Source organism: Ruegeria sp. YTSC003 (assembly GCF_059609785.1).
Genome location: NZ_JBXWMK010000009.1, coordinates 1 through 113273 on the forward strand (window position 1 = coordinate 1; position 113273 = coordinate 113273).

Genomic DNA, 113273 nt, shown 5'->3' on the forward strand with positions numbered 1-113273 from the left:
GCTTCTGCTTCTGCTTCTGCTTCTGCTTCTGCTTCTGCTTCTGCTTCTGCTTCTGCTTCTGCTTCTGCTTCTGCTTCTGCTTCTGCTTCGGAAAGGGTCTCTTCTAGCGGCTCATCCGCGTCAACGACTGTCTCATCACGCTGCGAGGTGAATTCAACCGTTTCGTCCGACTTGGGGTCTTCCACCGGCTTTTGATCGGTCTTTTTCTTACGAGCCACCGCGACGTTCCCCTTATCGAATCCAATTTCATATGAATAACAGGCCACTCTAAGTTAATCAGTGGTCTCTCCACGCTCAACCCGCATCGCGTGTTTGACAAGCTTTTTCACGGCTTTCCGCATTTTCTTGGGTGTCGGCTCTTTGGCGATCTTTAGGCGCTCATAGTCCAAAGAATAAAGGGGCTCGGCCGTGGCTTCGCTGATGGAAATCAGCCACAAAGGTGCTGTTCCGGTCCAGATTTCGGCAAATTGTCGCGCCGTTCGGGGCGAAAACAGCGGCGCGAGCACAGGTCTGTCACCGGATGCAGCCGCAGCCGCTTCGGATGTCAGCGGTAACAGGCGCTGTTGATAGACAATCTGATCGCGAACTGTCAGCCCCGATTCGGTCAGGCGTCTGGCAACATTTCCCCGCGTATGTTCACCCCTGAGATGCAGCAACGGGCTTTCAGGCCGCTGCTTCAAAAGGTAGGCCACCAGTTCTTCGGCGGTATTGCCCACCATCATTGCATCCCATCCGGCCCCTTTGGCGGTTCCAGTGGTCGCCGGACCAACACAATAGGCGGGCAGATTGGGTTTGACGCCAAGCGAAGCGGCGGCATTGACCGAGTTGGCCGAAGTAAAGATCAATCCGCGAATTCCGTCCGTTTCGACCGCAACCCTCAGGGGTCGGATTTCCAGGATTGGAGAATAGATGACGTCTATCCGTGACCTGACGCGGTCCGAAAGCTGTGCCACAAACCTTTCAGAGGCGGCGCGAGGGCGGGTCATCAACAAATACAATGGCGGGGCCTTCGGCCTTGGGATTGTTTGCGTCCGCGCAGGGTGATACCCCGCTTGAGTGTCATGATGCAACGGATCAGGCCTATGGTGCAAACACTTACCGTTCTTGGATTGGAAAGCAGCTGTGATGACACGGCCGCCGCTGTTGTGCGCCAATCCGATGGTGCGGGTGCCGAGGTTCTGTCGTCTATCGTTCACGGTCAAACCGAGCTGCACAGCGCATTTGGCGGGGTCGTACCCGAAATCGCAGCGCGGGCCCATGCCGAAAAGCTGGACATTTGCGTGGTGCAGGCATTGGAGGTCGCAGGACTGACACTGGCAGATATGGATGCGATCGCCGTCACTGCGGGTCCCGGCCTGATCGGCGGGGTCATGTCTGGCGTCATGTGCGCCAAGGGGCTGAGTGCCGCGACCGGGCTTCCCCTGATCGGCGTAAACCATCTGGCGGGTCATGCGCTGACGCCGCGCCTGACGGATAGTATCGCGTTTCCCTATCTGATGTTGTTGGTTTCAGGCGGGCACTGTCAGTATCTGATCGCGCACGGGCCGGAACAATTTACGCGACTGGGCGGAACAATAGACGATGCCCCCGGCGAGGCGTTCGACAAAACCGCCCGCCTGCTAGGCCTGTCGCAACCCGGCGGTCCTTCTGTAGAGACTGAAGCACGTTCTGGCGATCCCAAGCGTTTCCGGTTTCCCCGACCTCTGCTGGATCGGCCGGGATGTGACCTCTCCTTTTCGGGGCTGAAAACCGCGTTGATGCGGATGCGGGATCAGATTGTCGCCGAAAAGGGCGGCCTGACCCGTCAGGACCGCGCCGATCTATGTGCCGGATTTCAGCAAGCCATCGTGGATACGCTGGCCGAGAAGACCCGCCGAGCGATTGACAGGTATCTTGAGGAAAACCCAATTGATCCAGTCATTGCCGTCGCTGGCGGCGTTGCAGCCAATTCTGCCATTCGGTCTGCGTTAGAGACTGTTTGTGCCGAAAAGGACGCCCGGTTTACTGCACCGCCGCTCAACCTGTGTACCGACAATGCCGCCATGATTGCCTATGCCGGCATGGAACGGTTTCGCCTGGGTGCGCGGGATGGTCTGGACCTTACGGCGCGCCCTCGCTGGCCTTTGGACAAGACCAGTCCTGCTATGCTGGGCGGTGGCAAGAAAGGCGCCAAGGCATGAGCGTTTCCGTTCTGGGATCCGGCGCATTCGGCACAAGCCTGGCCATTTCACTGGCCGGGAACGGGCCGGTCACGCTGTGGTCTCGGGATCAGGATCAGGCCCAGCATATGCAAACAGCGCGTGAAAACACCCAGCGTTTGCCTGGCGTGGCTTTGCCTGCTGATATCACGGTGACATCGAACATCGATCAGGCGACCAAGGCTGATGTTCTGCTGATAGCTGTCCCTATGCAAAAGTTGCGCGATGCCTTGCAAGCGCAGGCCTCTGATCTGGCCGGAAAAACCTTGGTGGCGTGCTGCAAGGGTATCGAGCTATCGTCCGGGCTTGGGCCGATTTCAGTGATCCAGCAAACGATCCCGGATGCGCGACCCGCCCTGCTGACCGGGCCCAGCTTTGCCGACGACATTGCACGCGGACTGCCAACGGCGCTAACCTTGGCCTGCGCAGATGACTCGCTGAGTCTGACGCTGCAACACGACCTGACCACTGCCAACCTGCGCCTTTATCGAACCACCGACATGATTGGGGCGGAACTTGGCGGCGCGTTGAAGAACGTAATGGCCATCGGATGCGGCGCTGCAATCGGGGCCGGGTTGGGCGACAGCGCACGCGCCGCTTTAATGACACGCGGGTTTGCAGAAATGCAGCGCTTTGCGCTGATGCGCGGGGCGCGACCTGACACTCTGATGGGATTGTCTGGATTGGGGGATCTGGTCCTGACTTGTTCGTCCGAACTGTCCCGAAACTATCGCTTTGGCCTATCATTGGGTCGGAAGATCCAGTTCGACACCCACACCACTGTTGAAGGGGTCGCCACAGCGCGGGCCATGACGGAAATTGCCGCCGCCGAAGGGCTGGACATGCCAATCAGTACAACGGTGGCAGACCTTAGCAGTGGCGCCTACAGTGTGACCGAAGCTATCCGAGCCCTGCTCAACCGACCCCTGAAGGAGGAATAATATGCTGATCGCTCTCATCGCCCGTGACAAGGACGGCGCGCTGCAAACCCGGCTGGACAATCGCGCTGCCCACCTGGCCTATATTGAGGAAACGGGTGTCGTTGCGCAGGCGGGTCCCTTGCTGAACGGCGACGCAATGATCGGCTCGTTGATCATTCTGGAGGTCGAAGACATGGCCGCCGCGCAAAATTGGGCGGACAACGATCCTTATGCAAAAGCCGGGTTGTTCCAATCGGTTGACCTGATTGCGTGGAAAAAGGTCATAGGCTGATGGCGTACTGGCTGTTCAAATCCGAACCATCGACCTGGGGTTGGGACCAGCAGGTTGCAAAAGGGGATGCGGGCGAAGAATGGGACGGCGTGCGCAACTATCAGGCGCGCAATTTCATGCGCCAGATGGCGGTCGGCGACCGCGGGTTCTTCTACCACTCGCAAAAGGACAAGGCGATTGTCGGAATTGTCGAGGTCTGCGCCGAGGCGCATCCCGATAGCACCACGGATGATGAGCGTTGGGAATGCGTGGACATCAAGGCCGTGCGCCCGTTTGCAACCCCCGTCACGCTGGATCAGATCAAGGCCGACGAACGTTTGGCGGAAATGGTGCTGGTCAAAAACTCTCGCCTGTCCGTTCAGCCGGTCAGCGATGCGGAATGGCAGGTGATCTGCGATCTGGGCGGCACGCAGGCTGATTAATAACAGATTAAAGGGAAGGCCCTGACAGATGCAGAACCTTCCCTACCCCGCGTGCTCCCGACTCACCACACGCGTATGGAAATTTTGGCTCTGACCGTCCTGGTCACATGCTGACAATAGCCGATCCTTGCGGCGCAGTTCAAACGGCAAGTACCTAAAATTGGAACCGCCCGCCAAGGATCTGACGGGCGCTGCAAAAAAAGTATAGCGGGATCAGCCGTAAACAGCCTCTTTGCCGAAATGCTTTGTCAGCATGTAATACACGACGGCGCGGTATTTGTTGCGCTCGGACATACCATAGGTCTCAAGGGCCTTGTTGATCGCTTCCATCAGTTCCGGTCCGTCCGACAGGCCCAGCTTTTTGATGAGGAAGTTGTTCTTGACCGTTTCCAACTCACCTTCCTGAGTTGCCGCGACTGTCGATGCGTCGGCGTCATAAATTGCAGGGCCACAGCCGATTGTGACTTTGGTCAGCAGATCCATATCTGCGTCCATACCGCATTTGGACTTCAGGTCCTCGGCATATTTAGCGATCAGGTCGTCGCGTTTTCCCATGGTTATCTCCCGGTTGAAACTCGTTTTTGGCCTTACCAGCGCCGCAGACACGGTAACGGGAGCGGGAATTTGCACAAAGGGAAAAATTAGCGGCATTCCCCCTAAACCCTGCCGGTTTGATCTGAGGCTTGATTTTGATGGCCCTTTATTTAACAATAAAGTTAAATACAATGCTCGTTCCGGAACCAGGAGGTAACAATGCCCGTGTCGCTACCCAACGAAACTTCGCAATACAGAACCGCACGAAACACCTTGCTGTCGGCTGAGGCTGAATTGCGGGCTCAGATTGAAAATGTTGCAAAGCTGCGTCGTAGTTTGCCCAAAGGCGGGGCAATTCCGCGGGACTATGCCTTTCGATCAGACCGGGGTGCGCCGACACCGTTGTCGTCCCTGTTCGGATCACATGACACCTTGGCTATATACTCGCTTATGTACGGGCCGGATGCAGAGGCACCTTGCCCGATGTGTTCTGCCTTCCTGGACGGGTTGAATGGGCAGATCGCCCATATATCGCAGAAAATCGCCTTTGCGGTCGTGGCGCAAAACACCTGTGAAAGGCTGGCAGCGCTGAAAGCGGATATGTCGTGGGATGATCTACCGCTTTATTCTGCATTGGGCACAGACTATCAGCGCGACTATCTGGCTGAGGCCGAGGATGGAAGCCAACTGCCGATCCTGAACATCTTTCAGCGCGATGCGGACGGCATAAGCCATTTCTGGAGTTCTGAGCTGTTCTTCGAGCCCAGTGACTGGCATCCGCGGCACGTGGATGCGGCGTGGCCGCTGTGGAACATTCTGGACTTCACACCACAAGGACGCGGAGATTTCTTTCCGTCCCTGCGTTAAATACCCGCCAAGATAACCTATCGGCAATAACCCCATCCGGGACCCTGTAGATGAAAGTGGTCCGCGTGCAAGCGATTGAAATCAGGACCCAATACCACACGAAACCAATCACATGCGCCGCGCCAGATCTGGTGCAGAAATTGACCTTCAGGTCCTTCGTCGCCCCAATCGGATAGCAATGTCAGACTGCGCCCATCCGCGAATTGCAAACCAACAATATCAATGGAATCCGCCTTGGCATGGCTACTCCAACCACTGCTCTGACCCTGAGCGGTACGCATCTGGCGGCAATTGTAACTGCCCACATGCCGCAAGCGACTGACCTGCGTGCCCAAAAGATCTCTCGCAGCGGGTTGAATTATATGATGTTCCCACATGGCCAGCCGCAGAGTGGTCGCGCAACTGGTTTCGACCGCATTTACATCCGCTGTCACCAGCGCAGACAACAGGCCGCGCCCGGTGATGCCGCAATTCTCATCCACGACCAGATCATCCATCGCCTCAAAGTTCGCGCCGGCGTCGGCCAAGGCGGCGCGGCACTGTACTTCGTTCGCTAGCGCGCGATTAAGCTGAAACCGGGTGATTGGCGTGACTGGCGCGGTGACTTTCAGCTCTCGCAGGGGGTTCCAATGCGTTGGCACGGGTGTTTCCGGGTGCGCCAGCAACCACCATCCGCCCCCTCCGAACAGGATGGCGACAACGGCGATACTGAAAACAAAAGACGCCGCCGATAACAGGAATCGGCGGCGTCCGGAGTGTTTGCTCATGCGTTTTTTCGCACTCAATAACGGTAATGTTCCGGCTTGTAGGGGCCTTCGGGCTTCACGCCAATGTAAGACGCCTGCTCGTTGTCCATCTGGGTCAGCTTGACGCCGATGCGATCCAGATGCAAACGCGCGACCTTCTCATCCAGATGCTTGGGCAGGATGTAGACGTCGTTGTTATACTGGTCGCCCTTGGTGAACAGCTCGATCTGCGCCAGAACCTGGTTGGTGAACGAGGCCGACATCACGAAAGATGGGTGACCGGTCGCATTACCAAGGTTCAGCAGACGGCCTTCGGACAGAAGGATGATGCGATTGCCCGAGGGCAGTTCGATCATGTCCACCTGTTCCTTGATGTTGGTCCATTTGTGGTTCTTCAGGCTGGCCACCTGAATTTCGTTGTCAAAGTGGCCGATGTTGCCGACGATGGCCATGTCCTTCATCTCGCGCATATGCTCGATGCGGATCACGTCCTTATTGCCGGTTGTGGTGATGAAGATGTCGGCCGATGCGACTTCGTCTTCCAGCAGCGTGACTTCGAAACCGTCCATCGCGGCCTGCAGGGCACAGATCGGGTCAACTTCGGTCACTTTCACACGGGCACCAGCACCGCGCAGCGACGCGGCTGAGCCTTTGCCAACGTCACCGTAACCGCAAACCACGGCAACCTTGCCGGCCATCATAGTGTCAGTGGCGCGGCGGATGCCGTCAACCAGCGATTCCTTGCAGCCGTATTTGTTGTCAAACTTCGACTTGGTGACGCTATCGTTCACATTGATCGCCGGGAACGGCAGTTGGCCGTCTTTCACCAGTTGATACAGGCGGTTCACACCGGTGGTGGTTTCCTCAGACACGCCCTGAATCTGGTCGCGCATCTTGGTGAACCAGCCCGGGGATGCTGCCATGCGTTTGGCGATCTGCGCTTTGATGACTTCTTCTTCTTCGGACGTCGGAACAGCAATGATGTCCTCACCCGCTTCGGCACGTGCGCCCAGCAGAATGTACAATGTCGCGTCGCCGCCATCGTCCAGGATCATGTTTGGGCCTTCGTCGAACAGGAAGGATTTGTCCAGATAATCCCAGTGCTCTTCAAGCGTCTGGCCTTTGATAGCGAATACAGGAATGCCAGCCTCTGCAATTGCAGCCGCCGCATGGTCCTGGGTCGAGAAGATGTTGCACGATGCCCAGCGCACGTCCGCGCCCAGCGCGACCAGAGTTTCGATCAGAACAGCCGTCTGGATGGTCATGTGCAGCGAACCGACGATACGGGCACCCGCCAGAGGTTTGCTTTCGCCATATTCTGAACGCAGGGACATCAGGCCCGGCATCTCGGTTTCGGCAATGTCCAGCTCTTTGCGGCCAAACCCAGCCAATGAAATGTCTTTAACGATATAGTCCCCGGCCATCAGGTGCTCCATTTCCGGTAAATCATAGTCCGGGCAGCCCCTAGCATTCCTTGGGGCAGGTGGCAACGCAAATGGCCGGAAAGGGGATAAACCGTCCGTCTAAATCAACTTGGTTCACCCTTTAGTTCTATCTTTGGTATCGCTTCAAAAAAATCTGTGCCAACGGCGACAATACAACTAATGCCGTTCGCCTGGGTCACCAGAACCGTATAGCTTCCGGTTGTCTTCGAGGTCCAAACCTCCATAACTGCCCGCGCGCCGCGTGTTTTCTGCAGTCCGCCAAAGACCAGCTCTTCTGAATAGCTGCTTTGCAGTTTGGCGATCACATCCGCGCGTTGTGCGCAGCTTTTGGCGAAAGCAGGCGGCGCTGTGGCGGCCATGCCGAAGGTCAGGGTTATTGCGAATAAACGTTTGAACATAACATGCTCCTTTCGATACGCGTTTCGGTTCGAGAGGGGCACAACTGAAAGGAGTACGCCCCCCTCAGTCCATATGTCGGGATCAATACGTGCAGGTTCAAAGCACGAAAGCTCAAGAATTTGTTGGCAGCCTGTGATCCAGACAGGTACATCATAGCACAAAAGCGCGAAGTTAACGTGTCCTAGTTCACAAGGCATGGCAGAATGGCAACACAACCCAGAGCATGGCAGCGAATGCTTTCCGGCCGCAGGCTGGATTTGCTGGATCCGACGCCCGTGGATATCGAGATCGAAGATATCGCGCACGGTCTGGCCTTTGTGGCCCGTTGGAACGGCCAAACCGCAGGGGATTATGCCTATTCCGTAGCCGAGCATTCCCTTCTGGTTGAAGAGCTTTTCGGCCGAATTGCCCCCAAAGCGCCCGTGAAATGGCGGCTTGCAGCGTTGTTACACGACGCGCCGGAATATGTGATCGGAGATATGATCTCTCCGGTCAAATCCGCTGTCGGACCGGGCTATGGCGCACTGGACGATCGTTTGGCCGCGGCGATCCACATCCGGTTCGGATTACCCGCCGAGGTCCCGAAAACGGTGAAACGGCAGATCAAGAAGGCCGACAAGATCAGCGCATGGATGGAAGCGACCCAGATTTCCGGGTTTTCCGAGGATGAGGCGACAAAGTTCTTTGGTCGGCCCGATCAGACCGTGATGGAGGGCTTGCAAATAACGCTCAGACCTCCGGTTGAGGTTCGAGAAGCGTTTATGGCGCGGCATGAGGCGTTGATATCCTCGCTATAAAATACCGGTCTCATCCACTGTCGGTTCTCATCCCAAGGGAAAAGCCTGCGCAAGCCTGTACTCAACCTGCAGGATATGGGTACAGTTAAAAGCTCAACCAGTGTTTCAATCATGTAACAGAGAACCGGCAAAATCTTGCCGCGTATTGGCAGGCCTCTTTTCACAACCCATCGGATCACCCTAAAACATGCTTGTCTTCGAACGGGCAGTGAAGCTTCTTGAACAACGACATGCGCAATACGAATACGACCTGGCCGCGCTTGTCCGGCAAAACCCGAACCGCGCTTGCGGTTGGGCTCTTTAGTCTGATTTCTGCCTGCTCGCACAACCCAACCGATGTGGAACTTGATCCGGAACGTCAGTCAATGGCGTTGCGAGAGGTCTCTCAAAAACAGGCGCGGGGGCAAAGAGTATGGTGTGTTCCCTACGCACGCAGCCTCAGCGGTATCGAAATTCGCGGCAACGCAAAGGATTGGTGGGGCAAGGCGCGCAGTTCTTTTGGCCGCGGCAATGAGCCGGTCGTGGGTGCGGTGATGTCGTTTCGGGCAACCCGCGGGATGCCGCTTGGCCATGTGGCTGTCGTGTCAGATGTTGTTACCGATCGGGAAGTCATCGTGAACCACGCCAACTGGCATCGCAACAAGGTGTCCCTGAAAATGGGCGTCAAAGACGTATCCAAGCACAATGACTGGACCTTGGTTCGGGTCGAAAGCCTTCCGGGTCAATATGGCAGTTTGTACCCCGTGAACGGGTTCATTTATCCGGACTCTGGCAATCCACCTAAATGAGAGTCCTCTGAACGGTTTACCGCTCAGATCCACCCAAGTTCATTGCGTGCTATCGCGGTTTGCGGTTCGCCAAATTCCGCGTCAGGGTCATAAGGAAAAGGTGCCAATCGAGTACGCCCGCCTGTTCAGGTAAGGCGGGCGCTTATGGATCGGCATGAGGTTCTGCTGAACCAGCTTTAACCGAAGACGTAGAAACACAGCTTGTTGCCGTCCAGATCGCGAGCATAAGCACCGTAGAACCGATCAGGGACGCGCTGGCCGGGTTCTCCTTCATCTGTAGCTCCCAAGCTTATTGCCTTCTCGTAAAGCGCTTTGGCCTCATCCTTGGAGTCCGCTGCAAAAGCAACCATTCCACCGTTGCCGGTCGCGCAGGCTTCGCCATCGTAGGGTGTGCAAACGGCCAGCATCGGAGCCGACGGGTCATTTCCGATGAAGGCGATGCGACCCGCGTCGATCACAACTTTTGCGCCCTTGTCGGCAAAAAGTGTCGTGTAAAAACTCTTGGCGCGTTCCAAATCTGAAACGCCGATAGTCACATAGCCGATCATTGATTTACTCCATTGTGACGAAAGATGAATTCCCTGCCCGAACCTCGGGCAAAGTGGAACTGGTATCAAGTCACTAAACCGTCAGGACCGGCGCAATATTGCAGACTTTTCCTAGGCCATGGCATTCAAGGTATTTGGGCGGCCGGACAAGGCGGTGATGAAGGGCTTGGGGATCACGTTGCGCCCACCGACAGAGGTGCGGCGGGCGTATACGAAGCGATATGGGGAGTTGTTAGCGCTTCTTTAGGGGACATTATTATGTTTAAATCAGTCTAGATAGCTACCAATTTCATTTTGCAGATCGGCAACTCTACGAACCGTCATACGCCCCAAGCAATTAACGACCGCAGTATCGTATCCCCTGTAAATCGCACCATACAGAACATTTAACTCACAGGTCGTGTCCCGGACCTCCAACCACGCACGCTGGGAGTTTCGCAGCAATTCTTCTTGGCCGGTATACGCAGTATCATCAAGTTCACGCTCAATGATCTTCGTCTTTAACAGAACCAATTGGTAGAATTCATTCAGCACCAAGTCAGCTTGCTCGGAAAGGGCGCGAGCGCAACTTGCTCGGTGAGCTTGAAAGTGAAGGTCATAACCCTCGGCAGCGTACATGCATTCATCGAACTGGGCTTCCGCACATTGTTCAAGTTCTTCGTAAGAACACGAACCCAAGTGTATGTAGTCTTCAGCTTCGAATGCTTGCGCTGCGCCAAAACCGCCTAAAGAAAAGACCACCGATAGCATCAACTTTTTCATTAAATCGCCTTTTGCCTGTTTTGCAGACGCAATTGAAGAACCAATGCGGCAAAAGAGAGGCAAAGCCCATTTGGTCCGTATCAAACACCCGGAGTGAAACTAAGCTTTTACCGCGGACTGCGCTTCGCCAATATCCGCTGCAATGTCCGACGGTGCATGTTCAGGCGCCGTGCGGTCTCGGAAACGTTCCGGTCGCACAGCTCATAGACCCGCTGGATATGCTCCCAACGGACGCGGTCCGCACTCATGGGATTTTCTGGTGGTGGGGGCAGTTCGTCGCCCTTGGCCAGCAGCGCATTGGTGATGTCGGTGGCGTCGGCGGGTTTCGACAGGTAATCCGTGGCGCCGATCTTGACCGCAGCAACGGCGGTGGCAATCGCACCGTATCCGGTCAGGACCACAACCCGGCTGTCGGGGCGCTTTTCGCGCAAAACTTCGACCACATCCAGACCGTTGCCATCTTCGAGACGCAGGTCAACGACCGCGTAGGCGGGCGGGCGGGCGGTGGAAATGGCGCGGCCTGCGGCGACGGAACCTGCGGTTTCAACCTCGAACCCGCGTTTTTCCATCGCTTTTGCCAGACGTCTCAGAAACGGTTCGTCATCGTCCACCAAAAGCAGCGTTTTATCGGGGCCGATGTCGAGGTCAGAGCTGTCCGCCATATTCTGTTCTTTCCGCTATTTCACGCCTTTGGCTTAACCATGAGTAATAGCAGCGCCATCCCAAAGGTCAAACAACCCGTCGTTTTCTAGATTTTGTCGAGGAAACAGCCAACCTTGTGGGCCATCTGCTCGGCGGTGTCGTCCCGGTTGAAGAATTCGATGAACCCATCCTCGGGTGTGACAAGATAGGTAAAGGTCGAGTGGTCTACCAGATAGTACTCATCGCTTTTGTCATGGGCCTTGTAATAAGTTTTGTAGGCCTTGCTGGCAGCCTTAACCTGCTCAGGCGTGCCGGTCAGCGCGATGGTCTTGCCGCCCAGGTTAAAGGCATAATCGGCCATCACTTCGGCCGTATCGCGATCCGGGTCAATTGAAATGAACAAGGGTGTCACGGACTGGCCACGCTCGGCCAGAATGTCCACAGCCTCGGCATTGCGGGACATATCGAACGGGCAGACGTCGGGGCAGAAGGTATAGCCGAAATACACCAGCGTCGGCTCGGTGATCACATCGGTGTCGGTGACTGTTTCGCCCTTGCCGTTGAGCAGTTCAAAAGGCCCGCCGATGGCCGCCGTCCCGCCAGCAATCTGACTGGTCCGGCATTGTGCGAACTTGTCATCTGATCCGGCACCGCGCGTCAACAGCCACATGGCCCCCAGGCCCACGGCAAGAACAACGGTTGCGAGGATGGCGTAAAGACGGACCATGACATCAATCCTGACATAAGAGGGGTTGTTGATCGTTTCGGCCGGGACACCTATCAAGAAGTTCAGCCGATGCAACAGGACATAATCGACCGATGGCAAATTCCAACATCACATTATGGCGCGGTCAGGAACGCAGCAGCTGGATTCGGCTACGCACACTGATCTTGTTGCGCTGGGTGGCCATTTTCGGCCAGATCACGGCGATCACCGTCGCGCAGCAAACTTATGACATCCAGCTGGACGCAACGCTTTGCTATCTGGCGATTGGCGTCTCGGTCATGGGGAATCTGACTGCAATTCTGCTGTTTCCCCGCAACAAGCGCCTGTCCGAGTTCGAAAACTTCCTGATGGTACTGTTCGACCTGCTGCAGCTGACCATTTTGCTTTACCTTACAGGCGGGCTGAACAACCCGTTTGCGCTGTTGCTGGTGGGGCCTGTCACGATTTCCGCGAGCGTCATGAGCACCCGGTCAACCCTGATAATCGGCGGCGTTGCCATTGCCTTGACAACACTTCTGGCCGAATTCCACATGCCTTTGCGCACCGCATTGGGGGCAGAACTGGACATCCCAGATATTCTACTGTTCGGAAACTGGGCCGCAATCGTCATCGCAATTGTCTTTCTGGGCGCGTATTCGCATCGCGTCAGCTCAGAGGTACAATCTATGTCCGAAGCGCTGGCCGCCACCCATATGGCGCTTGCACGCGAACAGAAGCTGACCGATCTAGGCGGCGTGGTCGCCGCCGCCGCGCATGAGCTGGGCACGCCACTGGCAACGATCAAACTGGCGAGCTCCGAGTTGATTGACGAATTGGATGACCGGCCCGACCTTATCGAGGACGCCGCCCTGATCCGCGAACAGGCGAACCGTTGCCGCGATATCCTGCGAGACATGGGCCGGGCGGGCAAAGACGACCTGCATCTGCGTCAAGCCCCGCTTTCTACCGTGGTGCATGAAGCTGCCGAGCCGCATATCAACCGAGGCAAGACCGTTCATTTCTTCGAAGGCCCGGCCGAGGATGGCGATGTGCAGCAGCCCTCGATCCTGCGCAAGCCCGAGATCATTCACGGCCTGCGCAACCTGATCCAGAACGCGGTGGATTTTTCGCGCGGAAATGTCTGGGTCGAGGCGGAATGGTCCACCAAACAGATCACCGTCAGCATCATGGATGACGGTCGTGGATATCCGTCGCAGATGATCGGCCGGATCGGCGATCCCTTCATGCGCCGCCGCCGCAGTGAGACCGATAAAAGGACCCGTCCGGAATATGAAGGCATGGGTCTGGGTCTTTTCATTGCCAAAACGCTGCTTGAACGCAGCGGAGCAGAGCTGGATTTCGCCAACGGATCGGACCCTTACCAAACCCTGTCGGATAACCCCGAACGTCGGGGCGCGATCGTCAAAGTGAGCTGGCCGCGTAACCTTGTGGATGCGCAAACCGGTGATACGCCTGTGCCTTCAGGTGTAAACCAACGGTTCCAAACCTGACCTGATACTGGCGAACATTGGTTAAGACCCCGTTAACCATTAAGGCGCATAGTACCGCTTCTTGGTTTCGCGCACCGGAGGGCGCATGGTCGACTGGATCATTCTGGCCATCATCGGCATTGTTTCAGCAAGTCTTGCCGTTCAGTGGCTGTTGCCCCGCAGGCGGGAACGGGGGGACAATTTTGGGCTGTCCTCACCTGCCTCCTTGTTTGATGCGGCATTCCTGTTTGATGGTGACCGGCTTATCAGTCACTCGGACATCGCGTTGGAAGGGTTCGAGCAGGTCCGTGATTGGGCCGATCTGTGCCGGCTGCTGCACAGGGATTTTCCAACATTCCCCGAAACACCTGATCAGGTCCGGCGTGAAGGCAACCTGGTCATCCCGGCCATCGATTGCACCGTTGAACGCGATGTTCTGTGCGAATGGATAGACGGAATTGTACGCGTTCAGCTGCGCGACCGCACCGATTGTCCCTCGATAACTCAAATCGCATCAAATGATCCAAACCGCCTTGCCATGGAAAAAGCGCCCTACCCTGTCTGGCTGTTGGATCATCAGGGCGATGTGCGCTGGTGCAATGCTGCTTATGTTTCGCTGGTGCGCAAAGTACGGGATCAGGACACGGACCTGACCGCACCATTGTTTCCGGTCCCCGATGCCGACCAACGGCTAAGCGCAAAGGCGCGGGTCTCAATTTCCTCCGAGTTCAGTGAAAACAAGCTGTGGTTCGATCTGACGTTGGTAGATCACCCCGAAGGGCACTTGTCTTATGCCGTGGACATCAACGCGATCGTCGAGGCGGAGGTGGCGCAGCGCAAATTCGTTCAGACCATGACCAAGACCTTTGCGCAATTGCCCATCGGGCTGGCTATTTTTGACCGCAACCGCCAGCTGGCGTTGTTCAACCCAGCCCTGATCGACCTGACCACCCTGCCTCCGGATTTCCTAAGCTGCCGCCCCAGCCTGTCCAGCTTTTTCGATCGCCTGCGGGATCAGCACATGATGCCCGAGCCCAAGAATTACCGCAGCTGGCGCAGTCAGATGAACGACCTTCTCGAAGCGGCGGAGGACGGGAACTACCAAGAGACTTGGTCCCTGCCCTCCGGCTCGGTTTATTCGGTCAGTGGACGTCCGCACCCGGATGGAGCGGTTGCCTTTTTGTTTGAGGACATCACTGCCGAGATCACTCTGACCCGTCGATTCCGGTCAGAAATGGATTTGATGCAATCCATTCTGGACAAACTGGCCGACGCCATCGCGGTCTTCAGTGACGATGGTACACTGGCTTTCACCAATTTCGCCTACCAACAGCTTTGGGGTGATACAGGCGACACAGGCTTTGACGCGGACTCCGTTCTTGAAGTGACCAAAAGCTGGCAGGAGAATTGCACTGCAACGCCGATCCTTGGCGAAATTCGCGATTTTGTGGAGGCGCGGGAAAATCGCGCGGAATGGTCAGGCGTGATCTATCTGCGAAACGGTATTCAAGTGTTGTGCACGGTCAGCCCGATGCAGAACGGGGCCACCATTGTTCGTTTCTCGGTGGATCGGGATGCGCTGATGCGGCAAGAGGCGCAGCAAATCAGCGCCTGAACCGGGTTGCAGCCAACCGGGCGCAAGGCCATTGTGGCGCCATGACCAATTCGCCCTGCACGATCACTTTGAATTCGCCCGAGGATACAGCGGAATTCGCGGCCCGTGTCGGCGCAGAACTGAGACCCGGGGACATCTTGTTGCTTGAGGGCGAGATCGGCAGCGGTAAGACCCATTTTGCCCGCAGCCTGATCCAATCGCTGATGATCGAGCCCGAAGATGTGCCTTCGCCGACTTTCACGTTGGTTCAAGCTTATGACACGCCGGCCGGGGAAATCTGGCACTGTGACCTGTACCGCCTGAGCGCGGTTGAAGAGGTTGAGGAACTGGGCCTGACCGAGGCTTTTGAAAGCGCAATCTGCCTGATTGAATGGCCGGATAAATTGGGCCCGCTGACACCGGAGTCTGCGGTGAAGATATCCTTCGAAACAGACCCTAACATGACAGAAGCACGCCATCTGACTCTTTCCTGGTCAGCCCCGAAATGGCCCGTGAAACTAAGGATTCCTGCATGACAAACCGCGCAGTATTGGCCGAAGCGTTGATCGCGCAGACCAAATGGTCAAATGCAAAGCACGCGCCGCTTGCTGGGGATGCCTCGAACCGGCGGTACGAGCGGCTGACCGATCCGGAAACCGGCAAGACGGCCGTGTTGATGGATTCACCTCCGGGCAAAGCGGAAAATGTCAAAGACTTTGCCCGCATGGCCGAATACCTGCGGTCCCTTGGCCTGAGCGCGCCTGAGATCTATGCCGAAGACACGCATTACGGATTCCTGCTGCTCGAAGACCTTGGCGACGACCTCTTCGCGCGCGTGCTCGTGCAGACCCCCAGCATGGAGCGTGCGCTTTATAAGGTTGCAACGGATGTTCTGATCGACCTGCACAACGCGCCAAGCCTGTCTTTGCCATCCTATGATCCGAGTTTGATGACCGAGCTGGCCGCGTTGTCCTTTACCAAATACGCGCAGGCCGTGCAGGGCATGCACGACACCGATGCGCGTAACCGTTTCGAAAACCGGTTCTCGGACATTCTGCACCGGGAAACTTCGGGATCCAAAGTTGTTGTGCTGCGCGATTACCACGCCGAAAACCTGATCTGGTTGCCGGATCGCGACGGGGTTCAGCGCGCCGGTCTGTTGGACTTTCAAACCGCCATGCTGGGCCATCCGGCTTATGACCTGGTATCGTTGTTGCAGGACGTGCGTCGCGATGTGTCACTTGGAACCGAGATGCAAATGCTGAATCGCTATATCGCCGCGACCGGAGTAAATGATCATGACTTCCGCACTGCCTACGCCGTTTTGGGTGCACAGCGAAACCTGCGCATACTTGGCGTATTTGCCCGGCTGGCAACCGAATATGGCAAGCCCAGCTATGTCGATCTGATTCCGGCGACTTGGGCCCATCTGATGCGAGATCTGGAACATCCCGCGCTGGTAACCATCGCCGATCTGCTGCGCGACACCCTGCCCGCGCCCACCCCTGAAAATCTGGACAGGCTTCGACAGAAATGACCCAAGACCCCGAAGCCGTCATGCTGTTTGCAGCCGGGTTTGGCACCCGTATGGGCGCGTTGACCGAAAATCGGCCCAAACCACTGATCAAGGTCGCTGGCCGGCCTCTGATTGATCACGCGTTGGATTTGGTGAATGCCCTGCAACCCAAGCGTATCGTGGCCAACCTACATTATCTGCCAGATCAGCTTGAAGCTCATCTCGTCCCAAAAGGTGTTCTGCTTTCCCATGAAACGCCGGAAATTCTTGAGACTGGCGGCGGAATACGCGCCGCTTTGCCCCTGCTTGGATCGCACCCGGTTTACACCCTGAACCCAGACGCGATCTGGTCAGGACCGAACCCTTTGACGATGCTCCGCGAGGCGTGGAATCCCGATCACATGGACGCGCTGTTGATGTGTGTACCGGTGGATCAGACTGTCGGGCACACCGGCAAAGGCGATTTCACAGCAGATGAGAACGGACGGATCGTGCGCGGCGGCAGTTTGATCTATGGCGGTGCGCAGATCATGAAATCCGAAGGGTTGATGGATATCCCTGAGAAAGCGTTCTCACTTAACGTGCTATGGGACCAGTTGCAGCGGCAGGATCGTCTGTTTGCCCTCACCTATCCCGGTCGCTGGTGCGATGTCGGCCACCCCGAAGGGATTGCACTAGCCGAGGGGTTGATTGCCGATGTTTGAACCCAGCCCAGCTCCGCGCGTTTTTGCCGTTTCGCCCGGTTCGGACTTCCCAAAAATGCTGGTTCAGGGGCTGCAAGATCGTAGTGCAGCGCATCCGCCCGAGATGCTGGCGCGCGTTCAACTGGTCGTCAATACAAGGCGTATGGCCCGGCGCGTCCGCGACCTGTTTGACCAAGGCCCGGCGTGCCTATTGCCGCATCTTTCACTGGTTACCGATCTGGGGGAAAGCGTCGATCTTGCGCAGATACCTCCGGCGATTCCACCGCTGCGGCGCAGGTTAGAGTTGACGCAGTTGATCGCTAAGCTGTTGGAACAACAGCCTGATCTGGCCGCACGGTCTTCACTTTTTGACTTGTCCGACAGCCTAGCCGCGTTGATTGATGAGATGCAGGGCGAAGGTGTTTCGCCCGACGCGATCCGGAATTTGGATGTCAGTGACATGTCCGGGCATTGGGAAAGGGCGCAAAAGTTCATCGGAATTGCCGATCAAATCATAGATTCAGGCCCAGATGCGCTGGATGTTCAGGCCCGGCAGCGGCTTGTGGTGGAAAACCTGATAGAACGTTGGCAAGTCGCTCCGCCGCAGCATCCGGTTATCCTTGCCGGGTCAACCGGGTCTCGCGGAACCACTCTGATGCTGATGGAGGCGGTCGCGCGCCTGCCGCAAGGCGCGTTGATCCTGCCGGGTTACGATTTCGACCAGCCCGACCGCGTTTGGCGAGGACTGGACGATGCGCTGACATCGGAAGATCACCCGCAGTACCGGTTCCGCAAGCTGATGTCACGGCTTGGTTTGGAGCCAGATCAAATCATGCCTTGGACGGGTGATCAACCACCCTCGCCTGCTCGCAACCGCTTGGTTTCGCTGGCTTTACGCCCGGCGCCAATCACTGATGCATGGATGTCCGAAGGCCCGCAACTGACCGATCTGGATGGCGCCACAAAGGACGTGACACTGGTCGAGGCGCAATCGCCCAGATCCGAGGCCCTGGCCATCGCACTGCGCCTTCGCCAGTCAGCCGAAACCGGCCAAACTGCCGCGCTGATCACACCTGACAGGATGCTGACCCGCCAAGTCAGCGCTGCTTTAGATCGCTGGAACATCCTTCCCGATGACAGCGCTGGTCTACCGCTGCAACTATCGCCGCCCGGCCGGTTTCTGCGTCACGTGGCGGGGCTTTTCGCACGGCGTCTGGATGGCGAGGCATTGTTGACCCTTCTGAAACACCCGCTGTGTCATGATGGTGACGAGCGCGGCGCGCATTTGCTGCACACGCGGGACCTTGAACTAGATTTGCGCCGACATGGCCCGCCTTTCCCGGACAGCGCCAGCCTGACCGCTTTTGCAATCCGCAAAGAAGTTCCCGAGGATTGGGTACGTTGGCTAAACTCCCATTTCTGCGATCAACAGATCGCGGGCCAACTCCCATTGACGGATTGGGTTGCCAAGCTGCGCATCTTGGCCGAGACGATTTCGGCGGGCGCGTCAGGGGAAACAGGCACGCTCTGGGACAAGAACGCAGGCCAAAAGGCGCAAGGCGTCCTGAGCGCACTGGAAAAAGAGGTGCAACACGGCGGCCCGATGACCGCCCATGATTTCGCCGACCTGTTGGGTGCTTTGCTCGCGGGCGAGGAAGTCCGGGATCGCGACGCCCCGCATCCACACATCATGATCTGGGGCACGCTCGAGGCGCGCGTGCAAGGCGCAGATTTGCTTATCTTGGGCGGCTTAAATGAAGGCAGTTGGCCCGAGGCCGCTGCGCCAGACCCCTGGCTGAACCGCCAGATGCGCGACAAGGCCGGACTTTTGCTGCCCGAACGGCGGATCGGCCTGTCGGCACATGACTTTCAACAAGCCATCGGCGCGCCCGAGGTCTGGCTGACCCGTGCCAAGCGGTCCGATGACGCAGAAACCGTTCCGTCACGCTGGCTAAACCGCCTTACGAACCTGCTGCATGGCTTGCCGGGGCAGGGCGGGCCTGAGGCACTGTCAGAAATGCGCAACAAAGGCCGGCAATGGTTGCAATGGGCGGAACAGCTTGAAATCGCGCCGCATATCGAACCGGCAACGCGCCCGTCTCCGCGGCCACCAGTGGCATCGCGCCCAAATCGGCTGAGCGTGACGGAAATCAAACGGCTGATCCGCGATCCTTATGCGATTTACGCCAAACATGTGCTGCGCCTGAAGCCGCTGGACCCTTTGGTGCAGGCGCCGGATGCCTTGTTGCGCGGGATCGTGATCCACGAAATTCTGGAACATTTCGTCAAAGACAGTGTTCTGGACACCGCCTTGTTGACCCGCGAAAACTTTTTGAAACGCGCGGAAACGTTATTAGATCAACATGTTGCGTGGCCCACGGCGCGTAAGCTGTGGCTGGCGCGGTTGGAACGCATCGCGGATGATTTTCTGGCCGCCGAAATCGCGCGGCGAGGGGACGGGGGGCCGGTCGCCTTCGAAGCGGCGGTGAAACTTGTACTGTCGCCCCTGGATTTCACCATCGCGGGCCGTGCTGACAGGATAGATCGCAACAAACGCGGCGCGTTGCGGATTGTCGATTACAAGACAGGAACGCCCCCGACGGAAAGCCAGCAATCCAAGTTCGACAAACAGTTACTGATCGAAGCCGCGATGGCCGAAGAGGGCGGTATCGACGGTTTCGACCCTTCTCCCGTGGCCGAGGCGATTTTCATCGGCATGGGCGGCACCTACAAAGAAGTACCCGCACCGCTGGCGAAAGAGCCGCCAGACAAGGTACTGGCCGAGCTCAAAGAGTTGGTTTCTGCCTATTTAGAGCCTGATCAGGGGTTTTCTTCCCGTCGGATGTTGCACAAGGATTCGGATGTGGGTGACTACGATCAACTGGCCCGGTTCGGGGAATGGGACCGCACTGATGACACTACGCCCGAGGACCTGACATGAGCGCTCGCAACGACGCAACCGAGCGGCAGGTACAGGCCGCGCGGCCCGACGCCTCGACCTGGTTGGCGGCCAATGCAGGCTCAGGAAAAACGCGGGTGCTGACTGATCGGGTGGCCCGATTGCTGTTGGGCGGCGTCCAGCCACAGCATATCCTTTGCCTGACCTACACCAAGGCCGCCGCCAGTGAGATGCAAAACCGGTTGTTTGATCGCCTCGGACAATGGGCAATGAAGGATGATGCCGGTCTGATGTCCCAACTGACCGATCTGGGCGTACCCGGCGAGATCGACTCGGAACGGCTGGCACAGGCCAGAACCTTGTTTGCGCGCGCTATTGAAACGCCTGGTGGCTTGAAGATCCAGACGATCCACTCGTTTTGCGCCTCGTTGCTGCGGCGCTTCCCTCTTGAGGCCGGGGTCAGCCCGCAATTTTCCGAGATGGAGGACCGTGCGGCGGCCCTATTGCGTGAAGAGGTTGTCGAGGATTTTGCCGCAGGTCCGCAGGCGAATCTGATCGAAGACGTCGCCCGGTTTGTCACCGATACAGGGTTCGACAAACTCACCGCGGCCATCACCCAGAAACGCAACCTGTTTGCGCAGCCGCTGGAATGGGCCGATGTGCTGCAGCGGTTTGAACTGTCCGACGGATTCAATGAAGACGCTTTGATAGCACGTGTGTTTCTGGGTGGCGAAGTGGAATTGATCCGGTCGATCCTGCCGGCGCTTTCCGAAAGCGGCGGCAACAACGCCAAGGCGGCCGACAAGCTGGCAGCATTTTCCGAGGCTCGGGTCAGCAGCTTGCCAATACTGGAAAGTGTATTTCTGACCGGAAAATCCGCCAAAGAACCCTTTACGGCCAAAATCAACAGTTTCCCCACCAAAACTCTGCGAGAAGACGTGCTGGTGGACCAGATGCCCCAACTCGAAGCGTTGATGCTGCGGGTCGAGGCAGCGCGTGAGCAACGGCTGGCCCTGGTTGCCGCGCGCAAGACAATGGTGCTGCACCGCTTCGCTGCGGCGTTTTTGCCGGAATATGAGCGGCGCAAGCAACTGCGCGGGTGGTTGGACTTTGACGACTTGATCCTACGCGCGCGGCGGGTGCTGAATGATCCCGCAGTTGCCGAATGGGTGTTGTACCGACTGGATGGCGGCATCGACCACATTCTGGTGGACGAAGCGCAGGATACCAGTCCCGATCAGTGGGATGTGGTCGAAAAACTAGCGCAGGAATTTACCAGCGGGGAAGGGGCCCGGTCCGGGGTTGAACGCACGATTTTCGTGGTCGGTGACAAAAAGCAGTCGATCTATTCCTTCCAAGGCGCCGATCCGCAGGCATTCGATCTGATGCAGGCTGAGTTTGGGCGGAAGCTCTCTGAATCAGGCTCTAAATTGTGGGATTCCACGTTAGAATACTCATTCCGATCCTCCAGCGCGATCTTGTCCTTGGTCGACATCCTGTTTGAAAACCGCGCTGAGGCCGGGTTTCACAAGGAAAGCCAGCACCGCGCGTTCAAGGCGGATCTGCCGGGCCGAGTTGATCTGTGGCCCGTGGTCGAAAAGATCGAAGACGATGACGATACCGACTGGACCGATCCGGTAGATCGGCCCAGCGCGCGGCATCACACCGTCATTCTGGCCGAGAAGGTGGCGCAGTCGATCAAGGCAATGATCGAACAGGGTGAGACGATCCCTGAGGATGGCGAAACGCCCGGCACATTTGTACGGCGGAAGGTTCAACCGGGGGATTTCCTGATCCTCGTTCAGCGCCGCTCGGACCTGTTTGCCGAGATCATCCGCGCCTGCAAAGCCGCTTATCTGCCGATAGCCGGGGCAGACCGGCTTAAGGTCGGTGCGGAATTGGCGGTCAAAGACCTAGCTGCGCTGCTGAGCTTTCTGGCCACGCCCGAGGATAGCCTGTCGCTTGCCACAGTTCTGAAATCGCCGCTGTTCGGGTGGGGCGAACAACAATTGTTCGACTTGGCACATCGGCGCAAAGAACAGTTCCTTTGGGCGGCTCTGCGTCAACGCGCCGAAGAGTACCCTGAAACACTGGCCGTTCTGCACGACTTGCGCGGGCAGATCGACTTTCTGCGCCCCTACGACCTGATAGAACGCATCCTGACCCGCCATGATGGCCGTCGTAAACTGCTGGGCAGGCTGGGAGCCGAGGCGGAAGACGGGATCAACGCGCTGTTGTCGCAGGCATTGGCGTACGAGCGCACGGATATCCCAAGCCTGACTGGGTTTCTGGTGTGGATGCAGACCGATGATCTGGAAATCAAACGGCAGATGAGCGGCGTCGGAAACATGATCAGGGTGATGACGGTGCATGGTTCCAAGGGGTTGGAGGCTCCGATTGTGATCCTGCCGGATACGGGCAAACGGCAAGCTCCGCGCGATGCCGAGATCATGGTGGCCGAAGGCACACCGCTTTGGAAAGTTCCGGCAGATGCTTCTCCGGCATTGATTGCGTGCGCGCGCGACGAAGCCCGAGCGCGGGAAGAAAATGAGCGGCTTCGCTTGCTTTATGTGGCTCTAACACGAGCTGAAAAGTGGTTAATCGTGGCGGCTGCCGGCGATGTCGGTAAGGATGGGACCAGCTGGTATCAGATGGTTCAAACCGCGATGGAACGGGCAGGGGCGGTGGCGCTGCCCAGTTCAGAAACGCTGCGATTGTCACATGGTGATTGGAACGCATCGTCGATTATTGAATCCGCAGAGACCTCAACTGCCGTGACGGACCTGCCAGCCCCGTTCCTGTCTCCCGCCACACAACCAGAGCCTGAAGCGGAAACGCTCAGCCCTTCCGATTTGGGCGGCGCCAAGGCTTTGCCCGGCGATGCAGGTCAGGACGAAGAGGTGGCAAAGTTACGCGGCACGCGGTTGCACCTACTGCTGGAACACTTGCCTTCGATTGCGCGGGAAGACTGGCCGCAGCTTTGCGCACGGGTTCTGCCCGATATGCAGGACGCGGAACGGCAAGAGTTGCTGGACGAGGCATGCGACGTTTTGACTGCGGCGCATCTTCGGCCTGTCTTTGCCGCCGACGCCTTGGCTGAGGTGCCCGTGACAGCCGACCTGAACGGACGTCGCATGCATGGGGTGATCGACCGACTGATCGTCACCGATACCGAGGTTCAGGTCATTGATTTCAAAACAAATGCAACGGTTCCCAACAGTGCTGAGACATGTCCTGAGGGGCTTTTGCGGCAAATGGGGGCGTATGCCAACGCCTTGTCACAGGTCTATCCGAACCACGAAATCCGAACTGCGATCCTATGGACCAGAACAGCAGATCTTATGTGGCTGCCACACGATCTTGTGACGCATGCATTGTCGCGCACCCAGATATCTTGACCTTGGATTAACGGGCCCCTACGTTCAGTTCCCGAGTTTACCCCATTCAGGAGACAGAATATGTCGACCGTTGCCGTTACCGACGATACCTTTGACGCCGAAGTCAAAAACTCCGATGTCCCCGTTGTGGTGGATTTCTGGGCCGAATGGTGCGGCCCCTGTAAACAGATCGGCCCCGCTCTGGAAGAGCTGGCCAACGAATACGGCGGCAAGGTGAAAATTGCCAAGGTGGACGTGGACAGCAACCCGAATTCGGCAGCTGCCATGGGCGTGCGCGGCATTCCGGCGCTGTTCATCTTCAAGGACGGTCAGGTTGTGTCGAACCGCGCCGGTGCAGCACCCAAGGCCGCACTGCAAAACTGGATCGACGAATCAATCTGATCCGATGTGATCGGTTTTGATCAAGGGCGTCCGAATTTGGGCGCCCTTTTTTGTGACTGGCTCAATTGGGCCATCAAACAGGGAAAGCAAATGGCAAAAACACGGGTACTGGTGGAATTCGGGATGGGCACATCCCTGCGGCGCGAGGATTATACCGAGGCTGCGCTGCGGGCGATCAAGGATGCGCTGTGGCATAACTCGGTGAACATGGCCGAGCTGTTCGACTTTCCGAAAGAGGCGATGATCATTGACGCCGAAGTGGGTGTGCAACAGCCCGACAAGGTCGACACCGAGGCGCTGAAGGCGATCTTTCCCTATGGCCAGCCCAACATCACGGTAACGCAGGGTGGTCTGGATATCGATAAGCCCCATACTGATGGCCGCACCGTGATCGCCAACGCGGCGGTCATCGTCTCATTCGACATGGAGCCCGCCCAATGACCGAAAAACGCATCATTCTGGAAATGGGTACCGACAACGATCTTTATGGTCAGGACTACACCAAAGCCGCCTGCCGCGCCGTCCAGGACGCACTGCATCATTCATCGATCACTTTGTTTTCCAAACTTGGCATCGAACACAAGGAAATGCGGGTGCAGGTAACGATTGCTGTACAAAACCCTGATCAGGTCGACTGCGACAGGGTCGCCGCCGATCTGCCAAGGGGCCGCGCCGAAGTGCGGGCCGTCAAGGGTGGGTTGGATGTTGTGGATGACGCCGCGGGCACGCACCATGTCATCGCCACAGCCGCGATCGAGGCGTTTTTGCCGGATCAGGCTGGTAAATACGTGCAAAGCTGACAAAGAAAAAGCCGCTCGGATACCCGGGCGGCTGCTTCAAATTCTGGTTCTGATTGCGGGATCAGATTTTTGCGATGTCCGCGCGCGCCAGGCCGATGTCTTCCAGCTGTGCGTTGGTCAGACCCGACAGAATCTTGCGCGTCTTGCGGTTTTCGTACCGCTCAACAGCGGAGTCGAAGACATTGATGAATGCATCCACTACGTGCAGGATGGTAGCTGCTCCGAGTGGGGCATGGATGTTTGCAGTTGTTGCCATGTTCCCAGTCCTTATATCTGAAACAGCCGACCCGTTGTCGGTTGTGAGCCTCATGTAGTCCCACGGGCGGGGACTCACAATTGCTGGTCTGGTAACCCCGGTTTGCGTTTTGTGCATATCTTTTGGGCAGTTGTGCAACGGGTTGCGCCGATCCCGCGCCCGGCCCATATATAGCGACTGAGAACACGGAGGCTTTCATGGCGGACAGCGATTTTCCCGGATGGCACGGGACCACGATCATTGGTGTCAAAAAAGGCGGGCAAGTCGTTATTGCCGGGGACGGACAGGTCAGCCTGGGCCAGACAGTGATCAAAGGCACTGCGCGCAAAGTGCGTCGTCTATCGCCGGGCGGATTTGAAGTTGTCGCCGGGTTTGCGGGATCAACCGCAGATGCGTTTACCCTGCTGGAACGGCTTGAGGCAAAACTGGAAGCAACACCCGGTCAACTGGCCCGTGCCTCGGTCGAGCTGGCCAAGGACTGGCGCACTGACAAGTATCTGCAAAAGCTTGAGGCGATGTTGATCGTCACCGACGGCAAAGACCTGTTGGTTATCACCGGGGCGGGGGATGTGCTTGAACCGGAACACAACGTGGCCGCTATTGGGTCAGGCGGGAACTTTGCCCTGGCCGCTGCGCGGGCAATGATGGGCAGCGATAAGCCCGCCGAAGAGGTCGCGCGCGAAGCCATGGCGATCGCCGCAGACATCTGCGTCTATACCAATGGCAATCTGACGGTTGAGACGATCTAGGCCAACAGCGCCGAGATTTCTTTCCCCTTCCAGCGCCGGTACATGCCGACCAGCCCAAGTAGGGCGGTTGCGATGACGATGTAATAAGGCAGGCGAATGTCGATGCTCATCAATCCGCCGCCGACCAGGGACATGACACCGCCGGCAAGACAGAAGACCGCCGTCGTAACGCCCATGACCCAACCCTGATCCGCTTCGCCAACGCTGGACGAAAACAGACCTAGCAGGGTCGGGTAGGCGACGCCAAAGAAGAAATAGAAGAAGAAGACCGGGACGTAGCTCAGAACACCGCTGGGGCTGAAGGCGAAGCCAAAGCCGCAGATCACCATCACCACCAATGAGGTGTGGATGATGGAGTGTTTGCTGAATCTTTCTTGCGCTGGTTTCACGAGGAATGTGCTGGAAAACGCCAAGGCAAAACCGATGACCACCATTGCCATGCTGCCACCGATCACGCCGTAGCCCCATGCACTGGTCAGGAAATTATCGACGAAGACGTAGAACGTGACATTGGCAATCATGAACAGCGCATAGACGGGCAGGATTTTCAGAACCAACGGGTGTTCACGTACCGCGATCAGACTGTCGGTGATATCGCGTGGGCGAAAGACAAATGCCGCGCGCTCGGTGCGGGTGTCCTTGAAGAAAAAGCTCACCAGGAAGATGGCGATCATCACCAGAACAAACGCGCCATAGAACGGCATCTTGAGCGTGGCATAGCTGCCCAGTATCGCCGCGTCGGACAGAACAGCCCCGATAATCGGGCCGCCGACCAGACCAAAGCTGACGCCGGTGATGATATACCCCATGTTTCGGTCGCGGTCGGCGGCATCGGTGCTGCCGTCAATCATCGCCGCTTGTGCAATGGGCTGATTACCCGCCGTAAAGCCGGTGACCGACCGACCAACGATCAGCAGAAGCAAACTGTTAAGGTAAAGTGCCGTGATGGTGATGGCATAACCGGCCAGCGCCCCACCTAAACACACCAACAAAGCATTCTTACGCCCGATGGAGTCCGACACTTTCGAGACATAGACCACACCCAAAAACCAGGACAGAAAGAAACACCCGATCACCAACCCATAGTAGAAATGGCGCTGGCCCATAGATGTGCTTTCCGGCAGGAACCCGGATTTTGTTTCCATGATCAAAGAGTTGATGATGGGAAAGACCAGCCCTTGTCCGATCAGATCCACAAATACCACGAACAATAACGTAATCTTGGCAATCTTCGTCATGATACACACCTTGGAACTGGTTCCTTGAGGTGAGTGTAACAGACAGGTGCTATGGCACCTAACGCCTTGTCAGAGGCCGGTAATTTACCGGCCTCCGGGCGCAATTCGTCGTTGGGTTACGAAAGCGCTGCAACGCCCAGCGGAACGCCGGCAACGTCACACCAGATGTAAACTTCGTTATAGCCCGAGATATCCATGGTCGGCGGTACCGCATAAGACTGCTTGCCTTTCAGGTTCAGCAACGCCCCCAGTTTCGAGTTGGGGTCATAGGTGCCGTCCTTGCCGAAGGCCACGCGCGGGTCCGGACCGTTATCCAGCGAAAAGTCATCACCCAGCTCAACGATATAGCGCTCACCGTCCTTGACCACTTTGACCGAACCGGTGGTGATATGTTTCGAGCGGCCCTCGAATGTGCCCTTTTTCTTGGCACCGCCGGCGGCAGCGACATTGGCGCTGGCCAGTGTCAGAGCGGCGCCCGTTGCAGCGGCATTCAAAAAGAGCGAACGACGAGTCATCATGATGTGGGTCTCCATTTCAAAGTGCAGGCGAACTTGCCCGTCGACGCAGACTATGCGCAGCTATTTTCTGTCTGGCGATTCACATCACCACGATTTTCCGTGTGCAGACCGTGTGTTGGCGTGAGTTTTTCGTGATCAGCTTGTGTTTTTGTGGCTTATGATTAGGTTCCGGTGCGAAACAATTGGATAGAACTCACATGACCGACCTGACCCCGCGCGAAATCGTCTCGGAACTGGACCGTTTCATCATCGGGCAGAAGGATGCCAAACGGGCCGTAGCCGTTGCGCTGCGCAACCGCTGGCGGCGCAAGCAGTTGGCTGACGACATTCGGGACGAGGTCTATCCGAAGAACATCCTGATGATCGGCCCCACCGGCGTCGGCAAGACCGAGATTAGCCGTCGTCTGGCCAAACTGGCCCGCGCGCCCTTCATCAAGGTTGAAGCCACCAAATTCACCGAAGTGGGCTATGTCGGTCGTGACGTGGAACAGATCGTGCGCGATCTGGCCGACGCCGCCATCCTGCAAACCCGCGAATACATGCGCGAGGATGTCAAAGCCAAGGCGCATCAGGCCGCCGAAGACCGCGTGATCGAAGCCATTGCAGGCACCGATGCACGCGAAGGCACACGCGAGATGTTCCGCAAAAAGCTGAAAGCGGGCGAGTTGGATGATACGGAGATCGAGTTGGAGCTGTCAGACTCGTCGAACCCGATGCCAATGTTCGATATTCCCGGTCAGCCCGGCAGCCAGATGGGTATGATGAATCTGGGCGACATATTCGGCAAGGCCTTTGGCGGGCGTACCGTGAAACGCAAGATGACCGTCGCCGATAGCTATGAAGCACTGATCGGAGAAGAGGCCGACAAGCTGCTGGATGATGAGATCGTTAACCGCATCGCGCTGGAATCCGTTGAACAGAACGGCATCGTGTTCCTGGATGAGATCGACAAGGTCTGCGCCCGCACTGACGCGCGGGGTGGCGATGTTAGCCGCGAAGGGGTACAGCGTGACCTCTTGCCTCTGATCGAAGGCACGACGGTATCCACCAAGCACGGTCCGGTCAAAACCGACCATATCCTGTTCATCGCGTCGGGCGCGTTCCACATCGCCAAACCGTCGGACCTGTTGCCGGAACTGCAGGGCCGCCTGCCGATCCGCGTGGAATTGCGCGCGCTAACCGAAGAAGACTTTGTGCGCATCCTGACCGAAACCGACAACGCGCTGACCCGTCAATACACCGCCCTGATGGGCACCGAAGAGGTCACGGTCAGCTTTACCGATGACGGAATCGCGGCCCTTGCGCGTATCGCGGCCGATGTGAACCAAAGCGTCGAAAACATCGGTGCGCGCCGTTTGTACACGGTGATGGAGCGCGTGTTCGAAGAGCTGTCCTTTACCGCGCCCGATCAGGCCGGAATCTCGATCACGGTTGATGCGCAATTCGTGGACGACAATCTGGGCGAATTGACCAAATCCACTGACCTCAGCCGTTACGTTTTGTAACATCGCCAGCCGGTTTTTGCCGCTTCGGCAGTGTAGTGCCGCTGGACGCCGGGCCAGAATGAGATAGCGTAGTCGCAACTCACCCAGAGGGCTGACCAGTGCTGCGCTATTTAATAATTCTGATTACATCCCTGACGCTAAGCGCCTGTGTTGATCGGACGGTAACCGAGATTGTTCCATCGGCCGCAACTGTCGGAACGCCTGAAAAGATATTCGCAGCCACGACGCGAGCTCGTCAAGCAGACGGAACTTATGGATTCAAGCGTGGGGAAGCGCTGAAGTTTTTGGAAACAACAGTGTCGATCCCGCCATCACACACGCCGGGAACATTGAAATTCTCTTATGCGAATCCGAACCCGAAAAAAGAATTTGTTCTTACAAATGTTACCGAACTGGGCGGGCCAAAGGGCTTACGCGAACATTTGCGCGGCGAAGACGATGTTACGATTTTTGTACACGGCTACAACTCGACCCAAACCGAGACGATTTTCCGCGCGGCTCAGCTGACCCATGACATTGGCCTTCCGGGATCTACTCTGGTCTATTCCTGGCCCAGCCGCGCGACCGGGTATGGATATGCCTATGATCTCGACAGCATGTTGTTTGCCCGCGACGGGTTGGAGCAGACAATCCGTGAACTGAAATCCATGGGTGTCAAACGCGTCATTCTAGTCGCGCATTCCATGGGGGGCGCATTGACGATGGAGATGATGCGCCAAACGGAACTGCAGGAACCGGGTTGGGCGAAAAGGAACCTCGAAGGGGTCGTGCTGATCTCGCCCGATCTGGATCTGGATCTGTTTCGCTCCCAGATGAGGCGGATCGACAATCCTCCCGACCCATTTATCGTGATGGTCTCGCAAAAGGACAAAATCCTGAACATTTCCGCCCGCCTGCGCGGCACGGATGAGGGTGTGCGGCTGGGAAACATCACCTCACTCGAGTCCCTCGAGGAGTTCCCGATTAACGTGATCGATACAACCGCGTTTAGCAGCGATGCGGAATCCTCGCATTTTGTGGCGGCGACTTCCCCGGCTCTGTTGTCGATCCTTAGTTCGTTGCGGCGCGTCAATAACACGTTCGGACGCGAAGACAGGCCCGGCATCGATATACTGGTGCCGCCCAGCGAGCGTAATCCAGACGGCGCCACGGAAATCGTTCTGACAGAAACAGGGCAGGCTCAGGTCACTACCCCGTGACGCAGTTTAGTTTGCGTGAATATTTTCGGGACAACGCGACCTGGTTGGGTGCGGGGGTCCTTTTGACCTTTCTGTCCAGCTTTGGGCAGACCTTCTTCATCTCGATCTTCGCTGGAAACATCCGCGCCGAATTTGGTCTTGGGCACGGCGCGTGGGGCGGTCTTTACTCTTTGGGCACCACCGTTTCGGCCATCGTTATGATCTGGGCCGGCGGGCTGACAGATGTTTTCCGCGTCCGTGTATTGGGGCCCTCCGTTCTGGTCGGCCTGGCCGTGGCAGCAGTGGCCATGGCCGTGAACAGCTGGCTTGTCCTGTTACCGCTGGTGGTCTTTTTATTGCGCCTGTTCGGGCAGGGGATGAGCATCCATCTTGCACAGGTCGCCATGGCGCGATGGTTCATCGTTACACGTGGCAAAGCCCTGTCGATTGCATCGGTCGGCTACGCGATTGGAGAGGCGCTGCTGCCGCTAGCTTTCGTGGCCGCGATGGCGTTTCTGGACTGGCGATGGCTTTGGGTGTTGTCCGCAGTGGTTGTCCTGATGGGGATACCCGTTCTGACGCGACTTTTGCGTCAGGAGCGCACGCCGCAGAGTCTGGCGGATGCCTATTCAGCGACAGGGATGCAGGGCCGCCATTGGACCCGGAAAGACGCGCTGTTTCACCCTCTGTTCTGGTTCATGGCCCCGACTATTCTGGCCCCATCGGCCTTTATTACTGCGTTCTTCTTCCATCAGGTGCATCTTGCCCAAGTCAAGGGATGGCAGCATATCGAACTGGTCGCCCTGTTTCCGGTTTTCACCGGCGTATCCTTGATTGGGATGTTTGCGGCCGGCTGGGCGCTGGACAAATGGGGCACCGCGAGGCTGATGCCTTTTTACCAAATCCCGATCGCAATAGGTTTTGTGATCGCAGGAATGACAAACTCGATCGGCGGGGCCTTGATTGCAATGATCTTTCTGGGACTGACGGTTGGAGCAAACAACACACTACCAAGCGCCTTCTGGGCAGAATTCTACGGCACCAGGCACATTGGGGCGATCAAGGCGATGGCCACAGCAGTTATGGTTTTGGGATCAGCGATCGGCCCCGGCCTGACCGGGATATTGATCGACGCCGGTATACCGCTGAGCACACAGTTCCTGTGGATCGGAGGTGTTTTCATTCTTGTATGCCTGTCGGCTAATATCGGAATTACGCGCGCTGTGCGCTCGCTTTAACGCGTCCGGCGCAAATAGACGTAGTAGGCCCCTTCGCCGCCGTGGCTGATATGGGCTGGGGTCACTTGCAAAACGGCCTGCGCAAGCGGCGGCAAGGCCAACCATTGCGGCACTTGGTTGCGCAATACACCGCGCGGCGTGGGGATAGGACCGGGTTCATCCCTGTCCTTTCCTTTTCCGGTGACAACCAGAACAAGGCGCTTACCTGACGCCTGGGCCGTCAGAATAAACCGGGTGAGCGCCGGATACGCAGTGTCCATGCGCATGCCATGCAGGTCCAGTTTCCCTTCAGGCTTGATCTTGCCGCGTTTCAAACGGCCAAATGCCTTGGTGTCCATTTGCACCGGGCTGGTACGCAAACTTTCACTGATCGAGGGCTTCAGCGCATTTCGCACGGGTTTACCGGGCGCGTTTTGTCCGACCTCGAATGCCTCAAACCGGGGTTTTGGGGGTTTGTTCGGCTTGGGTTTGGGCAGTGTGACCGGGTGGACCGATTGTGGAATTTCGGGATGCAGCCGCTCAGCCTGTTTGGCGACCTTGCGCCACAGCTCGACCTCGTCTGCCGTCAGTTTGCGCCGGGACATCAGAATTCATCCGGTAGTAAGGCATAGGCCCGTTGGATCGGCAGCAACAGCACCATCCGTCCCGGATCCCTGAGGCGCCCGGCGGCCTTTCCGGCGTCATCACCTGTGCCAAAGAAGATATCCGCACGCTGCGCACCTTTGATGGCAGCACCCGTGTCTTGAGCAATCATCAAACGCCGCAACGGAGTCTTGCCATCTTTTTCCACCCAGACAGGGGCGCCCAGCGGCGTATAAGCCGGATCAGCCGCAATGCTGCGCATCGTGGTAACTGATCTGTTCATGGCACCCAACGGCCCAAGCTCGGGCGCAACGCGCGAAACTTCGCGGAAGAACACGTAAGAAGGGTTGTGAAACAGCAGTTCAACCCCGGCTTCAGGGTTCTTGCGGACCCATGAGCGGATCATCTGGGCACTGACTTCATGCGCGCCCAGCGCACCCTGGCGGATCAGCTCAGCCCCAATGGAACGATAAGGGTGACCGTTTGCCCCGCCATAGCCCACGCGCAGGGCACTGCCATCTGGCAGGCGCACACGTCCCGAACCCTGAATTTGCAGAAAGAACAACTCGACCGGGTCATCCACCCAAGCGATCTCAAGGCCGCGACCCTGCATCGCGTCGCCCGTCAGGATTTCGCGACGGCTGAGCCATGGTCCTTCGGCACGCGCTTCGGGTGGCATTTTGTAGATTGGATACTTGAACCGGTTGGTCCGGGTTTTAGACCCATCCAGTTCCGGTTCGAAATAACCGGTGAAAAGGGCGTCGTCGCCGTCCTCGACCAGAACCGGGCGAAAGAATAACTCAAAGAACGACCGCGCCGCGTCTGCCTTGTATGTTCGGGCCACGTTGCATAGCGCTTGCCAGTCCGGATTATCCAGATCGCCGCAGGTGTTCAGAAATACCGAAAGGGCCGCCCCATGATCATCGGCAGCCCATCCATCCAGATCGTCAAAGGAAAGAATTGATCGCGTCGGTTCAGCGCTGGTGGCAGTGGTCATGACTGCCACCAGTAATAGCGACCGGAGCGCGCCAATCATGCGTCCGTGGCAACAAGCAGCCAGTTTGGATCATCAGCACCCATCACACGGGCAAAGGTCCAGCTGTCCTTTTGGCGTTTTACGGTGTTCGGGTTGCCTTCGATGATGTCGCCACCGCGGTCGCGTACGACCGAGGTCAGCTCGCCCACAAACCGCATCGTAATCTCGGCTTGGTTTGTGTCTTTGTCGAAGGTCACATCCGCCAGCGCGGTTTCGCGGACGCCGATAAACTCGGCCTCGATGGTCAGGCCCTGATCTTCACGGGCTGCCACAACTGAAACAAAAGTGTCGAACACCTCTTCGGACAGGAAGGGCTGAATTTCATCCAGATTCCCCTTTTCGAACCCCATGACGATCATCTCATAGGCACCGCGTGCGCCCTGCACAAATTCAGTGACCGAGAAGCTGGGCTCAACCCGCTTCATCGCGGCCAGTGTTTGCGCCTGTTCGCTGTCTTCGGCGACATGGTCTGTAATGTCATGATCCGGGCCGCCTTCGATCACCTCGAAGCCGCGACGCGACTTGTCCGCCTCGGGTTGCTGTTGAACAGGGGGTTTCTCAAAACCCTCACGTGTACCCAGCACGCTTTTTAGGCGCAGGATCAGGAAAACGGCAATTCCGGCCAGGACCAGCAACTGGATCATCGGTTCGTTCATTTCATCCTCTTTTCAGACCGCGGCTTTGTATACGCGGCCTCATGCCACTATGTAGGTGACAGATCGTGGCAAGTCCACAGCCCGGCCTAAGGGAAAGGATAAAGCAAATGTACTTGTTCTTGGCATTTTTATTGGTGCCGATCATCGAGATCGCCCTGTTCATACAGGTCGGCGGCCTGATTGGCCTGTGGCCTACGCTGGCGATCGTCGTTCTGACGGCCGTTATCGGCACCTTTATGGTCAGGACACAAGGTCGCATGGCACTGGTCAATTTGCAGCGATCCTTTTCCGAACTGGATGACCCGACCGAGCCTTTGGCCCATGGCGCGATGATCTTGCTGTCTGGTGTTTTGCTGCTGACGCCGGGATTTTTCACCGATGCCGTTGGCTTTGCACTGCTTGTTCCGAGTATTCGAGTGGCCGTATTCAAATACCTGAAATCCAAGGCGACCATCACGCATTTCCAGATGGGCACCGGCGCGCAGTTCCGCACTGGTCCCACCCAGTTTGATCAGGATGACGTGATCGACGGAGATTTTACTGAGGTTCGCCCGCGTCAGAACCCCTCAAAGCCATCCAAATGGGTCGAAGGTCCACCCCAGCATTGAGGTGCCGCGCCCAACTTGCTAAGCAGTGGCAAATTTCATTTTCGGAGTAGATCCATGGCTGACGAAAGCCCTGCAGAAAACACCGCGGCACAGACCGCCCCTCAGATCCAGATGCGCGTTCTGGGACAGTTCATTCGCGATATGTCTTTTGAAAACGTGATGGCACAAAAAGGCGTGTCTGGTGACGTTCAGCCCGAGATTGCTGTTCAGGTGAACCTGGACGCCAAAAAGCGCCCGACCGAGCATCAGTACGAAGTTGCGGTCAAGCTGAACCTGACTTCCAAAGCCAAGGGCATGGAAGACGTTCTGTTCCTGTGCGAGCTGGATTATTGCGGTCTGTTCCACATCGAAGGCGTGGCCGAAGATCAACTGCACCCATTCCTGATGATCGAGTGCCCGCGCATGCTGTTCCCGTTCCTGCGCCGCATTGTCAGCGACATCACCCGTGACGGTGGTTTCCCGCCGGTCAACCTGGACAATATCGACTTTGTTGCGCTGTACCGCAACGAGCTGATGCGCCGTCAGGCCGAAACCGAAAAAACCGAAGCCTAATCGGTACGACCCGCGCCGGGCAGGCGCTCAGGCGCGGGTCCACAGGGCTTTTTCGCCCAGTTCTTCCACAAATGTCTCATGAGCCGCGCGTTCTTCCGCGGTGATTTTCGACGCCAGCGGCGTCGGGCGCGCAGCGGGCCGCCAATCGTCCCCTCCGCCACCGGCAGAAGCCGCGCTGGTGGACAGGCCAAAGTCCGGCTGTCGCCCGCCAATCAGTTCCAGATACACTTCAGCAAGAATTTCCGAGTCGAGCAGCGCGCCGTGCAAAACACGGTTCGTGTTGTCGATGTTGAACCGCCGACACAACGCATCCAATGATGCAGGCGAACCCGGAAACCGTTTGCGCGCAATCGCCAGCGTGTCCAGCGCCTGATCCATCGGCAGCTGCGGCAACCCCATCCACCTGAGTTCCGCATTCAGGAATTTCATATCGAAGGACGCGTTGTGGATCACCAGTTTGGAATCCTGAATGAAATCAAGGAACCCCTGACCAACCTTGGCAAAAACCGGCTTGTCTTTCAGCGTAACCTCGCCCTTTTCCGGGGGGCGCGGAGTGTCCAGCAGGTCGGGGCCGATACCGTGCACGCCAAATGCCTCTTCGGGCATCGAACGCTCGGGGTTGATGTAAACGTGATAAGTCTCACCTGTGGCCATATGGTTCCACAGTTCGACTGCACCGATTTCTACGATCCGGTCGCCGCTTTCGGGATCAAACCCCGTGGTTTCGGTATCGAGTACAATCTCACGCATTAGCCATCCCCGCCCGTATCTGTCTGACAACATCCTGCACCTGTGCGCGGGCGTGGTCCAGCGTGTCCGTCACGATCACAAAGTCCGACCGCGCGCATTTTTCATCATTGGTCATCTGCTTGGCGCGGATTTGTTCGAATTGCTCTTCGGTCATCGTTCCGCGCTCCATCACACGTCGCTTTTGCTCGTCCGCCGGGACCTGAACACAAGCAACCGCATCCATCGCCGCATTGCCGCCTGTTTCAAACAACAAAGGGATGTCGAAAACCAGAATGTCCGCCGTGGCGCTATCCCGAAAACCCACCCGGTCGGCGGCCACCAAAGGGTGAACGATGCCTTCGATCACTTTCAATACCGTCGGGTCCGCGGAAATAGTTTGTTTCAAGGCATCCCGGCTGACCGCGCCATCATCAATTGCCTCAGGAAACGCATCACGCATTGGTTTTACCGCAGCGCCGCCCCTTGAATACAGCCGATGCACAGCCGCATCCGCATCCCAAAGCGCACAGCCTTCATCCACGAACATCTGTGCCGTGGTGCTTTTGCCCATTCCGATCGAGCCTGTCAGGCCAAGTGCAAAGCTCATCCCAGCACCGTGGTGCGCAACTCATCCGTTACCTCGGGCCGTTTTCCAAACCAACGCTCAAAGCCCGGAACCGCCTGGTGCAGCAACATGCCCAGACCGTCAACTGTTGTGCACCCGGCCTCTTCGGCCGCTTGCAGAAGCTTGGTTTTCAGAGGGGCGTAGACAAGGTCGGTAGCCACAGCACCCGGCTGCAAACCATCCAACGGCACACGCAATTCGGGCTGTCCCTGCATACCCAGAGATGTTGTGTTCACCACCAGCTCCGCATTCTCGATCACATTGCCGGCCTTGACCCAATCAACCACTGTAATGCGCGGCCCAAATTCTTCTTTCAATTGGTCGGCCCGGGCACGCGTGCGGTTGGTCAGCATGATCTCGGGCACTCCGGCATCCACCAGTGCCTGCAAAACGGCGCGCGCAGCCCCGCCCGCGCCGAAGACCACGGCCGGCCCATCCTGTGGGTTCCAGTCGGGCGCCCCTGCAAGCAGGTTTTCCATAAATCCGTAGCCATCGGTGTTGTCTGCGTGGATCGAGCCATCAGGCAGAAAGACAAGTGTATTTGCCGCACCAATCTTTGCCGCCCGATCCGACACGTGATCCGCAATCTGCAAGGCGGCTTCTTTATGGGGGACGGTTACATTTGCGCCGACATACCCGGCTTTGGGCAGGGTCCGCAGAACACTCTCCAAATCCTCGGGTGCGACGTCCATAGGGATATAGTGCCCGGGCAGCCCATAGGTCTTTAGCCAATGTCCATGCAGTTTAGGGGATTTTGAATGTCCAATCGGATGCCCAATCACGCCGGCCAATGGAATTTGGTTATCCGTCATTGATCAATCATCCCTTTCACAGCCAGAAAATTCAGCAACTCCAACAGGGGCATACCCAAAACATTAAAATAGTCGCCGTCAATGGTGGCGAACAGGCGCACACCTTCCTCCTCAAGCTTATAAGCCCCGACCGCATGGCGAATGCTGTCCCAGTTGCGGTCAATATAGTCGCGCAGATAGGTGTCCGAGCTCATGCGCATCCGCAGACGCACCTGACCAACATGGCGCCAGATGGGTTCACCATTCTGATAGATCACGGCCGCAGACAACAGCATATGCCGCTTGCCCCGCATTGCCTTCAACTGCGCCAGCGCGTCCTCGGGTGTTTCTGGTTTCGACAAAAGCTGGCCATCGAAGTCCAGCACCTGATCACAGCCCAAAACCATCGCGCCCGGGTTCTTGTCACTAACCTTGCGGGCCTTCATTTCTGCCAAAGTGTCTGCGATATCTCGTGGGGGCGCATCCTCGGCCAGCAAGGCGCGTTTGGCTGTATCTTCGTCAACGCGCGCGGTTTCCACTGTGAACGGCACGCCCGCATTGCGCAAAAGCTGCGCGCGGATAGATGACCCCGAGGCAAGGATGATGGGGACAGACATGTGGAAAACCCCCTTAGCAAATCGTTGAGCGTTCTAGGATGGTTTGTATGGTTTTCCGGTTGACACGCAACCCCGGGAATTTCGCCTGAAACTTCCCTGAGTCGTTCGAAGACCGTCCTTTTGGGACAAGGATAACTTTGCTGCACGGGAAAACTGGGATTTCCTGTCTTACCCAACGAGTTATCCCCAGACAAGCTTGAGTGGTATCGGACTAATATACTGAAATTAAATAATAAAAACTGAATTCAACAGAATCACCTATTTACGGCACAATTCTATCCACCTGGGGAAAACACATGCGTAAAAAAGTAATCCACGGAATTTACTCACCCTACAAAACCATCATCCTTTTTCTTTTCCTATTTTTTTATTAGGGAGGGTTCCAACCAAAGTCCGGAGCCAGAATGACCGATCTTCTTTTCACGATTTACCCGTGGGTGAAGTCATTGCACATCATGGCTGTGATTTCATGGATGGCAGGTTTGTTCTATTTGCCCAGACTATACGTCTATCACGTTGAGAAAGCCCAACACGTCGAAGGCGCAGAAACCATCTTCTTTGAGATGGAAGAGAAACTGCTGCGTGTGATCATGCGCCCTGCGATGTATGTTGCGTGGCTTTGCGGGCTGATCATGGTTTTCACGCCCGGCATCGTGGGGTGGGATTGGTCCTGGCCCTGGATCAAGGGTGCTGCCGTAATTGGTATGACCTGGTTCCATCATTGGCTGATGGCGAGACGTAAGGATTTCTTGGAAGGCCGAAATAAGCTTACTGGACGGCAATTTCGCATGATGAACGAGGTTCCGACCGTTCTGATGATTATCATCGTTCTGGCGGCCGTTGTGAAGTTCTGAGGGCCTGTTTGACTCCGAGGGCAGTCGCGCTTATGTAGGGATCAACACGCCCGTCCGGGCGGCGTATCTTCCGTACTGAAATTCCACTTCGTGCCGCAATGTCAGCGGCGAAGGTATATATCATGTCCACTGAATCCCTGAATCTGGCCGACCTGAAGGCCAAAAGCCCCAAAGACCTTCTTGCGATGGCCGAAGAGCTGGAGATCGAAAACGCCTCGACCATGCGAAAAGGCGAGATGATGTTCCAGATTCTGCGCGAACGCGCGGATGAAGGCTGGACCGTTGGCGGAGACGGCGTGCTGGAAGTGCTGCAAGACGGCTTCGGCTTTCTGCGCTCGCCCGAGGCAAACTATTTACCAGGTCCGGATGATATCTATGTCTCGCCCGACATGATCCGCCAACATGCCTTGCGCACCGGTGATACGGTCGAAGGGGATATCAAAGCGCCTGATGACAATGAACGTTATTTTGCGCTGATCAAGGTCACCAAGATCAACTTTGAAGAACCAGAAAAAGCCAGACACAAGATCGCGTTTGACAACCTGACGCCGCTCTATCCCGATGAACGCCTGAAGATGGAGATCGAGGATCCCACCATCAAGGACAAGTCGGCGCGTGTGATCGATCTGGTGGCCCCGATCGGTAAAGGCCAGCGATCGCTGATTGTGGCGCCGCCGCGGACCGGTAAAACGGTGATCCTGCAGAACATCGCGCATTCGATCGAACAGAACCACCCAGAGTGCTATTTGATCGTTCTGCTGATCGACGAACGCCCCGAAGAGGTGACCGACATGCAGCGTTCGGTGAAGGGTGAAGTTGTATCTTCAACCTTCGACGAACCCGCAACTCGCCACGTGGCGGTATCTGAGATGGTCATCGAAAAGGCCAAGCGTTTGGTTGAGCATAAACGAGATGTTGTTATTCTTCTCGACTCGATCACAAGACTTGGTAGGGCCTTCAACACTGTGGTGCCATCATCGGGCAAAGTTCTGACCGGTGGTGTAGACGCGAATGCTCTGCAACGGCCCAAACGGTTCTTTGGTGCCGCCCGTAATATCGAAGAAGGTGGCTCGCTGACCATCATCGCCACCGCGCTGATCGACACCGGCAGTCGGATGGACGAAGTTATATTCGAAGAATTCAAAGGCACCGGTAACTCGGAAATCGTTCTGGATCGCAAGATCGCAGATAAGCGCGTGTTCCCGGCCATCGACATCCTAAAATCCGGCACCCGGAAAGAGGATCTGCTGGTCGACAAGGGCGATCTGGCCAAGACATTCGTCTTGCGTCGTATCCTCAACCCGATGGGCACAACCGACGCAGTCGAGTTCCTGTTGTCCAAGTTGAAACAGACCAAGACGAACGGTGAGTTCTTCGATTCGATGAACACCTGACACAGGTCTTAAACGACGCGAGGCCTTCGAATGGATACGATATTCGCCTTGGCCAGCGCGCAAGGCAAAGCCGGGGTGGCGGTCATCCGCCTCTCCGGACCAGACGCGCATTCCGCAGCTGCCAGCTTAACCGGAAGTCCGCTGCCGTCTCGTGGCATGCGGGTCCGTTCGCTGTACGCCACCGATGGCGCGCGGTTGGATGACGGGCTGGTTCTGACCTTTCAAGCCCCGGCCAGTTTTACCGGTGAAGACGTGGCCGAACTGCAGATCCATGGTAGCACCGCTTCGGTGAACGCAGTGATGCGATGCCTGTCCGATATGGACGAGCTGCGACTGGCGGAGCCTGGTGAGTTCACCAGACGCGCGCTGGAAAACGGCAAGATGGACCTGACACAGGTCGAAGGTCTTGCTGATCTGATTGATGCGGAAACCGAGGCGCAGCGCAAACAAGCACAAACTATTCTGGCTGGTGATTTGGGTTTTCTGGCGGAACGGTGGCGACGCGATCTGATCCGTGCTGCATCCTTGCTGGAAGCTGTCATTGATTTCGCGGATGAGGATGTTCCAACAGATGTCACGCCCGAGGTTAAATCGCTTGTGAACGGCGTTATGGCTGATCTGCAACGTGAAGCGGATGGCGTAAAGATTGCAGAGCGCATTCGAACGGGGTTTGAAGTCGCGATTGTTGGTCTTCCGAATGCCGGAAAATCAACCTTGCTAAACGCTCTGGCAGGGCGTGAGGCGGCGATTACTTCGGAATATGCCGGAACTACTCGCGATGTGATCGAGGTTCGAATGGATCTCGCAGGACTTCCGGTCACGTTGCTGGACACCGCAGGATTGCGGGAAACTGAGGATCACGTTGAAAGCCTGGGAATCGAACTGGCAAGAAAGCGCGCCGATTCAGCGGATCTGCGTGTGTTCCTGACAGATGACCCGAAGGAACTGGGTGTTCAAATGGTGAAAGGCGATATACAGGTTTTGCCGAAATCTGATCTTCGCGATCTATCTGAGGGTGGAATATCCGGAAAAACCGGGCAGGGTATTGATCAACTCATTTCCCAGATTTCGGATGTGCTTAGCAACCGAACTACAAGCAGTGGTATTGCGACGCGGGAAAGGCACCGGGTTGCTTTAATCAAATCGCGGGAATCCCTAGGTTCTGCCATGGCGGTTCTGGAATCAGGTCCAGACTTGTATGATATCGCAGCAGAAGAATTGCGCACGGCAATCCGTGCACTTGAAACCTTGGTTGGCAGAATCGGCGTTGAAGATCTTTTGGATGAGATCTTCTCGAGTTTTTGCCTGGGTAAGTAAGGAGTGTTTCACGTGAAACATTCAGATTTCGATGTAGTGGTCATTGGCGCGGGACACGCGGGCACCGAAGCCGCGCATGCGGCAGCGCGTATGGGCGTCAAGACAGCACTGGTTACATTGTCCGCATCAGACATAGGCGTCATGTCCTGCAACCCGGCAATTGGTGGGTTGGGTAAAGGCCATCTGGTCCGTGAAATTGATGCCCTGGATGGGGTCATGGGACGTGTTGCCGATCAGGCCGGAATTCAATTTCGCTTGCTTAATCGACGTAAAGGACCAGCTGTTCAAGGCCCCAGAACTCAGGCAGATCGTGCGCTGTACCGCGCGGCCATGCAGAAAGAGACGGATAAGCAGCCAAATCTGTTCGTCGTTACCGGAGAAGTTGTCGATTTTCTGATGGAAGGGAACCAAGTTTACGGTGTGAAACTTGCTGACGGTTCTGAAATCAAGAGTAAAACGGTTATCCTGACGTCCGGTACGTTCTTGCGTGGTGTCATTCATATTGGGGACGTATCACGCCCAGGTGGTCGTATGGGTGATCGCCCGTCAGTCAAATTGGCAGAACGGCTCGAAAGTTTCGAGCTACCCCTGGGGCGTTTGAAAACAGGAACACCGCCGAGGCTGGATGGCCGGACGATTGATTGGAGTGATCTGGAACAGCAAGACGGGGATGATGACCCAACCTTGTTTTCATTCTTGTCAACAAAGGTGATTGCCCCACAGATTTCCTGCGGAATCACGCATACAAACGCACGGACGCACGAAATCATTGAAAAAAACTTGTCTCGATCGGCGATGTATGGCGGACATATTGATGGGGTGGGCCCCAGGTATTGCCCATCCATCGAGGATAAGATCGTACGATTTGCTGATAAGGAATCACATCAGATTTTCCTGGAGCCCGAAGGTGTCGATGATCACACGATCTATCCGAACGGGATTTCGACCTCTTTACCTCAGGACGTGCAGCTTGAGTATGTGCGTTCAATCAAAGGTCTTGAGGCGGCAGAGATCCTGCAGCCCGGTTATGCGATTGAGTATGACTATGTGGATCCGCGTGTTTTGACATCGACTCTCGCACTACCAGATGTCGAAGGACTATATCTAGCAGGGCAAATAAACGGAACCACAGGATATGAGGAGGCAGCTGCGCAAGGCTTGGTTGCGGGGTTGAATGCTGCGCTAAAGGTGCTTGACCGGGAACCGCTGCATTTTACACGTGCTGACAGTTATATCGGCGTGATGATCGACGACCTGACAACACGCGGTGTTGTGGAACCTTATCGCATGTTCACGTCACGCGCAGAATTCCGTTTGTCACTACGTGCGGATAATGCAGACCAGCGCCTTACGCCAATTGGGCTGGAAATCGGCTGTGTTGGCGGTGAGCGGAGCAGCATGTTTTCAAGCAAGATGGAGAGGTTGTCCGCCGCAAAGTCCCAGCTGACAGAAAAAACCTTTACTCCAAAAGAAGTTCGAGCAGCTGGTATCAATGTCAATCAAGATGGAAACCGCAGGGACGGGATGGCTATTCTGGCGTTCCCGGATGTTCACTTTGGTGATCTTGTTCCTCTGATGCCCGAGATTGAGAGTGTTGATGAGGAGATCCGTCTGCAAGTAGAGCGGGACGCTTTGTACGCAAACTACATTGCCCGGCAACAAAAAGATGTTGAGGCAATGAAACGCGATGAATCATATGAGATTCCACGGGGTTTCGACTATTTTGCGATGGAAGGGCTATCTTCTGAAATGAAGCAAAAGCTTTCAAATGCAAAGCCGGAGAACATTGCACAGGCGGGGCGTGTCGAAGGAGTTACCCCTGCGGCACTGACGTTGTTATTGGCTAAGCTTCGTCGCGATCAGAAGGTCCGCAAGGTATGAATGGGACCACTATTGATGATTTGGATGTTTCACGTGAAACATTCGAGCGTCTCACAACCTATGTAGAGCTTGTGAAGCGGTGGAACCCGAAGATTAATCTTGTTTCACGGAAAAGCTTGGATGACATCTGGCTTCGGCACATAAAGGATTCCGTACAAGTTTATAGATGCGCAAACCTATTCAAAAACTGGGTAGATTTGGGTAGTGGAGGCGGATTCCCCGGGATGGTTTGTGCCATAATGGCCATTGAAGACGCACCAGATGCCCAGTTCACCTTTATTGAAAGTGACCAACGAAAGTCCGCCTTCCTGCGCAACGTTGCACGTGAGTGCGGCGCGAAATGCACTGTTGTTTCCAAGCGAATCGAAGTGGTTGAACCGTTGAGCGCTGATATCCTTTCTGCGCGGGCTCTTGCTGATCTTCCTACGCTATTGTCCTTTTGCGACAGACATTTGAGCAAAAAGGGGCTGGCGCTGTTGCCGAAAGGCGAAAGGTGGAAAAAAGAGCTGGAAGAGGCGCAGGAAGAATGGAATTTCGACGTTGACCCGATTACAAGTTTAACTGAGCCTCAGGCCGTTATCCTTAAAATCAAAGGAGTATCACGTGGTTGATTTGTCTCGTCCCTCAGGGCCCCGGATTATTGCGGTAGCCAATCAGAAGGGCGGGGTTGGGAAAACCACAACAGCGATCAACCTTGCGGCCGGTCTGGCCGAGGCTGGATGCAAAGTGCTGGTTGTTGATCTTGATCCTCAGGGGAACGCATCCACCGGATTGGGGGTCGAAGATCGGGATTGGACGACGTATGACCTGATTCTGGATGACGCGCCATTAGAGGCGGTCGTTCAGGAAACCGAAATCGAGGGGTTGCTTGTCGTCCCGGCGACGGTTGATCTAAGCTCGGCGGATATTGAATTGATATCCAATGAAAAACGCAGCTATCTGTTGCATGACGCGCTGCGTCAAACCGCAATCGACAAGTTTGACCTGGATTTTGTGCTAATCGACTGCCCGCCTTCGCTAAATCTTCTGACTGTCAACGCTATGGTCGCTGCACATTCTGTCCTGGTGCCGTTGCAGAGTGAGTTCTTTGCGTTGGAAGGATTGTCGCAACTAATGCTGACCATCCGAGAGGTGCGCCAAACCGCGAATCCGGACCTTAGAATCGAAGGTGTTGTGTTGACCATGTATGACAACCGCAACAACTTGTCCCGCCAGGTCGAAAAAGACGCGCGTGACAATCTGGGCGAGATGGTATTTAAAACCAAGATACCCAGAAATGTGCGGGTCAGCGAGGCTCCGTCTTACGCGTTGCCCGTTTTGCAATACGACTCGGGATCACTGGGGGCGATGGCTTACCGGCACCTGGCCCGGGAAGTCATGCACAAGAACAAGAAAGTCGCCGCCTAAGCGACAGTGAGGAGGGCACCGTGGCCGCCAAAAAAACAAAACCCAGAGGTTTGGGCCGGGGACTTTCCGCTTTGATGGCGGATGTGACGCAGGATAGCGGGGGGCTTATGCCCACAGACCCGCGCCGTCCGGATATGAAAGTCCCGATTGAAAAACTGCGCGCGAACCCGAACCAGCCACGCAGAACCTTTCAGCAAGAGCGATTGGATGAACTTGCGGCCTCGGTCAAGGAAAAGGGCATCATTCAGCCGCTGATCGTGCGTGAGGTTCGCGGCGGCGACTATGAAATCGTGGCAGGCGAACGCCGCTGGCGTGCGGCTCAGATGGCGCAGCTGCATGATATCCCGGTTATCGTGCGGGATTTTGACGACACCGAAGTTCTGGAAGTCGCCATTATCGAGAATATTCAACGCGCAGACCTGAATGCTGTCGAAGAGGCTGCGGGTTACAAGCAGTTGATGGATCGTTTTGGCCATACACAGGAAAAGCTGGCCGAAGCGTTGGGTAAAAGCCGCAGCCATATTGCGAACCTTTTGCGTTTGCTGTCGTTGCCGATGGACGTTCAGAAGCTTGTTGTTGAAGGAAAACTGTCTGCCGGTCATGCCCGGGCGCTGATCACAGCTGAAGACCCCTCTGAGCTGGCGAAGATCGTCGTCAAGGACGGGCTGAGCGTGCGTGCGACTGAAGCGCTGGTGAAAAAACAACAGCAGGGGGATGCTCCTCAGGCGGCGCCGCGGTCCAGAAATCTGAATGCTGGCAAGGATGCGGATACGCGCGCGTTGGAGAAGGATCTTTCGGCCATTCTGGCGATGAAAGTAGCCATCAACCACAAAGCGGGATCGGAAACGGGGCAGGTCGTGCTGACCTACGAAAACCTTGATCAATTGGACGATCTTTGCGCCAAGCTCAGCCGTTAGGGCGGGTCCAGATAAAAATCATAACCCCGCTAAGGACAACTGCCTGAATGATCAGGACGTGGCTTGGAAGCGCAAGAACGACAGACAATCCAAAAACGGCGGCAACCGACAGGGTGGCCGCCTTTTTTGCGGCCGGACGAATGGCGCCCGAGCGTTGCCAATCCAAGATCATCGGCCCGAAGGTTCCATGACTGACCAGCCAAGTGTGCAGTCGGGAGGAAGATCGGGCAAAAAAGAACGCGGCCAGCAAAAGAAACGGGACCGTCGGCAGCAGCGGCAACACAATGCCGACAACAGCCAACCCGACGCAGATCAATCCCATTGCGGCCCAGAGGTACTGCATCGTTTATCCCAATAACTCTCGAATGACCGCATTCAGGACTGCGCGACCATCTTTGGTGGCGATCAATCGGCCGTTTGATCGGTGTATCATACCCAGCTCTTCCAGGTCTCTCAGTTTGTTTTCTGGCAGTGTGAGATCGGAAAGTGCATTGAAACGATCAACATCTAGTCCTTCAGAAATTCTCATACCCATCATAAGGTATTCACTTGCCTGATCTTGCGTAGATAGCAATGATCTTTCTTTCTCGCCGTTTCCTTTTTCAACAGCACTGAGCCAGGCGTTGGGTGACAGATAGGTCTCTGTCGCTATCTTCTGGCCGTCCAGCGTAATACGCCCGTGCGCGCCGGGTCCGACACCGACGTAATCTCCGTAACGCCAATAGATCAAGTTGTGCCGGGATTCTGCCCCCGGACGGGCATGGTTGGAAACCTCATAGGCGGGCAGGCCGTGGGCTTCGCAGATCTCTTGTGTGGCCAGATACATGTCGGCGGCGTGGTCATCCTTGGGCAGTCCACGCAGCTTACCAACTGCATACCGGTCCCCAAAGGCGGTGCCTTCCTCAATCGTCAATTGATAGAGCGAGAGGTGATCGATGGCCATCGACAGCGCCTCGGTCAGTTCTGCTTGCCAGGCCTTCGGGGTTTGATGCTGACGTGCGTAAATCATGTCAAAGCTGACGCGGTCAAAGCAGTCGCGGGCGATATCAAATGCGGCGCGGGCCTCGGCGACCGTGTGGATACGACCCAATCGGCGCAGGTCCTCGTCATTCAGGGCCTGAACGCCCATGGAAACTCGGTTCACGCCTGCATCGCGATAGGCGGCAAACCGGCCTGCCTCGACCGATCCGGGGTTGGCCTCAAGCGTGACTTCCATGTCATTTGCAGGGCGCCAAAGCTTGCGCGCCTCGTCGATAATGGCTGCCACCGTTTCTGGTGCCATAAGGGACGGCGTGCCGCCACCAAAGAAGATCGTGCTTAAAACCCGATCTGGGGTTTCAGATGCCGAGCGGTGCAGTTCAGCTAAATAAGCTTTAAGCCATTGTTTTTGATCAATATTTTTTGAAACATGGCTGTTGAAATCGCAATAGGGGCACTTAGCCTCGCAAAAAGGCCAGTGCACATAGAGGCCGAAACCTCCATGCCGCCAGTCATCCACCGAAACAGCCTTGAACAAAGGCATTTACGGCGCGTCCGCGATGGCTGATTTTGTGTTTTTCCGCCGGAACCATTTCCGCACAGGTCACATCGTGCCCGTCCGGTTGGAACATCGGGTCATAACCGAAGCCGTTTTCCCCACGGATGGGCCAGACAAGCTGACCGGGCATGACGCCTTCAAACACTTCGTCATGACCATCAGGCCAGGCCAGGACCAGCGTGCAGCGAAATTGTGCAGTGCGGGGATGAGGCGCCTGTGCGGCCTCGAGCTCATCATGTGCGCGGGTCATCGCCATCAGGAAATCGCGGCCATTGCCGGTTTCTGCCCAATCGGCGGTGTAGACACCGGGCGCGCCGTCCAGCGCGTCGATCGTGATTCCGGAATCGTCCGACAGGGCAGGCAGGCCGGTAGCTTGTGCCGCCGCATGGGCCTTGATCCGGGCGTTACCGACGAATGTATCTTCGGTTTCTTCCGGTTCCGGCAGGTTCATCTCTGCCGCGCCAACAACCTTCACGCCGAAGGCCTCAAGGAGATGGGTCATCTCCTCAAGCTTGCCTTTGTTGTGCGTGGCCACCAGCAGCCTGTCGCCGTCGAACTTGCGGGTCATGCGGTGGCTGCCTTTTGGGCCGCAACCAGCTCACCCACGCCTTTTTCTGCCAGATCCATCAGCTGGTTCATTTGATCACGGCTGAAAACAGAGCCTTCGGCGCTCATCTGCACTTCGATCAGTTTGCCTGATCCGGTCATGATGAAGTTACCGTCAACACCAGCTTCGCTGTCTTCGGGATAGTCCAGGTCCAGGACAGGTTGGCCCGCGTAGATGCCGCAGGATACGGCCGCGACGGGATCGACCAGCGGGTCGGAAATGACGTCACCGGTTTTCATCAGTTTGTTCACGGCTAGACGCAGCGCCACCCAACCACCTGTGATCGAGGCGCAGCGGGTGCCGCCATCAGCCTGGATAACATCGCAGTCCACGGTGATCTGACGCTCACCTAACGCAACCCGATCCACGCCTGCGCGTAGCGAACGACCGATCAGGCGTTGAATTTCTACTGTACGGCCGCCTTGCTTGCCACTGGCCGCCTCGCGCCGCATGCGGGTGTTTGTTGCGCGGGGCAACATACCGTATTCGGCAGTAACCCATCCCAGGCCCGAGCCTTTGATGAACGGTGGCACGCGATCCTCAATCGTGGCGGTGCACAGGACATGGGTATCGCCTATTTTGATCAGGCAGGAACCTTCGGCATGTTTGGTAAACCCCGTTTCGATTGAAACGGCGCGCATTTCGCTTAAATCTCGTCCTGAGGGTCGCATGGAAAATCCTTTGTTTGCTGGGTTGGGGATAACGTCCCCGTGCCTTAGGATGCAACCCCGATTGACCTTTCAGATGTCTGCGATTTAATGCCGATCCAGCAGAGGATTGCCGATGAGCAAAGCAAGTAGAGTTCTGGACGAAATGAATGACCGGTCACGCGAGGTGTTCCGGTTGATCGTCGAGAGCTATCTGGACAGCGGCGAACCGGTCGGAAGCCGCTCGCTGACCCGCACATTGTCGGAAAAGGTCAGCGCCGCCACCGTACGCAATGTAATGCAGGATCTCGAATTTTTGGGTCTTCTCGACAGCCCGCATGTCAGTGCAGGCCGGGTGCCCACGCAGATGGGTCTGCGGATGTTCGTCGATGGGTTGCTGGAAGTGGGTGATCTTGGTGTAGACGATCGGCAGAAGTTGGATGAAACACTAGGCTCTAACGCGGGTGATGTGGGCGGGATGCTGGACCGAGTTGGTTCGGCCTTGTCACACGTGACACATGGCGCATCGCTGGTTCTTACCCCCAAGCAAGAGTCCGAGATCAAGCATATTGAGTTCGTCTCGCTGGCCCATGACCGCGCTTTGGTGGTTCTGGTTTTTGCGGACGGGCATGTGGAAAACCGGCTATTTACGCCTCCGCCGGGACAGACACCCAGTTCGATGCGCGAGGCGGCGAACTTTCTGAACTCTCTGATCGAAGGACGAACGCTCAGCGAAGTGCTGCGTCAGATGCAGACCCAGATTACCGCGCGCAGGCAGGAAATTGATGTATTGGCGCGCGAGATGGTCGAAAGCGGCATGGCGGCCTGGGATGGGGACGGGACAGACTCGGCCCGTTTGATCGTGCGCGGGCGGGCGAATCTGCTGGGGGAGCCAGGCGAAGCCGAGGAATTGGACCGAATCCGAACGTTGTTTGACGACCTGGAGCGAAAGCAAGACATTGCTGAATTCCTCGAATTGACCGAAGAAGGCGAGGGTGTGCGCATTTTTATCGGCTCAGAGAACAAACTTTTCTCACTTTCGGGTTCCTCTTTGGTGGTGTCTCCATATATGAACGCTGATCGAAAGATAATTGGTGCGGTTGGGGTCATCGGACCCACTCGTCTGAATTATGGGCGGATCGTGCCGATCGTGGATTATACGGCGCAACTGGTCGGCAAACTGATTTCCGACCGGAGCTAGAGGGTAAGAGATGGCAGAGCCCAAAAACGAAGAATTTCTGGACGATATCGCAGCCGCCGAGGCGGAAGAGCTGGCCGAGGAATTTGCCGAGATCAGTCAAGAAGCGCTGGAACTTGATGCGCTGCGTGCTGAGCGGGATGATTTCAAAGACAAGTTCATGCGCGCGCTGGCGGATGCGGAAAACGCGCGCAAGCGGGGTGACCGGGCGCGCCGCGATGCGGAACAATATGGCGGATCGAAACTGGCCCGCGACATGCTGCCGGTTTACGACAACATGAAACGTGCGCTTGAAGCCGCGACCGATGAGCAGAAAGAAGTGGCAGGACCCCTTCTGGAAGGCGTGGAACTGACCATGCGTGCGCTGAAGGACGTGTTCCAAAAGCATGGGATGGAAGTGATCACGCCCGAAGTTGGCGACCGGTTTGATCCCAACGTGCATGAAGCGATGTTCGAGGCCCCGGTGCCGGGTACCCGTGCAGGTGACATAATACAGGTGTCCGCAGAAGGCTTCATGTTGCATGATCGCCTGCTGCGGCCGGCGCAGGTTGGGGTGTCGTCTACTCCGGCAAGTTAATTGGCTTCGTTGAAGCCAAGCCTTGGGCGAGAGTATTTTTGAAAAGGTGAAGGGGCGGTCAGGTTTTGGCCGCCTCTTTCAGTTTGTAGATCAGGTCGAGTGCTTCGCGCGGGGTAAGCTCATCCGGCAGAATATCGTTCAGCATGTCGGTTACTGGAGAAGCTTTGGGCGCTGGTGGTGGCGGTGGCGGGGCGGCCGAAAACAAAGGCAGATCGTCGATCAGGGTCTTTTGCTTCCCCCCTTCGCGTTCGGTTTTTTCAAGTTGATCCAGAACGATACGGGCACGTTCAACGACCGAGGCGGGCAGTCCTGCCAATTGGGCGACCTGCACACCGTAGGACCTGTCAGCCGCGCCTTTGTGAACTTCGTGCAGGAAGATCACTTCGCCTTCCCATTCTTTGACAGCAACGGTGGCGTTTTCCACGCCTTCCAGTTTGCCGGCAAGTGCGGTGAGTTCATGGTAATGGGTTGCGAACAGGGCGCGACATTTGTTGGAGGCGTGCAGATGTTCCAGCGTGGCCCAGGCGATGGAGAGGCCATCATAGGTGGCCGTACCGCGACCGATTTCATCAAGAATAACAAGAGCGCGGTCATCAGCCTGATTGAGGATGGCGGCGGTTTCGACCATTTCGACCATAAAGGTCGAGCGTCCGCGAGCCAAATCATCCGACGCTCCGACGCGGCTGAACAGTTGGCTGACTAGCCCGACATGCGCCTGTTCCGCAGGCACGTAACTGCCCATCTGGGCAAGCAGGGCAATCAGGGCATTCTGGCGTAGGAAGGTCGATTTACCGGCCATGTTGGGACCTGTCAGCAGCCAGATCGCCGCGCCTTTGTCAGCACTGAGATCGCAATCATTGGCGATGAAGGCGTCGCCGTTTTGCTGGCGCAATGCCTGTTCGACCACCGGGTGTCTTCCGCCCTGAACATCGAACGCGCGTGAGGCATCAACTTGCGGGCGACACCAGTTTTCACCACGCGCCAGATCGGCCAGAGCAGTGGTCAGATCCAGTTCAGCCAAACCGCGCGCTGCTTGGTTGAGACGTGCGGCCTTATCCAGAATTTCGCCAGAAAGCGTTGCATAGAGCCGTTTTTCGATCTCAAGCGCCAAGTTTCCGGCGTTTAGAATGCGGGTCTCGATCTCGGACAGCTCCACGGTCGTGAACCGGACCTGGTTGGCGGTTGTTTGACGGTGGATATAGGTCTCAGAAAATGGTGGGTTCAGCATTTTCTCGGCATGGGTGGCCGTAGTTTCGATGAAATAGCCCAGCACATTATTATGCTTGATCTTCAGTGACGTGATGCCGGTGTGTTCCGCATATTTCTGCTGAAACCCGGCAATGACGGAACGACCTTCGTCGCGTAGGGTGCGGGCTTCGTCCAGTTCGGCATCATAACCCGGGGCGATGAACCCGCCGTCCCGGGCCAGCAATGGAGGTTCGGCCACAAGCGCTTGGTCAAGCAGGCTCAGCAGGTCGTCAAATCCGACCAGATTTTGCAGGGCGGTGGCTAAAAGAACCGGCAGGTCTCGACCTGCGCAGAGCTCAGCGATTGCGGCGGCCTGTGTCAGACCGTTGCGAATGGCGGTCAGATCCCGCGGGCCACCCCGATCCAGTGACAGGCGGGACAGCGCCCGGTCCAGATCCGGGGTTTTGCGCAAAGCCTCGCGCAGGTCTGATGTGATCAGGCTGTCGTCGGCCGCAAAAGTTACAGCATCCAGCCGCCCGTGGATGACGTCCAGATTGCGGGATGGGCTCGAAAGCCGTTGGTCCAACAGTCGTGCACCACCCGGTGTGACGGTGCGATCCATCACAGATAGCAGCGAACCAGCGCGGCCGCCGGACAGGGATCGGGTCAGTTCTAGATTGCGCCGTGTGGCGGCGTCGATCTGAACGACGCGGTCCTCGGATTCTTTCAATGGGGTTTGCAGAAGCGGCAGTTTGCCTTTTTGCGTGATTTCCAGATAGTCGATCAGTGCGCCCATGGCGGAAATCTCAGCCCGGCCGAAACTGCCAAATGCGTCCAGTGCGCCCACGTGAAACAGCCCGCATATGCGCTTTTCCGCCGCAGTGCTGTCGAAGCTGGCACGCCCGATCGGAGTCAGCGAGATACCCAGATCCATAACGGGTTCGTTCAGTTTGTCCTGCACACCATCGGCCACGATCAACTCGGAAGGAGCCAGCCGGGCCAGTTCGGGACTGAGGCGCACTGAGGTCAAAGGCATCACGTGAAATGCGCCAGTTGAGATATCGGCCCAAGCCAGCGCGGCCTCATCGCGAACCTCGGCATAGGCGGCCAAGAAGTTGTGGCGGCGAGCCTCAAGCAGGGCATCTTCGGTCAAAGTGCCAGGCGTTACGAGGCGCACAACATCGCGCTTTACGACCGATTTAGAGCCTCTTTTTTTCGCTTCAGCCGGGCTTTCCATCTGTTCGCAGACGGCCACGCGAAACCCTTTCCGGATCAGCGTCAGCAGATACCCTTCAGCCGCTTGGACCGGTACGCCGCACATCGGAATGTCGGTGTCGTTATGCTTTCCGCGTTTGGTCAAGGCGATGTCCAGCGCTTCGGCGGCGTTGACGGCGTCCTGAAAGAACATCTCGTAAAAGTCGCCCATGCGGTAAAACAGCAAGGCATCGGCATGCGCCTCTTTGATTTCGAGATATTGCGCCATCATCGGCGTGACTGTGGACAAGGCTGACCCCTTTTGGCGTATTCCGGTCGCGACCTTACAAATCCACCCATCTCGACGAAAGGTGAAAAGTATTCTCGTTGAGGCGCGCGCCTGCCTGCGCTATGAGGCAAAAGTCCCGCAGATGTAAAGAAACGACCCATCACATGCCCAAAGCGAAGATCACCAAAGAAGAGGCGCTGGCCTTTCACCTCGACCCGACACCCGGCAAGTGGGAGGTTCAGGCCACCGTTCCCATGACGACGCAACGCGATCTGTCGCTGGCTTATAGCCCCGGTGTCGCTGTTCCATGTGAAGCTATCGCCGAAAACCCAGAGACTGCTTACGACTACACCAACAAGGGCAATCTGGTTGCGGTGATCTCGAACGGCACGGCGGTTCTGGGCCTTGGAAATCTTGGCGCGCTGGGTTCGAAGCCGGTGATGGAGGGGAAATCAGTCCTGTTCAAACGGTTCGCCGATGTGAACTCGATCGATATCGAACTGGATACCGAAGACCCGGACGAATTCTGCCGCGCCGTGCGTCTGATGGGACCGACCTTTGGCGGTATCAACCTGGAAGACATCAAGGCGCCCGAGTGTTTCATCATCGAACAGCGCCTGAAGGAAGAGATGGACATCCCCGTCTTCCACGACGACCAACACGGCACGGCGGTGATCTGTGCGGCGGGTCTGCTGAACGCGCTGCGTATCTCGGGCAAAAAGATCGAAGACGTGAAAATCGTGCTGAACGGCGCGGGTGCGGCGGGTATCGCCTGTATCGAGCTTCTCAAGTCGATGGGCGCAAAACACGAAAACTGCATCGTCTGCGACACCAAGGGCGTGATCTACCAAGGCCGAACCGAGGGCATGAACCAGTGGAAATCGGCCCACGCGATCACCACCGAGTTGCGCACATTGGAAGAGGCGATGAAGGGCGCGGACGTATTCCTTGGTGTGTCGGTCAAAGGGGCAGTGACGCAGGATATGGTTGCCAGCATGGCAGACAACCCGGTGATTTTCGCCATGGCGAACCCGGACCCGGAGATTACGCCAGAAGAGGCGCATGAGGTTCGTGTTGATGCCATCGTCGCCACCGGGCGCAGCGATTACCCGAACCAGGTGAACAACGTTCTGGGTTTCCCTTACCTGTTTCGCGGCGCGCTGGACATTCACGCCCGCGCTATCAATGACGAGATGAAGATCGCTTGCGCCCATGCACTGGCCAATCTGGCGCGCGAGGATGTGCCGGATGAGGTTGCCATGGCCTATGGCAAATCTCTGACCTTTGGCCGGGACTACATTATTCCGACGCCGTTTGACCCGCGCCTGATCCACCGTATTCCACCTGCCGTGGCAAGGGCCGGGATGGACACTGGGGCAGCCCGCCGCCCGATCATTGATATGGACGCCTATGAGCTGAGCCTGAAATCCCGCATGGACCCGACCGCCAGCATCCTGCGTGGCCTGAACGCCCGTGCACGTCAGGCGCAAAGCCGGATGATCTTTGCCGAAGGCGATGATCCACGCGTCTTGCGCGCGGCGGTGATGTATCAGCGATCGGGCTTTGGCAAGGCGCTGGTTGTTGGTCGTCCAGACGATGTGAAGGAAAAGCTGGAAGCCGCCGGTCTGGAGGACGCGGTGCGCGAGTTGGAGGTGATTAACGCCTCCACAACCACGCATCTCGAAGCCTATAAGGATTTCCTTTACAAGCGTCTGCAGCGCAGTGGCTTTGATCGCAAGGATATCCATCGTCTGGCCGCGCGGGATCGCCATGTGTTCTCTTGCTTGATGCTGGCGCATGGCCACGCCGATGGCATGGTCACCGGTGCAACGCGGAAATCGGCACATGTGCTGGAACGCATCAATCATGTGTTTGACGCTGATGCCGAACATGGGGCCGTTGGTGTAACGGCGCTGTTGCACAAGGGTAAGATCGTTTTGATTGGTGACACGCTGGTCCATGAATGGCCGGATGAGCATGATCTGGCCAATATCGCCGAACGCTCGGCCTCGGTCGCGCGGCATTTGGGGCTGGACCCACGCGTTGCCTTTGTCAGCTTTTCCACCTTCGGCTATCCGGTATCTGAGCGGGCTGAGAAAATGCACGTAGCGCCCGAGATTCTGGATAAGCGCGGCGTCGATTTCGAATATGATGGCGAGATGACCGTGGATGTGGCGCTGAACGTGGAACAGCAAGAGGCTTATCCCTTCTCGCGTCTTACGGGCCCGGCCAACATCTTGATTGTACCCGCACGGCATTCGGCCTCAATCTCGACCAAGCTGATGCAAGAGATGGGCGGCGCGAACGTCATTGGCCCGATCCTGACTGGTGTCGATAAGCCGATTCAGATCTGTTCGACTGGCTCGACAGCAAATGACATTCTGAACATGGCCATTCTGGCCTCGTGCGATATTGGATAAGCCATGACGATCTGGAACCTTGGCTCAATTAATGCGGACATGGTCTATGCCCTGCCGCATCTGCCCACAGCCGGTGAAACCCTGGCCGCTTCGAACTTGGAGCGGTTTCTGGGCGGCAAAGGGGCTAACATGTCCGTTGCAGCAGCGCGTGCCGGATCGCGTGTGGCGCATATCGGCGGCGTGGGATCTGACGGGCGCTGGGCGCGGGACCGTATGACTGAATACGGCGTCGACACCCGGTTCATCGCCGAGGCTGAGGTGCCCACAGGTCACGCGATCATTGCGGTGGACGAGCAGGGTGAGAACCAGATCATTCTGTATCCCGGCGCGAACCACGCCATCGAGCAGGATCAGCTAGCACAGGCGTTATCGCAGGCTGTTCCCGGCGATCTGCTGGTCATGCAGAACGAAACCAACGCCCAGGTCGAGGCCGCCCGCATGGGCCGTGATCTGGGACTGACCGTCTGCTATGCCGCAGCGCCGTTTCAGGCTGATGCCGTACAGGCGGTGCTGCCCTATCTGGGCTTCCTGATCCTGAATGAGGTCGAAGCAGAACAGCTGCGTGAAAGTACGGGGCAATCCGTCGCTGAATTGCCCGTCAAGCATGTTCTGGTCACGTTGGGGTCCAAGGGCGCGCGCTATCTACCCAAAGATGGCGACGTGCTTGAGATTTCGGCACACAAGGTGAAAGCCGTGGACACGACCGGCGCAGGGGATACCTTCACCGGTTACGTTCTGGCCGGAATGGACCGCGGGTTGCCGATGCCGCAGGCGATTGCACAAGCAAATCGTGCCGCGGCCCTGATGGTCACGCGGCACGGTACGGCTGATGTTATTCCCGACCTCAAAGAGGTGCTTGAGGCCCGGTTCGGTTAGGATCCGGCGAATGGCGCGTTGCCGCCCCACAGCTGTTTGACCCGGGCGTCCCGACCGCAGGCTTTGCGGTAGGCTTTGTATGCGTTTTTCTGGCGTTTCGGACCAAAGCGGGTGAACACCAGCTTGTCGCCCTTGTAGTAATCCTGATGGTAGGCTTCGGCTGGGTAAAAGGCGCCCGCGTTCAAGATGGGCGTGACTACGGTTTGACCCAACGCTTGCTGCGCATTGGCTTTGGCTCTCTGCGCCAATGCCTTTTCGCCTGTGTTAGAGACAAAAACAGCAGTGCGATAGCTGTTGCCGCGATCACAGAACTGGCCGCCTGCGTCGGTTGGATCAACGGAACGGAAAAACATGCTCAGCAACGTTTCACGGGAAACCCGCGCAGGGTCGAAGGTGATCTGAACAGCCTCGTAATGGCCAGTACCGCCTTTGGTTACTTGGTCATAAGTCGGATTGGCTGTCTTGCCGCCGGTAAAGCCGGATACGGCGCCAATCACGCCGGGAACCGATTCAAAATCGGATTCAACACACCAAAAACACCCTCCGGCGACGGTCAGGGTTTCGGTGCCGGCAGCTGGTGCGGGCAGGGCGCGCAACATCGCAGCCAGTGTGATCAGGACAAACAGAAGCGACGGTTTAACGAAACAGAGGTATGCGGTCCGGGTCATGGCAGATCTCCTTCTGAGATCAGGCTGCCCCGACTTTTCTACGGTTGCAATCCGCTGACATGGTTTGTCACGCGCTGGTGAGACGAGTTTATCGGCGCTTACCCCAGCAACTGTCCAAGTTTCATCGCCACACCCATATTGCCCGAGATCTTGAGCTTGCCCAATGCCACACCGGTCATCGGGTTCAGCTTGCCGGTCAGCAGTTTGGCCAGATTTTCCTGTGAAATTCGTATTGTACAGTCTGCATCCTGATCTTGCGTCGTCGCTTGATTGTCGATCAGCACGATCACCCCGTCATCACCGCAATCGAACTTAAGAGAGCCGTCAAATGACTTGCCATTCAGGCCTTTTTGAATTCCGTCAGCGATGTCCTGAAGCATGGTGTACCCTTTCCTGTTGACCTTTGCGTAAAGACAAACAGGCAAAGCAGGCAAGGGTGACGCTACTGGAACTGACTTGTCAGCGAAGACAAAGAAAAACCCGGCATCCTTTCGGGCACCGGGTTCGTCGTTGCAGCGATGGCAAAAATTACTTGGACAGACGCTTCTCGCGCGAGGCCAGCAGTTTCAGACGCAACGCGTTCAACTGGATAAATCCGGCTGCGTCTTTCTGATCGTATGCCCCGGCATCGTCTTCAAAGGTCACGTGTTCCTCGGAGTAAAGCGAGTGATCCGACCAGCGACCAACGGTTGAAGCCAAACCTTTGTAAAGTTTCACGCGGACGGTGCCGGTGACGTGTTCCTGCGACTTGTCGATTGCAGCCTGCAACATCTCACGCTCAGGCGAGTACCAGAAGCCATTATAGATCAGCTCCGCATATTGCGGCATCAACTGGTCCTTCAGGTGCATTGCGCCACGGTCCATGGTGATGGATTCGATACCACGATGTGCTTCCAGCAGGACGGTGCCGCCGGGCGTTTCGTAGATGCCACGCGACTTCATGCCCACAAACCGGCCTTCGACCAGGTCAAGACGCCCAATGCCGTGCTTGCCGCCGTATTCGTTCAGCTTGGTCAGGATGGTCGCGGGGCTCATCGCCTCGCCATTTATGCTGACCGCGTCGCCTTTTTCAAAGCCGATCTCGATGAATTCGGGTTCATTCGGCGCATCCTCGGGGTGGACGGTGCGCTGATAGACGTAATCGGGCGCCATATCGGCGGGGTCTTCCAGAACCTTACCTTCGGACGAGGTGTGCAGCAGGTTGGCATCGACCGAGAAGGGCGCCTCGCCACGTTTGTCCTTGGCAATCGGGATCTGGTTCGCCTCGGCAAACTCCAGCAGTTTGGTCCGGCTGGTCAGATCCCACTCACGCCAAGGCGCGATCACCTTGATGTCGGGGTTCAGCGCATAGGCCGCCAGTTCAAAGCGCACCTGATCGTTGCCCTTGCCTGTCGCGCCGTGGGCGACGGCATCGGCACCGGTTGCCTCGGCAATCTCAACCAGACGTTTCGAGATTAGCGGACGCGCGATTGAGGTGCCCAGCAGGTAAAGACCTTCGTATTGCGCATTGGCGCGGAACATCGGGAAGACAAAGTCGCGGACAAACTCTTCGCGAATGTCTTCGATATAGATGTTTTCGGGCTTGATCCCCAGCAGCTCGGCCTTTTGGCGGGCGGGTTCCAGTTCCTCACCTTGACCCAGATCGGCGGTGAAGGTCACAACCTCACAGCCATACTCGGTCTGCAGCCATTTCAGAATGATCGAGGTATCAAGGCCACCGGAATAGGCCAGAACAACTTTCTTGGGCGCGGACATCTGACTTCCCTTTATGCGTAGAACGACTGGCCCCTAGCGGGTTTTGGACGCGGGGGCAAGCTGTGTGGATTGACGCAGGCCCGGAATTGGGGTGAAACGGTCGGATAGAGAACAAGGATTGGTTGAGAGGGCGGTTTTTGTGTTGGGACTAGAGATTTTGGTGCATTCGGTGAAGATGGTTCTAAGGAACCTTAAACAAGCGCTGCAGATTTCAGTTGTGCCTGCGCTCATCGGCGGGCTTCTGGTCATCGGATTGTTTTTTCTGTTCGGCATCCCTTTTGAAGAATTCGACAGTGAAACGAACGGCTTCCCTGAAGGCGTAACAGCGGTTTCCTTCGCGGGGTTTCTGTTGTGTTTAGTGGTGGTTATCTTTGGGGTTATGCTCTGGATTGTCGTGTCGTGGCACCGGTTTGTTCTGCTTGAAGAATACCCGACCGGGTTGGTTCCACCTTTCCGGTTCGACCGAGTTCTCGCCTATTTCGGGCGTCTTCTCATGCTTTGCCTCATAGCTTTTGTAATCATGATACCGGCGGTGCTGATCATGGGTATGATGGCGCAAGCTTCAGCAGCGTTGGGAATTTTGGTCTGGGTGGCTTTGGTAATCTTTCTCACCATCGGGTTTTATCGGGCATCCCCTATTTTGCCCGGCGCAGCCATCGGAAAACCACTAAAACTTTCTGAGGCTTGGCAGGCAACTTCGGGTGCCAACGGTGCAATTGTGCTTCTGGTCATTTTATCCATTCTCCTCCAGTTGTTGCTTCAACTGCTGGCGTCGCTGTTGCTCTTTGTTCCGGTAGTCGGCGTCCTGATCGTGTTGTTTGCCAGCATGCTGGTTGTCCCATTGATCAATGTCAGCATCCTGACCACGATCTACGGCGTCTTTATCGAAAGACGCCAGCTCTCGTGAGCCGTACACATATGTATTCCTTGCCCTTTTGGTCGGGATAGGCCACTGAACGGGTCATGTGTGATTTCGTGACCCGCGCCCGCGCTGCCGAACAGGCGATGCGCTCTGTGTTTCCAGCGACGCCGCTGCAACGGAATGCCCATCTGTCCGACCGCTACGGTGCGGACATCTGGCTCAAGCGCGAAGACCTAAGCCCGGTGCGGTCCTACAAGATCCGTGGCGCATTCAATGCCATGCGCAAGCAGCAGGGGCAGGACCTGTTCGTCTGTGCCAGCGCGGGCAATCACGCGCAGGGTGTAGCCTATATGTGCAAGCATCTGGGTGTGAAGGGGGTGATCTTTATGCCGGTGACGACGCCGCAGCAGAAAATCCAGAAGACCCGGATTTTCGGCGGCGACAATATCGAGATCCACCTGACCGGAGACTATTTTGACGATACTCTGTCTGCGGCGCAGGACTGGTGTGCCCAGCAAGGTGGATATTTCCTGTCGCCGTTCGACGATGAAGATGTGATCGAAGGGCAGGCTTCCTTAGCGGTTGAGATTGAGGAACAGCTTGGACAGGTTCCCGATCATGTCATCTTGCCAGTGGGTGGTGGTGGCATGTCGTCTGGCGTGGCCACGTGGTTCGGGGATCGCACCCATTGTCTATTTGTGGAGCCGGCGGGTGGCGCCTGTCTGCGTGCTGCATTGGCGGCGGGTCATCCGGTGGCTCTTGATCACGTGGACACGTTTGTCGACGGTGCGGCCGTGGGTCGGATTGGGGAAAAGCCATTTGAGCTGTTGAAATCCCGCCACCTGTCTGACGTTCTCGTGCTGTCCGAAGATCGCATCTGTACCACCATGATCGAAATGCTGAACGTCGAGGGCATCGTACTGGAACCTGCGGGTGCTCTGGCGGTCGAAGCCGTCGGTGACGTGCAAAGTTTCATTCGTGGTAAGACCGTGGTGTGCGTCACCTCGGGCGGCAATTTCGATTTCGAACGCTTGCCCGAGGTTAAGGAACGGGCGCAGAGGTATTCGGGCGTCAAAAAATACTTCATCCTCCGCCTGCCACAACGTCCAGGCGCGTTGAAGGAATTTCTGGGCATTCTAGGTCCTGAGGACGATATTGCCCGCTTTGAGTACATGAAAAAATCGGCCCGCAATTTCGGATCTGTCCTGATCGGGATCGAAACGCGAAAGCCTGAGAATTTTGTGCGCCTGTTCGCGCATCTTGATGATGCGGGCTTTACCTATACCGACATTACCGAAGACGAAACGCTGGCGCAGTTCGTGATCTGACGGGCGCAAACGCCACGGCGGCTGGATCACGGGCCGGATTGTGGTGTCGTCGTTCGCTTGGCAGCGTGGGTGCAGGTCAACCGAATGGGAACGCTTCTGTCCAAATTCCCTCTAGAGACAACTCCGGTTGCCGGATAGTGTGCAGCCACCAACACCCTCAGATAGCTTGATCAAAATGACATACGTACAAGATGCCGAACACAACATTTGGGTTCGCAACGATTCCGCAGACATCCTCTATTCGGATGGTGTCGCGAAGGAGGATAGACTCTTTAATGGTGTATCAAGCTGTAAGGACCGATCCGTAAATTCATCCGAGATCGACGCATTGATCACGGATTGGGCTTCCGAATACCATTTCTCGGCCAAGCGCCACTTTGTTCTGAAAGGCTTGGACTTCAAGAAAAACCAGTCGGTACTGGAACTAGGTTGCGGTTGTGGTGCCATTTCCAGGTATCTGGCAGAGCAGGGCGTGGATCTAACATCCGTCGAAGGAACGGTCTCGCGTGCACGAACCGCATCAAAACGATGCGAAGACCTGCCGAACGCCGAGTTTTATGTCGACAATTTCACCAAGTTTCAGTCCGACAAAAAATTCGATTGGGTCCTCTTTATTGGCGTGCTGGAGTATGCGCCGTTGTTTGGTGACCAGAATGACCCGTTCGGTTCTTATTTGGAAGTGGCCAAGCGGCACCTAAAGCCCGGCGGTAAAATGGTCATCGCGATCGAGAACAAGCTTGGTTTGAAGTACTGGAACGGGGCGTCAGAAGATCACGTGGGAAGCCCTTACTACGGAATCCACGATTTGTATGATGGGGGCTCAGCTGAAACATTCAGTAAGCGGGAAATAGCGAACCTACTGTCTGACAAAGGTTTTGAACATCAAGAATTCCAATACGCTTTTCCAGATTACAAAGTTTGTGAGACTTTGCTTACCGAGGCCGGCCTTATTGCTCCTGGCTTCAATTCCTCTGATCTGCTTCTGGGCACCCGCTCACGCGACTACAGCCGAAAGTGGGAGCCAGCATTCACAGACGGTCTTGCCATCTCTACTCTGAACAAGGCCGGGCTTCTTGGTGAGTTCGCCAACTCGTTTCTGATCGTTGCAAGCTCTCGGAAATTCAAACACGCCACGAAACTTGCGTTCACGCATAACATCGGAAAACGGCACCTGGCATTTACCTGCGAGACCGCATTTGTGCCCCGCAGAGGTCAGATATCCGTTCAAAAAACGACAGCAATCTCAGAGCCGGACAGGAGAATTGACGTCGGCCCCTACACCATTTGTCACGACACCTCTTCCGCGCCATACGTTTCAGGCGTCAGTGAGGGTGGCCAGATTATCCGCCAGATGCACCGAACCCCACGTCCCGTCCGTCTTTGGCAGAGTTTTGTGCCTTGGGCAGAGCATCTGAAAGCCCAGTGCACGCAAGCAGCGGACAGCAACTCAAGTGAAGACTGGACCATCGACGGTTCTTATGTCGACGCTACACCATTCAATTTCATCAGAACCCCCAGCGGGCTAAAGCAAATTGATGTCGAATGGCGGGCAGAACAAGACATTCCATTGGGGTGGGTGATCGCGCGCGGTGTCAGGCAGGTCATGATGCATGGATCGCCCAAGATTTCATACAATCAAGCAAGAATTTTTGGCACCGCAAGAATGGTTTTGGAAGGCATTGGTTTGACGCTGACGAATGACGAATATGATCGTTTCACACAGCTTGAGCGTTCTTTCATGCGTGCCGTCAAATCTGCCCCGGCAAAAAAAAAAGATCCTCTACATCGCGCAGAACTGACCCAGTCCTGATTGCTGTAAAATCACCCTATCAAGAAGGCAAGCAGCACAGTTGGGGGGAAAAAATATATGCACACAGCCTTGCTGACGCATTTTCCGACATTGGTCTTCCTGCGCGGGTAGATGACCACAACGAGTGGTCATCAAAATCTGACGCCGACGAAGCGGCCGTTTTGATTCGCGGTAAGTTGAAGTATCCGTATGAAGCAAAACAGGGCTCTGCCAGTTGGCTAATCAGCGAGATGATTCAGGGCGAGGTTTCAAAAGAGGCCGACAATCATACAGCCAACTTCTTTGCATCGCGTCTCTTTTTCGAGGGAATCAAAACTCGCCCTCAGGATTCCGTTCTTTTTCAGGCAACGGATCATCGCATTTTCTACCCGGGCGAGCGTGACTATGGTGGTCCTACGCTGTTTGTCGGAAACAATTACCGAAGATGGGAAGTTCGGCCGGTCATTCAAAAAGCATTAACCGAGGCATTGCCTGTCGAAGTCTACGGAGACAGGTGGGACAGGAAATTAACCTCGGATCGCCTTCGTGCTGCAAGCGTTCCGAACCTCCAGTTGGGTCAACTATATCGATCTGCGGGCGTCGTCCTGAACGATCACCGCCCCCCGATGCGTGAGAATGGTCTGATTTCCAACCGGGTCTTCGATGTGCTTGCCTGCGCAGTCCCGCTGATTTCAGATAGAATAAAAGGCCTGCCTGATGGGTTCGAGGAATTTATTTATATGTTTGATGATGATTTACCGCTGGCGGACTTAATCACACAGGCAAAAACGGAATCGGCTGCGAAACGCCGCAAGCGCGCAGACTTCGCGCACTATGTTGTGCAGGAGTACAGTTTTCTGGCGGCGGCAAAAACTATCGCTGCTAGCCTAGGGTTACCGCAGAAACCCTAACCGGAACTGACATGCATTATTTGAAAACCTTCAGCTGGGTTTCTTTCTTTGTTCGACACTGATCAAAGTATTAATACCCGGCAGAAAATGAACAGTCGCGCGCAGGAATGAACGCCACGGTTCGCGCCAACTAGGACACACATGCAGAGGACTGCGGTATGAAGGACGGCGTGGAGTTGTGCCGACAGGGCGCGCTGCGGATCCTGAAAAAGATGGGCGTTGGGTATTTCACTCAGGATTGAGGATTGGAGTTCAGCTTCAAGAAATCCCCTTCTTTGGACGGGTTTGCCCTGAAAATCTTGCGCCTGAATGTTCCGAAAATGGCCTTGGGCGTTAAAGATCGCCCAACCCAGTCTTGAATTCACTGGCAGAGCGTTCGAATACACTGAGGATATTGGCAAGGTCGACCACCTGGCTGTTCCCTTGCGCCGATTGTCGTTCCCCATCCTGACACAGCTTGGCCAAAGCTTCGAACCCAAGGCTCAGTGCGCTGCCTTTTACGAAATGCAGGTTTTGTTCAAACTCTGTGCGGGCGGTGTCGTTCCGAAGCCGGGTAAGGGCTTCGTTCACCTCATCAAGAAAGATGTTCACCACCTCTTCAAATTCGCTGGCGCCAACCTCGTCCCTTAGTTGCCGGACCCTGGAGCAGTTGATCATGCCATCCTCGCTTTGTCTGCCAGGGGATTTGGTACCGCAGAACCGGTAAAGAGCAGGTTAAGCGGAATGAACTTCGGCTTTCACCCATTGTTAAACTGCGGCGCGATAGGGTCTTCCTATTCTGATAAGAGCCGCTGGGCAGAGGGTTAAGGTGACAAGGGTCAGTCAGGCAGACAGTGGATCAGATCTGGATTTTGGTGTGATCCAAAAGGTGCTTGTCGTCGATGACAGCCGCCTGCAGCGTCGTATTCTGGTCGCATCGCTCAAGAAATGGGGATTTGACGTGCTTGAGGCCGATAGTGGTGATGTTGCGATTGAAATGTGCGCAACGGACCCGCCGGATCTTGTCCTCAGCGATTGGGTAATGCCGGGGATGAGCGGGCTGGATTTCTGCAAGGCGTTCCGCGCCTTGGACAACAGGCAGTATAGCTATTTCATCCTGCTGACGTCCAAAAGCGAAAAGCAAGAGGTGGCGCGCGGTCTGGATGCCGGCGCGGATGATTTTCTGATCAAACCGCTTGAGGCAGATGAGCTGCGCGCGCGTATATCAGCTGGTGCGCGTATTTTGGATATGCAGCGCGAATTGTCCAAGAAAAATCAGATGATCGAATCCGCGCTTGAGGAGCTGCGCGTCGCCCATGACGCGATCGACAAGGATCTGATCCAGGCACGCAAGATACAGGAATCGCTAGTGCCCGAATTGACGCGCGAATTCGGTAAGTCCCGAGTCAGCATGTTGCTGAAACCCTGCGGCCATATCGGCGGCGATCTGGTGGGGATGTTCTCTCCGGGTGTGAACAGGCTTGGGTTTTACAGTATCGATGTGTCCGGGCACGGCATCACATCTGCGATGATGACCGCGCGTTTGGGGGGCTATCTGTCCAGCAATCATTTTGATCAGAACGTGGCGATGGCGCGGCGTTTCGACAAGTTTTATGCTCTGCTGCCGCCGGAAGAAGTTGCCGAAACCCTGAACTCGCGGCTGATGGCGGATACGGGAATCGAAGAGTATTTCACAATGGTCTATGCCATCGTAGACCTGCGCAATGGGCATGTGAAAATGGTGCAGGCCGGGCACCCTCATCCGCTGTTGCTATGTCAGGACGGCAGAACTGAATTTCTGGGCGAGGGCGGGTTGCCTATCGGATTGCTGCCGGACGTCACCTTTCAGCGGACCGAATCCTACATGCAACCCGGCGACCGGCTACTGCTTTATTCCGATGGGTTCACAGAATGCAGTCTCGCCGACGGTGGCCTGCTGGACGAGGATGGCTTACGACAGATGGCGCTGGATTGCGGGCCCGATCGAAACGGAACGGAGTTCCTTGACGATATGTTCTGGCGGCTGACACAGGCGATGGCACCTGGCCGGGGTATGGATGATGATGTTTCGGCTGTTTTCTTTGAATACAACGGTCACTAAAGCCGCTTTTCATGCAGCGCGGCAAAGTGGCGATCTCCGTCATTGCCCAGCAATTGGACCGCATCGGCGGTGTCCATCCACATGGCTTCATGGAACGGCTCAGACGGTGGACCCATGCGCTGGATGGGACGCGCGCGATAGATATGGCACAGCTTTTCGGCCCACAAATCGTATTCGGGCATATAAGTGAACCGACGAAAAGCGCCGATGCGGCGGGGCGACGCGATCAACCAGCCGGTTTCTTCGAACACTTCTCGGTGCAGGGCTGTGATGGGTGATTCGCCCGGATCAATTCCGCCGCCGGGCAATTGCAGATCGGGCCCGGGTTCTGTCTGACAGGTCAGTAAAAGGCTTCGACCTCGGGGCAGCAATGCATAAACACCCACCCGGCGTGTATATGTTCGCCCAGCTTGAGGGGTTTCACCAAACCGTCTGATCATGTATGGCCCCTTAAAACCCGAATAGTTCGACCTATATGCTGGCGGTATGCCAACCTGTGGCGTGTAAGGAAACCCCATGTCTCTTGGAACAAAAATCGCGTGGGACGATACCGTCCTGCCCTTTCAACTCGATGTATCGGATATCCGCGGCCGTGTGGCCCGTCTGGATGGTGTGCTTGATGGCATCCTGAGCCAGCATGACTATCCCGAAAAGGTCGAGGCGCTGGTGGCCGAGATGGCCCTGCTGACCGCATTGATCGGCCAGACTGTTGCGCTGCGCTGGAAGCTGTCGCTGCAGGTTCAATCCAAAGGTCCGGTGCGCATGATTGCGACCGACTATTATGCGCCTCAGCATGAGGGGGAGCCGGCCCGCATTCGCGCCTATGCCAGCTTTGACCGTGATCGCCTGACCGATGGTGCGCCGTTCGATCAGGTGGGCGAGGGGTATTTTGCCATCATGATTGATCAGGGTGAGGGAACCCAACCTTATCAAGGCATCACACCCCTGGACGGTGGATCGCTTAGCGCTTGTGCCGAGGCATATTTCGCCCAGTCGGAGCAGTTACCGACGCGGTTTTCGCTGAGCTTTGGCAAATCGACCGAGCCGGGCGTTGGCGAACATTGGCGTGCAGGTGGGGTCATGTTGCAGCACATGCCCAAAGCCTCGCCTTTTGTGGCCTCCGGTGAGGGCGAAGGGAACATCCTGACTGCAAATGATCTTGTTGATGGTGAAGAAGGCGAAAACTGGGGTCGCGTCAACGTGTTGTTGGACACGGTTGATGACCTGGAGCTGATCGGCCCGTCAATTGCACCGACGGATTTGTTGATCCGTCTGTTTCATGAGGAACAGCCGCGGGTCTACGATGCGCAGTCGGTGCAATTTGGGTGCACATGTTCCGAAGATCGTGTGCGGCAAAGTCTGTCGATTTATTCGGCTAAGGACATCGAGAAGATGACTACGCCCGAGGGTGACGTGACCGCCGATTGCCAGTTCTGCGGTGCGCATTACGTGCTTGATCCTTCCACGGTTGGTTTTGATGCGGACAACGCCTGATCCAACTGATCAGCTGCGGGCGGCCTTGCGCCGCCCCGGCGAAGGTTCAAGCGATTTCGACCTGAACCCTGATTTTGTTCTTCCCGAAGGTCGTAAACTCCGTCCCGCCGGAGTTTTGGTTCCGATTTCACTGGTGGGTGGTGTGCCCCGCCTGATCCTTACAAAACGATCTTCGGCTCTTAAACATCACCCCGGTCAGATTGCTTTTCCGGGTGGCAAACAGGATAAAGGCGATGCGGATGTAACCGCCACCGCTTTGCGCGAAGCCCAGGAAGAAATCGGGCTGCCACAGGAGTTGCCGGAAATTCTTGGCCACTTACCGACACATGAAACGGTGACCTCCTTCACGGTCACACCTGTGGTGGCGATCCTGCGGGAACCCTTCCAACCGGTACCGGAACCGGGCGAAGTGGCAGAAGTGTTTCCGGTTCCGCTTGCACATGTGCTCAACCCCGCGAATTATATCGTTGAATCGCGTCGCTGGCGCGGACAAAGGCGGTATTATTTCACGGTACCTTTCGGCCCCTACTACATCTGGGGTGCAACCGCCCGAATTTTGCGGGGATTGGCAGCACGGATTAACGAATGACACACATCATAGAAGACTGGGTGTCCGAACCTGCAACGCAAAGGTTCTGCGCCGCCCTGACCGATGCCGGTTTCCAGGCTCTGTTTGTCGGCGGATGCGTGCGCAACGCGCTATTAGGATCTCCGGTATCAGATATCGACATCGCCACCGACGCGCGGCCTGAAAAAGTGGTCGAGCTGGCGCAGAAAGCAGGGCTTAAGGCCATTCCCACCGGGATTGATCACGGCACAATCACCGTGGTTAGCCAGGGTATCCCGCATGAGATCACTACCTTTCGCCGTGATGTTGAAACGGATGGCCGGCGCGCCGTCGTCGCTTTTTCAGACAAAGTCGAAGAGGATGCCGCACGTCGCGATTTCACGATGAATGCGATCTACGCGAGGCCTGACGGTATCGTTCTGGACCCTTTGAATGGCTTGCCTGATCTGAAGGCGCGTCGCGTCCGGTTTATCGGCACTGCTGCGAACCGAATTCGTGAGGATTACCTGCGGTCGCTACGCTATTTCCGCTTTCACGCCTGGTATGGGGATGCCGAGGCTGGGTTTGATCCCGACGCTCTGGCGGCCATTGCGTCCAACCTGGATGGTCTGGCGGGATTATCCCGCGAACGCGTGGGGGCCGAGCTATTGAAACTGTTGGGGGCACCTGATCCCGCGCCCTCCGTTGCCGCGATGCGCAGTGCCGGAGTTATGGTGCAGCTATTGCCGGGCGCAGATGATCGTGCATTGGCACCGTTGATCGCGTTGGAACAGCAGGCTGGCGCCGATCCGGAACCGGTGCGGCGACTGGCGGCCATTGCGCCACCCGAGGTCGCGAAATCGTTGCGTCTGAGTCGTGCACAATTGCAGCGCCTGACCCGTATGCGGGATGAGGCATCCAGCCCGGCCAGCTTTGCCGAATTGGGATTTCGGTACGGTGAAACAGACGGGCTGCATGAATCGCTTTTGCGCTGTGCCTTTCTGGAACAGCCCTGGTCAGACACTATCAAACGCGATCTTCACGCAGGTGCCGCTGCGATCTTTCCAATCAAGGCAACCGATCTGATCCCTGAATTCACCGGCCCTGCGCTGGGCAAGAAACTGGCTGAGCTTGAGGCGCAGTGGATTGCTTCGGGCTTCACGCTGCGTCGCGAAGACCTGCTGGGTGAATGAAGGAAGTCTCAAAAGGGGATGACAAGCAAATAAGTTTATGGTTACTTGCCCCTGTCACATGAATGGAGGGATGCGAATGTATTACGGGATCTGGGACAGCTAAGGCTGGAACACTTTGACCCGTAAGGGTGGTGTTCTGACGCCATCTTTCTTCGCATGACTTACTTTTTGCTCAACCGGAGCACCCTCCATGTTTCGCTATTTCGAAAACCTCGTTGACCCTTTTATTGCCTACAAAGAAACCGACACGCCGCCGACGCGGTTGTGGCCATTCATGCTGGACTACTCGCAGCCGTTCATGCGGGTGTTCTTCTGGGCTGGTTTAATCTCTGTCGTTGTTGCGGCAGTTGAAGTTGGCCTGATTTACTACATGGGCCGAGTGGTTGACCTGCTGTCGGGCTCTCCGGCCGAGGTCTGGCAGAACCACGGCACCGAATTTATCCTGGTCGCGGCGTTTGTGCTGCTGCTGCGCCCGATGCTGCATGTCGTGGATGTGCTGTTGTTAAACAACACGATCCTGCCGAACTTTGGCACCCTGATCCGCTGGCGTGCCCACAAACATGTTCTGCGACAATCGGTGGGGTGGTTCGAAAATGACTTTGCCGGACGCATTGCCAATCGGATCATGCAGACGCCACCTGCCGCAGGCGAGGCCGTGTTTCAGGTGTTTGACGCCATCTCATTTTCGATCGCCTATCTGATTGGCGCGGCGATCCTGTTGATGGCGGCGGATCCACGGTTGCTGTTGCCGCTGCTGATCTGGTTTGCGCTTTACGCCATTCTGGTGCGCTGGACGGTGAAAAGGGTCGGTCCGGCTTCGCAGGCTGCGTCCGATGCGCGCTCGGCTGTGACGGGTCGGGTGGTGGACAGCTATACCAACATCCATTCGGTCAAGATGTTCGCCCATAACGAACAAGAGTTGGACTATGCCCGCGAAGCCATTGAAGAAACGCGTCGTACCTTTCAGGTCGAAATGCGGATTTTCACCATAATGGATGCGGTACTGGTCGCTCTGAACGGTTTGCTGATCGTCGGCGTGGTTGGTTGGGCCATTTCCCTTTGGATGCAAGGGAGCGCATCTGTGGGTGTCGTTGCGGCGGCGACTGCCTTGACCCTGCGACTGAACGCGATGACTGGATGGATCATGTGGGCGTTGACCAGCTTCTTCCGCCAGCTTGGTGTCGTGGCAGAGGGCATGCAAACAATTGCCCAGCCCGTTGACCTGCTGGATATGCCGGACGCTAAGTCCTTGCAGCTGAACAAGGGCCAGATCGAAATTCGCGATCTGTCGCACCATTATGGCCGTAAAACCGGTGGGCTGGATCACATCAATCTGACCCTCCATCCAGGCGAAAAGATTGGCCTAATCGGGCGGTCTGGTGCGGGGAAATCGACCCTAGTTAAGCTGCTTTTGCGGTTTTACGACGTTGAACAGGGCGCGATCCTGATTGACGATCAAGATATCGCCAGCGTCACGCAGGACAGTTTGCGCAGCCATATCGGTATGGTTCAACAGGACAGCGCTCTGCTGCATCGTTCGGTGCGCGACAACATCCTCTATGGCCGTCCCGAAGCCACAGAAGAGCAGATGATTGCTGCCGCCAAGCAGGCCGAAGCCCATGAGTTCATTCTTGATCTGCAAGATCCCGAGGGGCGCACCGGCTACGACGCGCATGTGGGTGAGCGGGGCGTGAAGCTGTCTGGCGGTCAGCGGCAGCGCGTAACACTGGCGCGGGTGATCCTGAAAGATGCACCAATCTTGCTGTTGGACGAGGCGACATCCGCTCTAGATTCCGAGGTCGAAGCGTCAATTCAGGAAACTCTTTACGGCATGATGCAAGGTAAAACCGTGATCGCAATTGCCCACCGGCTGAGCACCATCGCGCAGATGGACCGTATTCTGGTCATGGATGGCGGTCGGATCGTCGAAGAAGGCGGCCATTCCGAACTGTTGGCGCAAGGTGGGCTTTACGCGCAGTTCTGGGCACGGCAATCTGGGGGCTTCCTGAATCCGGAGGCCGCTGAATGAGGATTGCCGACCTCATAAACCCGTTCAAGAACACCGAAACGCCCCCGCCGCAAATGCTGGGGGCGTTCATTCGCTGGTGCCTGTCCGGCGCATGGCCAATGATCTTCGTTGCAGCGTTTTTCTCGGCTACCGCGGGTGCGATGGAGGCGGGCACTGCGTGGATGCTGGGCCTGGTCATTGACGCAGCAACCACAAGCGGGCCTGAGAACTTTCTGACCGCCAACAACGTCTGGATGATCCTTGGGGTCGTTGCGTTTTTCATGCTACTGCGCCCGGCACTGTTCGGACTTTCGTCGCTGACCAACAACTATATCGTCATGCCCAATATCACGCCGTTGGTTCTGGCCAAGCTGAACCGGTGGACGTTGGGCCAGTCGGTCACATATTTCGACGACGATTTTGCCGGGCGGATCGCGCAGAAGCAGATGCAAACATCCAACGCGATGGCGTCGGTGGTGTCCGAGACGATCAGTGCGATCGTGTTTGCCTTGGCCTCGCTGGCGGGCTCATTACTTTTGTTAGGGTCTATTCATCCGCTGGTTATGCTGCCATTTGCGGCTTGGCTGGTCGTGTATTTCTTGCTTGTCCGTTGGTATCTGCCGCGCATCCGTAAACGCTCAGCGGCGCGGGCAGGCGCTCGCGCGATGGTGTCCGGGCAAGTTGTCGACACGATCACCAATATCAAGACCGTTAAACTGTTCGCCCATTCGGAATTCGAAGATCACGCCGCGCGAAATTCCATGGTTGATCTGCGTGAAAAGATGTTGGCGTTCGGAAGCCTGTCGGCCAGTTTCCGCTTTATCTTGATGCTGTTGGCCGGGGTTCTGCCGGTTTTGCTGATAGGTGCAACGCTGTGGCTGTGGCAAGCGGGGTCTGCGACAGCCGGTGACATTGTGGCCGCAGGTGCCATTTCCATCCGCATTGCCCAGATGACCGGCTGGGTAAGTTTCACCCTCATGGGTCTTTACGCAAATGTTGGCGAGATCGAGAACGGCATGAATACGCTGGCCAAGCGTGAACGGGTTGAGGATCAAACGGGCGCGGCGGAGTTGTCCGTACCCGAAGGCCAGATCACCTTTGACCATGTCAGCTTTGCCTATGGTCGGGATGTCGGTGGTGTATCAGGCCTGAACATGACCGTGCACCCCGGCGAGAAACTGGGCATTGTCGGCGCTTCGGGGGCAGGGAAATCAACCTTGGTTTCGCTGCTGTTGCGCCTGTACGACGGTGAAAAGGGCACGATCTTGATAGATGGTCAGGACGTATCCGGAATAACGCAGAACAGCTTGCGCCGTCAGATCGGCATGGTCACGCAGGAAACCGCGATGTTCAATCGGTCGGCGCGGGAGAATATTCTTTACGGCCGCCCTGACGCCTCGGAAGAGGAAATGATCGAGGCGGCCAAAAAGGCCGAGGCGCATGAATTCATCCTCAGCCTTCAGGATGCCCACGGACGCACCGGCTATGAAGCACATCTGGGCGAGCGCGGAGTGAAACTTAGCGGTGGCCAGCGACAGCGGATTGCGCTGGCGCGCGCCATTTTGAAGGATGCGCCTATATTGGTGCTGGATGAGGCAACCTCGGCGCTGGATTCCGAGGTTGAGGCCTCGATTCAGACGGCGTTGCATCGGGTGATGCAAGGCAAGACGGTTCTGGCTATCGCGCATCGGTTGTCCACACTCAGCGAGATGGACCGGATTATTGTCCTGGACCAAGGGCGTATCGTGGAAACCGGCACACATGACGCGTTGTTGGACCAGGGTGGGCTATATGCCCGGTTCTGGCATCGTCAGTCAGGCGGGTTCATTCAGGCCGAGGCTGCGGAATAAGGGTTTTGTTGCCGGCCAAGCCCCGGTATCAGGCCCTCATGACGCAAACCTACACCATTACCCGCCTTGGTCATCAAGGCGACGGCATCGCTGATGGCCCCGTTTACGCTCCGCGTACCTTGCCGGGTGAGGTCGTCAGCGGCACGCTGCTGGATCAATTTCTGACAGATATCCGTGTCGAGACGCCCTCGGATCAGCGGGTCAAGGCACCGTGTCGTCACTACAAATCCTGTGGTGGATGCCAGTTGCAGCACGCGGCAGATAGATTCGTTGCGGATTGGAAGGTCGAAGTGGTGCGCACCGCGCTGGCCGCTCAGGGGTTGGAGGCGTCGATGCGCCCGATCCATACGTCACCAGAACGGTCCCGCCGTCGCGCGACGATCGCGGTACGACGGACCAAAAAGGGCACTCTGGCCGGGTTCCATGGCCGCGCGTCAGACACGATCACCGAGATCCCGGATTGCCATTTGCTCGACCCGGCCCTGATCGCGGCCATTCCGGTGGCCGAAGCACTGGCGATTCTGGGTGGCAGCCGTAAAGGCGTGTTGGCGGTGACGCTAACCTTGTCCGAAGCCGGGCTTGATGTGGCGGTCAAAGGCGGCAAACCGCTAGACGGCCCGCTTGAGTTGGCTTTGGCACAAGCGACCGAGAAACACGGTCTTGCCCGGCTCAGCTGGGATGGTGAAGTAATTGCCATGCGCCAGCCACCCGTTCAGCGTTTTGGTCAGGCAAATGTTGTTCCGCCGCCCGGTGCGTTTCTGCAGGCGACAAAGGACGGAGAACAGGCTCTGTTAAAGGCCGTTTCCGAAGCTGTGTGTGGTTCCAAACGCATTGTGGATCTGTTTGCTGGCAGCGGCACATTCTCTTTGCCGCTAGCCGAGGGGGCTGAGGTTCACGCCGTCGAGGGCGAAGCAGCGATGACGCAAGCGCTGGATCAGGGGTGGCGCAGGGCGCAGGGCCTCAAACGGATAACGACCGAGGCACGGGACCTGTTTCGGCGACCGCTGATGCCGGATGAGCTAAAGTCTTTTGATGCTGTGGTGATCGACCCGCCACGCGCCGGGGCCGAGGCGCAAGTGACCGAACTGGCGCAGGCCCTGCGCCCGGTGATTGCCTATGTGTCCTGCAACCCTGTGACCTTCGCCCGTGATGCGAAAATTCTTGTTAATGCTGGCTACACCCTTGAATGGGTACAGGTTGTTGACCAATTTCGATGGTCGTCACACACCGAACTCGCGGCACGGTTCACCCTGAACCCTTAAGACTTACAGGAGACTACCCGAATGGGGATCACCCAACGCCTGCTGACCCTTGTCGAAGCACCAGCTTTCGGGAAGTTCATTACCGGTGTCATAATCTTCAACGCCGTGCTGCTGGGGATGGAGACATCACCCACCCTTATGGAAGTTGCAGGTCCATTGATCGTAACACTGGACAGCCTTTGCCTGACCATTTTCGTTGTTGAAATTTCGATTAAACTTCTGGCCACTGGGCGCAGGTTTTTCACCAACGGCTGGAATGTCTTTGACTTTGTGATTGTCGGCATCGCTCTTGTACCGGGTGGGTCCGGCCTTTCGGTGCTGCGGGCATTGCGGATTTTGCGGGTGCTGCGCGTTATCTCGGTCGCGCCACGCCTGCGCCGCGTGGTTGAGGGTTTTATTTCGGCCTTGCCCGGCATGGCCAGCGTGTTCCTTCTTATGGCGATCCTGTTTTACATCGGTGCGGTGATTTCAACCAAACTGTTCTCACAGACCTTCCCAGACTGGTTCGGCGATCTGGGCCTTTCAGCCTATACGCTGTTCCAGATCATGACGCTGGAAAGCTGGTCCATGGGGATCGTGCGCCCGGTGATGGAGATCTATCCTTACGCTTGGCTGTTCTTTGTGCCGTTCATCATGGTGACCACTTTTGCGGTGGTAAACCTGCTGGTCGGTCTGATCGTGAATTCGATGCAGGATGCGCACCATGCCGAGGACGAAGTCAAAACCGATGCCTATCGTGACGAAGTGCTAGAGCGGCTTGAAAGCATCGAGCGTCGCCTGACAGAGCAGCAAAACATCAAAAAGTGATTTCAGTTTTCACATTTTCTGGCATAATACAGAAAAAAAAGCAGCAGGCAGTGAACATGGATCGTCGAGCATTTGGATTGGGTGCAATGGCAACGCTGAGCCTCTCAGCTTGTGCCTCGGCCAACCCCAGAATTCTAACTTACAACGGACCCGAAGTGACCTCTCTGGTCATCAACAAGGGCTCGCGGAAACTATATCTTCTGCACAATGATAAGATCCTGAAAGAATACAATGTTGATCTTGGATTTGCGCCCAACGGCACCAAAGCCAAGCGCGGTGATGGGCGTACGCCGGAAGGCAGCTACCTGATTGATCGGCACAATCCAAATAGCCGCTATCATCTGTCGCTGGGGATCTCGTACCCGAATTCTGAAGATGTCGCGAAAGCGAAGGCCATGGGTGTCGATCCGGGCGGCGATATCTTCATCCACGGACAACCGAACCGTCGCAAAGAGCGTAAGCGCGCTAAAAAGACGTCGGATTGGACCGCGGGCTGCATCGCCGTCAAGAATGACGAGATCGAAGAGATCTATTCGATGGTAAACCGGGGCACGCTGATTACTCTGCGTCCCTAATCGGTTTCCAGGGCCCAAATCCGAACTGCATATAGTCACGCTGGTACGCCTGGGCGGCCAGCGTTTCCAGTTTGTCGTCATAAATCTCGGCCAAGGTAAACGGTGTATCCGGTTCGCTGAGTTCGGGTAGGGGCGGTGTGCTGTGCCCCATCCGGCGCGCCAGGTCGGGCAGGGCTGTCGTGACCTCATCCTCCCTCAGGATCAGGTCGGGCAATGCGAAGGGCGCCATCCCCTCAAGGGCCTGCGACTGACTGCACCATGCTGCATCCACGCGTATGGCGGTCTGTAGGGCAAGGTTCTGACGCAGGAATGTCAGGAACGCCGAAAACGCCTCGTAGTGCTGCTCAACCGGGTAATTGCCATCGCGCAATTTTCCGGGGATCGGAATCTTTAGTCGGTTGCGCAGGACGTGTCGGATTTTCGGATAGGCGCCGGAACCTGTGTTGAGGATATGTCTGCAAAAAGCGCGGTGCGCGCGGGCCATTGGGTGTTGCAGTACGGCGAACTTTCGATGCCCGGGATTGGATAAAAACCACTGACGCGTCTGTTTCCTGTTCTGATTGGTGAGCAATTGTTCGACATCAACATGGTCCAGCGCGGCCATCCACCTTGTTACCGGGCTTTCCATTCCCCCGCGGATGGGCATGTACATCAGTGGAGTCTTTGGTGCGGCAACGTAGTTCGCCACCAAGGGGCGTCGGCGTGGTTCGAAATTCGGAGAGCTGTGCAGGTTGAAGCTGTCGATCTGTGACAACGCCTGCTCCATTTCGTCGGGGTTCGTCACCTTTGCTAGCGCCGGCTCGGGGTTTTGCGGTTTGAGTGTTTCGTCGATCGCCGACAGCCTGCCGGACACACCCAGCCAGGCGGCAAGACCATTCAACAGGTGCACCTGGTTCAGGTCTTCATAGGCAATGTAAAATGGGGTCTGGCCGCTTTGCTGCAAACGCTGCGACAGCATCAGGTGGTATTCATGCTGCCGGTTCAGGTATTTCATGAACGCTTCGGCATCGAACTCAACCTGTGCTTCGCGACGACGCTTGATGTTTTTCAGCTGCCACTGCTTGGTTTCGCGCGCGATTTTCAACGAGATGAAACTGTCCAGAGGGTTTCGGGTCAGAATGATCTTGGCGCAACGCGGATCGCCCAAAACAGGCTCTAACACACGCGGATCATGTCCCTGAAAAAGGCGAAACCCGTTCAGTTCCCCTGGTGCCTGCCGGATCGCCTCGAGCAATGTGGAAGGGTCACGATCCCGCTCTTCCACCGTGATGCCCAGCAGAGTGTCGGATTTCAGGCGCCCGATGAAATGGGGATTGAACGCCTCGCCATGGCTGGTGACTCCTTCGATGGCGTTCAGGTTCGCCTCAAGCAGGTTGGAACCGGTCCGCATGGCTGCAAGAATGATAAAGTAGTCAAATTGGGGCGTCATTTATCTTTACTGCACCAGATAGGGTTTTCGATATGGCCGGACCCGGTCGGTAAAACTGTCATCCGGTGGGAAATCGCCCATCAGATAAGGGTGCATGCCCTGGTTCTTTAGGTTTTGCAGGAACTGGCCGAACCCGGACAGATCCACCATTTTCGGTGCTTCGGTCAGGTGGCTGGCTTGGGTGGTTCCGGTATCCTCGACCGCCGTCTGCAAAGGCTCGACCGGAGATTCAACGAATTCTGCCAGTGTCCACCTGCGAACCCGCGCCTTGGTCCAGACAGAAGACAGGATTTCCAATTGCTTGGTTTCGATCTGCTGCAGCCGTGCGGCTTCAGCCCGGATATCGGCAAAGTTCAAATTGGATCGAAACAGCGGGATAGCCCAGGCCCCGGTTATGACTGAAATCAGCGCATTCTTGTCCCGGGCCAAGAGCCAGTTGATCTCTTGCGTGTCGGCGGGGCCGAACTGAAAACACTGTTTTTCGCCGCGTGTGTTCCAGATCAGGTTCGAAAGGAAAGCCGTTGGGTTGTAGTCCCGCAGCTTTGCGCAGTCGCTGAGGCCGCCGTTGACGATGGTTTCTCCGCCGGCGAATTCAGCGCGCTTCGGGTCAAACAGGTGCCCGTGGACACGCGCGCCCGTGATGTTGGTCAACCAGGGTTCAAAATCTTCGAACACTTCAGTAAAGCCCTGAAAAACTGAATACGGAGAGGACGTCAGCCCGTTTTCGTTGCCGTGGCGTGGAAACCGGCTTTGCATGTACAACCCGTCACGCCCACGTGTGCGCCGTTCGACTGCTTTGGAAAACACCCGGTCAATTTTGCTCGGGTTGGGCTCTGTGGGTTTCATGGCGCCGGCCTGATCGGTCAGAAAGGCCTGATACAAGCGATCCGCGTTGGGCCAGGCTTTACGGGCAACAAAACAGTCGGATCTGCGCAGCAGCTGCAGGTGATCGTCATAGAAAATATGCGGACGACCCTGATAGTCGAATTTGGACAGGGTCAGAGACCGACTTTCGATATGGGTCGAATACAGGCGCGCCAGCGTCTGGAAGTAACTTTCGTCGGGAATCCAGACGCGCCGGAAATACCGGTCATAGGTCTCGCGTTTTGGATCCTGCAATATGGCTGACAGGGTTTGGCGGGTCAGGCACCACCACTGACTACCCATATGCGGCACCAACCCTTCGGGTATGTAGCGTCGAATGCGCAATGCGCGTTGCAGTTTCACATAGGCATCGAACAGTTTGCGGTTCTTGCGCCACGAGAACGGAAATCTCAGGGTAAAGCGTTCCTGATCCAAGCCCCCCATAGTCCAGCTTACATCAGAGGTTGTGGCGCTTTCGATGAAATCCACGCGCGGCCGGTCCGCGAGGTAATTGACCAGTTCATCCACTGGCCGCAACGGAAGACAGGAGCCCGAAGTCAGGAAAACATGGCGGACATCTGGAAACGTCTCAAGCATCAGCGTGGCAGCAGATTGCGAGGCGGCAACGATGCCCCACCCTCCCCAGTTGCAGACATGACGGTCAGAGAACCGGATCAGCGGGTCATTCGCACAGGCGGCAACGAATTCCGCATAGACCTTGTTTGGCACCTTGCGATCCACATGGATCACCACCGGGCACCCCGAAGAGGTCCAGTGTCGAGCCACTTGGCCGGCCCGGTTCAGCGCGGTGTGAACCAGCATAATGATGCCCAGGTCGCTCATGCCCAGTTTCCTTTAGACATGAGGCCCAGAATCTCAAGTTGTCGCCAGTTGATGTAGGCTTCGGACTTATCGCACCACAACTCGGGCATATCCGCCAAATGTTCGGCATAGGCGCGATATTCGTCAGAGCTGCGGTAATGCTGGCCGCGCTCCATCTCTTCCTGGGCCTTCTCGCCCAGTGTGCTGATGAGTTTGGCGTGCAACAACGCGCCGCTTGCTTTTTCGCCACCCCATTCATCAAACACCTGGTTCAACCCGCGTGGCAGCAGCGCATGGGTCGAGCTGACATAGACATAGCGCTTGTCCCATTTCACCAATGGTATCTTGTTTAGCGCAGGCGCTTTTTTCGGCGTGTCCTTAAAGAACACACGCGCGCGGGGTCCGCCTTGAATCCAGAGATTCCCGTAGGTCGGGTTCTTTGTGATCGTATAATTGCCTGCATCAAACCATTTGGCGATTTCGAACGGGTTTTGTCCCTCAGAATAGATGGCGTCTTCGACTGGTCCTTCGGGATACATGTCGATCAGCATTGCACTGAAGCTGCGCACGGCGCAGCCGTCCAGCCAGTCGGTCAGGGCACGGATCGGCCGGGTATCGCAGAATGGATAGATGAAGAATTCGTCCGGATCGACGGTCAGAACCCAGTGGCGGTGTGCATATTTGCGCAGCAGGTAGTTTGTCCAGTCCACCCCAAACGACGCACGCTTATAGCTTGCATCGGCTCGCCAGACCGAGACGTCGGGTTGACCCGCCAGATATTCAAGTGACCCGTCATTGCTGGCGTTATCAACGAACAGAAAATGGTTGATGCCCAGCTGCCGGTAGTAGGCCAGAAAATATGGCAGGCGGATTTTCTCATTCCGTATGACGCTGACCAGCAGGACGTCTTTCCGTTTTATCGAATTTGTATTTACGGAAACGGGAATAAGGTCGCGCCGCTTTCGAAGACAGCGCAGGATACGGCGCTTGCGCCGCAATCTCATTCGGTATGAATCCAATAGGCCCACGCGACTGCCCAACCTTTGTTATTTACGCGAGCGTGCCCGGAGGCTGTACAAGCCAGAGTGGTACCGGACAATTGCCGTTTTATGCCATTTTTCCATCTTTCGAAGCAACGACTTTAAAAACCGTTAGTTCGAGTTGTGACTTTACCAGTCAATTATTCCCATCAGGCCCAGCTGCTGCAAAGATTCCCAACCAGTGTATCGCTTGGAATCAGGCGTCCACATGACAGGGTGTTCCATGATGCCGTCATAGTAGTCTGCAAACTGTTCAGGATCGTGAAAGTGTTGCCGGCGCTCTTTCTCGATCTTTGATTTTTCCACAACTTCGGGCAGGAATTTTGTGTGTAACAAGACACCAGATGACGCTGTGTCGCCGGGCCCTCCGTAACTGGCGTTCAAGTAGCGTGGCAATGCGGAATGGCACGAATTCACATAGGCGTAGCGCCGCGACCACCGGACCAGTGGGATTTTGTTCAACGTCGGAGATCGGCGCGGGGTGTCGGCAAAAAACATGCGCTCGCGCGCGCCGCCCTGTACCCAAAGGTTGCCCAGCGGGCTTTGCCTTTGTGCCCGGTAGGGGGCGGCATCAAACCACCTCACCACGTCGGTCGGGTCGGTTTCAGGATCGTAGCCTTGTTCCCCCAGCGGGCCATTGGGATAAAGATCCAGCATCAGCGCGCCGAATGCCACACGTCCCTGATCATCCAGCCATTTCGTCAGGTCGGGTAGGGGCCGGGTGCCATGATCGGGGTAGATCAGCAACTCATCCGCGTCGACCATCAGGGTCCAGTGGTCGTGCCCATAGCGCATTTGCAGCCAGGTCAGCCAATCCAGCCCATAGCGCGACATGCGATAGCTGTCCCGGGTCTGCCACAGAGAAACGTCCGGCTGTTCCTTGAGAAAGGGCACCGAGCCATCGTCGCTGTCGTTGTCGACGATCAGAAAGTGATTGACGCCCAATGCGCGATAATGGCGCAGGAACCAGGGCAGGCGGGTGATTTCATTGCGCAGCGTGGTGAAGGCCAGAATACCACCGGGTATGATGTTCGCCGTGCGATCGCTCAGACAGGACAATTGATGGCGGCTGCGAAAGGACCGCCACAACAACCGCTGTCGTTTTAGCCGCAACTTGTACATTTGCACCCATGAGATGGACGGAAGCGTATCTTCCCCTGTACCAGTCACAATAAGCTCATTTTTCGTAATGGCCGTTCTGATGCCAGCGCCATGCATCGGCAATCATTGTCTCTAACGTTGATCTTTCCGGGGACCAGCCAAGCTCGTTACCCGCACGAACAGAACCGGATACCAGCTTGGTGCAATCGCCCGCTCGACGCGGTCCGATCGCGAAAGGCACGTCGCGGTTGGTGACGGCCTTGGAATGGCTGATCACATCCATCACCGAAAACCCCGACCCGGTGCCAAGGTTGAACACGCGGCTGCCCTTGTCTTGCTCCAGCCAGTTCAGCCCCAAGACATGGGCGTCGACCAGATCGCAAACGTGTACATAATCGCGGATGCAGGTGCCGTCTGGTGTGTCGTAGTCCGTCCCGAATACCGTCAATCCGTCGCGCTTGCCGTCGATGGCATCCAGCATCAGAGGCACAAGGTGGGTTTCCGGGCGGTGGAACTCACCCACCTCGCCATCAGGGTCGGCACCGGCCACGTTGAAATACCGGAAGATCACGTGGTTCAGCCCGTGCGCGGTCTCGAAATCGCGCAGGATATCTTCGATGGCACGTTTTGAGGCGCCGTATGCGTTCAGCGGCAGTTGCGGCGTGTCTTCGTCCAGCACCACATTGTCATGCTCGCCATAGGTGGCGCAGGTGGACGAGAATACAAAGTTCTCACATCCGGCGGCCACCGTGGCTTCGATCAAATTCAGCGAACCGGTCACGTTGTTGGACCAGTATTTGCCAGGCTCGGACATGGCCTCACCCACTTGGCTGAGGGCGGCAAAATGCATCACGGCCAAGGGTTCGTATTTGGCGAAGACCTCATCCAGCCGGGCACGATCCAACAGATCGCCCTGTTCGAACGGACCGAACTTCACCGCATCCTGCCAGCCAGTGACCAGATTGTCGAAGGTCACAGGCGTGTAACCAGCTTGAGAAAGCGCCTTACAGGCATGCGATCCAATGTACCCGGCACCGCCAGTGACAAGAATGTTCTTCATATTCGTTCCAAATTGCGGTGTGACGCCCGGTTAGACGTCGTCTCGACAGGAGTTCAGGTGAAAATAGGTCAATCCAACCCCATAGCGGCCATCATCTCTTCGAGCTTCGGCACATCTTGCGGGTTATTCAATTCCCAGAATTGGCGGCCCTTGGCCTCAACCTCAACGCACAGAACCTTGCGGCCATTTTCCATAAAGCGTAGCTGTTCCAGCCCTTCCAATTGCTCCAAAGGTCCTACTGGCCAGGTTGGATAGGCTGACAGCGCATCGGGGCGATAGGCGTAGACGCCGACATGGTGGAACACCGGTGTCGGTTCGGTGCCGGCAAAAGTTTCGGCGGTAAAAGGCACAACCTCTTTCGAGAAGTACATTGCGCTGTGATCGGTCGCAAATACGGCAGTTGTGCCGCCGACCCGCCCGTTTTTGCGATCGTTCAGCAAGCTGTTCAAAGCATCTCCGTCACAGCGCAGAACCGGCGTCGCGACCCCGGCGTAGGGCGCGGCGCGCAGACCGGCGATCAGGTCTTCGACAAACCAATGTGGTGTCAGTGGTGCATCCCCTTGCAGGTTGACCACGATCTCATAGCCTGCGCCCAGAGCAGTATGGGCCTCGGCGCATCGCTCAGTGCCATTGCCGCAGGTCTCGGATGTCATCACCACCTCAGCCCCGAACCCTTCGGCCACGTCGCGGATGCGGTCGTCATCGGTGGCGACAACCACCTTGTCCACGCCCGACACAGAACATGCAGCGCGCCAGGATCGTTCGATCAGGGTCATCGCATTGCCGCTTGCCCCGGTCAGCAAAACCAGCGGCTTGCCGGGGTAGCGGGTTGAGGCATAGCGGGCGGGGATGGCAATCAGAACAGACATCAGGCCTCCTTCAGGTCAACGCCCGGAGCGTAGGCGATAAAGAACGGGTTTGCATAGCCGTCCTTGCCATAGGTCAATGACGAGTGATCATCGAAACGAACAACCTTGCCGCCCGCGCCAGCCAACACGGCATGACCTGCGGCGGTGTCCCACTCCATCGTGCGCCCGACGCGGGGATAGAGGTCCGCTTCCCCTGTTGCGACCAGACAGAATTTCAGGGACGAGCCCGCGCTTTTGCTGTCCTTGACCTGATATTTGTTGATGTAATCTTCGGTCGCCTGATCGCGGTGTGATTTTGACGCGACGATCATAAGTGCCGAATTGTCCGGTTCTGACACCGAAATCGGGGTCACGTCGCCGGCCTGTGCCTTGTTCAGCGCGCCGGTTTCCTCAACCGATTGACCGTCAGCTTGCGTGTAGAACATGCGCCCCTTGGCCGGTGCATACACAACGCCCCGAGTTGGCACTCCGTTTTCGACCAATGCGATGTTCACCGTGAAATCACCGCGCCGGTTGATGAATTCCTTGGTGCCGTCCAGCGGATCGACGATCAGAAATGTGTCGCCTTTTTCGGAATGTGATGCGGCCTGTTCTTCGGTCACCAGCAGAATATCCGGGAATGCCGCGCGCAAGCCCGCCGAAATCAAGGCATCGGCTGCCTCATCAGCCTCGGTCACCGGGCTGGCGTCGGATTTGACTTTGACGTCGAAATCATCCGCCTCGTAAATCTGCATGATTGTGTCCCCGGCTTCCAGCGCCAGACGTCTGATTACGGGAATAAGGGCGTCATAGGTCACAAAAATGCTCCGTTGCTGTAGTTTGTTGATCGAAATCCTTGTGGGTCTTATGCTGTGCCGGTTACGGAACGGCAAGAATTTCGTGGCAGTTTGCAGGTAATTCAGCGGGAAAGAGTGCACTGAGTGTTTTATTTTAAGCGGAATCAGACCCTTCTGGGCGGCGCTTTCACGACTTCCGAGCTTATCTTCCATGCGGTGGCGCATGGAATACGGTCCAGACATTCGAATGCTGTGATCGCGATCATTGTGAATATCTTGCAAATTCTCGCACTTGTGACCGTGTTTTACCTGATCATGTCGATGCTGGGCACGCGGGTCGCCAAGATCAGGGGTAACATTATCCTATTTCTGTTGTCAGGTGTCTTTCTGTTCCTGACCCATATCAAAGCCGTCTCGTCCGTCTCTGGCGTGGCAACAGGAAACAACCCGATGATGCTGCACTCTCCGATGAACATGATGGTTGCGCTGTTGGCAACCGCATTTGGGTCGCTTTACACGCAGTTGGTCTCGATCCTTGTGATCCTTTTCATCTACACTGTCGCAGTTGAGCCATTGGAGATCCAAGAACCGGGTGGCGCGTTCTATATGTTGATATTGGCCTGGTTTACCGGATGCGCGGTGGGCGTCGTGTTTATGGCAATCTCGCCATGGTTTCCCACCACCACGGGAATTCTCAGTACAATCTATCGACGCCTGAACATGATTTTTTCTGGCAAAATGGTTGTAGGGAACGCGCTGGGTGGCTTCATGCTGAGCTTCTTTGCCTGGAACCCGTTGTTTCACATAATCGACCAGTGCCGCGGCTTTGTCTTTCGCAATTACTTTCCGCGAAACACCAGTTGGGAATATGCGATTTGGGTTGGAATGGCCTTGTTGATGATTGGGTTGCTGGGTATCTTTTTCACCCGTCAGCATGTGTCGGCCAGTTGGGGCGCGCGCCGCTAGTTTGCCACCCGTAAGGTCAGGTTGATCCGTCCACCTTTGGGCAACAGTTTGGATGAACCGAAACGGATGCGGTCTACCCCGTGATAGGTCAGGCGGGCGGGGCCGCCCATGACTACGACGTCGCCGGAGTTCAGCCAGATCGACTCGGTCTTGCCGCCCCGGGTTTCGTTTCCGATGCGAAAAAGGGCATCGTCGCCCAGCGAAATGGACAGGACAGGCCATGAAAAATCTGCCTCGTCCTTGTCTTGATGCAGCCCCATACGCGCACCTTCGCCGTAATAGTTGATCAGACAGCAATCCGGATCGCGTTGGGTGCTGGCAAGCTTGCGCCATATGCTCAGTATCGTATCGGGAATGTCAGGCCACACCGTTCCTTTAGGGTGTTGCGCCTGATATCGGTAACCCCCTTTGTCGGTGACCCAGCCAAGCGCCCCGGCCGAGGTCATACGCACCGACATTTCCTTGCCCGAAGGCGTAACCGGCCGGAACAGCGGCGCAGATTTCAGAATCGGGCGCAATGCCTCAATCAGTTGCGTTTGTGCCGCAACGTCCAGATAGGTTTTTCTGATGTCAAATCCGCGCAAAAGCAGCCGCGCCATTGAAGATTCCCCAATCCTTGCCAAAACCTTGCCAAAAAGGCCGCAGATTCCCGAAAACCTGCCTTTTACACCGCTTGCAGGCCTCTGATCTCGCCCTTATATACGCCGGGACGCGCGATGGTGTAGTGCTGTTGCGCAAACCAGATCGGGGCCGGATGCCATAACGGGTCCGGACCTCGAGACATCGCCTTGAAGAGAAAGGGATTGAACATATGGGAAAAGTAATCGGTATTGACCTCGGGACCACCAACTCGTGTGTGGCCATCATGGACGGCTCTCAGCCGAAGGTCATCGAAAACGCAGAAGGGGCGCGGACCACGCCCTCGATCGTCGCCTTCACCGAAGATGAGCGTCTGGTTGGTCAGCCTGCAAAACGTCAGGCGGTCACCAACCCCGACAACACGATCTTTGGCGTCAAGCGTCTGATCGGTCGTCGTGTGGATGATGCAGAAGTCCAGAAGGACAAGAAAATGGTGCCGTACGCCATCGTGGATGGCGGCAACGGTGACGCGTGGGTGGAAGCCCGCGGTGAAAAATACTCCCCAAGCCAGATTTCGGCCTTCACTCTGGGCAAGATGAAGGAAACTGCCGAGAGCTATCTGGGTGAAGAAGTCACGCAGGCGGTCATCACCGTTCCCGCGTATTTCAATGACGCACAGCGTCAGGCCACCAAAGACGCAGGCAAAATCGCCGGTCTGGAAGTGCTGCGGATCATCAACGAACCGACAGCCGCCGCGCTGGCCTATGGCCTGGACAAAGAAGAAACCCAAACCATCGCGGTTTATGACCTTGGTGGTGGTACGTTCGACGTGACCATTCTGGAAATCGACGACGGGCTGTTCGAGGTCAAATCGACCAATGGTGACACCTTCCTGGGTGGTGAAGACTTTGACATGCGCATCGTCAACTACCTGGCGGACGAGTTCAAAAAGGAACACGGTGTCGACCTGTCGCAAGACAAGATGGCCCTTCAGCGCCTGAAAGAAGCTGCTGAAAAAGCCAAGATCGAGCTGTCCTCGACCTCGCAGACCGAAATTAACCAGCCGTTCATCTCGATGGGCGCTAATGGTCAGCCGCTGCACATGGTCATGAAACTGACCCGTGCCAAGCTGGAATCGCTGGTTGGTGACCTGATCAAGAAGTCGATGAAACCCTGTCAGGCCGCATTGAAAGACGCCGGTTTGTCGGCGGGCGACATTGACGAGGTTGTTCTGGTCGGTGGTATGACCCGCATGCCGAAGGTGATCGAAGAGGTCACCAAATTCTTCGGTAAAGAACCGCACAAGGGTGTGAACCCGGACGAAGTTGTTGCCATGGGCGCCGCCATTCAGGCCGGTGTTCTGCAGGGTGACGTCAAAGATGTGGTTCTGCTGGACGTAACCCCGCTTTCGCTGGGGATTGAGACGCTGGGTGGCGTGTTCACCCGTCTGATCGACCGCAACACCACGATCCCGACCAAAAAGTCTCAGGTCTTCTCGACTGCCGAGGACAACCAGAACGCTGTGACCATCCGCTGCTTCCAGGGGGAACGCGAAATGGCTGCGGACAACAAGATCCTGGGTCAGTTCAATCTTGAAGATATTCCGCCCGCACCGCGTGGCATGCCTCAGATCGAGGTGACTTTTGACATCGACGCCAACGGCATTGTCTCGGTTTCGGCCAAAGACAAAGGCACCGGCAAAGAGCAGAAGATCACCATCCAGGCATCGGGTGGTCTGTCGGATGAAGATATCGACAAGATGGTCAAGGACGCCGAAGAGAACGCCGAGGCGGACAAGGAACGCCGCGAGCTGATCGAGGCGAAGAACCAGGCGGAAAGCCTCATCCACTCGACCGAGAAGTCGATGGAAGAGCATGCCGACAAGGTCGACCCGACCACCATCGAAGCTATCGAGCTGGCGATTGTCGCGCTGAAGGACGAGCTGGAAACCGAGAATGCCGACAAGATCAAGTCAGGCATTCAGAACGTGACCGAAGCCGCCATGAAGCTGGGCGAAGCCATCTACAAGGCGCAGTCTGAAGAGACCGAGGATGAGCCTGCGGCGGCGGATGCCGCTCCGGCTGGTGAAGACGATATCGTCGATGCCGAATTCGAAGATCTTGACGACGAAAAGCGTAAGTAACGGGAAACCGGGCCAATTCGGGCCGGTCCGGTCACCGGGCCGGCCCGATTACGTTGCGGCAGAAGGAAATACTGATGTCAAAACGCGACTACTATGATGTGCTCGGCGTGTCCAAGGGCGCATCAGCGGACGAGATCAAGAAGGGCTTTCGCACGAAAGCCAAGGAATTGCATCCCGACCGCAACAAGGACAACCCGGATTCCGAGGCTCAGTTCAAAGAAGCGAACGAAGCTTACGACGTCTTGCGCGATGCCGAAAAAAAGGCCGCGTATGACCGTTTTGGTCATGCCGCGTTTGAAAACGGTATGGGCGGCGGTGGCCGTCCCGGCGGCGGATTTGGCGGACAGGGCGATTTCTCCAGTGCCTTCTCGGACGTGTTCGATGACCTGTTCGGCGATTTTATGGGTGGTCAGCGCGGTGCTACCGGGGGTGGTCGACGGGCCGCGCGCGGGTCAGACCTGCGTTACAACCTGCGTGTAAGCCTGGAAGAAGCATTCTCTGGCCTGCAAAAGACGATCAACGTGCCTGCTGCCGTGGCCTGCTCGGCCTGTGACGGCTCGGGTGCGGAAGGCGGGGTTGAGCCCACAACCTGCCCGACCTGTTCGGGCATGGGGAAAGTGCGGGCGCAACAGGGCTTTTTCACAGTTGAACGGTCGTGCCCGACTTGTTCGGGTCTGGGTCAAATTATCAAGAACCCCTGTAAATCATGCGGCGGCGCCGGGCGCGTCGAAAAAGAACGCGCGCTGTCGGTCAACATTCCGGCCGGTGTCGAAACCGGCACACGCATCCGTCTTGCGGGCGAAGGTGAGGCCGGGATGCGCGGTGGCCCCCCGGGCGACCTGTATATTTTTGTCGAAGTTTCGGACCACAAGCTGTTCGAGCGCGACAGCGTAAACCTGTATTGCCGTGTTCCGGTCAGCATGGCCAAGGCAGCGCTGGGCGGTTCGATCGAAGTGCCCACTATCGACGGTGGCCGGGGTCGCGTGCAAATTCCGGCTGGCAGCCAGTCAGGACGTCAGATGCGCTTGCGCAGCAAAGGCATGCCCGCCCTTCGCGGCGGTGGCGTTGGCGATATGTTCATCGAACTGGCCGTCGAAACCCCGGTCAATCTGACCAGCCGTCAAAAAGAGCTGCTGCGTGAGTTCGACGATCTGGGCGAAGATAACCATCCGGAATCAAAAAGCTTTTTCTCGTCCGTCAAGTCATTTTGGGACGGTATGAAGGGCTGAACCTGCACACCTGAACATCAAACAGAAGCCGGTCCGTTGAGGCCGGCTTTTGCATTTCATAAGTCCAGATTGACCGTAATCTGCACCAAAATTGGCCCTTGATTCCCCCGCCATCCCCTGAGAGTGTCGCCCCAACCGTTGGGGTGCCCTGTTTGGGGGCTGAGAGGCGTGAATGCGCTAACCCATCGAACCTGATCCGGGCAATACCGGCGTAGGGAACGGTCTTTTAGTGTTTAGACGTTTTCCATGCCCGTTGCCCATTTTGAACCGGAGCAACGACATGGCACCCATTGCCTTAACAATCGCAGGATCTGACAGCGGCGGAGGGGCTGGAATTCAGGCTGACCTCAAGGCGATGTCCGCGCTTGGCGTTTACGGGGCCAGCGTGATTACCGCAGTGACGGCGCAGAATACTCGCGCAGTTACGGCGGTGCATGGCATCCCTCTGGACGTAATTGTAGCCCAGATCGAGGCTGTTCTGACCGACCTGGATGTTGGTGCGATCAAGATCGGAATGCTGGCGACCCCTCAGATCATCCAACGTGTCGCAGATAGTATCGCCGAATTTGATGGGCCGGTAGTTTTGGATCCGGTCATGATCGCGAAATCCGGCGATGCCTTGCTGGCAGAAGAGGCGGTGCAAACCCTGCGCGACGTATTGTTGCCGCGCGCGACGGTGTTAACGCCAAACCTGCCCGAAGCAGCCTGCCTGCTGGGCTCTGAGTCTGAGGACAGCCTCGAACAGATGATCGCACAAGGGCAAGATCTGTGTGCACTTGGCGCTGGTGCGGTTCTGATGAAGGGCGGTCACGGCAAGGGTGACATCTGCCATGACATATTGATCTCACATTCGGGCGTGATTGCTCAGTTTCAAGCGCCGCGCCAACAGACCCGCAACACCCACGGAACCGGGTGCACGCTGTCCTCATCCATAGCGGCCGGGTTGGCTAAGGGCCTTTCGCTGCCCCAGGCCGTGGCGCAAGCACATGACTATCTGCAAGGCGCCATCGCTCAGGCTGATGCTCTAAAAATCGGACAAGGTCACGGGCCTGTTCATCACTTCCATCAGGTTTGGCCCGCGTGACCGTCTGGTCGATCATAGGGGCAGGTGTGGCCGGGTTGGCCGTTGCTTCCGAACTTGTCGCGCGCGGGGCCAAGGTTCAGGTGTTTGATCCCGGTGGTGCACCTGGGCCGCATGGCTGCTCCTGGTGGGCGGGCGGAATGTTGGCACCTTGGTGCGAGTATGAAAACGCCGAGGAACCTGTCCTGCGTCTGGGGCAATTGGCAATCGACTGGTGGGCCAAACGCACTCAGGTCCACAGGCGCGGCACACTGGTTGTTGCTAACCCACGGGATCTGCCGGATCTGCGTCGTTTCGCCCGCAGAACTGAGGGGTTTTCTGAAGTTGATGACAGAGAAATAACCTTATTAGAGCCTGATCTGTATGGTTTCAAAAAAGGTCTCTACTTTGCTGCGGAAGCCCATTTGGATCCGCGTCAGGCCTTGCTGGATCTGTCGCACCAGCTTCAGGATCACGGTGTTGAATTCCATCATGCGTGCGCTCCGACGGGATTGGACAACGCCATTGATTGCAGAGGTCTGCACGCGCGCGAATACCTGCAGGACTTGCGCGGCGTGAAGGGTGAGATGCTGGTGATACGGTGCCCAGACGTGACACTGACCCGGCCTATACGCCTGCTTCATCCACGCGTGCCGCTGTATATCGTTCCACGCGGCGACGGCGTCTACATGCTGGGCGCGACAATGATCGAATCCGAGGATAGCAGCCGAATTACCGCACGCTCGATGCTTGAGTTGCTGAGCGCAGCCTACGCCCTGAACCCCGCCTTTGGTGAGGCTGAAGTGTTGGAAACCGGCGTCGATCTGCGCCCCGCTTTCCCCGACAACCTGCCGCGTATTCGGCGGCTGGGACCGACAATCTATGCCAACGGCCTCTACCGCCACGGCTACTTGCTGGCCCCTGCACTGGCCAAGGGCGTGGCTGACCTAGCGTTGGACAACAAACATTCGGAGATGGTCGATGAAGATCGTACTTAACGGCGAGATGCGCGACGTGCAGGCCGAAACTCTTTCCGGCCTTTTGCAGGAATGCGGGTTTTCGGGCCGGGTGGCGACGGCTGTGAACGAGGGTTTTGTGCCTTCGAGCCTGCGCAAGGCCCGTAAAATCAAGGATGGCGATCGGATCGAAGTCGTCGCCCCGATGCAGGGGGGGTGAGCGATGAAGACCGTCTACGGCACATCACTGCCGAACCCGCTGATGCTGGGCACCGCGCAATATCCAAGCCCTGCAATCTTGGAACAGGCATTTCGGGACAGCGGGGCCGGGGTGGCCACCGTATCTTTGCGACGCGAAGCAGGCGCAGGACAAACCTTTTGGCAGATGATCCGCGATCTGAGCGTTCTTATCCTGCCCAACACAGCGGGTTGCCATACGGTGAAAGAGGCTGTGACCACCGCCCATATGGCACGTGAGGTGTTTGACACCAAATGGATCAAGCTGGAACTAATCGGGCATACCGACAGCCTCCAGCCCGACGTGTTCCAACTGGTCGAGGCCGCGCGCATTCTGACCGAAGACGGGTTCGAGGTGTTTCCCTATACCACGGACGACCTGATCGTGGGTGAGCGCCTTTTGGCGGTAGGGTGTGAGGTTCTGATGCCTTGGGGCGCTCCGATAGGCTCGGGCCGTGGTTTGAACAACGAATACGCCTTGCGCGCAATGCGGGCTGAGTTTCCCGAAGTACCACTGGTGATTGACGCAGGTATCGGCCTGCCCAGCCACGCCGCTCATGCGATGGAGCTTGGGTATGATGCTGTTCTGCTGAACACTGCGGTGGCACGGGCCGGTGATCCCGCAGCAATGGCCAAGGCGATGAAGCTGGGCATCGAGGCCGGGCAATTGGCCTATCAGGCCGACCCGATCGAAGCGCGCGATATGGCCGAACCCTCGACCCCCGTTATCGGAAAGGCGTTTTTGTCATGAAACTCGACCGGTTTTACCCAATCTTCGACCATTCCGACTGGCTGCGCCGGATGCTGCCTCTGGGCGTGAAACTGGTGCAGTTGCGGATCAAGGACCAACCGGATGCGGTCGTGCGTGAACAGATCGCGGTTTCGCGGGATCTGTGCCGTGCGCATGGGGCTGTTCTGGTGGTGAATGACCATTGGCAGGTTGCCATCGACGCAGGCTGCGACTGGATTCATTTGGGACAAGAGGATCTGGATGACGCAGATCTGAAGGCGATCCGACGCGCAGGGCTGAAACTGGGTGTCTCGACCCATGACGATGACGAGCTTGAGCGTGTTCTGGCCATGACCCCCGATTATGTCGCGCTTGGTCCCGTCTACCCAACGATCCTGAAAAAGATGAAATGGGAACAACAAGGCCTGCCGCGTGTCACTGAATGGAAAGCGCGCGTGGGGGAAGTCCCTTTGGTCGGTATAGGCGGGATGAGTGTGGAGCGCGCGCCGGGGGTGTTGCAGGCCGGGGCGGACATTGTCTCAGTCGTGACAGACATCACCTTGAATGCAGACCCAGAAGCCCGCGTACGTGCGTGGATCGAGGTCACTAAATGAGCCGCTACGCCCGTCAGATGATCCTGCCGGAGGTCGGCGCCCGTGGACAGGCCCGCCTATCCGGCGCGCGGGTTCTTGTGGTGGGGGCCGGGGGGTTGGCAGCGCCGGTTTTGCCTTTGCTGGCTGGTGCTGGGGTTGGATATTTGACCATCGTAGACCCCGATGAAGTCGCCCTGTCGAACCTCCCTCGCCAGACCTTGTTTGGCGAGGGGGACTGTGGCCGTCCCAAAACCGAAGTCGCGGCTGAGCGGTGTCAGGCCTTAAACTCTGAAATTACGATCTCCACGAAAAATCAGGCTCTAACCAATCTAAATTCGCAACGATTTGCCTCACAAGTCGATGTCATCCTCGATTGCGCAGACAGTTATGCGGCAAGCTATACGCTGTCGGATACGTGTCGCGCGCTTGGCAAACCGCTGATAAGCGCCTCGGTCCTAGGGTTGTCCGGCTATGTCGGCGGTTTCTGCGGTGGTGCCCCATCTTTGCGGGCGGTTTTTCCCGACGCGCCGGGCAGCGGTGCAAGCTGTGCCACGGCTGGTGTGTTGGGTCCGGTCGTCGGAATGATTGGCGCGATGCAAGCGCAAATGGCACTGAGCGTTATTCTCGGGCTGGACCCTTCGCCACTCGGGCAGATGATTCAGTTCGATGCCCGCACGATGCGAAGCAGCACGTTCCGCTTTGACGGCGCGCCTGAGCCCAGCCATCACTTCCCGTTTGTGTCGGCCTGCCAACTGACCACGGATGATCTGATCATCGAGTTGCGCAGCCCGGATGAGGCCCCTGAACTCATTCATCCCAACGCGCTCCGCGGGTCTTCTGAATTGGTAAAAATAGAGCCTAACAAAAGCAAAAGACTGGCATTTTGCTGTTCCACCGGCCTGCGTGCGTGGTGTGCTGCCGAAAAATTGCAACCGGATTGGCCGGGCGAGATCGTTCTCGTCGCGGCCTCAACCTCGTGAACGAAAAGGATACGCGAGATATGAAAAAGCTGATGACAGCAATTGCCCTGCTGGCCGCCGCGCCGGCCTGGGCCGAAGACAAGATGACCGTTCTGCTGGACTGGTTCGTTAACCCCGACCACGGGCCTATCATCGTGGCGCAAGAGAATGGATACTTTGCTGACGAGGGGCTGGAGATTGAGATTGTGCCACCCGCCGACCCATCGGCCCCTCCGCGTCTGGTTGCCGCCGGGCAAGCTGATCTGGCGGTGTCCTACCAGCCGCAACTTCACCTGCAAATCCATGAAGGCCTGCCGCTGAAGCGCGTCGGCACCTTGGTCGCGACGCCCTTGAACTGCCTGCTGGTGCTACAGGACGGTCCGATCAAAACGCTCGCCGACCTCAAGGGCAAAAAAATCGGCTTCTCGGTCGCGGGTGTGGAAGAGGCGGTGCTGGGCGCCATGCTGAACGCCCATGATGTCGCGCTGGACGATATTGAGATGGTCAACGTCAACTTCTCGCTGTCGCCCTCGCTGATGACGGGGCAGGTGGATGCGGTGATCGGGGCCTTCCGGAACTTTGAACTGAACCAGATGGATATCGAAGGCGTCGCGGGCCGCTGTTTCTACATCGAGGAAGAAGGCGTGCCGTCTTATGATGAGTTGATCTATGTCGCCAACCCCGACACGATGGATGCAGACAAGGTCGCCCGCTTCCTGTCTGCGACCGAAAAAGCGACCCAGTTCATCGTCAACAACCCGGAAAAAAGCTGGGAAATCTTCGCCGCCACCTCACCCGAACTGCAGGATGAACTGAACGCGCGCGCTTGGGTGGATACACTGCCCCGTTTCGCGCTGCGCCCGGCGGGTTTTGATGCAGGTCGCTATGCCCGTTTCGAGGCCTTCCTCAAAGACAGCGGTATGATCGATAGCATCAATCCGGTCAGCGACATCTCAGTAGATGTGACCGTGCAATGAGCGACTATGGCAAAGCATTTGCGCTGATGCGTGAGGCGGCGCAGGGGCCGTGGCAGGATTACACCTGCCACGCTTTTGTCGAAGGGATGAAGGACGGAACTCTGCCGCGTGCGGCGTTTCTGCATTACTTGCGGCAAGATTATGTGTTCCTGATTCATTTCTCGCGCGCCTGGGCGCTGGCAGTCGTGAAATCGGAAACACATGCGGAAATGTTGGCAGCCTCGCGCACCGTGAATGGGCTGATCAGCGAAGAGATGAAGCTGCATATCGGGATCTGCGAGGCCGAAGGCATCCCGCAGGACCAGCTGTTTGCCACGCCGGAACGTGCCGGGAACTTGGCATATACGCGTTTCGTGCTAGAGGCTGGGTACAGCGGCGATCTACTTGATCTGCTGGCGGCTTTGGTACCTTGTGTGATGGGCTATGGTGAGATTGGCACAAGACTGGCGACCGAGGCGACGTCTGACACCTATCGCGATTGGATCGCCACCTATGCCAGCGATGACTACCAAGATGCCTGCGTGGCGGTTGGGGAATTGTTGGATATGGCTCTAACGAGGCGTATTGGAGAGAATTTCGAAGCATCCCCGCGTTGGACTCGTCTGTGCCACACCTTCCGTACCGCGACCGAGTTAGAGGTCAATTTCTGGCAAATGGGCCTGACCCCATGACCCCAGCCCCCGATCTGACCGTCCGTGGTTCGGCTGCGATTGGCGACTCGTTATTGTTCGCGCCGTTGACCCTGACGCTTGCAGCAGGGCGGTGGACGTGTCTGCTGGGTGGATCGGGGGTCGGCAAAACCACCATTCTGCGCCTGATTGCTGGCTTGGACACTGGCGCAGAGTTCACCGGTCAGATTACCGCCAGTGACGGGCAATCTGTGCGGGAGCGGGTAGCCTACATGGCGCAGGACGATCTGTTGTTGCCTTGGGCGAATGTGGCGCAGAACGTCCTGCTGGGTGCGTGGTTGCGTGGAGAAAAGCCAGATTTGCGCCGCTGTGATCTGCTGATCGAACGGATGCGCCTGCAGGATCATATGGCAAAGAAGCCCGGCGAACTCTCTGGTGGGCAACGTCAACGCGTGGCCTTGGCCCGCACGTTGATGGAAGATCGGCCCATCGTTCTACTGGACGAGCCGTTCTCGGCCCTGGACGCCCGCACCCGCGCGGATATGCAGGACCTTGCGGCCGAAGCGTTACAGGGCCGAACTGTTCTGCTGGTCACCCATGATCCGGGCGAGGCTGCGCGGTTGGGTCAATCCATCGTGGTCATGACGCAGAATGGGATAACGCCCTGCCAGCCCCCTCATGCACCGGCCCCGCGCAAGGTGGACGATCTGGAAACGCTGGAAACGCAAGGCGCGCTACTGCGGCTGTTGCGGGAGGAGGCGGCATGAAACTGCTGTCGGGCCTTGCCGCCACTCTGTTCGCGTTGGCAATCTGGCAGGCAATCGTCTCGGCAACCGGCCTTCCGAAATTCATCCTTCCGGGCCCCGCTTTGGTGGCTGAGACCTGGTGGCAAAACCGCTGGATCATTGCTGAACACACATGGGTCACGGCCGTTGAGGTCATAATTGGCCTGGCCTGCGGGACGGTATTGGGGGTCGTTACCGCGCTCCAACTGGCGAATTCCCGCGCCGCGCGGGTGCTGGTGCAGCCGATGCTGGTGTTCACGCAGGCGTTGCCGGTCTTCGCGCTGGCGCCGTTGCTGACGCTTTGGCTGGGCTATGGACTGTGGTCCAAGGTCGCGATGGCAGTGCTGATCATCTATTTCCCGATCACCTCTTCCTTTTTCGACGGGTTGATGCGCACGCCGCCCGGATTTCTTGATCTGGCGCGGACCATGCAGGCCAGCCGGCGCGCCTTGTTGTGGCACATTCGTATCCCCGCAGCTTTGCCCTCATTGGCTTCGGGCATGCGGCTGGCGGCCGTCTATGCCCCGATCGGAGCGGTGATCGGCGAATGGGTCGGGTCGTCGCAAGGATTGGGGTACCTAATGCTGCTAGCCAATGGGCGGGCCAAAACCGATTTGATGTTTGCGGCGATGCTGACGTTGGGGGTGTTTTCGATCCTGTTGCACATGGTTGTCCGACGGGCAACTGCAGGCATTGCGGGTGAGATGCGTTAACCATTCAGAAACCGATTCTGCGGCACGGTGGTCCAATGACTCAGGACGCCTTTGCCGAAGCCCCGATGCTGTTTGAAACCGACGAAGCCCCGGTGCAACCGCTGCCGTCTGGTCGCTTGCCGTCGTATATCAAAGATCACCGCAAACGATTGCGCGAACGGTTCATGTCTGGTGGGTCGGCGGCAATGCCGGATTACGAATTGTTGGAACTTGCCCTGTTCCGCTCAATCCCCCGGCAGGATGTCAAACCCCTGGCCCGTGCGCTGATGGATACGTTTGGCGACTTTAACCGCGTGCTGACCGCACCCGAAGAACGGCTGCGGCAAATCAAAGGCGTAGGCGATACGGTGATCACCGACCTGAAAATCCTTGAGGCTTGTGCACATCGGATGACCCGCGCGCGGGTCATGCAACGGCACGTCGTATCTGGCTGGGACGCGCTGCTGGATTATTGCCATACGACGATGGCCCATCGCGAGACTGAGCAGTTTCGCGTGTTCTACCTTGACCGCAAGAACGTACTTATCGCGGATGAAGAACAGGCCAAAGGCACTGTCGACCACGTTCCCGTCTATCCGCGTGAGGTAGCCAAACGCGCGCTGGAGCTGAATGCCTCGGCGCTAATCTTGGTACACAATCACCCATCGGGCGATCCGACACCTTCGCAATCGGATATCGATATGACCAACCGAATTCAGGATGCCTGCGTCGCGCTGGGCCTGACGCTGCATGACCATCTGATTATTGGCAAATCGAATGAGTTGAGCTTTCGGTCCGAGGGCTATTTGTAAGGGTTACTGAACCCAGACCTCGACCCTGCGATTGACTTTGCGGCCCCAGTCCGTGTCATCACAGGCCATGGGCATTGCTTCGCCAAATGCGTCCACGGCGATCTCGACACTCTCCGGAATGGCTGTTTCTACCGCCGACAGCACTGCGTTGCGCACGGTCTTTGCCCGCAGCAATGCGATCCTTGCATTGGCTGTGGCCGCGCCTTCGCCGTCGCTAAAGCCCACAAAGGTCAGTTTACGAGCGTCGATGGTCCCGGTTTCGAGGGCGTGGGCCAACTGCCGGATGTTGGAACGTGACTGCGCGTCGGGTCTGGAGGAACCTGCCTCGAACCGGAACGACAGAGACAGGCGCGATTGTGGGCGCAGCGTGTCGATCATGTGCTGTAACTCTTCCAACCCGACCTCGGCACCACCTGAAACCACTGCGTTGGCCAGACGATCCCCTTGCAACCCGATCCGCATGGTTTCGGGTTCTTGATCCACAAATCCGGCATCGCGGATCGCCATCTGTGCCTCGGCGCTTTGCGAATAGGCCAGGAATTGCCGCGCGATGCGGGGCAGGCGGATTTCCGGCAGATACAAGAACATCGGCGATGTCAGCGGATAATCTTCGGTCTTGATGGATTGCCGCGTGGCGGTCAGCGCGTGACCGCAACCGCCGGTCAAAGGCAGGCCCCGGGCAGGCCCGACCTCGGCATGGCTGGCGATACCGATGGCAAAGGGGTCATCAGCGACAGCGCGCACCAGATCGCTGCTACGGGTGTGACGTATAATTCCCTCGGCCAGCGTTGGCTGAGCAGGGGTCAGCAACCGATCCTCAACCCCTTGCGCCAAACCGGAACCGGCGTCTGGTAAGTGCAGGGAAACGGGCGCATCAGGTCCTCCAAGCTCAGACCAGTTCTTGATCTCGCCGGAAAACACGCGCACCAGTTCTGCTGGCGAAATTTGCCGCGCCGGGTTTTCCCGGGCCACAATTGGGACCAGCGCGTCCAGCGCGATGACCCGGGATCGCCTTGCATCTGCCAGATCACCCAGACCAGCGGTCTGCGCAGCCTCCTGTTCCGATGGGCGAATTTCACGCAATGCCATGACGATATCGGTCTCATCGGCGATCAGATCCGCAAAGCCGCCACCTGTGTTGTTAGGGGCGAAATAGAACCGCCCCAAAGGGGCATTGCGCCCGGTCTGGTGAAGCTCATAGGTGAATGCGCCGGAATCCAAACGCTGCGGCGTCGCCGACATCCCCTCTTGCTGGGCGAATCCAACGATCAGGGCCGGCAGTACCTTTTCCGCCATGACGGAGGAACCAGAGAACCGAACCTCGGCCACGAAATCCGTAAGGCTGGGGCAGGCGGGTCCTTCGCAGGTAACACCCGACCCATCCACGGTCAGCTCACCGAACTGCGTATCCACGCGATAGAACTCGCCATCAAAGCTCATCAGGTTGCCTGTGACCTCGACCTTGCCGTCTTGCGAGGTCAGCGTGATATCCTGTGCGTGCACATATGGCGCCAGAGTCACCGAAATCAGTGTGGCCACTGCCACACGAAAAAATGTCATAAGAAAGTCGAGCCTGCCTGCGGTTTAATTTGCCGCGATTGTCAGGTCTTGGAGCAGATTATTCAACACCAGAAAATCACCGGCTTGTGCGCAATCCGGCATGGGCAGCGTCAAATCGCGCGACCGCAGGCGGCGATCGCCACGCAACTCGAGCGATTGCACGGCCAAATCCCGGCCGCAATTTGCCTCGGTCACTTCGGCCTCGACCGTCAGTTCGATCGAACCGGTCTGGCTGGTTTCGCCTGCAGGGAAGGAATAGATTTCGATATTCTGCGCGTCACCGAACGCCTGTTGGCCTAAATGCATGACTTTGCCCGCACCTTTCGCGTCAGGGTCCGACGATACATGTCCAGTTGCGCCATAGCTGGCCCCAAATTCCAGCGCATGGATCTGCAGATCTGTCTCACCCTGCCATTGCAGTGCGATGCGGTTGTAGTTGGCCAGGTCGGGGATGTGAGTGGTGGCTACGGTCCCGGTCTGATCATCTACCGAGATCAGAAAGATCGCATATTCCGACAGGGCCGGGATCGTCAGATCCAAAGCGCCGTTTTTGTCCGTTCGTTGGGTAACTGTTAGTCCGCTGTGGTGGATTTCGATCCGTTCATTGCCGTGGCAGGGGGCTTTGACGGTCAGGCGCGCCGCAGCGCCGGGAACGGCTTTGGCACGGGCATTGAGAGTGCAGTTTTCCTGATCAGAGGGGGTCGATCGAGTGGGTTGCAGGGCGCGCCGCGATGCCTTGATGTCGGTGGTTGCATCAGCGGCCGGAAGCGAGGAGGTCAGAACAATTCCTTCCAGCCCGGCAATCACCGAGGACTGATTGGCGGCAGCCACAGTTACAGGAGCCTGCGCGCCATCCGATTGCGCTGGCGATCCATTTTGCATCAGGTAACCAATGGCTAAGGCACAAGCGAAGGTGCCGCCAGTGGTCACGTAATTCTTTATTACAAACAAAACACCCTCCCCAGTTGAAGGAGCGAGTCGCATCCTGAAGTTGAATCACGGCCAATATGTGGCCGTGAAACGGACTCAATGTGTTTTGATCAAGGTGACGTTAGGTCAGCCGGCCGTGGCAGTGTTTGAATTTCTTGCCAGATCCACAAGGGCAGAGATCGTTGCGCGACGGGTTCCCCCAAGTCGAGGGATCGTCTTCGACAAAGCCAGGGCGCGCATCGCCTGAAGCCTGGGCTTCGGCCAGTGCTTCCGCCTTGTCGGTGGCTTGATCCACCGCCCGTTGTGCCTGAGCTTGCTGAGCTTGCATCTGGGCCAGCATTTCGCGCTGTTCCTCTTCGGTCAGCGGACGGACGCGCGACAATTGCTGAGTCACTGTTTCGCGCAGACTGTCCAGCATCCCTTCGAACAGCTGGAAGCTTTCGTTCTTGTATTCATTCAGCGGGTCGCGCTGGGCGTAACCGCGGAATCCAACGACCGAGCGCAGATGTTCCAGCGTCAGCAAGTGCTCGCGCCATTTGCTGTCGATCGTCTGCAGCAGAACCTGCTTTTCGATGTTGCGCATATTTTCGGGACCGAAGGCTGCCGCCTTTTGCGCCATCATCTCATCGGCAGCATTGACCAGACGCTCGCGCACCTGTTCATCATCGACGCCTTCCTCGGCGGCCCAGTCCTGTACAGGCGCGTCGATGGTCAGCTTTTCCTTGATTGCCGCGTGCAGGCCATCGGTATCCCACTGATCGGCATAGGTTTTTGGCGGCATGTATTCGTCGATCAAATCGTCAATCACCTGTTCGCGCATGTCCGAGACGATCTCGGACAGGTCATCGGTCGACATGATTTCGCGCCGCTGGCTGAACACCACTTTACGCTGATCATTCATCACGTCGTCGAATTTCAGAACGTTCTTGCGCATGTCAAAGTTTCGGCCTTCGACCTTGGACTGTGCGCGTTCCAGCGACTTGTTCACCCAAGGATGAACAATTGCCTCGCCCTCTTTCATGCCCAGCGTAGTCAGAACCTTGTCGAGCCGTTCCGAGCCAAAGATGCGCATCAGGTCGTCTTCGAGGCTCAGGTAGAACACGGTGCGGCCCGGGTCACCCTGACGGCCCGAACGACCGCGCAGCTGGTTGTCGATCCGACGGCTTTCGTGACGTTCGGATGCCATGACGTAAAGACCACCGGCCGCCAGAACCTTTTCCTTTTCCTCGGCGTGGCGGGCCTCTTCCTTGGCGCGCAACTCGGCAGGATCGGCCTCGGGGTTTTCGGCCAGCGCCTGGAGCACATTCATCTCGACATTGCCGCCCAGCTGAATGTCGGTGCCGCGGCCAGCCATGTTGGTGGCAATGGTCACCGCACCATATCGGCCAGCATCGGCCACGATTTGTGCCTCTTGCTCGTGCTGGCGGGCGTTCAGAACGTTATGTTCGATGCCTTCCTTTTGCAGCAGCTGGCTTAGCAGTTCGGATTTCTCGATCGAGGTTGTGCCCAAAAGAACCGGCTGGCCCTTTTCCTGCGCTTCCTTGGTCTCGTCAATCATCGCGCCGTATTTCTCACCGGCGGTGCGATAGACCTGATCGTCTTCGTCAAGACGGGCAATCGGCCTGTTGGTCGGAACCTCGACCACGCCCAGACCGTAGATTTCGGCGAATTCTTCGGCTTCGGTCAGCGCGGTGCCGGTCATGCCACCCAGCTTGTCATACAGACGGAAGTAGTTCTGGAAGGTCACACTGGCCAGCGTCACGTTTTCAGGCTGAATTTGGACGCCTTCCTTGGCTTCGATGGCCTGATGCAGACCTTCGGACAGACGGCGACCTGGCATCATCCGGCCTGTAAACTCGTCAATCAGAACGACGTTTCCGTCACGGACGATGTAGTCTTTGTCACGTGTAAACAGCTTGTGTGCGCGCAGACCCTGGTTGACGTGGTGTACCACCGTGGTGCTTTCGGGGTCATACAGAGAATGGCCTTCGGGGATCAGACCGTTGGCAATCAGCTGTTGTTCCAGGAACTCGTTGCCCTCATCGGTGAAGGTCACGTTCCGGGACTTTTCATCCAACGTAAAGTGATCATCGCTTAGCGAGGGGATCAGGGCGTCGATGCTGGTATACAGGTCCGAGCGGTCCTCGGACGGGCCCGAGATGATCAATGGCGTCCGCGCTTCGTCGATCAGGATCGAGTCGACCTCGTCCACAATCGCGAAATTGTGGTACTTTTGGTAAATCTGATCCAGCTCCGCCTTCATGTTATCGCGCAGATAGTCAAAACCCAACTCGTTGTTGGTGGCATAGGTGACGTCACAGGCGTACGCGGCTTTTTTGTCGGCATCCGGCTGACCCGACCAGATTACGCCGGTGGTCATGCCAAGGGCACCAAAGACTTTGCCCATCCACTCGGCGTCACGCTTGGCCAGGTATTCGTTTACCGTAACCACGTGCACGCCCTTGCCGGTCAATGCGTTCAGGTAGGCGGGGAAGGTGGCAACCAGCGTCTTGCCCTCACCCGTCTTCATTTCCGAGATATTGCCCTGATGCAGGAACGCGCCGCCCATCAGCTGTACGTCAAAGGCGCGCAGACCCAGCGCGCGTCTGGCACCTTCGCGAACGTTGGCAAAGGCTTCTGGCAGCAAGTCGTCCAGCGCCTCACCATCAAGTGCGCGTTTGCGCAGTTCGGCGGTCTTTTCGATCAGGCCCTCATCGGACAGCTTTTCGAACTCAGGTTCCAGCGCATTGATCTTTTCGACCAGCGGACGGGTCGCCTTGATCTTGCGGTCGTTCGGTGTTCCGAACACCTTTTTGGCGAGCGTTCCGAGTCCCAGCATGTTCACTCCAGCGGATCTGTTCTTGTCTTGGTTGCGACAGGCTTGCCCACCTTGCTTGCAACCCATAGATACGGGGGATGAAAGGCGGCCCTGTCCAAGGCTTCAAAGCGATGTAAGCGGCAGGTCCCAGAGTGTCAACGCCACGCCCCGTCGCGGCAAAGAAATAGGATGATTCCATGCCCAAAGGCCTCACTTTTCTGCCATCGCTGGCTCTGGCTGCCGTGATGGCGATGCCGCTTGCCGCCGAAACCAAGCCGGACGCGGATACGGTTGTCGCCAATGTGAACGGGGATGAAATCACATTGGGTCACGTTATCGCATCCGTTGCAGCCCTGCCGCCGAATTACGCCGAGGTCGAAGATGATGTTCTGTACGAATTCGTAATCGAGCAATTGATCCAGCAGCAATTGCTGGCGCAGCAGCAGGACGATCTGAACCGGCTGAACCAGTTGGGATTGGAAAACGAAGGCCGTTCCATGCGGGCGGTGCAGACAGTAAATGCGTTGCTGGGCGATGTCGTGACCGAAGAGTCAATTCAGGCAGCCTATGATGCGGAATTTGGCAACTTCGAAGGCGAAGATGAGTTCGACGCCAGCCATATTCTTGTAGCCACCGAAGAAGAAGCCAAGGAAATTAAAACTCTGCTGGATGACGGCGGCGATTTTGCCGAAACGGCCAAGGAAAAGTCGACCGGCCCATCGGGTCCGAATGGCGGGTCATTGGGATGGTTTGGCAAGGGCCAGATGGTGCCGGAATTCGAAAACGCCGTTGTTGCGTTGGAAAAGGGTCAGATTTCGGATCCGGTGCAAACACAGTTCGGCTGGCACCTGATCATTCTCAACGACACGCGAAAATCCGAAGCGCCGGAACTTGATGCCGTCCGTGAACAGCTGGCACAGTCCCTTCAGCAGGACGCGATTCAAGCCAAAATCGACGAGCTGACGCAGCAGTCGCAGATCGAACGCCCTGCTTTGGACGGTGTTGGCCCCGAGGTCATCCGTCAGATCGACCTGATTCAGGAGTAACCCCAGTGGCCGCGATCACCAAGGTTTCGCCGCTGGCTCCAGCGGCCTTCCCCGAATTGCCTGCGATTGACGGTGTGCGTTTTGCCACCGTCGAGGCTGGCGTGCGTTATCAGGGCCGTACCGACGTGATGTTGGCGGTTCTGGATCCGGGCACATCTGTGGCTGGGGTGTTTACCCGGTCCGCCACACGCGCAGCCCCCGTGCTGGACTGTCAGGACAAGATCGGCGGGGCTAGCGATGGGCCTGCGGCGATATTAGTGAACTCGGGCAATGCCAATGCCTTTACCGGTCACTATGGCCAAACCTCGGTGGCCGAGGTGACGCAGGCCGTCTCCAAAGCCACCGGTGTCGCGGTAGAGCGGGTCTTTACCTCATCAACCGGCGTGATTGGTGAGCCGCTGCCCCATGACCGCATCGTAGCACAGCTTGAGGCGTTGAAGATGGGCCTCAGCCGTCATGCCATCGAGGATGCGGCGCGGGCGATCATGACCACGGATACGTTCCCCAAAGGGGCCAGTGTGCAGGTCGAGATTGACGGAAAAACAGTCTCTATTGCAGGGATTGCCAAGGGGTCAGGCATGATCGCGCCGGATATGGCGACGATGCTGGTCTACATCTTTACCGATGCACAGGTCGAACAGCCCGCCTTGCAGGCCATGCTGGGCGCGCAGACCGACCGGACATTCAACTGCATCACCGTGGACAGTGACACCTCGACCTCGGACAGCCTGTTGCTCTGTGCAACCGGGGCCTCGGGTGTGGACGCAACCGGCGATGCGGCGTTTGCCGAGGCACTGGAAGGCGTGATGCTTGACTTGGCGCAACAGGTGGTGCGCGACGGTGAAGGTGCTACGAAATTTGTGGAAATTCGTGTAACCGGTGCCGCGTCGGATACGGACGCCAAGGTGCATGGGCTGGCGATTGCCAACTCACCGCTGGTTAAAACGGCTATTGCTGGTGAAGACCCGAACTGGGGCCGGATCGTCATGGCTATCGGTAAATCCGGTGCCGCCGCTGACCGCGACCTGCTGAGCATTTCCTTCGGCGATATTCTGGTTGCCGAAAAGGGCTGGGTCAGCCCGGATTACCGTGAGGATGACGCCGCCGCCTATATGAAAGGTCAAGACCTTGTGATTGCGGTCGATCTTGGGCTGGGCGAAGGCAAATCCACCGTTTGGACCTGCGATCTGACCCACGGCTATATCGAGATCAACGCGGATTATCGCTCGTGAAGACCTTACTGGTGTCTGCTGTCGCCCTGATCGACATTGAGGGCCGGGTGCTACTGGCCCAACGACCCGAGGGCAAATCCATGGCCGGTCTCTGGGAGTTCCCCGGTGGCAAAATCGAACCCGGCGAAACCCCCGAGGCTGCCCTGATCCGCGAATTGCACGAGGAACTGGGCATCGACACCTGGGCCTCATGCCTCGCCCCGCTGACCTTTGCCAGCCACAGCTATGACGATTTTCACCTGCTGATGCCGTTGTTTGCTTGTCGCAAGTGGGAAGGTATTCCGCAGTCGAAAGAAGGTCAGGCGTTGAAATGGGTGCGTGCGAATGAGTTGCGGAACTATCCGATGCCTGCGGCGGATGTGCCTTTGATTCCGATTTTGCGGGATTGGTTGTAACTTGCTGATTTTCCGTCTTGAAAAAGAGACTTTAATGGAAAGTACGATAACGACCTCTGTTGGAAGCAGTGAATGGGAAATCGCCCCTGCAAACACTATTGCAGTTATCTTGCTGTTTGTACTGTTTATCTATTTGTTCTTTAGACACTTTATGTTTGTTCTAATGGTCATGGACGTGGGTATTGGTTGGCTTAGGAAATTTGAGTGGTTCCCCAAAGAAAAGCGGCGGCTCAAAGCTCTGTTCCACTGGATGGTCGCAAATGCGCTATTTTTTGGGTACTTATTGGTTGCGGATAAGCTCGGGTATCTTGAGTTTATCCCCACTTGAAAAATTCTCCAGCCAAGAAGCTCTTTTGACTTACGTCTGTCAGGCGGTCCGATTTCTGTACTACCACTGTTACAATTCGTAAGAATTGAGAAAACATCAGGAAAAAGTTGACGCTGATCTTTCCTGCGTCCCTTATTGGGGCGTTGGCGTCCGGGGTTGATCCCTGGTCCGTCGTTTCCGGCCCGGAGGAGGGGTCGGATGGGGAGGAGAAAGAGATTGGCTCAGACGCAGTCGGGCGCTGAAGGGATGCACTCTCTTCCGGCGCTGCTACACCGCAATGCGACCCAGTTCGGGGACGCCCCGGCCTACCGGGAAAAGGAATTCGGAATCTGGCAATGCTGGACCTGGGCCGAAACGGCCAGGGAAATCCGTTCGATTGCCCTGGGCTTTCTGGAACTTGGCGTTGAAAAAGGCGACCACATCGCAGTGATCGGGCGCAATCGTCCGGCGCATTACTGGTCGATGGTTGCGGCTCAGATGGTGGGTGCTGTGCCAGTTCCGCTGTATCAGGATGCAGTCGCTGAGGAGATGGCCTATGTGCTGGATCATTGCGGCGCAAAATACGTCGTCTGCGGTGATCAGGAGCAGGTCGACAAGGTCATCGAGATTCAGGAGAACCTGCATCAGGTCAAACACATCCTCTACACCGACAAACGGGGGATGCGGAAATACGATCACAGCCAGATGAACGCATTGGACGATCTGATGGCCGAAGGCAGTGCCGGTCACGCGCGTTTTGATGCGGAACTGGATCGTCGGATTGCCGAGATCGATTACGACGGCACCTGCGTCATGCTGTATACGTCGGGCACCACGGGTAAACCCAAGGGCGTGGTGCTGTCGAACCGGAATGTGATCGAAAGCGCCAAGAATTCCGCCGAGTTCGATCATTTGAACCGGAACGAAGACATCCTGTCTTACCTGCCGATGGCTTGGGTAGGCGATTTCATCTTTTCCATCGGTCAGGCCTATTGGTGCGGCTTCTGCGTGAACTGCCCTGAAAGCGCCGACACGATGATGACGGACCTGCGCGAGATCGGGCCGACTTATTTCTTCGCCCCACCACGAGTGTTTGAAACTCAGCTGACCAATGTGATGATCCGGATGGAGGACGCTGGCAAGCTGAAGCAGCGTATGTTTCATCACTTCATGGCGCATGCCAAGAAAGTTGGCGGGCTGCTGCTGGACGGTAAGCCGGTTGGGTTCGGCGACCGCGTGAAATACGCGCTGGGCAACCTGCTGGTTTACGGGCCACTCAAGGATACACTGGGTTATGGCCGCTTTCGCGTAGGTTATACTGCGGGTGAAGCAATCGGTCCGGAGATTTTTGATTTCTACCGCTCTTTGGGCATCAACCTGAAACAGCTTTATGGTCAGACCGAAGCGACCGTATTTATCACGGTTCAACCCGATGGAGAGGTGCGCGCCGATACCGTTGGTGTGCCCGCCCCGGACGTTGAGCTGAAGATCGACGACAAGGGCGAAATCCACTACCGCTCGCCCGGTGTGTTTGTCGAGTACTATAACAACCCGGATTCCACGGCCTCGACCAAGGACGCCGAGGGATGGGTTGCCACTGGCGATGCCGGTTTCATCGAAGAAAACTCAGGACATTTGCGGATAATTGACCGCGCCAAGGACGTTGGCAAGATGGCCGACGGGTCGATGTTTGCGCCGAAATACGTCGAGAACAAGTTGAAATTCTATCCCGACATCCTTGAGGTTGTTTTGTTCGGAAACGGCAAAGACCGCTGCGTGGCCTTTATCAATATTGACCTCACAGCAGTGGGCAACTGGGCGGAACGCAACAACGTAGCCTATGCGTCTTATCAGGAACTGACTGCAAATCCCCGTGTGTTAGAGACGATTCGTAGCCATGTCGAAGAGGTGAACAAGTCTGTAGCCGCTGATGAGATGTTGTCGGGCTGTCAGGTGCATCGCTTTGTGGTTCTGCACAAAGAACTGGACGCGGATGACGGTGAGATGACCCGTACGCGGAAGGTGCGCCGCGGATTTGTCGAGGACAAGTTCAGTGACATCATCGATGCGCTTTATGACGGGTCCAAGCAGGTCTCAACCACGACCGAAGTGACCTATGAAGACGGCCGCAAGGGGTCGATCAGTGCCACGCTTGAAATCGTGGATGCGCCGGTCGTACCGGTTGCGCAGCACAAGGTGGCGGCGGAATGAGGGCCGGTCATGCGCCGCTCGACCTGCTGTCATCGCCCCGCCCGCCGTCCCGTTTTTCCGCAAGTCAGGGAGTGACTGATGCTGGATAACTCCGAAGGATATGTCACCGAAGATGGCCGCAAGATCGGCGGCGTGGTGATGGAGATGAAGAACATCACCCTGCGTTTTGGCGGTGTGGTGGCGATCAAGGATATCTCATTCGACATTCGTGAAGGCGAGATCCGCGCCATCATCGGTCCGAACGGCGCCGGTAAATCCTCGATGCTGAACGTGATTTCAGGGTTCTATATCCCGCAGGAGGGCGAGGTCTGGTTCCATGGGGCCAAGCGTCCGCAGATGCGCCCTTATGAAGTTGCGCGGCAAGGTATTGCCCGGACGTTCCAGAACATTGCCCTTTTCGAAGGCATGAGCGTGCTGGACAACGTCATGACCGGGCGGCTGAACTATATGAAAACCAACCTCTTTCAGCAGGCCCTGTGGAAGGGCAAGGCTGAGGCGGAAGAGGTTGAAAACCGCGAAGCGGTCGAGAAAATCATCGACTTTCTCGAAATTCAGCACATCCGTAAAACTCCGGTATCCCGTCTGCCATACGGTCTGAAAAAGCGGGTCGAACTGGCCCGTGCGCTGGCGGCGGAACCCAAACTGTTGCTGCTGGATGAACCTATGGCCGGCATGAACGTTGAAGAGAAAGAGGACATGAGCCGCTTTATCCTCGACGTGAATGACGAGTTTGGCACCACCATCGCGCTAATCGAGCATGACATGGGTGTTGTGATGGACCTGAGCGATCGGGTGGTCGTGATGGATTACGGCAAGAAGATCGGCGACGGCACCCCGGATGAGGTGCGCAGCAATCAGGAAGTCATCGACGCCTATCTGGGGGTAAGTCATGACTGAGCAACTGACAGACATGAGAGGGGGCACACATGCCTGATCAGCTGATTTTCGCGATGGAGGTTTTCCTCAACGGTCTTATGGCCGGTGTGCTGTACGCTCTGGTCGCGCTGGGCTTTGTATTGATCTACAAAGCGTCCGGAATCTTCAACTACGCCCAAGGGGTTATGGCCCTGTTTGCCGCCATGACGCTTGTGGGGATCATGAACGGGCAGGTCCCGTTTGCCCACCTGATCAACGCTACTTTCGGGACTCATATCCACAAGTTCGGATGGAATGTGCCAGCGTTTGTGGCGATTATCCTGACGATGGGTGTCATGGTTCTGCTGGCCTGGGCGGTACAGCGCTTTGTGATGCGGCATTTGGTCGGTCAAGAGCCGATCATCCTGTTCATGGCGACCATCGGTCTGGCCTATTTCCTTGAGGGCGTGGCTGACCTGATGTGGGGATCCGAGATCAAGACATTGGATGTCGGCCTGCCGCAGGGTATCAACTTGTGGATCGATGAGACCACGTTCAACATCTTTGGCTACGGCTTCTTTATCGACAATCTGGACCTTGTGGCGACGGTGATAGCCGCGCTGCTGGTGACCGCACTGGTCGCGTTCAGCCAATACACCAAGCAGGGCCGGGCGATGCGCGCCGTGGCGGATGACCACCAGGCGGCTCTGTCGGTCGGCATCTCGCTGAACTTCATCTGGATCATGGTGTGGTCGGTTGCGGGTTTTGTCGCGCTGGTTGCAGGCATCATGTGGGGTACCAAGTCGGGCGTGCAGTTCTCACTGTCACTGATTGCGCTCAAGGCGCTGCCGGTGCTGATGCTGGGCGGGTTCACCTCGATCCCCGGTGCCATCGTCGGCGGGTTGATCATTGGTGTGGGCGAGAAACTGTTCGAGTTTGCCATTGGCCCGCTGGTCGGCGGAGCGACCGAAAACTGGTTTGCGTACGTACTGGCGCTGATCTTCCTCGTGTTCCGGCCGCAAGGTCTGTTCGGTGAGAAGATCATCGAGAGGGTCTAGCGGCATGACCAAGCTGATCGCCATCATCAACGTGATCGCATGGGCCGGGTTCTGGGCTTTTGGCTACATCGCGCTCACTTCGGAGGATTTGACCGAAGGCCAGTTGGTGATTGCAGCAATTCTGGCTTTTGCCGGGCTCGCCATGGGCATCTTGGCCTACATGAAACTGGTGCGCGCCTCAGAGGCGAGCGGATATGCAAAAGGCTCCAAGCAGCTGGACGCCGAGGCCCGCAACCGGGCGCAGGAAGAATGGGGAAAGTAAGACATGTTTTATCGTGAGGCCGGGGATTTCAAAACCTCCTACACAGATGACAGCCAAACCTTTCCGATCAAGTTCGACCGGTATCGGTATTATGTGGTTCTGGCGGTGGCTTTCGGGATAATTCCCCTCGTCATCAATGACTACTGGGCCAATGCGCTGTTACTGCCCTTTTTGATTTATGCCATTGCGGCAATCGGGTTGAACATCCTTGTGGGCTATTGCGGGCAGGTATCCTTGGGTACCGGTGGTTTCATGGCTGTGGGCGCCTATGCCTGCTACAAGCTGATGACCTCGTTCCCTGATGTCAGCATGTTCATTCATGTCATTCTGGCTGGCGGCATAACGGCCATTGTCGGGGTGCTGTTTGGCCTGCCCAGCCTTCGGATCAAGGGATTTTATCTCGCGGTGGCCACACTGGCCGCGCAGTTCTTCCTTGTGTGGCTGTTTAACCGGGTGCCGTGGTTCTACAACTATTCGGCTTCGGGTCAGATCAATGCGCCGGAACGGGATGTGTTTGGCATCATCATCACCGGTCCGAATGCACCGGCATGGGCCACCTATATGTTCTGCCTGATTTTCTTGGCCGTCAGCGCCCTTATCGCGCGCAACCTGACGCGCGGCACGACTGGCCGGACATGGATGGCGATCCGTGACATGGACATCGCGGCCGAGATCATCGGGGTAAACCCATTGAAGGCCAAGATGAGCGCCTTTGCCGTCAGCTCGTTCTTCATCGGCATCGCAGGAGCGCTGTTCTTTGCAGTCTATCTTGGCGCGGTCGAGGTCGGCGAAGTATTCGGTATCCAGAAATCGTTCCTAGTCCTGTTCATGATTATTATCGGAGGGTTAGGGTCTATTTTCGGATCGTTCGCCGGTGCCGCTTTCCTTGTTCTGCTGCCGGTGGTCCTGAAAGTGGTGGGCGTCGACGTTCTGGGCTGGCCCACGGATATCGTAGCACATCTGCAGCTGGTGATCGTCGGCGCGCTGATCATCATGTTCCTGATCTTGGAACCGCACGGGCTGGCACAACTGTGGCGCGTGGCGAAAGAGAAACTCAGACTATGGCCGTTCCCGCACTAAGGGGTCGGCCCAATGAAAAAACGGGCGGCACAAGCCTGAACGCAACATCGGACTAACCAAGGGAGGAGACACCCGATGAAATTGAAACTGGCAACCGCGGCGCTAAGCGCCCTGATGGCTGCAGGACCCGCTCTGGCGGATCTTGTGATCCCCGATCTGAGCTATCGTACCGGGCCTTACGCCGCCGGCGGCATTCCGTTCTCGGATGGCTATAACGACTATTTCACCCTGCTAAATGAGCGCGATGGCGGCATCGGCGGTGTTCCGATCCGGATGGTCGAATGCGAAACCGGCTACAACACCGAAAAAGGTGTGGAATGCTATGAAGCCACCAAGGGCGAAGGTGCTTTGGTGTATCAACCGCTGTCGACTGGCATCACCTATCAGCTGATCCCAAAGGTCACCGCAGACGACATTCCGCTGCACACGATGGGTTATGGCCGGACCTCGGCCAAGAACGGCGACGTGTTCAGCCATACCTTCAACTATCCAGCCAACTACTGGGACGGGGCCTCGGGCGCGGTCAATTACCTGCTTGAGGAAAACGGTGGTGACCTGAGCGGCAAGAAAATCGCGCTGGTCTACCACAACTCGGCCTATGGCAAGGAACCGATCCGCACCCTGGAAGAGCTGTCCAAAAAGCACGGCTTTGAACTGGTCGCCCTGCCGGTCGATCACCCGGGTCAGGAACAGAAGTCGCAGTGGCTGCAAATCCGTCGTGATCGTCCTGACTATGTCCTGATGTGGGGCTGGGGCGTGATGAACCAGGTTGCAGTGCAAGAGGCTGCAAACATCCGGTTCCCGATGGAGAACTTCATCGGCATCTGGTGGTCCGGTTCTGAAAACGATGTGCTGCCAGCGGGCGAAGCCGCCAACGGGTACAAGGCGCTGACCTTCCACAATGTTGGCACGGACTTCCCGGTCTTTGACGATCTGCAGAAACACGTTGTCGACGCAGGTAAGGCTGCAGGCGCGGGTGATCAGGTTGGCACGGTTCTGTATAACCGTGGTCTCTATGCGGCTGTTCTGGCTGCCGAAGCCATCAAGAAAGCTCAGGAAATCTCAGGCAATGCGGAAATCACTCCGGCCGAGATGCGCGCTGGCATGGAAGCGTTGGAGATGACCGAAGAGAAGATGGCCGAACTGGGCCTGGCGAACTTTGGTCCGACCTTCTCGGTCTCATGCGAAAACCACGGCGGTGACGCCCTTGTGGGTGTGACGCAGTGGGATGCAGCAAACAAGACCTGGACGCTGATCTCGGACTTCAAGCAGACCGATGGTGAAGTGATCGGCGCGCTGATCGATGAAGATTCTGCGGCCTATGCAGCAGAAAACAACATTGAAGGGCGTTGCTGATCCAGCGCTTTGAACAAACCGGGGCGGCGGCAGACCGCCGTCCCGAACCCCACACTCGCTTAAGGACACGCGCAGATGCTGGATGCGGCACAAACCACTGACACCAAGTCGGAAACCCTGCTTGAGGTCAACAATATCGAGGTGATCTACAATCACGTGATCCTCGTTCTGAAAGGCGTCAGCCTGACTGTGCCCAAGGGCGGTATCACGGCCCTGCTGGGCGGCAACGGCGCAGGAAAAACGACGACGCTCAAGGCTGTGTCGAACCTGCTGCATTCCGAGCGCGGTGAAGTCACCAAGGGAACGATCGAATATCGCGGCACCAGCGTGCATGAAAGCGACCCTGCCGATCTGGTGGAAAAAGGCGTCATCCAGGTGATGGAAGGCCGCCATTGTTTCGAACACCTGACGGTCGAGGAAAACTTGCTGACGGGCGCCTATACCCGCAAGGATGGCAAGGCCGCCATCCAGCAGGACCTTGAACTGGTCTACACATATTTTCCCCGTCTGAAAGAACGCCGCCGGTCGCAGGCAGGCTACACTTCAGGTGGTGAGCAACAGATGGTTGCAATGGGCCGAGCTTTGATGTCCCGACCCGAAACGATCCTGCTGGACGAACCCTCGATGGGACTTGCGCCGCAGCTGGTCGAAGAGATTTTCGGTATCGTGAAGGACCTGAACGAGAAAGAAGGTGTTTCTTTCCTGTTGGCCGAACAGAACACCAATGTGGCTCTAAGGTTTGCCCATTACGGCTATATTCTGGAATCCGGGCGCGTCGTGATGGACGGTCCGGCAGCAGATTTGCGCGAAAACCCGGACGTGAAAGAGTTCTATCTGGGCATGTCCGACGAAGGCCGCAAAAGCTTCCGTGACGTGCGATCTTACCGCCGCCGCAAGAGGTGGTTGTAAGCGAATGGAGGATCTGGCGATGACCTACTACGACGCTCTTGAAACCCGATCAGCCGATGAACGCTCCGCCGATCAGGCACAGGCGCTGCGTACTCAGATTGACCGCGCCCTGTCCGCTCCGGGCTTTGCTGCGCATCTGGCGGATGCGGATGCCAGCGCGGTGATTTCAGCCGACGATCTGGTGAAACTGCCGGTATTGCGGAAATCCGATCTGGCGCAAGCACAGGCGTCGCGTCCGCCATTCGGCGGATTTACCGTCAAACCAGCCCGACATTTCCATCATGTGTTCCAGTCTCCCGGTCCGATCTATGAGCCCGGCAGTACGGATCATGACTGGTGGCGCATGGGGCGTTTCCTGAACGCCGCCGGCGTCGGACCCGGAGATATCGTGCAAAACTGTTTCGGCTATCACCTCACGCCAGCTGGTATGATTTTTGAGAGCGGCGCGCGCGCGGTAGGGGCCGCTGTGCTGCCAGCGGGTACCGGTCAGACCGAATTGCAGGTGACAGCAGCGCGCGATGTGGGCTGCACGTCCTATGCGGGCACACCGGACTATCTGAAGGTCATTCTGGACAAGGCAGATGAGATGGGCGTGGCCCTGAACTTCTCGAAGGCTGTTGTGGGCGGCGGCGCGCTGTTCCCATCTTTGCGTCAGGATTATGCTGATCGGGGTATTTCCTGCCTGCAATGCTATGCCACGGCCGATCTGGGCAACATCGCCTATGAAAGCGCCGCGATGGAAGGGATGATCATCGACGAACATGTCATCATCGAGGTTGTCACCCCTGGCACCGGAACACCGGTAGAGC

The 113273-nt window shown here is 56.9% G+C and carries 113 protein-coding genes, 1 pseudogene and 1 riboswitch (1 of these 115 running past the window's edge); of the genes and pseudogenes, 73 read left to right on the forward strand and 41 right to left on the reverse strand.

Annotation, left to right across the window (positions count from 1 at the left end):
• Together AC2FFH_RS16235 and AC2FFH_RS16240 are read right to left on the reverse strand one after the other, a co-directional pair.
• Positions 1-218: pseudogene (locus AC2FFH_RS16235) on the reverse strand (hypothetical protein); the annotation flags it as partial.
• 54 nt (positions 219-272) lie between these two features.
• Positions 273-986 carry a uroporphyrinogen-III synthase gene (locus AC2FFH_RS16240; RefSeq protein WP_496766087.1) on the reverse strand — a complete coding sequence of 238 codons (714 nt, stop codon included), beginning with the start codon at positions 984-986 and terminating at the stop codon, positions 273-275.
• Positions 987-1082: 96 nt separating this feature from the next.
• Here AC2FFH_RS16240 and tsaD point away from each other — a divergent pair, with 96 nt between their 5' ends.
• From tsaD to AC2FFH_RS16260, 4 genes are read left to right on the forward strand one after another with little or no spacing between them, the layout of a single operon-like run.
• A complete protein-coding gene (tsaD, locus tag AC2FFH_RS16245) occupies positions 1083-2180 on the forward strand; it encodes a tRNA (adenosine(37)-N6)-threonylcarbamoyltransferase complex transferase subunit TsaD (protein WP_496844811.1) in 1098 nt (365 codons plus the stop codon).
• The gene (locus AC2FFH_RS16250; protein ID WP_496844813.1) at positions 2177-3139 is read left to right on the forward strand and encodes an NAD(P)H-dependent glycerol-3-phosphate dehydrogenase; all 963 of its coding nucleotides are present in this window, start codon (positions 2177-2179) and stop codon (positions 3137-3139) included. Before tsaD ends, AC2FFH_RS16250 begins: the two co-directional genes overlap by 4 nt.
• A gap of 1 nt (position 3140) precedes the next feature.
• Positions 3141-3410, forward strand: a complete 270-nt coding sequence (locus AC2FFH_RS16255) for a YciI family protein (RefSeq protein WP_496736545.1) — start codon at positions 3141-3143, stop codon at positions 3408-3410.
• Complete coding sequence (locus AC2FFH_RS16260) at positions 3410-3832, forward strand: EVE domain-containing protein (protein WP_496844814.1); 423 nt, start codon at positions 3410-3412, stop codon at positions 3830-3832. The genes AC2FFH_RS16255 and AC2FFH_RS16260 overlap by 1 nt, the downstream gene beginning before the upstream one ends.
• Before the next feature lie 213 nt (positions 3833-4045).
• On the opposite strand, the gene AC2FFH_RS16265 is transcribed toward AC2FFH_RS16260, so the two are convergent.
• Positions 4046-4387 (reverse strand): DUF2853 family protein, encoded by a 342-nt coding sequence (locus AC2FFH_RS16265; protein WP_282153670.1) that lies wholly within the window; start codon positions 4385-4387, stop codon positions 4046-4048.
• A gap of 198 nt (positions 4388-4585) precedes the next feature.
• Here AC2FFH_RS16265 and AC2FFH_RS16270 point away from each other — a divergent pair, with 198 nt between their 5' ends.
• Positions 4586-5233 carry a DUF899 family protein gene (locus AC2FFH_RS16270; protein ID WP_496766079.1) on the forward strand — a complete coding sequence of 216 codons (648 nt, stop codon included), beginning with the start codon at positions 4586-4588 and terminating at the stop codon, positions 5231-5233.
• A gap of 17 nt (positions 5234-5250) precedes the next feature.
• Here AC2FFH_RS16270 and AC2FFH_RS16275 read toward each other — a convergent pair whose 3' ends face one another.
• The 3 genes from AC2FFH_RS16275 to AC2FFH_RS16285 form a co-directional block, all read right to left on the reverse strand.
• Positions 5251-6000 carry an extensin-like domain-containing protein gene (locus tag AC2FFH_RS16275; RefSeq protein ID WP_496766077.1) on the reverse strand — a complete coding sequence of 250 codons (750 nt, stop codon included), beginning with the start codon at positions 5998-6000 and terminating at the stop codon, positions 5251-5253.
• A gap of 14 nt (positions 6001-6014) precedes the next feature.
• Entirely contained in the window at positions 6015-7403 is a 1389-nt protein-coding gene (ahcY, locus tag AC2FFH_RS16280; protein WP_496766075.1) for an adenosylhomocysteinase, read from the reverse strand.
• Between the two features lie 104 nt (positions 7404-7507).
• Positions 7508-7822 carry a hypothetical protein gene (locus tag AC2FFH_RS16285; RefSeq protein ID WP_496766073.1) on the reverse strand — a complete coding sequence of 105 codons (315 nt, stop codon included), beginning with the start codon at positions 7820-7822 and terminating at the stop codon, positions 7508-7510.
• 204 nt (positions 7823-8026) lie between these two features.
• Here AC2FFH_RS16285 and AC2FFH_RS16290 point away from each other — a divergent pair, with 204 nt between their 5' ends.
• Positions 8027-8620, forward strand: a complete 594-nt coding sequence (locus AC2FFH_RS16290) for an HD domain-containing protein (protein ID WP_496844815.1) — start codon at positions 8027-8029, stop codon at positions 8618-8620.
• A gap of 230 nt (positions 8621-8850) precedes the next feature.
• Positions 8851-9408 carry a CHAP domain-containing protein gene (locus AC2FFH_RS16295; RefSeq protein ID WP_496766069.1) on the forward strand — a complete coding sequence of 186 codons (558 nt, stop codon included), beginning with the start codon at positions 8851-8853 and terminating at the stop codon, positions 9406-9408.
• 176 nt (positions 9409-9584) lie between these two features.
• On the opposite strand, the gene AC2FFH_RS16300 is transcribed toward AC2FFH_RS16295, so the two are convergent.
• The 4 genes from AC2FFH_RS16300 to AC2FFH_RS16315 all read right to left on the reverse strand — a co-directional run bounded on the left by AC2FFH_RS16300 (position 9585) and on the right by AC2FFH_RS16315 (position 12087).
• A complete protein-coding gene (locus AC2FFH_RS16300) occupies positions 9585-9956 on the reverse strand; it encodes a VOC family protein (RefSeq protein ID WP_480794865.1) in 372 nt (123 codons plus the stop codon).
• A 267-nt stretch (positions 9957-10223) separates the two neighbouring features.
• Complete coding sequence (locus tag AC2FFH_RS16305; protein WP_496766065.1) at positions 10224-10718, reverse strand: lysozyme inhibitor LprI family protein; 495 nt, start codon at positions 10716-10718, stop codon at positions 10224-10226.
• 107 nt (positions 10719-10825) lie between these two features.
• Positions 10826-11380, reverse strand: coding sequence for an ActR/PrrA/RegA family redox response regulator transcription factor (locus tag AC2FFH_RS16310; protein ID WP_058275167.1), 555 nt, complete (start codon positions 11378-11380; stop codon positions 10826-10828).
• 86 nt (positions 11381-11466) lie between these two features.
• Positions 11467-12087 carry an SCO family protein gene (locus tag AC2FFH_RS16315; RefSeq protein WP_496739296.1) on the reverse strand — a complete coding sequence of 207 codons (621 nt, stop codon included), beginning with the start codon at positions 12085-12087 and terminating at the stop codon, positions 11467-11469.
• Positions 12088-12179: 92 nt separating this feature from the next.
• Between AC2FFH_RS16315 and regB the strand changes: the two genes are divergently transcribed.
• From regB to AC2FFH_RS16365, 10 genes are all read left to right on the forward strand, one after another.
• A complete protein-coding gene (regB, locus tag AC2FFH_RS16320) occupies positions 12180-13577 on the forward strand; it encodes a sensor histidine kinase RegB (protein ID WP_496844816.1) in 1398 nt (465 codons plus the stop codon).
• A gap of 85 nt (positions 13578-13662) precedes the next feature.
• Positions 13663-15171: a PAS-domain containing protein gene (locus AC2FFH_RS16325; RefSeq protein ID WP_496844817.1), complete on the forward strand. Its 1509-nt coding sequence runs from the start codon at positions 13663-13665 to the stop codon at positions 15169-15171.
• A gap of 41 nt (positions 15172-15212) precedes the next feature.
• The gene (tsaE, locus tag AC2FFH_RS16330) at positions 15213-15686 is read left to right on the forward strand and encodes a tRNA (adenosine(37)-N6)-threonylcarbamoyltransferase complex ATPase subunit type 1 TsaE (protein ID WP_496726302.1); all 474 of its coding nucleotides are present in this window, start codon (positions 15213-15215) and stop codon (positions 15684-15686) included.
• Positions 15683-16687 (forward strand): aminoglycoside phosphotransferase family protein, encoded by a 1005-nt coding sequence (locus AC2FFH_RS16335; protein ID WP_496776951.1) that lies wholly within the window; start codon positions 15683-15685, stop codon positions 16685-16687. The genes tsaE and AC2FFH_RS16335 overlap by 4 nt, the downstream gene beginning before the upstream one ends.
• Complete coding sequence (locus AC2FFH_RS16340) at positions 16684-17370, forward strand: nucleotidyltransferase family protein (protein WP_496776953.1); 687 nt, start codon at positions 16684-16686, stop codon at positions 17368-17370. Before AC2FFH_RS16335 ends, AC2FFH_RS16340 begins: the two co-directional genes overlap by 4 nt.
• Positions 17363-20290, forward strand: a complete 2928-nt coding sequence (addB, locus tag AC2FFH_RS16345) for a double-strand break repair protein AddB (RefSeq protein WP_496844818.1) — start codon at positions 17363-17365, stop codon at positions 20288-20290. The genes AC2FFH_RS16340 and addB overlap by 8 nt, the downstream gene beginning before the upstream one ends.
• Complete coding sequence (gene addA, locus AC2FFH_RS16350; RefSeq protein ID WP_496844820.1) at positions 20287-23646, forward strand: double-strand break repair helicase AddA; 3360 nt, start codon at positions 20287-20289, stop codon at positions 23644-23646. Before addB ends, addA begins: the two co-directional genes overlap by 4 nt.
• 60 nt (positions 23647-23706) lie before the next feature.
• Positions 23707-24027: a thioredoxin gene (gene trxA / locus AC2FFH_RS16355; RefSeq protein WP_496844821.1), complete on the forward strand. Its 321-nt coding sequence runs from the start codon at positions 23707-23709 to the stop codon at positions 24025-24027.
• 90 nt (positions 24028-24117) lie between these two features.
• Positions 24118-24468, forward strand: coding sequence for a Lin0512 family protein (locus tag AC2FFH_RS16360; protein WP_496844822.1), 351 nt, complete (start codon positions 24118-24120; stop codon positions 24466-24468).
• Positions 24465-24827, forward strand: coding sequence for a Lin0512 family protein (locus tag AC2FFH_RS16365; RefSeq protein WP_496844823.1), 363 nt, complete (start codon positions 24465-24467; stop codon positions 24825-24827). Before AC2FFH_RS16360 ends, AC2FFH_RS16365 begins: the two co-directional genes overlap by 4 nt.
• 61 nt (positions 24828-24888) lie before the next feature.
• Here AC2FFH_RS16365 and AC2FFH_RS16370 read toward each other — a convergent pair whose 3' ends face one another.
• Entirely contained in the window at positions 24889-25083 is a 195-nt protein-coding gene (locus AC2FFH_RS16370; RefSeq protein ID WP_496844824.1) for a DUF1127 domain-containing protein, read from the reverse strand.
• A 197-nt stretch (positions 25084-25280) separates the two neighbouring features.
• On the opposite strand from AC2FFH_RS16370, the gene hslV reads away from it, so the two are divergent.
• Entirely contained in the window at positions 25281-25832 is a 552-nt protein-coding gene (gene hslV, locus AC2FFH_RS16375) for an ATP-dependent protease subunit HslV (protein ID WP_109313826.1), read from the forward strand.
• On the opposite strand, the gene AC2FFH_RS16380 is transcribed toward hslV, so the two are convergent.
• Together AC2FFH_RS16380 and AC2FFH_RS16385 are read right to left on the reverse strand one after the other, a co-directional pair.
• Entirely contained in the window at positions 25829-27070 is a 1242-nt protein-coding gene (locus AC2FFH_RS16380; RefSeq protein WP_496844826.1) for an MFS transporter, read from the reverse strand. The genes hslV and AC2FFH_RS16380 overlap by 4 nt on opposite strands.
• Before the next feature lie 116 nt (positions 27071-27186).
• Positions 27187-27588 (reverse strand): DM13 domain-containing protein, encoded by a 402-nt coding sequence (locus tag AC2FFH_RS16385; protein WP_058279372.1) that lies wholly within the window; start codon positions 27586-27588, stop codon positions 27187-27189.
• 197 nt (positions 27589-27785) lie between these two features.
• Between AC2FFH_RS16385 and hslU the strand changes: the two genes are divergently transcribed.
• The 3 genes from hslU (at position 27786) to AC2FFH_RS16400 (ending at position 31509) form a co-directional block, all read left to right on the forward strand.
• Entirely contained in the window at positions 27786-29093 is a 1308-nt protein-coding gene (gene hslU, locus AC2FFH_RS16390) for an ATP-dependent protease ATPase subunit HslU (RefSeq protein WP_496726293.1), read from the forward strand.
• Positions 29094-29191: 98 nt separating this feature from the next.
• Positions 29192-30292: an alpha/beta hydrolase gene (locus AC2FFH_RS16395; RefSeq protein WP_496766042.1), complete on the forward strand. Its 1101-nt coding sequence runs from the start codon at positions 29192-29194 to the stop codon at positions 30290-30292.
• On the forward strand, positions 30289-31509 hold the full coding sequence (locus AC2FFH_RS16400; RefSeq protein ID WP_496766040.1) for an MFS transporter: 1221 nt from the start codon (positions 30289-30291) through the stop codon (positions 31507-31509). Before AC2FFH_RS16395 ends, AC2FFH_RS16400 begins: the two co-directional genes overlap by 4 nt.
• On the opposite strand, the gene AC2FFH_RS16405 is transcribed toward AC2FFH_RS16400, so the two are convergent.
• The 3 genes from AC2FFH_RS16405 to AC2FFH_RS16415 are packed head-to-tail and all read right to left on the reverse strand — an operon-like array spanning position 31506 to position 33783.
• Positions 31506-32093, reverse strand: coding sequence for a Smr/MutS family protein (locus AC2FFH_RS16405; protein ID WP_496766038.1), 588 nt, complete (start codon positions 32091-32093; stop codon positions 31506-31508). The genes AC2FFH_RS16400 and AC2FFH_RS16405 overlap by 4 nt on opposite strands.
• Positions 32093-33127, reverse strand: a complete 1035-nt coding sequence (gene mltA / locus AC2FFH_RS16410) for a murein transglycosylase A (protein WP_496766036.1) — start codon at positions 33125-33127, stop codon at positions 32093-32095. Before mltA ends, AC2FFH_RS16405 begins: the two co-directional genes overlap by 1 nt.
• Positions 33124-33783: a Tim44/TimA family putative adaptor protein gene (locus AC2FFH_RS16415; protein WP_496766034.1), complete on the reverse strand. Its 660-nt coding sequence runs from the start codon at positions 33781-33783 to the stop codon at positions 33124-33126. Before AC2FFH_RS16415 ends, mltA begins: the two co-directional genes overlap by 4 nt.
• Before the next feature lie 107 nt (positions 33784-33890).
• On the opposite strand from AC2FFH_RS16415, the gene AC2FFH_RS16420 reads away from it, so the two are divergent.
• Together AC2FFH_RS16420 and secB are read left to right on the forward strand one after the other, a co-directional pair.
• Entirely contained in the window at positions 33891-34391 is a 501-nt protein-coding gene (locus AC2FFH_RS16420) for an FxsA family protein (RefSeq protein ID WP_496844829.1), read from the forward strand.
• A gap of 54 nt (positions 34392-34445) precedes the next feature.
• Positions 34446-34943: a protein-export chaperone SecB gene (gene secB, locus AC2FFH_RS16425; RefSeq protein ID WP_058275145.1), complete on the forward strand. Its 498-nt coding sequence runs from the start codon at positions 34446-34448 to the stop codon at positions 34941-34943.
• A gap of 27 nt (positions 34944-34970) precedes the next feature.
• Here the strand turns inward: secB and dnaQ are convergent, their stop codons facing one another.
• From dnaQ to AC2FFH_RS16445, 4 genes are read right to left on the reverse strand one after another with little or no spacing between them, the layout of a single operon-like run.
• On the reverse strand, positions 34971-35693 hold the full coding sequence (dnaQ, locus tag AC2FFH_RS16430; protein WP_496844830.1) for a DNA polymerase III subunit epsilon: 723 nt from the start codon (positions 35691-35693) through the stop codon (positions 34971-34973).
• Positions 35686-36279, reverse strand: coding sequence for a dephospho-CoA kinase (gene coaE, locus AC2FFH_RS16435; RefSeq protein WP_496844831.1), 594 nt, complete (start codon positions 36277-36279; stop codon positions 35686-35688). Before coaE ends, dnaQ begins: the two co-directional genes overlap by 8 nt.
• Entirely contained in the window at positions 36276-37109 is an 834-nt protein-coding gene (locus tag AC2FFH_RS16440; protein WP_496844832.1) for a shikimate dehydrogenase, read from the reverse strand. The genes coaE and AC2FFH_RS16440 overlap by 4 nt, the downstream gene beginning before the upstream one ends.
• Entirely contained in the window at positions 37106-37705 is a 600-nt protein-coding gene (locus AC2FFH_RS16445) for a Maf family protein (RefSeq protein ID WP_496844833.1), read from the reverse strand. The genes AC2FFH_RS16440 and AC2FFH_RS16445 overlap by 4 nt, the downstream gene beginning before the upstream one ends.
• A 404-nt stretch (positions 37706-38109) precedes the next feature.
• On the opposite strand from AC2FFH_RS16445, the gene AC2FFH_RS16450 reads away from it, so the two are divergent.
• From AC2FFH_RS16450 to AC2FFH_RS16480, 7 genes are all read left to right on the forward strand, one after another.
• Positions 38110-38559 carry a CopD family protein gene (locus tag AC2FFH_RS16450; RefSeq protein ID WP_496726284.1) on the forward strand — a complete coding sequence of 150 codons (450 nt, stop codon included), beginning with the start codon at positions 38110-38112 and terminating at the stop codon, positions 38557-38559.
• A gap of 122 nt (positions 38560-38681) precedes the next feature.
• On the forward strand, positions 38682-39953 hold the full coding sequence (gene rho, locus AC2FFH_RS16455) for a transcription termination factor Rho (RefSeq protein WP_496726283.1): 1272 nt from the start codon (positions 38682-38684) through the stop codon (positions 39951-39953).
• A 30-nt stretch (positions 39954-39983) separates the two neighbouring features.
• A complete protein-coding gene (gene mnmE / locus AC2FFH_RS16460; protein ID WP_496844834.1) occupies positions 39984-41270 on the forward strand; it encodes a tRNA uridine-5-carboxymethylaminomethyl(34) synthesis GTPase MnmE in 1287 nt (428 codons plus the stop codon).
• Between the two features lie 12 nt (positions 41271-41282).
• Positions 41283-43151, forward strand: a complete 1869-nt coding sequence (mnmG, locus tag AC2FFH_RS16465; protein ID WP_496766014.1) for a tRNA uridine-5-carboxymethylaminomethyl(34) synthesis enzyme MnmG — start codon at positions 41283-41285, stop codon at positions 43149-43151.
• Complete coding sequence (gene rsmG / locus AC2FFH_RS16470) at positions 43148-43762, forward strand: 16S rRNA (guanine(527)-N(7))-methyltransferase RsmG (RefSeq protein WP_496766011.1); 615 nt, start codon at positions 43148-43150, stop codon at positions 43760-43762. Before mnmG ends, rsmG begins: the two co-directional genes overlap by 4 nt.
• The gene (locus AC2FFH_RS16475) at positions 43755-44558 is read left to right on the forward strand and encodes a ParA family protein (RefSeq protein ID WP_496739272.1); all 804 of its coding nucleotides are present in this window, start codon (positions 43755-43757) and stop codon (positions 44556-44558) included. The genes rsmG and AC2FFH_RS16475 overlap by 8 nt, the downstream gene beginning before the upstream one ends.
• Positions 44559-44578: 20 nt before the next feature.
• A complete protein-coding gene (locus tag AC2FFH_RS16480) occupies positions 44579-45475 on the forward strand; it encodes a ParB/RepB/Spo0J family partition protein (protein WP_496766009.1) in 897 nt (298 codons plus the stop codon).
• Here the strand turns inward: AC2FFH_RS16480 and AC2FFH_RS16485 are convergent.
• The 4 genes from AC2FFH_RS16485 to rph are packed head-to-tail and all read right to left on the reverse strand — an operon-like array spanning position 45465 to position 48290.
• Positions 45465-45818, reverse strand: coding sequence for a YbaN family protein (locus AC2FFH_RS16485; RefSeq protein ID WP_058279262.1), 354 nt, complete (start codon positions 45816-45818; stop codon positions 45465-45467). The genes AC2FFH_RS16480 and AC2FFH_RS16485 overlap by 11 nt on opposite strands.
• A gap of 3 nt (positions 45819-45821) precedes the next feature.
• Positions 45822-46973, reverse strand: a complete 1152-nt coding sequence (gene hemW, locus AC2FFH_RS16490) for a radical SAM family heme chaperone HemW (RefSeq protein WP_496844904.1) — start codon at positions 46971-46973, stop codon at positions 45822-45824.
• Complete coding sequence (gene rdgB / locus AC2FFH_RS16495; protein ID WP_282170591.1) at positions 46966-47580, reverse strand: RdgB/HAM1 family non-canonical purine NTP pyrophosphatase; 615 nt, start codon at positions 47578-47580, stop codon at positions 46966-46968. Before rdgB ends, hemW begins: the two co-directional genes overlap by 8 nt.
• Positions 47577-48290: a ribonuclease PH gene (gene rph, locus AC2FFH_RS16500; protein WP_058279370.1), complete on the reverse strand. Its 714-nt coding sequence runs from the start codon at positions 48288-48290 to the stop codon at positions 47577-47579. Before rph ends, rdgB begins: the two co-directional genes overlap by 4 nt.
• Before the next feature lie 112 nt (positions 48291-48402).
• Here rph and hrcA point away from each other — a divergent pair, with 112 nt between their 5' ends.
• Together hrcA and AC2FFH_RS16510 are read left to right on the forward strand one after the other, a co-directional pair.
• A complete protein-coding gene (gene hrcA, locus AC2FFH_RS16505; RefSeq protein ID WP_282170592.1) occupies positions 48403-49467 on the forward strand; it encodes a heat-inducible transcriptional repressor HrcA in 1065 nt (354 codons plus the stop codon).
• Between the two features lie 10 nt (positions 49468-49477).
• Positions 49478-50041: a nucleotide exchange factor GrpE gene (locus tag AC2FFH_RS16510; RefSeq protein ID WP_496766006.1), complete on the forward strand. Its 564-nt coding sequence runs from the start codon at positions 49478-49480 to the stop codon at positions 50039-50041.
• 58 nt (positions 50042-50099) lie between these two features.
• Here the strand turns inward: AC2FFH_RS16510 and mutS are convergent, their stop codons facing one another.
• Positions 50100-52715 carry a DNA mismatch repair protein MutS gene (mutS, locus tag AC2FFH_RS16515; protein ID WP_496844905.1) on the reverse strand — a complete coding sequence of 872 codons (2616 nt, stop codon included), beginning with the start codon at positions 52713-52715 and terminating at the stop codon, positions 50100-50102.
• A gap of 161 nt (positions 52716-52876) precedes the next feature.
• Between mutS and AC2FFH_RS16520 the strand changes: the two genes are divergently transcribed.
• The gene (locus AC2FFH_RS16520) at positions 52877-55132 is read left to right on the forward strand and encodes an NADP-dependent malic enzyme (RefSeq protein WP_472722505.1); all 2256 of its coding nucleotides are present in this window, start codon (positions 52877-52879) and stop codon (positions 55130-55132) included.
• Positions 55133-55135: 3 nt separating this feature from the next.
• Positions 55136-56008, forward strand: a complete 873-nt coding sequence (locus AC2FFH_RS16525; RefSeq protein ID WP_496766004.1) for a ribokinase — start codon at positions 55136-55138, stop codon at positions 56006-56008.
• Here the strand turns inward: AC2FFH_RS16525 and msrA are convergent.
• The 3 genes from msrA to AC2FFH_RS16540 form a co-directional block, all read right to left on the reverse strand.
• On the reverse strand, positions 56005-56676 hold the full coding sequence (gene msrA / locus AC2FFH_RS16530; protein WP_496766002.1) for a peptide-methionine (S)-S-oxide reductase MsrA: 672 nt from the start codon (positions 56674-56676) through the stop codon (positions 56005-56007). The two genes, AC2FFH_RS16525 and msrA, sit on opposite strands and share 4 nt — an antisense overlap.
• Positions 56677-56774: 98 nt before the next feature.
• Entirely contained in the window at positions 56775-57056 is a 282-nt protein-coding gene (locus AC2FFH_RS16535; protein ID WP_496739263.1) for an SCP2 sterol-binding domain-containing protein, read from the reverse strand.
• Between the two features lie 148 nt (positions 57057-57204).
• Positions 57205-58431, reverse strand: coding sequence for an argininosuccinate synthase (locus tag AC2FFH_RS16540; protein WP_496726272.1), 1227 nt, complete (start codon positions 58429-58431; stop codon positions 57205-57207).
• Between the two features lie 175 nt (positions 58432-58606).
• Between AC2FFH_RS16540 and AC2FFH_RS16545 the strand changes: the two genes are divergently transcribed.
• The 4 genes from AC2FFH_RS16545 to AC2FFH_RS16560 all read left to right on the forward strand — a co-directional run bounded on the left by AC2FFH_RS16545 (position 58607) and on the right by AC2FFH_RS16560 (position 63321).
• Positions 58607-59338 (forward strand): hypothetical protein, encoded by a 732-nt coding sequence (locus AC2FFH_RS16545; protein WP_496844835.1) that lies wholly within the window; start codon positions 58607-58609, stop codon positions 59336-59338.
• Between the two features lie 56 nt (positions 59339-59394).
• Positions 59395-60621, forward strand: coding sequence for a threonine ammonia-lyase IlvA (gene ilvA, locus AC2FFH_RS16550; RefSeq protein ID WP_496765997.1), 1227 nt, complete (start codon positions 59395-59397; stop codon positions 60619-60621).
• Between the two features lie 127 nt (positions 60622-60748).
• Positions 60749-62431 (forward strand): SAM-dependent methyltransferase, encoded by a 1683-nt coding sequence (locus AC2FFH_RS16555; RefSeq protein ID WP_496844836.1) that lies wholly within the window; start codon positions 60749-60751, stop codon positions 62429-62431.
• 161 nt (positions 62432-62592) lie between these two features.
• Positions 62593-63321 (forward strand): glycosyltransferase family protein, encoded by a 729-nt coding sequence (locus tag AC2FFH_RS16560; RefSeq protein WP_496765994.1) that lies wholly within the window; start codon positions 62593-62595, stop codon positions 63319-63321.
• A 333-nt stretch (positions 63322-63654) separates the two neighbouring features.
• Here AC2FFH_RS16560 and AC2FFH_RS16565 read toward each other — a convergent pair whose 3' ends face one another.
• Positions 63655-63978: an Hpt domain-containing protein gene (locus AC2FFH_RS16565; protein ID WP_496765989.1), complete on the reverse strand. Its 324-nt coding sequence runs from the start codon at positions 63976-63978 to the stop codon at positions 63655-63657.
• Between the two features lie 151 nt (positions 63979-64129).
• Between AC2FFH_RS16565 and AC2FFH_RS16570 the strand changes: the two genes are divergently transcribed.
• Positions 64130-65401: a PP2C family protein-serine/threonine phosphatase gene (locus AC2FFH_RS16570; protein ID WP_496844837.1), complete on the forward strand. Its 1272-nt coding sequence runs from the start codon at positions 64130-64132 to the stop codon at positions 65399-65401.
• Here the strand turns inward: AC2FFH_RS16570 and AC2FFH_RS16575 are convergent.
• Entirely contained in the window at positions 65398-65841 is a 444-nt protein-coding gene (locus AC2FFH_RS16575; protein WP_496844838.1) for an NUDIX hydrolase, read from the reverse strand. The genes AC2FFH_RS16570 and AC2FFH_RS16575 overlap by 4 nt on opposite strands.
• A 76-nt stretch (positions 65842-65917) precedes the next feature.
• Between AC2FFH_RS16575 and hslO the strand changes: the two genes are divergently transcribed.
• The 8 genes from hslO to AC2FFH_RS16615 all read left to right on the forward strand — a co-directional run bounded on the left by hslO (position 65918) and on the right by AC2FFH_RS16615 (position 75137).
• Entirely contained in the window at positions 65918-66895 is a 978-nt protein-coding gene (hslO, locus tag AC2FFH_RS16580) for an Hsp33 family molecular chaperone HslO (protein WP_496765983.1), read from the forward strand.
• On the forward strand, positions 66879-67484 hold the full coding sequence (locus tag AC2FFH_RS16585; RefSeq protein WP_496765981.1) for a CoA pyrophosphatase: 606 nt from the start codon (positions 66879-66881) through the stop codon (positions 67482-67484). The genes hslO and AC2FFH_RS16585 overlap by 17 nt, the downstream gene beginning before the upstream one ends.
• On the forward strand, positions 67481-68635 hold the full coding sequence (locus tag AC2FFH_RS16590; protein WP_496765979.1) for a CCA tRNA nucleotidyltransferase: 1155 nt from the start codon (positions 67481-67483) through the stop codon (positions 68633-68635). Before AC2FFH_RS16585 ends, AC2FFH_RS16590 begins: the two co-directional genes overlap by 4 nt.
• A 190-nt stretch (positions 68636-68825) precedes the next feature.
• Positions 68826-70664, forward strand: a complete 1839-nt coding sequence (locus AC2FFH_RS16595; RefSeq protein ID WP_496765974.1) for an ABC transporter ATP-binding protein — start codon at positions 68826-68828, stop codon at positions 70662-70664.
• The gene (locus AC2FFH_RS16600) at positions 70661-72493 is read left to right on the forward strand and encodes an ABC transporter ATP-binding protein (protein ID WP_496765971.1); all 1833 of its coding nucleotides are present in this window, start codon (positions 70661-70663) and stop codon (positions 72491-72493) included. The genes AC2FFH_RS16595 and AC2FFH_RS16600 overlap by 4 nt, the downstream gene beginning before the upstream one ends.
• A gap of 38 nt (positions 72494-72531) precedes the next feature.
• Entirely contained in the window at positions 72532-73755 is a 1224-nt protein-coding gene (locus AC2FFH_RS16605; protein WP_496777013.1) for a class I SAM-dependent RNA methyltransferase, read from the forward strand.
• Between the two features lie 21 nt (positions 73756-73776).
• Positions 73777-74562 carry an ion transporter gene (locus tag AC2FFH_RS16610; RefSeq protein WP_282170605.1) on the forward strand — a complete coding sequence of 262 codons (786 nt, stop codon included), beginning with the start codon at positions 73777-73779 and terminating at the stop codon, positions 74560-74562.
• Between the two features lie 56 nt (positions 74563-74618).
• Positions 74619-75137 carry a L,D-transpeptidase family protein gene (locus tag AC2FFH_RS16615; RefSeq protein ID WP_496736634.1) on the forward strand — a complete coding sequence of 173 codons (519 nt, stop codon included), beginning with the start codon at positions 74619-74621 and terminating at the stop codon, positions 75135-75137.
• Here AC2FFH_RS16615 and AC2FFH_RS16620 read toward each other — a convergent pair.
• From AC2FFH_RS16620 to cysQ, 7 genes are all read right to left on the reverse strand, one after another.
• Complete coding sequence (locus AC2FFH_RS16620) at positions 75121-76566, reverse strand: nodulation protein NodH (RefSeq protein WP_496844841.1); 1446 nt, start codon at positions 76564-76566, stop codon at positions 75121-75123. The genes AC2FFH_RS16615 and AC2FFH_RS16620 overlap by 17 nt on opposite strands.
• A gap of 6 nt (positions 76567-76572) precedes the next feature.
• The gene (locus AC2FFH_RS16625; RefSeq protein ID WP_496844842.1) at positions 76573-78273 is read right to left on the reverse strand and encodes a DUF5927 domain-containing protein; all 1701 of its coding nucleotides are present in this window, start codon (positions 78271-78273) and stop codon (positions 76573-76575) included.
• On the reverse strand, positions 78270-79256 hold the full coding sequence (locus tag AC2FFH_RS16630) for a glycosyltransferase family 2 protein (protein ID WP_496844843.1): 987 nt from the start codon (positions 79254-79256) through the stop codon (positions 78270-78272). Before AC2FFH_RS16630 ends, AC2FFH_RS16625 begins: the two co-directional genes overlap by 4 nt.
• Before the next feature lie 165 nt (positions 79257-79421).
• Positions 79422-80462: a glycosyltransferase family 2 protein gene (locus AC2FFH_RS16635; RefSeq protein ID WP_496844845.1), complete on the reverse strand. Its 1041-nt coding sequence runs from the start codon at positions 80460-80462 to the stop codon at positions 79422-79424.
• Between the two features lie 7 nt (positions 80463-80469).
• Positions 80470-81453 (reverse strand): UDP-glucose 4-epimerase GalE, encoded by a 984-nt coding sequence (gene galE / locus AC2FFH_RS16640; RefSeq protein ID WP_496844847.1) that lies wholly within the window; start codon positions 81451-81453, stop codon positions 80470-80472.
• Between the two features lie 68 nt (positions 81454-81521).
• Complete coding sequence (locus tag AC2FFH_RS16645; protein WP_496844848.1) at positions 81522-82322, reverse strand: 3-deoxy-manno-octulosonate cytidylyltransferase; 801 nt, start codon at positions 82320-82322, stop codon at positions 81522-81524.
• The gene (gene cysQ, locus AC2FFH_RS16650; RefSeq protein WP_496844849.1) at positions 82322-83119 is read right to left on the reverse strand and encodes a 3'(2'),5'-bisphosphate nucleotidase CysQ; all 798 of its coding nucleotides are present in this window, start codon (positions 83117-83119) and stop codon (positions 82322-82324) included. Before cysQ ends, AC2FFH_RS16645 begins: the two co-directional genes overlap by 1 nt.
• Before the next feature lie 123 nt (positions 83120-83242).
• Here cysQ and AC2FFH_RS16655 point away from each other — a divergent pair, with 123 nt between their 5' ends.
• The gene (locus tag AC2FFH_RS16655) at positions 83243-84064 is read left to right on the forward strand and encodes an ABC transporter permease (RefSeq protein ID WP_496844850.1); all 822 of its coding nucleotides are present in this window, start codon (positions 83243-83245) and stop codon (positions 84062-84064) included.
• Here the strand turns inward: AC2FFH_RS16655 and AC2FFH_RS16660 are convergent.
• The gene (locus tag AC2FFH_RS16660) at positions 84061-84663 is read right to left on the reverse strand and encodes an alpha-ketoglutarate-dependent dioxygenase AlkB family protein (protein WP_496726250.1); all 603 of its coding nucleotides are present in this window, start codon (positions 84661-84663) and stop codon (positions 84061-84063) included. The genes AC2FFH_RS16655 and AC2FFH_RS16660 overlap by 4 nt on opposite strands.
• 212 nt (positions 84664-84875) lie before the next feature.
• Between AC2FFH_RS16660 and dnaK the strand changes: the two genes are divergently transcribed.
• The 13 genes from dnaK to radC all read left to right on the forward strand — a co-directional run bounded on the left by dnaK (position 84876) and on the right by radC (position 96445).
• Complete coding sequence (dnaK, locus tag AC2FFH_RS16665) at positions 84876-86786, forward strand: molecular chaperone DnaK (protein WP_496765948.1); 1911 nt, start codon at positions 84876-84878, stop codon at positions 86784-86786.
• A 74-nt stretch (positions 86787-86860) separates the two neighbouring features.
• On the forward strand, positions 86861-88015 hold the full coding sequence (gene dnaJ, locus AC2FFH_RS16670; RefSeq protein WP_282119766.1) for a molecular chaperone DnaJ: 1155 nt from the start codon (positions 86861-86863) through the stop codon (positions 88013-88015).
• A 129-nt stretch (positions 88016-88144) separates the two neighbouring features.
• A riboswitch (TPP riboswitch) is annotated at positions 88145-88250 on the forward strand.
• A 45-nt stretch (positions 88251-88295) separates the two neighbouring features.
• A complete protein-coding gene (gene thiD / locus AC2FFH_RS16675) occupies positions 88296-89099 on the forward strand; it encodes a bifunctional hydroxymethylpyrimidine kinase/phosphomethylpyrimidine kinase (RefSeq protein WP_496765944.1) in 804 nt (267 codons plus the stop codon).
• The gene (locus tag AC2FFH_RS16680) at positions 89096-90073 is read left to right on the forward strand and encodes an FAD-dependent oxidoreductase (RefSeq protein WP_496765941.1); all 978 of its coding nucleotides are present in this window, start codon (positions 89096-89098) and stop codon (positions 90071-90073) included. Before thiD ends, AC2FFH_RS16680 begins: the two co-directional genes overlap by 4 nt.
• Positions 90057-90251, forward strand: a complete 195-nt coding sequence (gene thiS, locus AC2FFH_RS16685; protein ID WP_496721321.1) for a sulfur carrier protein ThiS — start codon at positions 90057-90059, stop codon at positions 90249-90251. The genes AC2FFH_RS16680 and thiS overlap by 17 nt, the downstream gene beginning before the upstream one ends.
• Positions 90252-90254: 3 nt before the next feature.
• Positions 90255-91019, forward strand: coding sequence for a thiazole synthase (locus tag AC2FFH_RS16690; protein WP_496765939.1), 765 nt, complete (start codon positions 90255-90257; stop codon positions 91017-91019).
• The gene (locus tag AC2FFH_RS16695; RefSeq protein ID WP_496765937.1) at positions 91016-91612 is read left to right on the forward strand and encodes a thiamine phosphate synthase; all 597 of its coding nucleotides are present in this window, start codon (positions 91016-91018) and stop codon (positions 91610-91612) included. Before AC2FFH_RS16690 ends, AC2FFH_RS16695 begins: the two co-directional genes overlap by 4 nt.
• Entirely contained in the window at positions 91609-92571 is a 963-nt protein-coding gene (locus AC2FFH_RS16700; RefSeq protein ID WP_496844853.1) for a HesA/MoeB/ThiF family protein, read from the forward strand. The genes AC2FFH_RS16695 and AC2FFH_RS16700 overlap by 4 nt, the downstream gene beginning before the upstream one ends.
• Positions 92572-92591: 20 nt before the next feature.
• Positions 92592-93527 carry an ABC transporter substrate-binding protein gene (locus tag AC2FFH_RS16705; RefSeq protein WP_496844854.1) on the forward strand — a complete coding sequence of 312 codons (936 nt, stop codon included), beginning with the start codon at positions 92592-92594 and terminating at the stop codon, positions 93525-93527.
• The gene (gene tenA / locus AC2FFH_RS16710; protein WP_496844855.1) at positions 93524-94198 is read left to right on the forward strand and encodes a thiaminase II; all 675 of its coding nucleotides are present in this window, start codon (positions 93524-93526) and stop codon (positions 94196-94198) included. Before AC2FFH_RS16705 ends, tenA begins: the two co-directional genes overlap by 4 nt.
• Positions 94195-94923, forward strand: coding sequence for an ABC transporter ATP-binding protein (locus AC2FFH_RS16715; protein WP_496844856.1), 729 nt, complete (start codon positions 94195-94197; stop codon positions 94921-94923). The genes tenA and AC2FFH_RS16715 overlap by 4 nt, the downstream gene beginning before the upstream one ends.
• Complete coding sequence (locus AC2FFH_RS16720) at positions 94920-95654, forward strand: ABC transporter permease (protein WP_496844857.1); 735 nt, start codon at positions 94920-94922, stop codon at positions 95652-95654. The genes AC2FFH_RS16715 and AC2FFH_RS16720 overlap by 4 nt, the downstream gene beginning before the upstream one ends.
• 35 nt (positions 95655-95689) lie before the next feature.
• Positions 95690-96445, forward strand: a complete 756-nt coding sequence (gene radC / locus AC2FFH_RS16725) for a RadC family protein (RefSeq protein ID WP_282119755.1) — start codon at positions 95690-95692, stop codon at positions 96443-96445.
• A 3-nt stretch (positions 96446-96448) separates the two neighbouring features.
• Here radC and AC2FFH_RS16730 read toward each other — a convergent pair whose 3' ends face one another.
• The 3 genes from AC2FFH_RS16730 to secA all read right to left on the reverse strand — a co-directional run bounded on the left by AC2FFH_RS16730 (position 96449) and on the right by secA (position 101774).
• Complete coding sequence (locus AC2FFH_RS16730) at positions 96449-98005, reverse strand: phosphate ABC transporter substrate-binding/OmpA family protein (protein WP_496765922.1); 1557 nt, start codon at positions 98003-98005, stop codon at positions 96449-96451.
• A 24-nt stretch (positions 98006-98029) separates the two neighbouring features.
• Positions 98030-98956: a hypothetical protein gene (locus AC2FFH_RS16735; protein WP_496844859.1), complete on the reverse strand. Its 927-nt coding sequence runs from the start codon at positions 98954-98956 to the stop codon at positions 98030-98032.
• 100 nt (positions 98957-99056) lie between these two features.
• Positions 99057-101774 carry a preprotein translocase subunit SecA gene (gene secA, locus AC2FFH_RS16740; RefSeq protein WP_496844861.1) on the reverse strand — a complete coding sequence of 906 codons (2718 nt, stop codon included), beginning with the start codon at positions 101772-101774 and terminating at the stop codon, positions 99057-99059.
• A gap of 176 nt (positions 101775-101950) precedes the next feature.
• Between secA and AC2FFH_RS16745 the strand changes: the two genes are divergently transcribed.
• From AC2FFH_RS16745 to AC2FFH_RS16800, 12 genes are all read left to right on the forward strand, one after another.
• Positions 101951-102799: a peptidylprolyl isomerase gene (locus tag AC2FFH_RS16745; protein ID WP_496844862.1), complete on the forward strand. Its 849-nt coding sequence runs from the start codon at positions 101951-101953 to the stop codon at positions 102797-102799.
• 5 nt (positions 102800-102804) lie between these two features.
• Positions 102805-104031 (forward strand): bifunctional glutamate N-acetyltransferase/amino-acid acetyltransferase ArgJ, encoded by a 1227-nt coding sequence (gene argJ / locus AC2FFH_RS16750; protein ID WP_496844863.1) that lies wholly within the window; start codon positions 102805-102807, stop codon positions 104029-104031.
• Positions 104028-104426, forward strand: coding sequence for an 8-oxo-dGTP diphosphatase MutT (mutT, locus tag AC2FFH_RS16755; protein ID WP_496765915.1), 399 nt, complete (start codon positions 104028-104030; stop codon positions 104424-104426). The genes argJ and mutT overlap by 4 nt, the downstream gene beginning before the upstream one ends.
• Before the next feature lie 34 nt (positions 104427-104460).
• Positions 104461-104754, forward strand: a complete 294-nt coding sequence (locus tag AC2FFH_RS16760) for a hypothetical protein (RefSeq protein WP_496765911.1) — start codon at positions 104461-104463, stop codon at positions 104752-104754.
• Positions 104755-105000: 246 nt separating this feature from the next.
• Entirely contained in the window at positions 105001-106944 is a 1944-nt protein-coding gene (locus AC2FFH_RS16765; RefSeq protein WP_496844906.1) for an AMP-binding protein, read from the forward strand.
• A gap of 78 nt (positions 106945-107022) precedes the next feature.
• On the forward strand, positions 107023-107841 hold the full coding sequence (locus AC2FFH_RS16770) for an ABC transporter ATP-binding protein (protein WP_496765909.1): 819 nt from the start codon (positions 107023-107025) through the stop codon (positions 107839-107841).
• A gap of 29 nt (positions 107842-107870) precedes the next feature.
• Entirely contained in the window at positions 107871-108857 is a 987-nt protein-coding gene (locus AC2FFH_RS16775) for a branched-chain amino acid ABC transporter permease (protein ID WP_058279216.1), read from the forward strand.
• Between the two features lie 4 nt (positions 108858-108861).
• The gene (locus AC2FFH_RS16780) at positions 108862-109119 is read left to right on the forward strand and encodes a hypothetical protein (protein WP_496844864.1); all 258 of its coding nucleotides are present in this window, start codon (positions 108862-108864) and stop codon (positions 109117-109119) included.
• 3 nt (positions 109120-109122) lie between these two features.
• On the forward strand, positions 109123-110199 hold the full coding sequence (locus tag AC2FFH_RS16785; RefSeq protein ID WP_496844866.1) for a branched-chain amino acid ABC transporter permease: 1077 nt from the start codon (positions 109123-109125) through the stop codon (positions 110197-110199).
• A gap of 75 nt (positions 110200-110274) precedes the next feature.
• Positions 110275-111555 carry an ABC transporter substrate-binding protein gene (locus AC2FFH_RS16790; protein ID WP_496844867.1) on the forward strand — a complete coding sequence of 427 codons (1281 nt, stop codon included), beginning with the start codon at positions 110275-110277 and terminating at the stop codon, positions 111553-111555.
• A gap of 75 nt (positions 111556-111630) precedes the next feature.
• Positions 111631-112464 (forward strand): ABC transporter ATP-binding protein, encoded by an 834-nt coding sequence (locus AC2FFH_RS16795; protein WP_058275083.1) that lies wholly within the window; start codon positions 111631-111633, stop codon positions 112462-112464.
• 19 nt (positions 112465-112483) lie between these two features.
• Positions 112484-113273 carry the 5' portion of a phenylacetate--CoA ligase family protein gene (locus AC2FFH_RS16800; RefSeq protein WP_496765892.1) on the forward strand. Its footprint extends 428 nt past the window's final position, so the window shows 790 of its 1218 coding nt (coding positions 1-790); it begins with the start codon at positions 112484-112486; its stop codon lies beyond the right edge, outside the window.

What these genes read in the sequence shown, in the direction of transcription:
- hslU (WP_496726293.1), top strand. Translation starts at nt 27,786, where the DNA reads ATGACCGACCTGACCCCGCGCGAAATCGTCTCGGAACTGGACCGTTTC.
- tenA (WP_496844855.1), top strand. Translation starts at nt 93,524, where the DNA reads ATGAGCGACTATGGCAAAGCATTTGCGCTGATGCGTGAGGCGGCGCAG.
- AC2FFH_RS16255 (WP_496736545.1), top strand. Translation starts at nt 3,141, where the DNA reads ATGCTGATCGCTCTCATCGCCCGTGACAAGGACGGCGCGCTGCAAACC.
- AC2FFH_RS16290 (WP_496844815.1), top strand. Translation starts at nt 8,027, where the DNA reads ATGGCAACACAACCCAGAGCATGGCAGCGAATGCTTTCCGGCCGCAGG.
- hslV (WP_109313826.1), top strand. Translation starts at nt 25,281, where the DNA reads ATGGCGGACAGCGATTTTCCCGGATGGCACGGGACCACGATCATTGGT.
- AC2FFH_RS16730 (WP_496765922.1), bottom strand. Translation starts at nt 98,005, where the DNA reads ATGACATTTTTTCGTGTGGCAGTGGCCACACTGATTTCGGTGACTCTG.
- regB (WP_496844816.1), top strand. Translation starts at nt 12,180, where the DNA reads ATGGCAAATTCCAACATCACATTATGGCGCGGTCAGGAACGCAGCAGC.
- rsmG (WP_496766011.1), top strand. Translation starts at nt 43,148, where the DNA reads ATGAATGGGACCACTATTGATGATTTGGATGTTTCACGTGAAACATTC.
- dnaJ (WP_282119766.1), top strand. Translation starts at nt 86,861, where the DNA reads ATGTCAAAACGCGACTACTATGATGTGCTCGGCGTGTCCAAGGGCGCA.
- AC2FFH_RS16720 (WP_496844857.1), top strand. Translation starts at nt 94,920, where the DNA reads ATGAAACTGCTGTCGGGCCTTGCCGCCACTCTGTTCGCGTTGGCAATC.
- rho (WP_496726283.1), top strand. Translation starts at nt 38,682, where the DNA reads ATGTCCACTGAATCCCTGAATCTGGCCGACCTGAAGGCCAAAAGCCCC.
- AC2FFH_RS16275 (WP_496766077.1), bottom strand. Translation starts at nt 6,000, where the DNA reads ATGAGCAAACACTCCGGACGCCGCCGATTCCTGTTATCGGCGGCGTCT.
- AC2FFH_RS16700 (WP_496844853.1), top strand. Translation starts at nt 91,609, where the DNA reads ATGAGCCGCTACGCCCGTCAGATGATCCTGCCGGAGGTCGGCGCCCGT.
- coaE (WP_496844831.1), bottom strand. Translation starts at nt 36,279, where the DNA reads ATGAGCTTTGCACTTGGCCTGACAGGCTCGATCGGAATGGGCAAAAGC.
- AC2FFH_RS16770 (WP_496765909.1), top strand. Translation starts at nt 107,023, where the DNA reads ATGCTGGATAACTCCGAAGGATATGTCACCGAAGATGGCCGCAAGATC.
- AC2FFH_RS16705 (WP_496844854.1), top strand. Translation starts at nt 92,592, where the DNA reads ATGAAAAAGCTGATGACAGCAATTGCCCTGCTGGCCGCCGCGCCGGCC.
- AC2FFH_RS16795 (WP_058275083.1), top strand. Translation starts at nt 111,631, where the DNA reads ATGCTGGATGCGGCACAAACCACTGACACCAAGTCGGAAACCCTGCTT.
- radC (WP_282119755.1), top strand. Translation starts at nt 95,690, where the DNA reads ATGACTCAGGACGCCTTTGCCGAAGCCCCGATGCTGTTTGAAACCGAC.
- tsaE (WP_496726302.1), top strand. Translation starts at nt 15,213, where the DNA reads ATGACCAATTCGCCCTGCACGATCACTTTGAATTCGCCCGAGGATACA.
- AC2FFH_RS16780 (WP_496844864.1), top strand. Translation starts at nt 108,862, where the DNA reads ATGACCAAGCTGATCGCCATCATCAACGTGATCGCATGGGCCGGGTTC.
- AC2FFH_RS16620 (WP_496844841.1), bottom strand. Translation starts at nt 76,566, where the DNA reads ATGACGCCCCAATTTGACTACTTTATCATTCTTGCAGCCATGCGGACC.
- AC2FFH_RS16335 (WP_496776951.1), top strand. Translation starts at nt 15,683, where the DNA reads ATGACAAACCGCGCAGTATTGGCCGAAGCGTTGATCGCGCAGACCAAA.
- secB (WP_058275145.1), top strand. Translation starts at nt 34,446, where the DNA reads ATGGCTGACGAAAGCCCTGCAGAAAACACCGCGGCACAGACCGCCCCT.
- AC2FFH_RS16540 (WP_496726272.1), bottom strand. Translation starts at nt 58,431, where the DNA reads ATGTCCGCGCCCAAGAAAGTTGTTCTGGCCTATTCCGGTGGCCTTGAT.
- galE (WP_496844847.1), bottom strand. Translation starts at nt 81,453, where the DNA reads ATGAAGAACATTCTTGTCACTGGCGGTGCCGGGTACATTGGATCGCAT.
- AC2FFH_RS16385 (WP_058279372.1), bottom strand. Translation starts at nt 27,588, where the DNA reads ATGATGACTCGTCGTTCGCTCTTTTTGAATGCCGCTGCAACGGGCGCC.
- AC2FFH_RS16625 (WP_496844842.1), bottom strand. Translation starts at nt 78,273, where the DNA reads ATGAGCGACCTGGGCATCATTATGCTGGTTCACACCGCGCTGAACCGG.
- AC2FFH_RS16590 (WP_496765979.1), top strand. Translation starts at nt 67,481, where the DNA reads ATGACACACATCATAGAAGACTGGGTGTCCGAACCTGCAACGCAAAGG.
- AC2FFH_RS16645 (WP_496844848.1), bottom strand. Translation starts at nt 82,322, where the DNA reads ATGTCTGTTCTGATTGCCATCCCCGCCCGCTATGCCTCAACCCGCTAC.
- AC2FFH_RS16605 (WP_496777013.1), top strand. Translation starts at nt 72,532, where the DNA reads ATGACGCAAACCTACACCATTACCCGCCTTGGTCATCAAGGCGACGGC.
- dnaQ (WP_496844830.1), bottom strand. Translation starts at nt 35,693, where the DNA reads ATGCGTGAGATTGTACTCGATACCGAAACCACGGGGTTTGATCCCGAA.
- ahcY (WP_496766075.1), bottom strand. Translation starts at nt 7,403, where the DNA reads ATGGCCGGGGACTATATCGTTAAAGACATTTCATTGGCTGGGTTTGGC.
- hslO (WP_496765983.1), top strand. Translation starts at nt 65,918, where the DNA reads ATGTCTCTTGGAACAAAAATCGCGTGGGACGATACCGTCCTGCCCTTT.
- AC2FFH_RS16265 (WP_282153670.1), bottom strand. Translation starts at nt 4,387, where the DNA reads ATGGGAAAACGCGACGACCTGATCGCTAAATATGCCGAGGACCTGAAG.
- AC2FFH_RS16285 (WP_496766073.1), bottom strand. Translation starts at nt 7,822, where the DNA reads ATGTTCAAACGTTTATTCGCAATAACCCTGACCTTCGGCATGGCCGCC.
- rph (WP_058279370.1), bottom strand. Translation starts at nt 48,290, where the DNA reads ATGCGACCCTCAGGACGAGATTTAAGCGAAATGCGCGCCGTTTCAATC.
- dnaK (WP_496765948.1), top strand. Translation starts at nt 84,876, where the DNA reads ATGGGAAAAGTAATCGGTATTGACCTCGGGACCACCAACTCGTGTGTG.
- AC2FFH_RS16535 (WP_496739263.1), bottom strand. Translation starts at nt 57,056, where the DNA reads ATGCTTCAGGACATCGCTGACGGAATTCAAAAAGGCCTGAATGGCAAG.
- AC2FFH_RS16365 (WP_496844823.1), top strand. Translation starts at nt 24,465, where the DNA reads ATGACCGAAAAACGCATCATTCTGGAAATGGGTACCGACAACGATCTT.
- addA (WP_496844820.1), top strand. Translation starts at nt 20,287, where the DNA reads ATGAGCGCTCGCAACGACGCAACCGAGCGGCAGGTACAGGCCGCGCGG.
- AC2FFH_RS16585 (WP_496765981.1), top strand. Translation starts at nt 66,879, where the DNA reads ATGCGGACAACGCCTGATCCAACTGATCAGCTGCGGGCGGCCTTGCGC.
- AC2FFH_RS16760 (WP_496765911.1), top strand. Translation starts at nt 104,461, where the DNA reads ATGGAAAGTACGATAACGACCTCTGTTGGAAGCAGTGAATGGGAAATC.
- AC2FFH_RS16660 (WP_496726250.1), bottom strand. Translation starts at nt 84,663, where the DNA reads ATGGCGCGGCTGCTTTTGCGCGGATTTGACATCAGAAAAACCTATCTG.
- addB (WP_496844818.1), top strand. Translation starts at nt 17,363, where the DNA reads ATGTTTGAACCCAGCCCAGCTCCGCGCGTTTTTGCCGTTTCGCCCGGT.
- AC2FFH_RS16785 (WP_496844866.1), top strand. Translation starts at nt 109,123, where the DNA reads ATGTTTTATCGTGAGGCCGGGGATTTCAAAACCTCCTACACAGATGAC.
- AC2FFH_RS16360 (WP_496844822.1), top strand. Translation starts at nt 24,118, where the DNA reads ATGGCAAAAACACGGGTACTGGTGGAATTCGGGATGGGCACATCCCTG.
- AC2FFH_RS16745 (WP_496844862.1), top strand. Translation starts at nt 101,951, where the DNA reads ATGCCCAAAGGCCTCACTTTTCTGCCATCGCTGGCTCTGGCTGCCGTG.
- AC2FFH_RS16765 (WP_496844906.1), top strand. Translation starts at nt 105,001, where the DNA reads ATGCACTCTCTTCCGGCGCTGCTACACCGCAATGCGACCCAGTTCGGG.
- AC2FFH_RS16775 (WP_058279216.1), top strand. Translation starts at nt 107,871, where the DNA reads ATGCCTGATCAGCTGATTTTCGCGATGGAGGTTTTCCTCAACGGTCTT.
- trxA (WP_496844821.1), top strand. Translation starts at nt 23,707, where the DNA reads ATGTCGACCGTTGCCGTTACCGACGATACCTTTGACGCCGAAGTCAAA.
- AC2FFH_RS16370 (WP_496844824.1), bottom strand. Translation starts at nt 25,083, where the DNA reads ATGGCAACAACTGCAAACATCCATGCCCCACTCGGAGCAGCTACCATC.
- AC2FFH_RS16520 (WP_472722505.1), top strand. Translation starts at nt 52,877, where the DNA reads ATGCCCAAAGCGAAGATCACCAAAGAAGAGGCGCTGGCCTTTCACCTC.
- AC2FFH_RS16545 (WP_496844835.1), top strand. Translation starts at nt 58,607, where the DNA reads ATGGTTCTAAGGAACCTTAAACAAGCGCTGCAGATTTCAGTTGTGCCT.
- AC2FFH_RS16630 (WP_496844843.1), bottom strand. Translation starts at nt 79,256, where the DNA reads ATGAGATTGCGGCGCAAGCGCCGTATCCTGCGCTGTCTTCGAAAGCGG.
- AC2FFH_RS16485 (WP_058279262.1), bottom strand. Translation starts at nt 45,818, where the DNA reads ATGCAGTACCTCTGGGCCGCAATGGGATTGATCTGCGTCGGGTTGGCT.
- AC2FFH_RS16595 (WP_496765974.1), top strand. Translation starts at nt 68,826, where the DNA reads ATGTTTCGCTATTTCGAAAACCTCGTTGACCCTTTTATTGCCTACAAA.
- AC2FFH_RS16440 (WP_496844832.1), bottom strand. Translation starts at nt 37,109, where the DNA reads ATGACGGATAACCAAATTCCATTGGCCGGCGTGATTGGGCATCCGATT.
- AC2FFH_RS16250 (WP_496844813.1), top strand. Translation starts at nt 2,177, where the DNA reads ATGAGCGTTTCCGTTCTGGGATCCGGCGCATTCGGCACAAGCCTGGCC.
- AC2FFH_RS16315 (WP_496739296.1), bottom strand. Translation starts at nt 12,087, where the DNA reads ATGGTCCGTCTTTACGCCATCCTCGCAACCGTTGTTCTTGCCGTGGGC.
- AC2FFH_RS16615 (WP_496736634.1), top strand. Translation starts at nt 74,619, where the DNA reads ATGGATCGTCGAGCATTTGGATTGGGTGCAATGGCAACGCTGAGCCTC.
- thiS (WP_496721321.1), top strand. Translation starts at nt 90,057, where the DNA reads ATGAAGATCGTACTTAACGGCGAGATGCGCGACGTGCAGGCCGAAACT.
- AC2FFH_RS16790 (WP_496844867.1), top strand. Translation starts at nt 110,275, where the DNA reads ATGAAATTGAAACTGGCAACCGCGGCGCTAAGCGCCCTGATGGCTGCA.
- AC2FFH_RS16260 (WP_496844814.1), top strand. Translation starts at nt 3,410, where the DNA reads ATGGCGTACTGGCTGTTCAAATCCGAACCATCGACCTGGGGTTGGGAC.
- AC2FFH_RS16340 (WP_496776953.1), top strand. Translation starts at nt 16,684, where the DNA reads ATGACCCAAGACCCCGAAGCCGTCATGCTGTTTGCAGCCGGGTTTGGC.
- AC2FFH_RS16415 (WP_496766034.1), bottom strand. Translation starts at nt 33,783, where the DNA reads ATGAACGAACCGATGATCCAGTTGCTGGTCCTGGCCGGAATTGCCGTT.
- thiD (WP_496765944.1), top strand. Translation starts at nt 88,296, where the DNA reads ATGGCACCCATTGCCTTAACAATCGCAGGATCTGACAGCGGCGGAGGG.
- AC2FFH_RS16690 (WP_496765939.1), top strand. Translation starts at nt 90,255, where the DNA reads ATGAAGACCGTCTACGGCACATCACTGCCGAACCCGCTGATGCTGGGC.
- AC2FFH_RS16450 (WP_496726284.1), top strand. Translation starts at nt 38,110, where the DNA reads ATGACCGATCTTCTTTTCACGATTTACCCGTGGGTGAAGTCATTGCAC.
- AC2FFH_RS16325 (WP_496844817.1), top strand. Translation starts at nt 13,663, where the DNA reads ATGGTCGACTGGATCATTCTGGCCATCATCGGCATTGTTTCAGCAAGT.
- ilvA (WP_496765997.1), top strand. Translation starts at nt 59,395, where the DNA reads ATGTGTGATTTCGTGACCCGCGCCCGCGCTGCCGAACAGGCGATGCGC.
- AC2FFH_RS16240 (WP_496766087.1), bottom strand. Translation starts at nt 986, where the DNA reads ATGACCCGCCCTCGCGCCGCCTCTGAAAGGTTTGTGGCACAGCTTTCG.
- AC2FFH_RS16445 (WP_496844833.1), bottom strand. Translation starts at nt 37,705, where the DNA reads ATGTCTGTCCCCATCATCCTTGCCTCGGGGTCATCTATCCGCGCGCAG.
- AC2FFH_RS16575 (WP_496844838.1), bottom strand. Translation starts at nt 65,841, where the DNA reads ATGATCAGACGGTTTGGTGAAACCCCTCAAGCTGGGCGAACATATACA.
- AC2FFH_RS16380 (WP_496844826.1), bottom strand. Translation starts at nt 27,070, where the DNA reads ATGACGAAGATTGCCAAGATTACGTTATTGTTCGTGGTATTTGTGGAT.
- tsaD (WP_496844811.1), top strand. Translation starts at nt 1,083, where the DNA reads ATGGTGCAAACACTTACCGTTCTTGGATTGGAAAGCAGCTGTGATGAC.
- AC2FFH_RS16270 (WP_496766079.1), top strand. Translation starts at nt 4,586, where the DNA reads ATGCCCGTGTCGCTACCCAACGAAACTTCGCAATACAGAACCGCACGA.
- AC2FFH_RS16310 (WP_058275167.1), bottom strand. Translation starts at nt 11,380, where the DNA reads ATGGCGGACAGCTCTGACCTCGACATCGGCCCCGATAAAACGCTGCTT.
- AC2FFH_RS16565 (WP_496765989.1), bottom strand. Translation starts at nt 63,978, where the DNA reads ATGATCAACTGCTCCAGGGTCCGGCAACTAAGGGACGAGGTTGGCGCC.
- AC2FFH_RS16295 (WP_496766069.1), top strand. Translation starts at nt 8,851, where the DNA reads ATGCGCAATACGAATACGACCTGGCCGCGCTTGTCCGGCAAAACCCGA.
- AC2FFH_RS16510 (WP_496766006.1), top strand. Translation starts at nt 49,478, where the DNA reads ATGGCAGAGCCCAAAAACGAAGAATTTCTGGACGATATCGCAGCCGCC.
- AC2FFH_RS16305 (WP_496766065.1), bottom strand. Translation starts at nt 10,718, where the DNA reads ATGAAAAAGTTGATGCTATCGGTGGTCTTTTCTTTAGGCGGTTTTGGC.
- rdgB (WP_282170591.1), bottom strand. Translation starts at nt 47,580, where the DNA reads ATGACCCGCAAGTTCGACGGCGACAGGCTGCTGGTGGCCACGCACAAC.
- AC2FFH_RS16420 (WP_496844829.1), top strand. Translation starts at nt 33,891, where the DNA reads ATGTACTTGTTCTTGGCATTTTTATTGGTGCCGATCATCGAGATCGCC.
- AC2FFH_RS16715 (WP_496844856.1), top strand. Translation starts at nt 94,195, where the DNA reads ATGACCCCAGCCCCCGATCTGACCGTCCGTGGTTCGGCTGCGATTGGC.
- AC2FFH_RS16695 (WP_496765937.1), top strand. Translation starts at nt 91,016, where the DNA reads ATGAAACTCGACCGGTTTTACCCAATCTTCGACCATTCCGACTGGCTG.
- AC2FFH_RS16600 (WP_496765971.1), top strand. Translation starts at nt 70,661, where the DNA reads ATGAGGATTGCCGACCTCATAAACCCGTTCAAGAACACCGAAACGCCC.
- AC2FFH_RS16610 (WP_282170605.1), top strand. Translation starts at nt 73,777, where the DNA reads ATGGGGATCACCCAACGCCTGCTGACCCTTGTCGAAGCACCAGCTTTC.
- mnmE (WP_496844834.1), top strand. Translation starts at nt 39,984, where the DNA reads ATGGATACGATATTCGCCTTGGCCAGCGCGCAAGGCAAAGCCGGGGTG.
- hrcA (WP_282170592.1), top strand. Translation starts at nt 48,403, where the DNA reads ATGAGCAAAGCAAGTAGAGTTCTGGACGAAATGAATGACCGGTCACGC.
- secA (WP_496844861.1), bottom strand. Translation starts at nt 101,774, where the DNA reads ATGCTGGGACTCGGAACGCTCGCCAAAAAGGTGTTCGGAACACCGAAC.
- AC2FFH_RS16525 (WP_496766004.1), top strand. Translation starts at nt 55,136, where the DNA reads ATGACGATCTGGAACCTTGGCTCAATTAATGCGGACATGGTCTATGCC.
- msrA (WP_496766002.1), bottom strand. Translation starts at nt 56,676, where the DNA reads ATGACCCGGACCGCATACCTCTGTTTCGTTAAACCGTCGCTTCTGTTT.
- mutS (WP_496844905.1), bottom strand. Translation starts at nt 52,715, where the DNA reads ATGATGGCGCAATATCTCGAAATCAAAGAGGCGCATGCCGATGCCTTG.
- AC2FFH_RS16300 (WP_480794865.1), bottom strand. Translation starts at nt 9,956, where the DNA reads ATGATCGGCTATGTGACTATCGGCGTTTCAGATTTGGAACGCGCCAAG.
- mltA (WP_496766036.1), bottom strand. Translation starts at nt 33,127, where the DNA reads ATGATTGGCGCGCTCCGGTCGCTATTACTGGTGGCAGTCATGACCACT.
- AC2FFH_RS16405 (WP_496766038.1), bottom strand. Translation starts at nt 32,093, where the DNA reads ATGTCCCGGCGCAAACTGACGGCAGACGAGGTCGAGCTGTGGCGCAAG.